This window comes from Streptomyces sp. CAI-85 (genome assembly GCF_013363615.1).
GTDB lineage: Bacteria > Actinomycetota > Actinomycetes > Streptomycetales > Streptomycetaceae > Streptomyces > Streptomyces antibioticus_B.
In genome coordinates this window covers 114,806-228,844 of record NZ_JAANNX010000006.1, presented here as the reverse complement: position 1 = coordinate 228,844, position 114,039 = coordinate 114,806, and the positions used below count along the sequence as shown (strand labels likewise).

At 73.4% G+C, this 114,039-nt stretch carries 98 protein-coding genes and 1 pseudogene (1 of these 99 running past the window's edge); 52 read left to right on the top strand and 47 right to left on the bottom strand.

Annotated features, from left to right (window positions below; all coding sequences use genetic code 11):
- Positions 1–207: the final stretch of an ABC transporter ATP-binding protein gene (locus G6W55_RS11405; protein ID WP_175520691.1), read on the top strand. It extends 552 nt beyond the left edge of the window; the window shows 207 of its 759 coding nt (coding positions 553–759); its start codon lies off the left edge, out of view; its stop codon occupies positions 205–207.
- A gap of 9 nt (positions 208–216) precedes the next feature.
- Complete coding sequence (locus G6W55_RS11400; RefSeq protein ID WP_175520690.1) at positions 217–1,233, top strand: ABC transporter substrate-binding protein; 1,017 nt, start codon at positions 217–219, stop codon at positions 1,231–1,233.
- Positions 1,234–1,245: 12 nt separating this feature from the next.
- Here G6W55_RS11400 and G6W55_RS11395 read toward each other — a convergent pair whose 3' ends face one another.
- Positions 1,246–1,887, bottom strand: coding sequence for a hypothetical protein (locus G6W55_RS11395; protein ID WP_175520689.1), 642 nt, complete (start codon positions 1,885–1,887; stop codon positions 1,246–1,248).
- 243 nt (positions 1,888–2,130) lie between these two features.
- On the opposite strand from G6W55_RS11395, the gene G6W55_RS11390 reads away from it, so the two are divergent.
- From G6W55_RS11390 to G6W55_RS11380, 3 genes are all read left to right on the top strand, one after another.
- Positions 2,131–2,403: a hypothetical protein gene (locus tag G6W55_RS11390; protein ID WP_175520688.1), complete on the top strand. Its 273-nt coding sequence runs from the start codon at positions 2,131–2,133 to the stop codon at positions 2,401–2,403.
- A gap of 164 nt (positions 2,404–2,567) precedes the next feature.
- The gene (locus G6W55_RS11385) at positions 2,568–3,368 is read left to right on the top strand and encodes a chitosanase (protein WP_375372443.1); all 801 of its coding nucleotides are present in this window, start codon (positions 2,568–2,570) and stop codon (positions 3,366–3,368) included.
- 62 nt (positions 3,369–3,430) lie between these two features.
- On the top strand, positions 3,431–3,886 hold the full coding sequence (locus tag G6W55_RS11380) for an ATP-binding protein (RefSeq protein ID WP_175520687.1): 456 nt from the start codon (positions 3,431–3,433) through the stop codon (positions 3,884–3,886).
- On the opposite strand, the gene G6W55_RS11375 is transcribed toward G6W55_RS11380, so the two are convergent.
- Both G6W55_RS11375 and G6W55_RS11370 read right to left on the bottom strand, forming a co-directional pair.
- Complete coding sequence (locus tag G6W55_RS11375; RefSeq protein WP_175520686.1) at positions 3,876–4,385, bottom strand: molybdenum cofactor biosysynthesis protein; 510 nt, start codon at positions 4,383–4,385, stop codon at positions 3,876–3,878. The genes G6W55_RS11380 and G6W55_RS11375 overlap by 11 nt on opposite strands.
- An 80-nt stretch (positions 4,386–4,465) precedes the next feature.
- Positions 4,466–5,797 (bottom strand): alpha/beta fold hydrolase, encoded by a 1,332-nt coding sequence (locus tag G6W55_RS11370; protein WP_175520685.1) that lies wholly within the window; start codon positions 5,795–5,797, stop codon positions 4,466–4,468.
- 427 nt (positions 5,798–6,224) lie between these two features.
- On the opposite strand from G6W55_RS11370, the gene G6W55_RS11365 reads away from it, so the two are divergent.
- Complete coding sequence (locus G6W55_RS11365) at positions 6,225–7,712, top strand: MFS transporter (protein ID WP_244369375.1); 1,488 nt, start codon at positions 6,225–6,227, stop codon at positions 7,710–7,712.
- 25 nt (positions 7,713–7,737) lie between these two features.
- On the opposite strand, the gene G6W55_RS11360 is transcribed toward G6W55_RS11365, so the two are convergent.
- On the bottom strand, positions 7,738–8,697 hold the full coding sequence (locus tag G6W55_RS11360) for an SGNH/GDSL hydrolase family protein (protein WP_175520683.1): 960 nt from the start codon (positions 8,695–8,697) through the stop codon (positions 7,738–7,740).
- A gap of 212 nt (positions 8,698–8,909) precedes the next feature.
- Here G6W55_RS11360 and G6W55_RS11355 point away from each other — a divergent pair, with 212 nt between their 5' ends.
- Together G6W55_RS11355 and G6W55_RS11350 are read left to right on the top strand one after the other, a co-directional pair.
- Complete coding sequence (locus G6W55_RS11355) at positions 8,910–9,683, top strand: family 16 glycosylhydrolase (protein WP_175520682.1); 774 nt, start codon at positions 8,910–8,912, stop codon at positions 9,681–9,683.
- A 192-nt stretch (positions 9,684–9,875) separates the two neighbouring features.
- On the top strand, positions 9,876–10,052 hold the full coding sequence (locus tag G6W55_RS11350; RefSeq protein ID WP_175520681.1) for a hypothetical protein: 177 nt from the start codon (positions 9,876–9,878) through the stop codon (positions 10,050–10,052).
- Between the two features lie 8 nt (positions 10,053–10,060).
- On the opposite strand, the gene G6W55_RS11345 is transcribed toward G6W55_RS11350, so the two are convergent.
- Entirely contained in the window at positions 10,061–10,834 is a 774-nt protein-coding gene (locus G6W55_RS11345; RefSeq protein WP_254876188.1) for a hypothetical protein, read from the bottom strand.
- A complete protein-coding gene (locus G6W55_RS11340; protein ID WP_175520680.1) occupies positions 10,831–12,489 on the bottom strand; it encodes a serine/threonine-protein kinase in 1,659 nt (552 codons plus the stop codon). The genes G6W55_RS11345 and G6W55_RS11340 overlap by 4 nt, the downstream gene beginning before the upstream one ends.
- 274 nt (positions 12,490–12,763) lie before the next feature.
- Here G6W55_RS11340 and G6W55_RS11335 point away from each other — a divergent pair, with 274 nt between their 5' ends.
- The gene (locus tag G6W55_RS11335) at positions 12,764–13,138 is read left to right on the top strand and encodes a hypothetical protein (protein ID WP_175520679.1); all 375 of its coding nucleotides are present in this window, start codon (positions 12,764–12,766) and stop codon (positions 13,136–13,138) included.
- A gap of 33 nt (positions 13,139–13,171) precedes the next feature.
- On the opposite strand, the gene G6W55_RS11330 is transcribed toward G6W55_RS11335, so the two are convergent.
- Positions 13,172–13,780 (bottom strand): hypothetical protein, encoded by a 609-nt coding sequence (locus G6W55_RS11330; protein ID WP_309243680.1) that lies wholly within the window; start codon positions 13,778–13,780, stop codon positions 13,172–13,174.
- 106 nt (positions 13,781–13,886) lie between these two features.
- Here G6W55_RS11330 and ligA point away from each other — a divergent pair, with 106 nt between their 5' ends.
- Positions 13,887–16,007, top strand: a complete 2,121-nt coding sequence (ligA, locus tag G6W55_RS11325; RefSeq protein ID WP_254876187.1) for an NAD-dependent DNA ligase LigA — start codon at positions 13,887–13,889, stop codon at positions 16,005–16,007.
- A 62-nt stretch (positions 16,008–16,069) separates the two neighbouring features.
- On the opposite strand, the gene G6W55_RS11320 is transcribed toward ligA, so the two are convergent.
- Positions 16,070–16,885 carry an SAM-dependent methyltransferase gene (locus tag G6W55_RS11320; protein WP_175520676.1) on the bottom strand — a complete coding sequence of 272 codons (816 nt, stop codon included), beginning with the start codon at positions 16,883–16,885 and terminating at the stop codon, positions 16,070–16,072.
- 161 nt (positions 16,886–17,046) lie between these two features.
- On the opposite strand from G6W55_RS11320, the gene G6W55_RS11315 reads away from it, so the two are divergent.
- Positions 17,047–17,649 carry a hypothetical protein gene (locus tag G6W55_RS11315; RefSeq protein WP_175520675.1) on the top strand — a complete coding sequence of 201 codons (603 nt, stop codon included), beginning with the start codon at positions 17,047–17,049 and terminating at the stop codon, positions 17,647–17,649.
- Positions 17,650–17,685: 36 nt separating this feature from the next.
- Here the strand turns inward: G6W55_RS11315 and G6W55_RS11310 are convergent, their stop codons facing one another.
- The gene (locus G6W55_RS11310; protein WP_175520674.1) at positions 17,686–18,348 is read right to left on the bottom strand and encodes a CBS domain-containing protein; all 663 of its coding nucleotides are present in this window, start codon (positions 18,346–18,348) and stop codon (positions 17,686–17,688) included.
- Positions 18,349–18,524: 176 nt separating this feature from the next.
- Between G6W55_RS11310 and G6W55_RS11305 the strand changes: the two genes are divergently transcribed.
- On the top strand, positions 18,525–19,148 hold the full coding sequence (locus G6W55_RS11305) for a 3'-5' exonuclease (RefSeq protein WP_175520673.1): 624 nt from the start codon (positions 18,525–18,527) through the stop codon (positions 19,146–19,148).
- An 18-nt stretch (positions 19,149–19,166) separates the two neighbouring features.
- Here G6W55_RS11305 and G6W55_RS11300 read toward each other — a convergent pair whose 3' ends face one another.
- Both G6W55_RS11300 and G6W55_RS11295 read right to left on the bottom strand, forming a co-directional pair.
- Positions 19,167–20,972, bottom strand: a complete 1,806-nt coding sequence (locus G6W55_RS11300) for a thiamine pyrophosphate-requiring protein (RefSeq protein WP_175520672.1) — start codon at positions 20,970–20,972, stop codon at positions 19,167–19,169.
- Between the two features lie 45 nt (positions 20,973–21,017).
- Positions 21,018–21,590: a cysteine hydrolase family protein gene (locus tag G6W55_RS11295; protein WP_175520671.1), complete on the bottom strand. Its 573-nt coding sequence runs from the start codon at positions 21,588–21,590 to the stop codon at positions 21,018–21,020.
- 160 nt (positions 21,591–21,750) lie between these two features.
- On the opposite strand from G6W55_RS11295, the gene G6W55_RS11290 reads away from it, so the two are divergent.
- The 3 genes from G6W55_RS11290 to G6W55_RS11280 are packed head-to-tail and all read left to right on the top strand — an operon-like array spanning position 21,751 to position 23,386.
- A complete protein-coding gene (locus G6W55_RS11290; protein ID WP_175520670.1) occupies positions 21,751–22,428 on the top strand; it encodes a nucleotidyltransferase family protein in 678 nt (225 codons plus the stop codon).
- Positions 22,425–22,670, top strand: coding sequence for a BON domain-containing protein (locus tag G6W55_RS11285; protein ID WP_175520669.1), 246 nt, complete (start codon positions 22,425–22,427; stop codon positions 22,668–22,670). Before G6W55_RS11290 ends, G6W55_RS11285 begins: the two co-directional genes overlap by 4 nt.
- Positions 22,667–23,386, top strand: coding sequence for a metallophosphoesterase (locus G6W55_RS11280; RefSeq protein WP_175520668.1), 720 nt, complete (start codon positions 22,667–22,669; stop codon positions 23,384–23,386). The genes G6W55_RS11285 and G6W55_RS11280 overlap by 4 nt, the downstream gene beginning before the upstream one ends.
- Here the strand turns inward: G6W55_RS11280 and G6W55_RS11275 are convergent.
- Positions 23,379–24,350: an LLM class F420-dependent oxidoreductase gene (locus G6W55_RS11275; RefSeq protein ID WP_175520667.1), complete on the bottom strand. Its 972-nt coding sequence runs from the start codon at positions 24,348–24,350 to the stop codon at positions 23,379–23,381. The two genes, G6W55_RS11280 and G6W55_RS11275, sit on opposite strands and share 8 nt — an antisense overlap.
- A 133-nt stretch (positions 24,351–24,483) precedes the next feature.
- Between G6W55_RS11275 and G6W55_RS11270 the strand changes: the two genes are divergently transcribed.
- Positions 24,484–25,044 (top strand): type 1 glutamine amidotransferase domain-containing protein, encoded by a 561-nt coding sequence (locus G6W55_RS11270; RefSeq protein ID WP_175520666.1) that lies wholly within the window; start codon positions 24,484–24,486, stop codon positions 25,042–25,044.
- A 21-nt stretch (positions 25,045–25,065) separates the two neighbouring features.
- Here G6W55_RS11270 and ligD read toward each other — a convergent pair.
- A pseudogene (gene ligD / locus G6W55_RS11265) lies at positions 25,066–25,984 on the bottom strand (non-homologous end-joining DNA ligase).
- Positions 25,985–26,271: 287 nt separating this feature from the next.
- On the opposite strand from ligD, the gene G6W55_RS11260 reads away from it, so the two are divergent.
- From G6W55_RS11260 to G6W55_RS11250, 3 genes are read left to right on the top strand one after another with little or no spacing between them, the layout of a single operon-like run.
- A complete protein-coding gene (locus tag G6W55_RS11260) occupies positions 26,272–28,629 on the top strand; it encodes a SpoIIE family protein phosphatase (RefSeq protein WP_254876199.1) in 2,358 nt (785 codons plus the stop codon).
- 29 nt (positions 28,630–28,658) lie between these two features.
- A complete protein-coding gene (locus G6W55_RS11255; protein WP_254876186.1) occupies positions 28,659–30,785 on the top strand; it encodes a SpoIIE family protein phosphatase in 2,127 nt (708 codons plus the stop codon).
- 60 nt (positions 30,786–30,845) lie between these two features.
- Positions 30,846–31,178, top strand: coding sequence for a DUF6479 family protein (locus G6W55_RS11250; RefSeq protein WP_175520664.1), 333 nt, complete (start codon positions 30,846–30,848; stop codon positions 31,176–31,178).
- 7 nt (positions 31,179–31,185) lie between these two features.
- Here G6W55_RS11250 and G6W55_RS11245 read toward each other — a convergent pair whose 3' ends face one another.
- The 5 genes from G6W55_RS11245 to G6W55_RS11225 form a co-directional block, all read right to left on the bottom strand.
- A complete protein-coding gene (locus tag G6W55_RS11245) occupies positions 31,186–32,202 on the bottom strand; it encodes an iron-containing redox enzyme family protein (RefSeq protein ID WP_175520663.1) in 1,017 nt (338 codons plus the stop codon).
- Positions 32,199–32,417: a CDGSH iron-sulfur domain-containing protein gene (locus tag G6W55_RS11240; RefSeq protein ID WP_175520662.1), complete on the bottom strand. Its 219-nt coding sequence runs from the start codon at positions 32,415–32,417 to the stop codon at positions 32,199–32,201. Before G6W55_RS11240 ends, G6W55_RS11245 begins: the two co-directional genes overlap by 4 nt.
- Positions 32,401–33,090 carry a HemK2/MTQ2 family protein methyltransferase gene (locus G6W55_RS11235; protein ID WP_175520661.1) on the bottom strand — a complete coding sequence of 230 codons (690 nt, stop codon included), beginning with the start codon at positions 33,088–33,090 and terminating at the stop codon, positions 32,401–32,403. Before G6W55_RS11235 ends, G6W55_RS11240 begins: the two co-directional genes overlap by 17 nt.
- An 82-nt stretch (positions 33,091–33,172) precedes the next feature.
- Positions 33,173–33,892: an HAD family hydrolase gene (locus G6W55_RS11230; protein ID WP_175520660.1), complete on the bottom strand. Its 720-nt coding sequence runs from the start codon at positions 33,890–33,892 to the stop codon at positions 33,173–33,175.
- A 13-nt stretch (positions 33,893–33,905) separates the two neighbouring features.
- A complete protein-coding gene (locus G6W55_RS11225) occupies positions 33,906–35,447 on the bottom strand; it encodes an FAD-dependent oxidoreductase (protein WP_175520659.1) in 1,542 nt (513 codons plus the stop codon).
- A 127-nt stretch (positions 35,448–35,574) separates the two neighbouring features.
- Here G6W55_RS11225 and G6W55_RS11220 point away from each other — a divergent pair, with 127 nt between their 5' ends.
- From G6W55_RS11220 to G6W55_RS11205, 4 genes are all read left to right on the top strand, one after another.
- A complete protein-coding gene (locus G6W55_RS11220; protein WP_175520658.1) occupies positions 35,575–36,051 on the top strand; it encodes an SRPBCC family protein in 477 nt (158 codons plus the stop codon).
- Positions 36,052–36,129: 78 nt separating this feature from the next.
- On the top strand, positions 36,130–36,465 hold the full coding sequence (locus G6W55_RS11215; protein WP_175520657.1) for a hypothetical protein: 336 nt from the start codon (positions 36,130–36,132) through the stop codon (positions 36,463–36,465).
- Positions 36,466–36,573: 108 nt separating this feature from the next.
- Complete coding sequence (locus tag G6W55_RS11210; protein WP_175520656.1) at positions 36,574–37,077, top strand: lamin tail domain-containing protein; 504 nt, start codon at positions 36,574–36,576, stop codon at positions 37,075–37,077.
- Positions 37,078–37,199: 122 nt separating this feature from the next.
- Positions 37,200–38,000 carry a VOC family protein gene (locus G6W55_RS11205; protein ID WP_175520655.1) on the top strand — a complete coding sequence of 267 codons (801 nt, stop codon included), beginning with the start codon at positions 37,200–37,202 and terminating at the stop codon, positions 37,998–38,000.
- Between the two features lie 26 nt (positions 38,001–38,026).
- Here G6W55_RS11205 and G6W55_RS11200 read toward each other — a convergent pair whose 3' ends face one another.
- On the bottom strand, positions 38,027–38,956 hold the full coding sequence (locus G6W55_RS11200; RefSeq protein WP_175520654.1) for a dihydrodipicolinate synthase family protein: 930 nt from the start codon (positions 38,954–38,956) through the stop codon (positions 38,027–38,029).
- Positions 38,957–39,105: 149 nt separating this feature from the next.
- The gene (locus G6W55_RS11195; protein ID WP_175520653.1) at positions 39,106–39,501 is read right to left on the bottom strand and encodes a hypothetical protein; all 396 of its coding nucleotides are present in this window, start codon (positions 39,499–39,501) and stop codon (positions 39,106–39,108) included.
- 197 nt (positions 39,502–39,698) lie between these two features.
- Between G6W55_RS11195 and G6W55_RS11190 the strand changes: the two genes are divergently transcribed.
- Positions 39,699–41,366, top strand: coding sequence for a sigma-70 family RNA polymerase sigma factor (locus G6W55_RS11190; RefSeq protein ID WP_175520652.1), 1,668 nt, complete (start codon positions 39,699–39,701; stop codon positions 41,364–41,366).
- A 61-nt stretch (positions 41,367–41,427) separates the two neighbouring features.
- On the opposite strand, the gene G6W55_RS11185 is transcribed toward G6W55_RS11190, so the two are convergent.
- The gene (locus tag G6W55_RS11185; RefSeq protein WP_175520651.1) at positions 41,428–42,648 is read right to left on the bottom strand and encodes a S1 family peptidase; all 1,221 of its coding nucleotides are present in this window, start codon (positions 42,646–42,648) and stop codon (positions 41,428–41,430) included.
- Between the two features lie 164 nt (positions 42,649–42,812).
- A complete protein-coding gene (locus G6W55_RS11180) occupies positions 42,813–43,868 on the bottom strand; it encodes a LacI family DNA-binding transcriptional regulator (RefSeq protein WP_175520726.1) in 1,056 nt (351 codons plus the stop codon).
- A 194-nt stretch (positions 43,869–44,062) separates the two neighbouring features.
- Between G6W55_RS11180 and G6W55_RS11175 the strand changes: the two genes are divergently transcribed.
- From G6W55_RS11175 to G6W55_RS11150, 6 genes are read left to right on the top strand one after another with little or no spacing between them, the layout of a single operon-like run.
- Positions 44,063–45,349, top strand: coding sequence for an ABC transporter substrate-binding protein (locus G6W55_RS11175; RefSeq protein WP_175520650.1), 1,287 nt, complete (start codon positions 44,063–44,065; stop codon positions 45,347–45,349).
- A 4-nt stretch (positions 45,350–45,353) separates the two neighbouring features.
- Positions 45,354–46,253: a carbohydrate ABC transporter permease gene (locus G6W55_RS11170; protein ID WP_175520649.1), complete on the top strand. Its 900-nt coding sequence runs from the start codon at positions 45,354–45,356 to the stop codon at positions 46,251–46,253.
- Entirely contained in the window at positions 46,250–47,158 is a 909-nt protein-coding gene (locus tag G6W55_RS11165) for a carbohydrate ABC transporter permease (RefSeq protein WP_175520648.1), read from the top strand. Before G6W55_RS11170 ends, G6W55_RS11165 begins: the two co-directional genes overlap by 4 nt.
- Positions 47,159–47,191: 33 nt before the next feature.
- The gene (locus G6W55_RS11160) at positions 47,192–48,448 is read left to right on the top strand and encodes a glycosyl hydrolase (RefSeq protein ID WP_217686781.1); all 1,257 of its coding nucleotides are present in this window, start codon (positions 47,192–47,194) and stop codon (positions 48,446–48,448) included.
- On the top strand, positions 48,445–50,463 hold the full coding sequence (locus tag G6W55_RS11155) for an endo-beta-N-acetylglucosaminidase (protein ID WP_175520647.1): 2,019 nt from the start codon (positions 48,445–48,447) through the stop codon (positions 50,461–50,463). The genes G6W55_RS11160 and G6W55_RS11155 overlap by 4 nt, the downstream gene beginning before the upstream one ends.
- Positions 50,464–50,494: 31 nt before the next feature.
- A complete protein-coding gene (locus tag G6W55_RS11150) occupies positions 50,495–53,521 on the top strand; it encodes a glycoside hydrolase family 38 C-terminal domain-containing protein (RefSeq protein WP_175520646.1) in 3,027 nt (1,008 codons plus the stop codon).
- A 22-nt stretch (positions 53,522–53,543) separates the two neighbouring features.
- Here G6W55_RS11150 and G6W55_RS11145 read toward each other — a convergent pair whose 3' ends face one another.
- From G6W55_RS11145 to G6W55_RS11125, 5 genes are all read right to left on the bottom strand, one after another.
- The gene (locus G6W55_RS11145) at positions 53,544–53,744 is read right to left on the bottom strand and encodes a hypothetical protein (RefSeq protein ID WP_175520645.1); all 201 of its coding nucleotides are present in this window, start codon (positions 53,742–53,744) and stop codon (positions 53,544–53,546) included.
- A 75-nt stretch (positions 53,745–53,819) separates the two neighbouring features.
- Complete coding sequence (locus G6W55_RS11140; RefSeq protein WP_175520644.1) at positions 53,820–54,887, bottom strand: hypothetical protein; 1,068 nt, start codon at positions 54,885–54,887, stop codon at positions 53,820–53,822.
- Positions 54,888–54,921: 34 nt separating this feature from the next.
- Positions 54,922–55,587 (bottom strand): DUF4389 domain-containing protein, encoded by a 666-nt coding sequence (locus tag G6W55_RS11135; protein WP_175520643.1) that lies wholly within the window; start codon positions 55,585–55,587, stop codon positions 54,922–54,924.
- A gap of 137 nt (positions 55,588–55,724) precedes the next feature.
- The gene (locus G6W55_RS11130; protein WP_175520642.1) at positions 55,725–56,954 is read right to left on the bottom strand and encodes a PP2C family protein-serine/threonine phosphatase; all 1,230 of its coding nucleotides are present in this window, start codon (positions 56,952–56,954) and stop codon (positions 55,725–55,727) included.
- A gap of 124 nt (positions 56,955–57,078) precedes the next feature.
- On the bottom strand, positions 57,079–58,278 hold the full coding sequence (locus G6W55_RS11125; protein ID WP_217686780.1) for a CdaR family transcriptional regulator: 1,200 nt from the start codon (positions 58,276–58,278) through the stop codon (positions 57,079–57,081).
- Between the two features lie 149 nt (positions 58,279–58,427).
- On the opposite strand from G6W55_RS11125, the gene G6W55_RS11120 reads away from it, so the two are divergent.
- Both G6W55_RS11120 and G6W55_RS11115 read left to right on the top strand, forming a co-directional pair.
- Complete coding sequence (locus G6W55_RS11120) at positions 58,428–59,915, top strand: long-chain fatty acid--CoA ligase (RefSeq protein WP_175520641.1); 1,488 nt, start codon at positions 58,428–58,430, stop codon at positions 59,913–59,915.
- A gap of 150 nt (positions 59,916–60,065) precedes the next feature.
- Positions 60,066–61,985 (top strand): glycoside hydrolase family 5 protein, encoded by a 1,920-nt coding sequence (locus tag G6W55_RS11115; RefSeq protein WP_175520640.1) that lies wholly within the window; start codon positions 60,066–60,068, stop codon positions 61,983–61,985.
- A 61-nt stretch (positions 61,986–62,046) separates the two neighbouring features.
- On the opposite strand, the gene G6W55_RS11110 is transcribed toward G6W55_RS11115, so the two are convergent.
- Positions 62,047–63,201: a Gfo/Idh/MocA family protein gene (locus tag G6W55_RS11110; RefSeq protein WP_175520639.1), complete on the bottom strand. Its 1,155-nt coding sequence runs from the start codon at positions 63,199–63,201 to the stop codon at positions 62,047–62,049.
- A 134-nt stretch (positions 63,202–63,335) separates the two neighbouring features.
- Here G6W55_RS11110 and G6W55_RS11105 point away from each other — a divergent pair, with 134 nt between their 5' ends.
- The gene (locus G6W55_RS11105) at positions 63,336–64,361 is read left to right on the top strand and encodes a LacI family DNA-binding transcriptional regulator (RefSeq protein WP_175520638.1); all 1,026 of its coding nucleotides are present in this window, start codon (positions 63,336–63,338) and stop codon (positions 64,359–64,361) included.
- Positions 64,362–64,608: 247 nt separating this feature from the next.
- On the opposite strand, the gene G6W55_RS11100 is transcribed toward G6W55_RS11105, so the two are convergent.
- The 3 genes from G6W55_RS11100 to gcvH all read right to left on the bottom strand — a co-directional run bounded on the left by G6W55_RS11100 (position 64,609) and on the right by gcvH (position 70,144).
- On the bottom strand, positions 64,609–66,081 hold the full coding sequence (locus G6W55_RS11100) for an aminotransferase class I/II-fold pyridoxal phosphate-dependent enzyme (protein WP_175520637.1): 1,473 nt from the start codon (positions 66,079–66,081) through the stop codon (positions 64,609–64,611).
- Positions 66,082–66,142: 61 nt separating this feature from the next.
- On the bottom strand, positions 66,143–69,661 hold the full coding sequence (locus G6W55_RS11095) for a CHAT domain-containing protein (RefSeq protein ID WP_175520636.1): 3,519 nt from the start codon (positions 69,659–69,661) through the stop codon (positions 66,143–66,145).
- An 87-nt stretch (positions 69,662–69,748) separates the two neighbouring features.
- A complete protein-coding gene (gene gcvH / locus G6W55_RS11090) occupies positions 69,749–70,144 on the bottom strand; it encodes a glycine cleavage system protein GcvH (RefSeq protein ID WP_175520635.1) in 396 nt (131 codons plus the stop codon).
- 226 nt (positions 70,145–70,370) lie between these two features.
- Here gcvH and G6W55_RS11085 point away from each other — a divergent pair, with 226 nt between their 5' ends.
- Complete coding sequence (locus G6W55_RS11085; protein ID WP_175520634.1) at positions 70,371–70,859, top strand: hypothetical protein; 489 nt, start codon at positions 70,371–70,373, stop codon at positions 70,857–70,859.
- A 14-nt stretch (positions 70,860–70,873) separates the two neighbouring features.
- Here G6W55_RS11085 and G6W55_RS11080 read toward each other — a convergent pair whose 3' ends face one another.
- Genes G6W55_RS11080 through G6W55_RS11070 form a run of 3 tightly spaced genes read right to left on the bottom strand, consistent with a single transcriptional unit; the run spans position 70,874 to position 74,016 of the window.
- Complete coding sequence (locus G6W55_RS11080; RefSeq protein ID WP_175520633.1) at positions 70,874–71,674, bottom strand: hypothetical protein; 801 nt, start codon at positions 71,672–71,674, stop codon at positions 70,874–70,876.
- Positions 71,675–71,728: 54 nt separating this feature from the next.
- Positions 71,729–72,127, bottom strand: a complete 399-nt coding sequence (locus G6W55_RS11075) for a hypothetical protein (protein ID WP_175520632.1) — start codon at positions 72,125–72,127, stop codon at positions 71,729–71,731.
- 17 nt (positions 72,128–72,144) lie between these two features.
- On the bottom strand, positions 72,145–74,016 hold the full coding sequence (locus G6W55_RS11070) for a hypothetical protein (protein WP_175520631.1): 1,872 nt from the start codon (positions 74,014–74,016) through the stop codon (positions 72,145–72,147).
- A 285-nt stretch (positions 74,017–74,301) separates the two neighbouring features.
- On the opposite strand from G6W55_RS11070, the gene G6W55_RS11065 reads away from it, so the two are divergent.
- Together G6W55_RS11065 and G6W55_RS11060 are read left to right on the top strand one after the other, a co-directional pair.
- A complete protein-coding gene (locus G6W55_RS11065; RefSeq protein ID WP_175520630.1) occupies positions 74,302–75,738 on the top strand; it encodes an HtaA domain-containing protein in 1,437 nt (478 codons plus the stop codon).
- A 54-nt stretch (positions 75,739–75,792) separates the two neighbouring features.
- On the top strand, positions 75,793–77,337 hold the full coding sequence (locus G6W55_RS11060; protein WP_175520629.1) for an HtaA domain-containing protein: 1,545 nt from the start codon (positions 75,793–75,795) through the stop codon (positions 77,335–77,337).
- Between the two features lie 151 nt (positions 77,338–77,488).
- On the opposite strand, the gene G6W55_RS11055 is transcribed toward G6W55_RS11060, so the two are convergent.
- The 4 genes from G6W55_RS11055 to G6W55_RS11040 form a co-directional block, all read right to left on the bottom strand.
- Positions 77,489–79,960, bottom strand: a complete 2,472-nt coding sequence (locus G6W55_RS11055; RefSeq protein ID WP_175520628.1) for a PQQ-binding-like beta-propeller repeat protein — start codon at positions 79,958–79,960, stop codon at positions 77,489–77,491.
- A 153-nt stretch (positions 79,961–80,113) separates the two neighbouring features.
- Positions 80,114–81,703, bottom strand: coding sequence for a mucoidy inhibitor MuiA family protein (locus G6W55_RS11050; RefSeq protein ID WP_175520627.1), 1,590 nt, complete (start codon positions 81,701–81,703; stop codon positions 80,114–80,116).
- Positions 81,704–81,709: 6 nt separating this feature from the next.
- Positions 81,710–83,827, bottom strand: coding sequence for a DUF4139 domain-containing protein (locus G6W55_RS11045; RefSeq protein ID WP_175520626.1), 2,118 nt, complete (start codon positions 83,825–83,827; stop codon positions 81,710–81,712).
- 130 nt (positions 83,828–83,957) lie between these two features.
- A complete protein-coding gene (locus G6W55_RS11040) occupies positions 83,958–84,329 on the bottom strand; it encodes a hypothetical protein (protein WP_175520625.1) in 372 nt (123 codons plus the stop codon).
- 177 nt (positions 84,330–84,506) lie between these two features.
- Between G6W55_RS11040 and G6W55_RS11035 the strand changes: the two genes are divergently transcribed.
- The 8 genes from G6W55_RS11035 (at position 84,507) to G6W55_RS11000 (ending at position 91,387) form a co-directional block, all read left to right on the top strand.
- The gene (locus tag G6W55_RS11035) at positions 84,507–84,854 is read left to right on the top strand and encodes an STAS domain-containing protein (protein WP_175520624.1); all 348 of its coding nucleotides are present in this window, start codon (positions 84,507–84,509) and stop codon (positions 84,852–84,854) included.
- On the top strand, positions 84,851–85,780 hold the full coding sequence (locus G6W55_RS11030) for an anti-sigma factor RsbA family regulatory protein (RefSeq protein WP_175520623.1): 930 nt from the start codon (positions 84,851–84,853) through the stop codon (positions 85,778–85,780). Before G6W55_RS11035 ends, G6W55_RS11030 begins: the two co-directional genes overlap by 4 nt.
- Positions 85,781–85,865: 85 nt before the next feature.
- Complete coding sequence (locus tag G6W55_RS11025) at positions 85,866–86,381, top strand: SRPBCC family protein (protein WP_309243678.1); 516 nt, start codon at positions 85,866–85,868, stop codon at positions 86,379–86,381.
- The gene (locus G6W55_RS11020) at positions 86,374–87,999 is read left to right on the top strand and encodes an NAD(P)/FAD-dependent oxidoreductase (RefSeq protein ID WP_175520622.1); all 1,626 of its coding nucleotides are present in this window, start codon (positions 86,374–86,376) and stop codon (positions 87,997–87,999) included. The genes G6W55_RS11025 and G6W55_RS11020 overlap by 8 nt, the downstream gene beginning before the upstream one ends.
- A gap of 34 nt (positions 88,000–88,033) precedes the next feature.
- On the top strand, positions 88,034–88,456 hold the full coding sequence (locus G6W55_RS11015; protein ID WP_175520621.1) for a hypothetical protein: 423 nt from the start codon (positions 88,034–88,036) through the stop codon (positions 88,454–88,456).
- Positions 88,449–89,342 carry an SDR family oxidoreductase gene (locus G6W55_RS11010; RefSeq protein WP_175520620.1) on the top strand — a complete coding sequence of 298 codons (894 nt, stop codon included), beginning with the start codon at positions 88,449–88,451 and terminating at the stop codon, positions 89,340–89,342. The genes G6W55_RS11015 and G6W55_RS11010 overlap by 8 nt, the downstream gene beginning before the upstream one ends.
- Positions 89,343–89,477: 135 nt before the next feature.
- Positions 89,478–90,176, top strand: a complete 699-nt coding sequence (locus G6W55_RS11005; protein WP_175520619.1) for an alpha/beta hydrolase — start codon at positions 89,478–89,480, stop codon at positions 90,174–90,176.
- A gap of 50 nt (positions 90,177–90,226) precedes the next feature.
- Complete coding sequence (locus G6W55_RS11000; RefSeq protein WP_175520618.1) at positions 90,227–91,387, top strand: SGNH/GDSL hydrolase family protein; 1,161 nt, start codon at positions 90,227–90,229, stop codon at positions 91,385–91,387.
- 2 nt (positions 91,388–91,389) lie between these two features.
- Here the strand turns inward: G6W55_RS11000 and G6W55_RS10995 are convergent, their stop codons facing one another.
- A complete protein-coding gene (locus tag G6W55_RS10995; RefSeq protein ID WP_175520617.1) occupies positions 91,390–91,899 on the bottom strand; it encodes an SRPBCC family protein in 510 nt (169 codons plus the stop codon).
- 145 nt (positions 91,900–92,044) lie between these two features.
- Here G6W55_RS10995 and G6W55_RS10990 point away from each other — a divergent pair, with 145 nt between their 5' ends.
- Complete coding sequence (locus G6W55_RS10990) at positions 92,045–92,971, top strand: UTP--glucose-1-phosphate uridylyltransferase (RefSeq protein ID WP_175520616.1); 927 nt, start codon at positions 92,045–92,047, stop codon at positions 92,969–92,971.
- A 72-nt stretch (positions 92,972–93,043) separates the two neighbouring features.
- Here G6W55_RS10990 and G6W55_RS10985 read toward each other — a convergent pair whose 3' ends face one another.
- From G6W55_RS10985 to mmsA, 3 genes are all read right to left on the bottom strand, one after another.
- The gene (locus G6W55_RS10985; protein ID WP_030780970.1) at positions 93,044–94,156 is read right to left on the bottom strand and encodes a sugar-binding protein; all 1,113 of its coding nucleotides are present in this window, start codon (positions 94,154–94,156) and stop codon (positions 93,044–93,046) included.
- Between the two features lie 194 nt (positions 94,157–94,350).
- Positions 94,351–95,655 (bottom strand): multiple monosaccharide ABC transporter permease, encoded by a 1,305-nt coding sequence (gene mmsB, locus G6W55_RS10980; RefSeq protein WP_175520615.1) that lies wholly within the window; start codon positions 95,653–95,655, stop codon positions 94,351–94,353.
- Entirely contained in the window at positions 95,652–97,202 is a 1,551-nt protein-coding gene (mmsA, locus tag G6W55_RS10975; RefSeq protein WP_175520614.1) for a multiple monosaccharide ABC transporter ATP-binding protein, read from the bottom strand. The genes mmsB and mmsA overlap by 4 nt, the downstream gene beginning before the upstream one ends.
- Positions 97,203–97,416: 214 nt before the next feature.
- Between mmsA and G6W55_RS10970 the strand changes: the two genes are divergently transcribed.
- Together G6W55_RS10970 and G6W55_RS10965 are read left to right on the top strand one after the other, a co-directional pair.
- On the top strand, positions 97,417–98,676 hold the full coding sequence (locus G6W55_RS10970) for an ROK family transcriptional regulator (RefSeq protein ID WP_175520613.1): 1,260 nt from the start codon (positions 97,417–97,419) through the stop codon (positions 98,674–98,676).
- A 916-nt stretch (positions 98,677–99,592) separates the two neighbouring features.
- Positions 99,593–101,710: a SpoIIE family protein phosphatase gene (locus G6W55_RS10965; RefSeq protein WP_175520612.1), complete on the top strand. Its 2,118-nt coding sequence runs from the start codon at positions 99,593–99,595 to the stop codon at positions 101,708–101,710.
- 35 nt (positions 101,711–101,745) lie between these two features.
- Here the strand turns inward: G6W55_RS10965 and G6W55_RS10960 are convergent, their stop codons facing one another.
- Entirely contained in the window at positions 101,746–103,137 is a 1,392-nt protein-coding gene (locus tag G6W55_RS10960; RefSeq protein WP_175520611.1) for an NtaA/DmoA family FMN-dependent monooxygenase, read from the bottom strand.
- A complete protein-coding gene (locus tag G6W55_RS10955) occupies positions 103,134–104,252 on the bottom strand; it encodes an LLM class flavin-dependent oxidoreductase (RefSeq protein WP_175520610.1) in 1,119 nt (372 codons plus the stop codon). Before G6W55_RS10955 ends, G6W55_RS10960 begins: the two co-directional genes overlap by 4 nt.
- A 365-nt stretch (positions 104,253–104,617) precedes the next feature.
- Here G6W55_RS10955 and G6W55_RS10950 point away from each other — a divergent pair, with 365 nt between their 5' ends.
- The 3 genes from G6W55_RS10950 to G6W55_RS10940 all read left to right on the top strand — a co-directional run bounded on the left by G6W55_RS10950 (position 104,618) and on the right by G6W55_RS10940 (position 109,156).
- On the top strand, positions 104,618–105,448 hold the full coding sequence (locus tag G6W55_RS10950; RefSeq protein ID WP_175520609.1) for a DUF1684 domain-containing protein: 831 nt from the start codon (positions 104,618–104,620) through the stop codon (positions 105,446–105,448).
- 834 nt (positions 105,449–106,282) lie between these two features.
- A complete protein-coding gene (locus tag G6W55_RS10945) occupies positions 106,283–107,080 on the top strand; it encodes a 3-hydroxybutyrate dehydrogenase (RefSeq protein ID WP_175520608.1) in 798 nt (265 codons plus the stop codon).
- A gap of 201 nt (positions 107,081–107,281) precedes the next feature.
- On the top strand, positions 107,282–109,156 hold the full coding sequence (locus tag G6W55_RS10940) for a GAF domain-containing protein (protein WP_254876194.1): 1,875 nt from the start codon (positions 107,282–107,284) through the stop codon (positions 109,154–109,156).
- A gap of 47 nt (positions 109,157–109,203) precedes the next feature.
- Here the strand turns inward: G6W55_RS10940 and G6W55_RS10935 are convergent, their stop codons facing one another.
- On the bottom strand, positions 109,204–110,586 hold the full coding sequence (locus G6W55_RS10935; RefSeq protein WP_175520606.1) for an MFS transporter: 1,383 nt from the start codon (positions 110,584–110,586) through the stop codon (positions 109,204–109,206).
- A 257-nt stretch (positions 110,587–110,843) separates the two neighbouring features.
- Complete coding sequence (locus G6W55_RS10930; RefSeq protein WP_175520605.1) at positions 110,844–111,347, bottom strand: N-acetyltransferase; 504 nt, start codon at positions 111,345–111,347, stop codon at positions 110,844–110,846.
- 476 nt (positions 111,348–111,823) lie between these two features.
- Here G6W55_RS10930 and G6W55_RS10925 point away from each other — a divergent pair, with 476 nt between their 5' ends.
- The gene (locus G6W55_RS10925; protein ID WP_254876185.1) at positions 111,824–112,612 is read left to right on the top strand and encodes a hypothetical protein; all 789 of its coding nucleotides are present in this window, start codon (positions 111,824–111,826) and stop codon (positions 112,610–112,612) included.
- 141 nt (positions 112,613–112,753) lie between these two features.
- Here G6W55_RS10925 and G6W55_RS10920 read toward each other — a convergent pair whose 3' ends face one another.
- Complete coding sequence (locus G6W55_RS10920) at positions 112,754–113,158, bottom strand: type II toxin-antitoxin system PemK/MazF family toxin (protein WP_175520603.1); 405 nt, start codon at positions 113,156–113,158, stop codon at positions 112,754–112,756.
- Positions 113,159–113,551: 393 nt separating this feature from the next.
- Here G6W55_RS10920 and G6W55_RS10915 point away from each other — a divergent pair, with 393 nt between their 5' ends.
- Positions 113,552–114,025 carry a hypothetical protein gene (locus G6W55_RS10915; RefSeq protein WP_175520602.1) on the top strand — a complete coding sequence of 158 codons (474 nt, stop codon included), beginning with the start codon at positions 113,552–113,554 and terminating at the stop codon, positions 114,023–114,025.
- Positions 114,026–114,039: the final 14 nt, after the last annotated feature.

The following is a 114,039-nucleotide window of genomic DNA, read 5'->3' as shown; positions in this document are numbered from 1 at the left end:
GCGCTCGCCGCCCTGCACGACCTCAACCTCGCCGCCGCCCACTGCGATCTGCTGTACGTCATCGACGGCGGCCGGATCGTCGCCCACGGCACCCCGCACGAGGTGCTCCGCCCCGATCTGCTCGCCGACGTCTTCGGCGTCCGGGCCCATCCCGTGCCCCACCCCGTCACCGGCACCGTCCAGCTCCTCTTCGACCTCCTCCCGTAAGGAACCCCCGTGCCCGCCCAGCGCCCCCTCCTCCCCATCGCCGCCCTCGCCCTCGTCCTCGCGCTCACCGCCACCGGCTGCGGTGCCACCGTCGAGACGTCCGCCCCCGCCGACGGCAAGGCGATCACCCTCACCAACTGCGGCCGGAAGGTCACCTACGACAAGGTGCCCGAACGCGTCGTCACCAACGACGTCGGCATCACCGAGCTGATGTTCGCGCTCGGCCTGGAGGACCGCATGGCCGGCTTCGCCATGCCCGACGACAAGGGTGACCTGAGCGGCGTGCCCTGGAAGGACGGCTACGACAAGGTCGAGTGGCTCTCCAAGGACCAGCTCACCAAGGAGAACGTCCTCGACGCCCGCGCCGACCTGGTCTTCGCCGGCTGGAACTACGGCTTCCGCGAGGACGGCGGCTTCACCCCGGCCGCCCTGAAGAAGCTCGGCATCCCCTCGTACGTGCTCACCGAGTCCTGCCGCAACGGCCGCACCGAGACCTCACGCGGCATCATGCCGCCCCTCGACGCCCTCTACGCCGACCTCACCAACCTGGGCAAGCTCTTCGGGGTGGAGAAGCGCGCGGCCACGCTGATCGCCGACTTCAAGAAGCAGGTCGCCGACGTCCGGGCCCAGGCCCCCGCCGCCGCGGACCGGCCCTCCGTCTTCCTCTACGACAGCGGCCAGGACCAGCCCTTCACCTCCGGCCGCTTCGCCGCGCCGGAGCAGATCATCAGCGAGGCCGGCGGCACCAACGTCATGCACGACCTGGCGGACTCCTGGACGGCCGTGGGCTGGGAGACCGTCGTCGAACGCGACCCCGAGGTCATCGTGATCTGCGACTACGGCGACGTCAGCGCCGAGCAGAAGAAGGACTTCCTGCTGTCCTACGCCCCGCTGCGCGACGTGTCCGCCGTGAAGCACCGGAGGATCTTCGTGCTCGACTACGTCGACCTGGTCGAGAGCCCCCGCAACCCGTCGGCGATCGCCCGCCTCGGCGCCTACCTGCGGACGGTCGCGGGCGACGCCTGACGGCACGGCGGCTCAGGTCCGGCGGGGCGCGGCGGCGGGCACCCCGGCCACGAGCTGGGCCAGCGAGGTGCCCCGCGCCCACAGCCGCAGCCGGGGCCCGTCGATCAGGACGGTGCGGCCCTCGCGCGCGGCCCACACCTCGTCACGGTGGCTGAACGCGCCCCGGTGGACGACGAGCCGCAACGGGGGCCCCGACCGGGCCCGCGCCCGCGGCGGGCGGCAGGAACACGACGTGTCCTCGTCCGGCAGCGGCTCGGCCACCGGCCGGAACGCCACGTCGAGCAGGCGCCCCCGGCCGTCCCGGGCGGACAGATGGAAGGTGTCGTGCCGGGGCGGCGGCAGCACCCGCCAGCCGTCCCGCCGCAGCATCCGCGCGACCGCGACCACCAGCCCCGGCATGTCCAGCTCCGCCAGCTCCTCCGGCGTGTAGTACCCGCCCCGCCGCCGGGCCGGCAGCCGCGACCTGCGCAGCACCACGGCGACGGCGACGGCCAGCGCCCCGACGGCCAGGGCACCCGCCCCGGCGCCGAGACCGCGCACGACGAACACCAGCCCCACGACCGCCCCGCACCCGGCCGCCACCAGCAGGGCGAGCGCGGGCAGCACCTCGGACAGCCGAGGCCCGTCCCGGCCCGCCGCCCGTAACTCGCTCACCGTCCGTCTGCGCCGGGCGCGCGCCGATTCGCTCCTCCGCGCCCGCGCCCGCCTCCGTATGCCTGCCATCCGGGTCGGCCCCCCACCCCCGTACACGTGATGTGCGCGTGAGGAGGGGATACCCGCCGCCCCGGAGGGGATGCGGCGAACGCCTCCGTGCGCCCCCGGCCGCCCCCGGCGCGCCCGGCTCCGCCGCCCGGTCACCGGGGGCCGTTGTCAGTGGCGGATGCCAAGCTGCTGGTCATGGACGAGGCTGAGTTCTTGCGGGGCCGGGTCTACGGCGCCGATCACGACGACGCGGGACCCCGCCCGGACCGCGCGTACGCTCAACTGGTGGGCGGCCCGCTGGACGGCCTGCTCCTGGACGTCACGGACCGGGCGGAGCACGCGCCGCGCGAGGTCGCGCTGACGACCGAGATAGGCCGCTACGGCCCCGGCGGCCGGGCCGTGTACGTACGGCGCGGGGGCGACGGCCGCCGCTTCGACTGGCGCGGGGACACTCCGGGCACTTCCTGACGGACCGTCACCAGAGGGCCGGGGCTTGTTCGTTCGATCGTACGAACCTTGTCCTCGGCGGGGACACGTCCGTGCGCGACACTTGATAGGAAACTTTCCTGACAGTTCAATGTCGGTACTCCCGCAGCACGGCCATCCCCCCACCCCCACTTGGAGCCACTGTGGTGCACCGTCATTCCCGCCGTACGTTCCTGACCCTCACCGGCGCGCTCGCGGCCGTCCCGCTCCTCGGCGCCCCCGGCGCGGCGGCCGCCGCCCCCGGACTCGACGACCCGGCGAAGAAGGAGATCGCCATGAAGCTGGTGTCGAGCGCGGAGAACTCCACGCTCGACTGGAAGTCCCAGTACCGGTACATCGAGGACATCGGCGACGGCCGCGGCTACACCGCCGGCATCATCGGCTTCTGCTCCGGCACCGGCGACATGCTCGACCTCGTCCAGCTCTACGCCGACCGCGCACCCGGCAACGTCCTCGCCCGCTACCTGCCCGCCCTGCGCGCGGTCGACGGCACCGACTCCCACGCCGGGCTCGACCCCGACTACCCCCGCGACTGGCGCAGGGCCGCCCAGGACCCCGTCTTCCAGCAGGCCCAGAACGACGAACGCGACCGCGTCTACTTCAACCCCGCCGTCCGCCAGGGCAAGGCCGACGGACTGCGCGTCCTCGGCCAGTTCTGCTACTACGACGCGATCGTCATGCACGGCGACGGCACCGACCCCACCAGCTTCCGCAACATCCGCGGACGCGCCCTGAACCGGGCCCGGCCCCCGGCCCAGGGCGGCGACGAGACGACGTACCTGCACGCCTTCCTGGACGCGCGCGTCTGGGCGATGCGGCAGGAGGAGGCGCACAGCGACACCAGCCGCGTCGACACCGCCCAGCGCGTCTTCCTGCGCAACGGCAACCTCGGCCTCACCCCGCCGCTCGACTGGCAGGTCTACGGCGACAGCTACCACATCGGCTGAAACGGACACCGCTCCCGCCGGCCGGGCGCGTACGGGTCCGGTTCGTGGGTAGTCGCGCCGATATGAACGGGGAAACGAAGACGGTCCGAAGGACGACACCGGCGCCCGGCGCCGGCGTCGTCGAGACGGCGGTGGAGCTGGACGGCGCGGACGGCTCCATCGCCCGGGCCCGCGCCCTCACCGCGGACTTCCTCACCGCCGCCCCGCGGCGCGGCGGGCCGGGGAACGGCGGGGCGGTGCCGGCCCGGACCGTCGACCTGGCCCGGCTGGTGGTGAGCGAGCTGGTGACCAACGCGCTCCGCCACGCCCCCGGCCCGGTCCTGCTCAGGCTGCGCCTCGCCGCCTCCGCCGTGGAGATCGCGGTGTGGGACGGCGACCCCGCCCTGCCGCGGCCGTGCACCCCGGACCCTACGCGCGTCGGCCGCCATGGCCTGGAGATCGTGCGGGCCGTCGCCGACGAGTTCCACGCCGTACGGGAGACGGCCGGCAAGCGGGTCGTCGTCCGCCTCAGACTGTGACGGACGGCGCCCGGACGACGGTGAGCGTCGCCGGGCCCAGGGTCAGGACGCCGTCCGACAGCGGAGTGCAGCGCACGCCGCCCTTGCCGCGCAGGGCGCGCTGCGCGCCCGGTCTGACGGTGACGTCCATCCAGGCGCAGGGCCGGGCCGGCCGGTTCACCGCGAAGGTGACCGGGCCCGGCCCGCTGTCCAGCGCGATCGTGGACCCCACCAGGGCGTCGACGTCGACGCCCCGCAGCAGGACGTTCCTGCGGGTCTGCGGCAGTCCTGCCGAGGGGTCGATGTCCCGGGGGAGGTTCTCCTCGGACATCAGGGTCACGGCGGCGTCGCGGTGCGCCGCCCGGCCGAAGTAGCGGTCGCCGACCAGCCCGAGACCGGCCCGCACCCGCACCTCGGGCACCAGTTCCTCGTCGGGGCCCGGCGCCGGGCCGTCCGAGGGACGCCCGGCGAGCCGGTGCGACGGCGACACCAGCAGTTGCACCACTTCCACCTCGGTCATGCTGTCCACCGTAGGGCCGCCGTCGCGCGTCCGGCCGGTCAGGGCCTGCCGGTCAGGGCCTGCCGGTCAGTGCCTGTCGGTCAGGGGCGCAGGGGCAGGGTGGAGCAGTTGGAGCCGGCGGGCTTGCCGTTGAGCCGGTCCGTCAGCCAGGAGATCGCGGAGCCCTGGTCGGCGAGCAGCGGCGTCATGTGGTTGAGCAGCGCCCGGCCGAGACTCGGCAGGATCACCGGCTTGTACGTGACGTCCGCGCCCTTGGCGCACCAGGCGACCGCGAGCGACCGGGCCTGGGCGTGGGGCACCAGGTTGTCGGCGGTGCCGGTCGCCAGCCGCACCGGGGACGCGGGCGCGATCGTGCCCAGGCTCTGGTCGTCGAGGAACGCCTTCAGCGCCGGTTCCGACGCGATGACGTCGTTGAGGGACCGCCCGTCCTTGGTCCAGGACGTGCTGCGCGCCGAGTTGTAGGAGAGCAGTGCGTCCCCGACGCACATGCTGGACAGGTCGTCGAGCGCCTTCCAGCCCTTCGCGCTGAGATGGGCGTCGGCGATCGCCCTCAGCTCGGGGTCCGACTGGAGGAAGCCGTTGACCGACCAGGCCAGCGCCCCGGCCAGGTCGCTGCCGTCGATGGCCCGGGTGACCGCCGTCAGGTCTGCGGGCGGCGCCCCGGCGTAGCTCCCGGCGAGGGTGACGTCGGGGGCGTAGGAGGGCTGGAGTTCGGCCGCGGCCGCCGCCGCACCGCCGCCCTGGCTGTAGCCGTACAGCGCCACCCGCGAGTCCGCCGACAGCGAGGTGCCGGGCAGGGACCGCGCGGCCCGTACGGCGTCCAGGACGGCGTGGGCCTCGTCGACCCGGTTGACGTAGGTGTGCAGCCGGTCCGTCGCGCCCAGCCCGGCGTAGTCGGTGACGACGACGGCGATGCCGCGGGCGAGCATGCGGTAGATCGCCAGGATCTCGTAACCCACGGACAGCGTCTGGGTGTTGACGACGACCGGGTGCTGGAGGTTGAACGAGGCGGAGCACTGGTCGCCCTGGCCCATGGTGCCGGGCGCGACCGCGATCAGCGGCCGCGCGCCGCTGCCCTTCCAGCGGGCCGTCGGCTCGATGTAGGCGCCGGTGACCGCGACCGGACGGCCGTTGCCGTCCGTGGACTTGTACATCAGCCGGGTGGCCCGGCCGGGGAGCGGGCCGCCGATGCCGGGCAGGCTCAGCGCGAGCGGGAGCGGTTCGCTGCGGACCAGGGTGCCGTCGGCCGCGGGGAGCGTCGCGGGCGGGTTGTAGAACGTGGGGATGGTGATGCCGCGGGAGACCACGGCGTCGGCGGCATCGGACTCGGCGGCGCCGGCGGGGACGGCGGCGGTGCCGAGACAGGCGGCAGCGGTGACTGCTGCGGCCAGCAGGCGGGTGGGGGCGGGCATGGCGGACCTCCGGAGCAGAGGGAGGCCCGAGCCTCGTCTGCGGCTCGGGTGGTGGGGAGAGCGGCACGGGTCCGCGGTCGCCCACCGCTGCCCCGTATCGCTCGTAGACGAACTGTCAGGACCGTAGCCAGCGCTTCGTTACCTCGGGTAGCGTCAGGAAGGTTACGGTTCAGTAATATGGCGTTCGGTGACAGGTGATATACGGCCCGGGTTCAAGCGCCGTGGGGGAGTCGGGGCTCCCGATGATCGAGTGGTGACCCTCAGGGCACGGGCGTAGCGTCGGACGGGTGCACGGACGGCGGGCGCGACCACGCGCCGCACGCCCCAACCGGCCGCCTCCGAGCGCGCGATACTCATGAGCAGCCTTCCGCAGCCCACCTCCGCAGCCGAGACCTCCGCCCGCGACAAGGGCGGGGGCGGGAACGCGATGGCCCTTCTGGTCATCGCCTCCTGTCAGCTCATGGTGGTGCTCGACATCACGATCGTGAACATCGCGCTGCCGCACATCCAGCGGTCCCTGGACTTCTCGACCACCAGCCTGTCGTGGGTCGTCAACGCCTACACGCTCACCTTCGGCGGACTGCTGCTGCTCGGCGGCCGCGCCGGTGACATCCTCGGCAGACGCCGGGTGTTCGTCGTCGGCGTCCTGCTGTTCGTACTGGCCTCCCTGCTCGGCGGGTTCGCCCAGGGCTCGGGCCAACTCCTCGCCGCACGCGCCCTCCAGGGCGTCGGCGGCGCCATCGCCTCGCCGACCTCCCTCGCCCTGATCAGCACGACGTTCCCCGAGGGTCCCCAACGCAACCGGGCCTTCGGGGTGTTCGCGGCCGTGTCGGCGGGCGGCGGGGCGATCGGGCTGCTCGCCGGCGGCATGCTCGTCGAATGGCTCAACTGGCGCTGGGTGTTCTTCGTCAACGTCCCCATCGGCCTGCTGATCGCCCTCGCCACCCCCCGCTGGATCAAGGAGTCCGAACGCCACCCGGGCCGCTTCGACATCACCGGCGCCCTCACCTCGACCCTCGGCATGGTCCTCCTCGTCTACGGCTTCATCCGGGCCGCCCAGGACGGCTGGAGCGACCCGCTGACGCTGGCCTCCTTCGGCGCGGCGGTCGTCGTCCTGACCCTCTTCGTTTTCGTGGAACGCCGCTCCCGGCAGCCCATCACGCCGTTGCACATGTTCGCGGACCGCAACAGAGCGGGAACGTACGGGATCATGCTCTGCCTGGCCGCCGCGATCTTCGGGATGTTCTTCTTCCTGACCCTCTTCGTCCAGGATGTGCTCAACTTCAGCCCCCTGGCGGCCGGTCTGGCCTTCCTCCCCGTCAGCGCCGTGATCGCGGTGGGCGCGGGACTCGCCTCCCGCTTCCTGCCGACGTACGGCCCGAAACCCTTCATGGTGATCGGCGCGATCCTCGCCGCGGCCGGCCTGTCCTGGCTGACGCTGACCGACGTCCACTCCACCTACGCGGGCAGCATCCTCGGGCCGATGCTGGTCTTCAGCCTCGGGATGGGCATGGAGTTCGTGTCCCTGACCCTGATGGCGCTGTCCAACGTGCCCACCGCGGAGACCGGCGCCGCCTCCGGGCTGCTCAACGCGATGCAGCAGGTGGGCGGTTCCCTCGGCCTGTCCATCCTGGTCACGATGTTCGGCACGGCCAGCCGCAACGAGGCGACCGACCAGGTCGCCGACTTCCTGTCCCAGGCGAGCCCTGCCCAACGGCTGCAATTCCAGCGCACCGGCGAACTCCCCGCGCCCTGGTCCGACGAGGTCCTCACCGCGGGGGTGTCGGCCGCCTTCGTCATGGCCGCGATCTTCACGGTCGTCGCCGCGATCATCGCCCTCGTGGTGATCCAGGTCCGGCCCTCGGACCTGGAACGCCTTCAGGGCGGCGCGGGTCCGGGGCCGGGTGCGGGCTGAGTCGCCGAGGATCGGATGACAGCCGCTAGCGGCGGCCTCGGTCCAGTCGGTTCAGGACGGCTTCCGCCATCGCCGCCTCGCCCTTGGCGTTGGGGTGGGCGGGCGCCGCGGGCGCCGAGGGCCGCAGCGGCTCGATCCAGCGGACCTCCGGAGACTTGCACATGTCGTGCCCGACCGTCGGACCGTACGTGTCCACGTACTCGGCGCGGCTCACCAGGGCCACCAGCCGCAGCATCAGGTTGAGCCGTTTCTCGGTGTCCCGGAGGTAGGGGAAGTCCTTCGTGGCGAACGGCACCTGGGGCGCGCAGCCGCTGCCGTCGTCGGGCAGCAGGGCCGGATAGCCCACGACGACGACCCGGGCGTGCGGGGCCCGCGCGTGCACCGCCCGCAGCACCTGCGCGATCCTGGGCGCCGTCCGGGCGATCGTCACGGACAACTGGTCGACGCCCTTGGTGCGGTAGTGCCGACGGCAGGGGTCGCCGGACGGGTCCTGGGGGTACAGCCCGGCACAGGTGGAGATGATCGAACCGAAGCCGATGTCGTTGCCGCCGATCTGCACGGTCACCAGGTCGGTGTTCCTGCTCAGCGCGTCGAGCTGCGGACCGTTGGTGCCCTGCGCCTTCCACATGTGCTCCGTCGTCGCCCCGCCGCAACTGACGTCCTTGAACGCGGACGTTCGGATCCGCGCGGACACCAGCGACGGGTAATTGCGGTCGGAGCGGGCGCAGTTCGCGTCGACCTGCTGAGGGAGCAGAGGGCCCGAGGTGTAGGAGTCGCCGAGCGCCACGTACGCGCGTGCGCCGCCCGAGCCATGGCCCGCGCCGGTGCCGCTGCCGTGTCCGCCCCCGTGCGCTCCCGCGGGCGCCGCGGACGTGGCGACGAGGGCGCAGCCGCCCAGGGCGGCCAGGAACGCGACCCCCCGGCGACGACGTCCGGCCCCGGCTCCCCTGTCTGTGTCCGCTGCTCTGTGTGCGTCGCGCCGCATCGCGGTCCTCCCCTTGAACCCACCACGCCCGGATGTATGACAGTTCGACTGTTCAACTGTTCGCCTGGGCTTGTATACCGCCCGGTATGTGGACGGGGCCAGAGTCATGACGACACGTGTTTCCCGCCGTCCGTTCACTCGGACGGCTGGTTGTCGGGCCGGTTTCCGGGCGCGCCCGCATGCCCAGGTCATATGCGGAGCAGCATCGCGGCATGGAGAATCCCACAAGTGAGAGCCCGCTCTCCGCGCGGGGCCCCACGCCCGGCCCCGCCGTCGTCTTCACGGCGGACTTCACGTCCACCCGCCAATGGGTGGCCGGCCGTTCGTGGGCGTATCCCCACGGAGGCCCGGTCAACCCGGGCGACGACAAACTGGACTACCTGGTCGAGGACCCCGCCTACAGCCGCTCGGGCACCTTCCGGGCCACCCGCCGCCGGGACGGACGGTGGAACACGGGACTGCTCACCACCGAAGGAAGCGAGGAGGCGTTCACGGTCCGCGCGGGCGACGTGCTGGAGGCCCGGGTCCGGCTGCCCTACGAGGCCGGTGCCTGGCCGGCCATCTGGACCTGGCGGGACGGCGATCAGGAGATCGACGTCTTCGAGTACCACCCCGACAACCCCGATCTGCTGGAACTCACCAACCATGTCCGCGGCGCCAACCTCTACCACCGGGACCCGGCGATCCGGCCCGGCGCGTGGGTCGGCCTGCGCGTCGAGTTCGGGGTGCGCTCCGTGGTCTGGTGGGTGAACGGCACCCAGGTGTTCGCCGACCGGCGGGGAGTCGGCCGCACCTGGCACGCCTATCTGATCGTCAACCTCTCGGTCTGCGGCGGCCGTTACCACCCGCCGCCGTCCCCCAGGACCACCGAGATGTCCTACGAGGTACGGGACCTGGTGGTCCGGCGTCCGGCCCGGGTCCTCGATCTGCTGGACGACGAAGGGGGTGAGGACGAGCAGGGCGACGACGTCGGCGACGAGAGCTGACATCGTGGACATGGTCATCGGTACCCGGCCGCAGCGGGCACAATGCGATGATGTCGCCGACACCCGTTTCGCCCGTATGACCGTCAGGCGGCGTCATGGCACGGTGGATTCGCCCCGGCGGATCGGCCGCGTGCCCGGAGCCGTTCACCGCGTTCGGCCAGGCCGACCGACCACGAAAGCAGAGCCTCTTCCGTGTTCTCCGTCTTCGACGACACGCCGATCTACTCCCGCCTGGTCACCGAACGCGGGGACGTGCCCGCCCAGGTGCGCGGTGAGGCCGAACGCATCAAGCGCGACCTGGACCGCGTCATGTCCGGCGGTCCGTCCCTCACTCCGGGGCTGCCCGCCCAGCGGTCCTTCTTCGGCTGAGAGCCGCGTCAGGAGCAGTCGTAGGTGAAGCGCGCCGTCGCGGTCTTCCGGGACGGCGACAGGATGTGCAGCTCCGCCTCTGCCGCGTACCGGCCGGGACCCTGGAACGTCCAGTAGAGGTGCAGCCGCACCTCCTCCCGGCCCCGGTCGACGCTCGCGTGCAGGACGTCGGAGGTGGTGCCGTCGTTGCGCACCCAGCGGTAGGAGAACTCGCCCGGCCGCCCGTCGGTGCGGACGACACCGACGACGTCCGCCGTGCCGTCGCAGCCCGTGCCCGGCTCGGCGGCCGCCGCCGACACGCTCCGCACCGTCAGCTCGGGCGGGGAGTGGCCCCGCCAGAACAGGAAGATCACGGCGGCCACCAGGACCAGCGCGGGCAGCGCGTGCCGGCGCAGCCGACGGTGCCGGCGGACCGGCGGCGGTGCCACGGGGGCGAGCGTCGAGTGCACGCCCTGCGACAGGGACGCGGTGACGCCGGGGCCGAAGCGGAGCATGGTGCCGTCCACCCGGCCCTGCGGTCCGGTCGGCACGGTCGCTCCGGCCCGCACGGTCGGTTCGGGGGTGTCCGCCGTCGTACGGTCCAGCGGCTCGCGCGGTGCTGCCGCGCCCGCCCCGGCACCCGCGCCCGTCAGCATCGTCGTGGCGTCGTCCGGGCGCTGGATCCAGTGGCTGGCCAGCATCGTCGCGCTGTACTCGTCGTCGTCCTCGACCCGGGTGTCCGCCAGGGACGCGGGGTTCGCCGGGTCGTCGGCGCCGGGCCGGCGGTCGTGGGGTGTGCTCATCGCAGGTCGCACCGCCGGGTCAGGAGCTGCTGGGACGCGCCGCCGTCGGCCGAGGCGGGGTTCGTGGTGGCGCGCACGGTCCAGTAGCAGCCGTTGCCCTGGAAGGTGTGGTCGACCGCCAGCGTGTACTGCGTGGCACCGCTGCGCCGGAACGACGAGGGCGCCCCGTCCGTGGCGCCGGACTGCCCGGCGGCGTCACCGGAGAACCAGGACACCGAGATGGTGAGCGGCCCCGTGCCGTCCGTGGTGACCGTGATCGTCGTGGTGGCCGTGGCGGTGCCCGTCTGCCGGAAACCGGTCACCGTGACGTCCTTGACGGCGGGCGCCACCGGCGGCTCGACCGTGCTCGTCGACGGGCTCGGCGAGGCCGACCCGCCGGGCGACCCGGAGGGGGTGCCGGGGTCGGACCAGGTGACCGTCGGCGAGACGGAGGCGCCGGTGCCGTCGGACGGCGACGGCGCGCCGTCGGAGGCGGACGCGGACGCCGACGCGGAGGTGGAGGCGCTGGGCGACGGGGAGAGCGACGCGTCGGACGCCGACGGCGACACCGAGGGGAGCGCGCTCGTCCCGGACAGCGGCGAGGGGACGGTCGTCGCGACGGCCTGCCCGGAGGCCGCCCCGGCCCCCTGCCCGAGCCCCTGGCCCAGCAGCAGCGCGACGAGCACCGCGGCCGTCGCCACCACCAGCCCCGGCCAGGTGGGCCGCCACGGATGCAGCCGGCCCGCCCCCGGCTCCCGGCGGAGCACCGTGCGGGCGGTGTCGACGGTGGTACCGGACGCCGTCCCCGGAGCGGCCGGGACCAGGAAGAGCAACAGCGCCACGAGCGCCGCGAGGCGGCCCCGGCCGCGCTCCTCCCACTCCTCGCCGTACTCCGCGACCGCGGCCCGCTCCAGGTCGGCCACGAACGCCGCCGCGTCCGCCGGCCGCTCCTCCACCGTCTTCGCCAGCCCCCGGCGCACCAGCGCCCGCACCCCCGCGGGCACCTCCTCGTCCGGAACGTCGCCCTCGACGTGCTGGAGCGCCAGTTGCGCGAGGTTCTCCCCCGCGTACGGCTTACGGCCCGTCAGACACTCGAAGAAGGTGGCGGTGGCCGCGTACACGTCCCCGGCGGGCGAGGCCGGCGCGCCCGTCCACTGCTCGGGCGCCATGTACGCCGGCGTTCCCGCGACCCCGGCCCGGATGCCGGCGTCCACGGCGATCCCGAAGTCGACGAGCTTGGACGTCCCCTCGGGGCTGACCAGCACGTTCTCCGGCTTGTAGTCCCGGTGCACCACACCGGCCCGGTGCGCGTCCGCCAGGCCGAGCAGCGAACCCTTGAGCACCACCAGCGCCGACTCCGGGGACAGCGGGCTCTCCCGGGTGAGGAGCGTCCGCAGCGAGACCCCGTCCACCAGCTCCATCACGATGGCGGCACCCTCCGGCGCCTCCACGTACTCGTAGAAACCGGCCACGTGCGGGCTCTCCAGCCCGCCCAGCAGCTCCGCCTCCGCACGGAAGCCGTGCACGAAACCCGGCCGGGTGAGCAGCGACTCGCTGAGGTACTTCACGGCCACCGGCAGACCGGTCGGCTCATGAACGGCGAGCACCACCCGTCCACTGGCTCCGGAACCGAGTTCGAGCGACTCGGAGTATCCGGGTACCGCCCATGTGTTCATCGCGCCTCCCCCCTTGCCGTCGTGCCGCCGCGCCGTCGTGCGATCGTGCGGACCGTGCCACCGTGGCACGGGACGTCCGGGCCACGGCAGCAGAGACACGAATTCGGCCAGTGCGGTTGCAGGGCGGAGGAAGGTCCTGCACGGCGCCGGTCAACTGCCGCGCGCCGGAAGGAAATTGTCAGTCCCGTGTTGAAGAATGCGCGGAAGTGAGATCAACCTCGCCGAATCGGGGTAGGTGATCTTGAGTCGCTCCGCCTGAAAGAGGTCACCTCCCGTGCCCGACGCCCGCTCCCGCGCTCAGCTCACCGCAGCCGAGGCCGATGTGCTGCGCATCGTCTGTGACGCGCGACGCCCCGTGTTCGTCACCGTGCACAGCAACGGGCGCCGCCGGTACAGCCATTGGCGACCGCTGGACGCCGGGACCGGCCGGGGCGGCTGCTATGTGGCCCTGCCCACCGAGGCGTGCGACCGGCTGCACGCCGCCGGGCGGATCGTCCTCGGCGAACCCGTCACCGACCCCGCCAAGACGACGTACCGGGTCAGCGCGGCCCGCCCGCCGGCCGCGCCGCTGCGCCTCCCGGTGGCCGCCGTGCCCGCACCCGCTCCGGTACGGTCCCTGCGGGCGCGCGGCAGGGGGTACGCGGCCTGAGACGGCCGGCGGCGGCAGCGGCGTCGGCAGGAGTCAGTGCACGGAGTCGCCGGGGGACACCGGGACCGTCTCCAGCAGCGGAGAGGCGAGCAACTCCGCGATCAGCTCCGGTGATCCGCCGATGTACGTGCTGACCAGGTCCACGTCGCCGCCCACGCACCAGGCGCGGTCCTGCGGCCACCACAGGTCCGGCAACTCCGCGAACGCGTCCGGCTCGACGGGGGAGAGGACGTCGTCCAGGGGCCCGGAGAGCAGCACCCTCTCCCGGTGCGGCGTCTCGAAGCACGGCACCCCGTCGAAGCTCCGGCGGCCGTAGCCGGCCCACAGTCCGAACCAGCAGCGCTCGGCGGTCCGGGTGTGCCGGGCCAGCACGGGGAGGAGATGCCGGGCCACACCGACCGGTGTCGGACCCTCCGCCGGGTGCGCCGACGACACCGGCCGTTCGTCCGGCGACGCCGGATGCGGCACCCGTACGTAGGCGGCGAAGCCCGGCACGGCGATGCCCGCGACGGTGCCGAAGTCCTCCTGTCTGGGCCCGAGTTCGGCCAGCCAGCGGGCCGCGCCCAGGTCCTCCCGCTCCACCCGCAGCCGCCCGTAGCGCTCGGGGGCGGATGCCACGTACCACGGTCGAGTGTCGTCCACCCGCCCCATTCTGCCCGGCCGTCATCTCGTTCGCCGCAGCCCGTTCCCGGCGGTCCGGGCGGCCGGTCCGGACCCGTTGTCAGTGGTGGGAGGCAGGATGGCGGGTATGACAACTCCTGGTGCAGTGATCGTGGATGCCGCCGCCTACGCGCGGGCGGTCGAGGACGCGGTGAAGGCGGCCGCCGCCTACTACGAGGGCGGCACGTCCGTGCTGGACGACGACGACTACGACCGGCTGGTGCGCGCCATCGCGGCCTGGGAGGCCGCACACCCGGACCAGGTCCTGCCGGACTCGCCCACGGGCAAGGTGGCCGGCGGCGCCGTCGAGGGCGACGTACCGCACACGGTCGCCATGCTGAGCCTGGACAACGTCTTCTCGGCGCAGGAGTTCACCGCCTGGACCGTCTCGCTCGCCCGGCGCGTCGGCCACGACGTGACCCGGTTCAGCGTCGAGCCCAAGCTGGACGGCCTGGCGATCGCGGCGCGCTACACGGAGGGCCGCCTGACGCGGCTGATCACCCGCGGGGACGGGACGGCCGGGGAGGACGTCTCGCACGCCGCGGGCACCATAGAGGGCCTGCCGGAGCGGCTCGCCGAACCCGTCACGCTGGAGGTGCGCGGCGAGGTCCTGATGACGACGGCCCAGTTCGAGCACGCCAACGAGGTGCGTATCGCGCACGGCGGCCAGCCCTTCGCCAACCCGCGCAACGCCGCCGCCGGCACCCTGCGCGCCAAGGACCGCGCCTACACGGTGCCGATGACGTTCTTCGGCTACGGCATGCTGCCGGTGCCCGGCACCGAGGACGCGCTCGCCGTCTCCCTCGCCGACAGCCCGCACAGCGACCTGATGCACCGGGTGGCCGCCCTCGGCGTGAACACCACCGCCGGCACCGCCGTGCCCGGCACGACCGCCGACACGCCCGACGAGGTGCTGACCCGGGTGCAGGAGATCGCCGCCCTGCGCGCGGAACTGCCGTTCGGCATCGACGGCATCGTGATCAAGGCCGACCTCGCCGACGACCAGCGGGCCGCGGGCTCGGGCTCACGCGCCCCGCGCTGGGCGATCGCCTACAAGCTGCCGGCCGTCGAGAAGATCACCCGGCTGATCGGCGTGGAGTGGAACGTCGGCCGCACCGGCATCATCGCCCCGCGCGGCGTCCTGGAGCCCGTCGAGATCGACGGCTCGACCATCACCTACGCCACCCTGCACAACCCCGCCGACATCACCCGCCGCGATCTGCGCCTCGGCGACCATGTGATGGTGCACCGGGCCGGGGACGTGATCCCGCGCATCGAAGCCCCCGTCGCCCATCTGCGCACCGGCGACGAACAGCCCATCGCCTTCCCCGAGTCCTGTCCGCGCTGCGGCGCCGGCATCGACAGCAGCGAGCAGCGCTGGCGCTGCGCCAACGGCCGCAACTGCCATCTGGTCGCCGCCCTCTCCTACGCCGCGGGCCGCGACCAGCTCGACATCGAGGGCCTCGGGCACACCCGGGTCGTCCAGCTCGTCGAGGCCGGTCTGGTCGCCGATCTCGCCGACCTGTTCACCCTCACCCGCGACCAGCTCCTCGCCCTCGACCGGATGGGCGAGACCAGCACCGACAATCTCCTCGCCGCACTGGCCGCCGCCCGCAGGCAGCCCCTGTCGCGGGTGCTGTGCGCGCTCGGCGTGCGCGGCACCGGCCGCTCCATGTCCCGGCGCATCGCCCGCCACTTCGCGACGATGGACCATCTGCGGGCCGCCGACGCCGAGGCGATCCAGCGGGTCGAGGGCATCGGCACCGAGAAGGCGCCGTCGATCGTGGCCGAGCCGGTCGAACTGGCCCCGCTCATCGACAAGCTGGCCGCGGTCGGCGTCAACATGACCGAGCCCGGCGCCACCCCGCCGCCGCCCCCGGGCACCGAGGACGGTGCGGAGGAGGACGCGGCGGGCGCGGGGCCGCTGGCCGGGATGGCGGTGGTGGTCACCGGTGCGATGACCGGCCCGCTGGAGAAGCTCAGCCGCAACGAGATGAACGAGCTGATCGAGCGCGCGGGCGGCCGCGCCTCCTCCAGCGTGTCCAAGAAGACCAGCCTGGTCGTCGCCGGGGAGGGCGCCGGATCCAAGCGGACCAAGGCCGAGACGCTCGGCGTCCGCCTTCTCACGCCGGACGAGTTCGCGGTCCTTGTCGCCGACTGCCTCGACGCGGGGGACGGGGAGCCGGCGGAGGCCGAGCTGGTCGGCTGACCTGCCGATCCGGGGTGGTCTCCGCCCCTACCCTGCGGAGACCACCCCGGCCGATCGCCGCGTCAGGGCTTGCGGGCGAGCCCGCCGTGCTCGGCGATGACCGCCGGAGCCGGGACATCGGCGTCGGGACGCCACAGCGGAACCGACACCACACCCGGTTCGAGCAGTTCGAGCCCGTCGAAGAAGGCCGTGATCTCCTCGACCGTCCGCAGGTTGTAGGGGACGGCACCGCTCTCGTTGTAGGCGTCCTGGGCCTGCTCGAAGACCGGGTCGAAGCCGCGGGAGCCGTCGTTGATGGACAGGTAGCTCCCGGAGGGCAGCGCCTCCATCAGACGGGCGGCGATCGAGCGGGCCTGGTCGTAGTCGGCGATATGACCCAGGATGTTGCTCAGGATCAGGGCCGTGGGACGCGAGAAGTCCAGCGTCTCGGCCGCGGCCTCCAGGATGCGGTCGGGCTCCAGCACATTGGAGTCCACGTAGGCGGTCTTGCCCTCCGGCGTCGAGTACAGCAGCGCGCGGGCGTGGGCGAGGACCATCGGGTCGTTGTCGACGTAGACGATCCGGGTCTCCGGCGCGATCCGCTGGGCGACCTCGTGCGTGTTGTCGGCGGTGGGCAGACCGGTGCCGACGTCCAGGAACTGCCGGATGCCCGCCTCGGCGACCAGATAGCGGATGTTGCGCTGGAGGAAGGCTCGGCTGCTGCGGGCGATCGTGACGATGCCGGGGAAGACGTCGGTGTACGCGTCACCGGCCGCCTCGTCGACGGGGTAGTTGTCCTTGCCGCCCAGCCAGTAGTTCCAGATCCGGGCCGAGTGCGGCACCGACGTGTCGATCTTCTGCTGCGCCGCTGAGCCGGGCGCGGGGGCGTGATCGGTCATGAGCAGTGTCCGTCTTTCAGCCGAGTCTTCAGTGTTCAGCGCACAAGATATGCCGCAACGACCCTACTGTGTACACCAGTTCATCCTTCCGGTCGGTACGGCCCCGAATACCGGCAGTGGGTGCCGTGACCATGGCACCGGATGCCGTGGATACTGCCCGTATGCGACTCGGGGTGGTGATGGGGATTCTGTACTGCGTGCAGTTCAGCCGCGAGCTGGGGGACGACGAGGTCGGACGGATCGCCGGCATGGTCCTGGAGCGGCCCCTGTACGACCTCACCGCCGAGGAGCAGTACGCCGCGGTCGAGGCCGCGCTCGCCGAGGACGTCTGGGACCAGGACCTGTCCTGGCAGCCGCACGGCGAACCGGCGGTCCGCGACTTCCTGCGGCGGCTGCTGGCCCGGCTCGACGCGGCCCGCCCCTGGCGGGAACCGCCGCTGCGCGCCCTCGGGTTCGACCGGTGGGAGGAGTACCGGCGGGGCACGCTGCTGGCCCGGGTCCGGCTCCACGCCCCGTCGCAGGACCGGCTGCACGCCCGCCTGCGCACGGTGCCCGGCGATCCCGACGGTCTGCGCGGTGTCGTACTGCGCCTGGGCTCCGGGGACGAAGTGGCCCTGATCGCCCCGCCGTTGCCGGACGGCCGCGAGGCGCGCCTCATGGTCCTGCCCCCGCACCGCCCGGCGGCGGAGCTGCTGGCGGCGTTCCTCACCCACACGGAGTGCGAGCCGGGACGTGTGACACCGGAGCGCCCCGCCCGGGGGTGACCCTCCGGGCGGGGCGCTCCGGCCCGGATCACGGTGTCACGGAGTGACGCGGACCGGCTCCTCCAGGCCCGACCCCGCTTCCCGTACCGGTCTGAACTCCACCGCCACCACCCCGTCGACATTGCGGCACAGCTCCTCCAGCTCCGGCACCGAGACCCGGGAGGAGAGGCGGCCGCTGAGGACGACATGGCCGTGCGCCACGTCCACGTGGACCGCCGACGGCGACTCGCCCAGCGTCCTGACCAGGACCTCCTCCACGATCTCCGTACGGATGGCCTGGTCCTTGCGGAGGAACACCTGGAGCAGGTCGCCCCGGCTGACCACGCCGATCAGCCGCCGGTCGTCGTCCACCACCAGGAGCCGCTTGATGCCGTGCCGGGCCATCACCCGGGCCGCGTCCACGACGCTCCAGTCCTCCCGCGCACAGACCGGCGGCGAGGTCATCAGCCCCGCCGCGTCGGTCGCCCACGCCTTGGCGGGCCGGGGCGCGCCGTCGGGGTCGTGCTCCGACCGCCCCCACATCTTGTGCAGCAGGTCCGCCTCCGAGACCACGCCCACCGGGCGGTCGTCCTCGTCGACCACGGGCACCGCCGTGATGTCGTACTCCTGGAGGAGATGGGCGATCTCCTTGAACGGCGTACCGCCCTGGACTCGCACGACCACATCGCTCATGAGGTCGCGTACCTGCTGGTGGTTCATGGGGGCTTCCTTTCTCAGACCACCCGTCGTAAGGGAAACGTCCGGCGGCGCCCCGGTGATCCCCCCTGACGCACACTGTCCATATTGCCTGATATGTATGCGTCTGTTCCGTGCCGAAGATCCCCGGCGCGGAAATACGGATGCCCCGCCGCCCCTGGCCTCCGTAGCCTCCTCCCATGGCCCACGTCCCCGCACCCGCCCTCCTGAACGTCATCGACGTCGAAGCCACCTGCTGGGACGGGCAGCCCCCGCCCGGCTCGGTGCACGAGATCATCGAGATCGGGCTCACGGTCGTGGACGTCGCCGCGCGGCGGCGGGTGTCCCGGCACCGGATCCTGGTCCGGCCCGGCCGGTCGACGGTCAGCCCCTTCTGCACCGAGCTGACCGGCCTCACCCAGGCCGAGGTGGACCGCGGTGTGCCGTTCGCCGAGGCGTGCCGGATCCTGGCCGAGGAGTACGAGGCGGGCGTACGGCCCTGGGCGAGCTGGGGCGACTACGACCGCCACCAGTTCGCCCGCCAGAGCGAGGCCGACGGGGTGGCCTACCCCTTCGGCCGTCCCGTCGAACGCACGCACACCAACGCCAAGGCCGTCTTCACCACGGCCCACGGCCTGCGCCGCAGGCCCGGCATGAGCCAGGCCCTCAAGATCGCCGGGCTGCCCCTGGAAGGCCGCCACCACAGCGGCGAGGACGACGCCTGGAACATCGCCGCGCTCGTCCTGGACCTGGCGGCCCGCGACGCCTGGCCGCGGCCGCCGGCGGATCCGTGGGCGGCGGCAAGATCCGCGCGCGTCCGCTGACCACGCACACGACCTCGCTCAGCGCCCGCTCTCCCCATGGCGGTTCCCCGGCAGAAAGTCCTGGATCTTGGCCTTGAAGCCCTGCCGCACCATCGCCCCGCGGTCGCTGTCGCCCTTGAGGACGGACGCCACCGCCGCCTCGATCTGCTCCAGCGTGGCGTGCGGCGGGATCGGCGGTACGGCCGGGTCGGTCACGAAGTCGAGCACGCACGGCCGGTCCGCCACGAGCGCCGTCTCCCACGCGCCGGCCACCTGCTCCGGCTTCTCCACCCGCACCCCGGCCAGACCGAGCGAACGCGCGAAGTCGGCGTAACCGACGTCGGGGAGCGACTGCGAGGGCAGGAACTGCGGGGCGCCGGACATGGCCCGCATCTCCCATGTCACCTGGTTCAGATCCTGGTTGTTGAACACGGCGACGATCAGCCGCGGATCCTCCCACTCCCGCCAGTACTTGGCGACGGTGATCAGCTCCGCCATGCCGTTCATCTGCATCGCCCCGTCCCCGACGAGCGCGATCGCGGGCCGGTCGCCGTGCGCGAACTTCGCCCCGATCGCGTACGGCACACCCGGACCCATCGTCGCGAGGGTGCCCGACAGCGAACCGCGCATCGCGCCGCGCAGCTTCAGATGACGGGCGTACCAGTTGGCGGCCGAGCCCGAGTCGGCGCTCAGGACGACGTTCTCCGGGAGGACGTCGTTGAGCGCGTGGGTGACCTGCTCCGGGTTGATCGGATCGGCGTCGACGGCAGCCCGCCGGTCCATGACCTCCCACCAGCGCGTGACGTTGTCCTCGATCTTCGTCCGCCACGCCGGGTCCTCGACCTGCTCCAGCAGCGGCAGCAGCCGGCGCAGGGTCCGGGCGGCGTCCCCGACGAGATTGACCTCGAACGGATAGCGCAGACCGACCATGTGCGGGTCGATGTCGATCTGCACGGCCCTGGCCTGCCCGAACTCCGGCAGGAACTGGCTGTAGGGGAACGACGAGCCGATCACCAGCAGCCCGTCGCACTCCCGCATCATCTCGTACGACGGCCTGGTGCCCAGCAGTCCGATCGCGCCGGTGACGTACGGCAGGTCGTCGTCGAGGGCGTCCTTGCCCAGCAGCGCCTTGGCCACCCCGGCGCCGAGCCGGTCGGCGACGGCCATCACCTCCGTACGGGCGTGCCGTGCGCCCTGGCCGATCAACAGGGCGATCTTTCCGCAGGAGTTGAGGACGTCGGCGGCCCGGCGCAGATCCTCGTCGTCCGGCACCGGCGCGTAGTGCGGCATGCCGAGGCTGGACGGCACCATCTTGAAGGCGTGCTCCGGCGGGGAGTAGTCGAGCTGCTGCACATCGGCGGGGACGATCACGGCGGTCACCGTGCGGCGGGCGATCGCGGTGCGCAGCGCCCGGTCCAGCACGTTCGGCAGTTGCTCCGGGACGGTGACCATCTCGCAGAAGTCCGAGGCGACGTCCTTGTACAGGCTCAGCAGGTCGACCTCCTGCTGGTAGGAGCCGCCCATCGCGCTGCGGTCGGTCTGCCCCACGATCGCCACGACCGGCACATGGTCGAGCTTGGCGTCGTAGAGGCCGTTGAGGAGATGGATGGCGCCGGGGCCCGAAGTGGCGGCGCAGACCCCGACCCGGCCGGAGAACTTGGCGTAGCCGACCGCCTGGAAGGCCGACATCTCCTCGTGGCGCGCCTGGATGAACCTGGGGTTGTCGTCGGCGCGGCCCCAGGCGGCGAGGAGGCCGTTGATGCCGTCCCCCGGGTAGGCGAAGACATGCTCCACCCCCCACTCGCGCAGCCGTCGCAGGATGTGGTCGGAGACCTTCGTCGACATGGTCGCAGCCTTTCGCAAAGGGGTTCGAGGCAGGGCGGGACACGGTCAGAGCGACCGGGTACCCCGGAAGTCCACGTCCCTCGCCCCCACGATCCGGGCGTCCATGTTGCGCTCCATCATCTCCAGGGCCGCCGCCTCCAGACGGGGATGGATGGAGGCGACCGCGTCCCTCGGCACGACGACCTCCAGATGGCGGATGTGCGCGTCCAACGCCGAGTACAGCACGCACTGTTCGGTGACCTGACCGCACAGCACCACCTGTCCGACGCCCAGTTGGGACAGCAGATAGGCCATCGGCGTCTCGTAGAAGATGGAGTGACGGGCCTTCATCACGAACAGCGCGTCGTCGTCGGGCAGGATCGGCTCGATCAGATCACGGTGCGGACGGTCCAGCGCGGTGCGCACGAGTTCGTCGTGCTGGGAGCGCCAGAGCCCGAAGTTGTCGTTCGCGTAGATCACCGGCACGTCCGCGTCCCGGGCCCGCCGGATCAGCTCCGCCACCACGGGCACGACCCCGGCGACGGAGGACACGAGCAGGTCGGCGTCCTTGTGCTCGTACGTGTTGATCATGTCGATCACGACGAGGGCGAGCCCCGTCGCCGATCCGGCCGTGCGCATGATGCCATCACCACCGTCGTGCGTGTCGTGCCAGTGTCCGTAAGCCGTGAAGCCGGGGCGGTCGCCCCGCGGGCGCGGGCCGCCGTGTGGCCGGCCCTCACACCGGGTACCCGGGCCCCGTCGTAGGAAGCGAAGGTCGTAGGAAGCGAAGGGAGTGGTCATGAGGCCGAACGCACCGGTGCCCGCCCGCGCGCACGGCTCCGCTCCGACCGGCCTGCACGTGGCGGCCGACGGGCCGGAGCCGCACCAGGAGCCCGACCTGCCGGCCGACCGCAGTCAGGCGATCCTGGAGACCACCAAGAAGGTCGGCGCCGTCCTGAAACGGTCCGGGCACCGGTTCGCGCTCGCCGGAGGCGTGGCGGTCTACGCGCAGGGCGGCAGCGCCCGGGGCGGGCTCCAGCACGACGCCGACTTCTGTGTCCTGCCCGAGGACGCCGAAGCCGTGGCGGCCGCGCTGCGCGAGGCCGGGCTCACCGTGCGCGTCCCGCCCGAGGACTGGCTGCTCAAGACCACCTGCCTCGGCCAGGACGTCGACATCATCTTCGAGCTGTCGTACGGCCCCGTCACGGCCGAGCTGCTGGACCGCGCCGACGACCTGCCCGTGGACTCGGTGCAGATGCCCGTGCTGTCCGCGACCGATCTCCTGGTCGGCCTGAACAGCGCCTTCTCCGAGCACCACTGCGACTTCGGGGCGGTGCTGCCGGTGGCCCGCGCGCTGCGCGAGAAGGTCGACTGGACGGAGGTGCGGCGCCGCTGCGCCGACCGGCCGATGCCGGCCGCGTTCCTCTACCTCCTCGAACGCCTCGACGTGATCGAGAAGGAGGGCGGGGACCGATGACCGCCGGCGAGTACCGCGTGGCCCACCTCGTGGAACGGCTGGCGGAGGGACACCCCGCCGCCCTGGGCATCCGCGTCGAGACCCGGGGCGAGACCGTCCTGGTGACCGGCACGGTGCCCTCCGCCGAGTGCCGCGACGACATCCTCGGCCTCGTCCACGAGACCCTGCCCGGCGTGCCCGTGCACGGCGATCTCGTCGTCGCGGACACCACCGCGCCCGATCACGCGGAGGAGCTTCCATGACCCGGGTGGCAGCCGTCGGCGACATCCACATGGGGCCCGAGAGCCAGGGCACCCTGCGCCCCGCCTTCGAGACCCTCCCCGACCGCGCCGACGTCCTCCTGCTGGCCGGCGACCTCACCCGGCACGGCACCCCGGAGGAGGCGCGGGTGGTCGCGCGCGAGATCACGGACCTGGGTGTTCCGGTGGTCGCCGTGCTGGGCAACCACGACCACCACGCCGACCGCGCCGACGAGGTCACGGCCGTCCTGCGGGACGCCGGCGCCCATGTCCTGGAGGGCGAGGCGACCGTCGTCACCCACGGCGGCGAGCGCATCGGCGTGGCGGGCACCAAGGGGTTCGGCGGGGGATTCGCGGGCCGCTGCGCCGGCGAGTTCGGCGAGCCCGTCATGAAGGAGTTCGTCCGCTACTCCCGCCTGCGCGCCGACAGTCTGCGCGGCGCCCTGGAGGAACTGGCCGGCGACGCGTGCGACGTACGCATCGCGCTGACCCACTTCTCGCCGGTGCCGGACACGCTGGCCGGCGAACCCCTGGAGATCTATCCCTTCCTCGGCAGCTATCTGCTCGCCGAGGCCATCGACTCGGCCGGCGCCGACCTCGCCGTCCACGGCCACGCCCACTCCGGTACGGAACACGGCCTGACCAGCGGCGGAGTGACCGTACGCAATGTGGCCCAGCCCGTCATCGGACGGGCCTTCCACGTCTACCACCTCAGGTGAACGCCTTACGCAGCGCCGGCAGCAGTGTCTTCTCCGACCAGTCCAGGAACCGGTGCTGCGACTCGCCCCCGATCTGGACGAGCGCGACCTCGGTGAACCCGGCCTCGGCGTACGGCCGTACGGCCTCCACGAAGTCGTCCGGATCGTCGCCGCACGGGACGGCCGCGGCCACGTCGTCGGGCGTCACGAACCGGGTCGCCTCCTCGAAGGAGTCCGGGTGCGGAAGCTCGGAGTTGACCTTCCAGCCGAGCCCCGACCAGCGGAACTGGTCGTGAGCGCGCCGCACGGCGGCCTCCCGGTCGGGATCGTGACAGACCGGCAACTGGCCCACCCTGGGCTTTCCGCGGCCGCCGTGCTCCTCGAACGCGTCCAGCAGCTCCTTGTCCGGCTCGGTGGCGATCACCAGATCCGCCAGCCGCCCGGCCAGCGCACAGGAACGGGCCCCGGAGACGGCGATCCCCAGAGGCGGCGGCGGGTCGGGCAGGTCCCACAGCCGGGCCGAGTCCACCTGGAAGTGCGGGCCGTGCCGCGTCACATGGCCGCCCTCGAACAGCTCCCGGATGATCAGCACGGCCTCTTCGAGCATCTCGTGCCGTACGTCCACCGAGGGCCAGCCGCGGCCCACCACATGTTCGTTGAGGTTCTCGCCCGCCCCGAGCCCCAGCCGGAACCTGCCCTCGGCCAGCAACTGGACGGTGGCCGCCTTCTGCGCCACCACCGCCGGGTGGTAGCGGACGGTCGGGCAGGTCACGTACGTCATGAGCGGGATGCGCGAGGTGGCCTGGGCGGCGGCACCGAGCAGGCTCCACGCGTACGGGGAGTGGCCCTGGGAGCGCAGCCACGGGAAGTAGTGGTCCGAGGTGACGGAGAAGTCGAAGCCCGCCGCCTCGGCGCGGACCACATGGTCCACCAGGTCCCGGGGGCCGGCCTGCTCGGTCATCATCGTGTATCCGATCTGCACCATAAAAGGACGACTATCCCTTCTGTCGGACCGAAAACGACCTGACCTGTTTTCACCGCACCCGTGTCGCCTCCCTCCTCCCGGGTACGCGGGGGCCGGACACCCCGTGCCCGTGACGAGAGGAAGTGGAACGATCATGCGCATCGCGTTTCTGACGGCACCCGAGGGCGTCGAGCAGGTCGAGCTGACCGAACCCTGGCAGGCCGCGCTGGACGCGGGCCACGAGCCCGTCCTGGTCTCGACCGAGCCGGGCGAGGTACGGGCCTTCGACCATCTCGACAAGGCGGACACGTTCCCGGTCGACGAGACCGCGGGCGAGGCGTCCGTGGACTCCTTCGGCGGGCTGGTCCTGCCCGGCGGGGTCGCCAATCCCGACTTCCTGCGCACCGACCGTGACGCCGTGGCGTTCGTGAAGGGCTTCTTCGACCGGGGGCTGCCGGTCGCGGCGATCTGCCACGCCCCCTGGACGCTCATCGAGGCGGACGTCGTACGCGGCCGCGAGCTGACCTCGTGGCCGAGCCTGCGCACGGACATCGGCAACGCCGGCGGCACCTGGGTCGACGAACAGGTGAAGATCTGCGACCACGGCACGAACCTGCTGGTCACCAGCCGCAAGCCGGACGACCTCAAGGCGTTCTGCGAGACGTTCCTGGACGTGTTCGCCAAGGCGGAGAAGCAGACGGCGTCCGCGAGCTAGGGGCAGCCGCGCACCGAGCCCCTATGCGGGCGAGGCGCGGAGCCGGTCCAGCCCGCGCCGCGCTGGCCCCAGCGCACGGCCCCGTCCGCCCAGCTCCGACCAGGGGCGGGTGCGGGCCTGGTCCAGGGCGTCGGCGACGCTCCACCGGCGCGGGCCGAGATCGGGGTCGTCCAACTGCTCCCAGGCGAACGGCGTGGCCACGGGCGCGCCAGGGCGGGCCCGCACGGTGTAGGGGGCGACGACCGTCTGGGCGTAGGCGTTGCGCTGGACGTCCAGGTAGAGGCGGTCGCCGCGGTCCTTCTTGCGGGCGGCGACGGTCAGCCGGTCGGGGTGTTCGGAGACGAGCAGCTCGGCGACGTCCCGCGCGAACCTCGTCGAAGCCGTGACGCCGTGCGAGCGGGACGACGACGTGCAGTCCGCGCGAGCCCGTCGTCATCGGCGCGCAGGGCAGCTCCAGCCGGTCCAGCACCTCCCGCAGCCGGTGGGCCGCCTCCCGTACGGGGGCGAAGTCGTCGGCGTCGCTGGGGTCGAGGTCGAAGACCATCAGATCGGGCCGGTCCGGCCGGTCCGCGCGGGACAGCCAGCGGTGCAGGGTCAGGCACGCCTGGTCGGCGAGCAGGACCAGGGTGGCCGGGTCGTCGCAGACCAGGTGGCGGACCGTGCCGCCCTCCTTCGGCAGGTCGACCCGGGTGACCCAGTCCGGATAGTGGTCCGGGGTGTTCTTCTGCATGAACCGGGGCCCGTCGAGCCCGTCCGGATACCGCTCCAGCATCAGCGGCCGGCCGCGCAGGTGCGGCAGCATGAACTCGGCCGCCGCCTCGTGGTACGCGACCAGGTCGGCCTTCGTGTATCCCTCGCCGTTCCCCAGGTCGGGGAGCAGCACCTTGCCGGGCCGGTGCACCTCGACGGTGTGCCGCCCCGCGCGGACCGTGCGCACCATGGGGTCGCCTCCCTCGGCAGGGGCCTGTCCGACCCGGGCCGCGTAACCGGCTCGGGGCGGGCGAAACCTTTCCGGAACCTTCCGCCCTCGACCTCCCGTGGCATGCTCGGACCATGGAGAGCGAGCCTGCACTCCCCGACCCCGCGCACCCCGATCCGCCGGGCCCCGAGCCCGCACAGCCCGGCCCCGCACATTCCGACGACGGAGCCGCCCCCGGTGTGCTCGCCCTCGCCAAGGTCGTGGCCAGGCTGCGCGCCGAGGTCGTGGACCTGGAAGGCGTCGCCTCGATGACGGCCGTCGTCGAACGCGCCAAGGGCGTCGTCATGGCCCAGGCGGGCGTACCGGCGGACGCGGCCTACGAGCTGCTGCTCGCCCGGGCCGCACGGCACCGGCGCACCCTGATGGAGGAGTGCTGGATCACCCTGGGCCGCACGGGCCGCGCCGGCCGTGACTTCGCGCAGCCGCCGTCTCCCGCTGCGGAGCCGGAAACCGAGGCGTCCGAGGACGGCTCCGGCCGCTCACCGTTCGACACCCGCCAGTACCTGCCCGGCACCGGCCGGGAGACGCCGCTGTCCGGGTTCGCCGACGCCCTGGCCGGTGCCCGCACCTGCGGGGACATCGCCCGTCTGCTGCGGACCGCGCTGTCCGGCGCGGCGGGCGTGGACGCCGTGATGATCTACACCGTCACGGCCGCCGGCACCCTGGAACTCGCCGGGCACGCGGGCGTCGACGCCGCCCTTGCCGCACAGTGGAGCCACATCCCGCCGCTCGCCGGTGTCGCCGCCCTGGCGGCGGTCGCCGAGGGCGAGCCGCTCTGGCTGGAGGACCCGGCGCGCGACGCCACCCGCTATCTGCTGATCGGCGATCCGCCCGCCCGCTGGCCCTCCCGCGCCTGGATCCCCGTCCCCGAGGAGCGCACGGCCGCCGCTGTCGTCGGCTTCCTGCGCACCCGCCCCGGCCCGTTCGACACCTCGACGCGGTCCCTGCTGCGCCGGGCCGTCCGCCTGTGCGCCGGACCGCTGCGCGGCCCTCTGCCCGGCACGCCGCGCCGCCCCTCGCACGACGGCCGGGACGGGGCGGGATCCGACCCGGTGCGGGACGACGTCGACACCGTCCAGCGGATCTTCGACGCCCTGCCAGGACCCGCCGTCCTGCTGCTCCCGCTGTGGACCGAGGCGGGCGCGGTCGAGGACTTCCGGATCGAGGCGGCGGCCCCCGAGTCCGTCGACGTGGCGGGCCGCCGGGGCAAGGAACTGGTGGGCCGCAGCATCCTGGAGACGTATCCGACGGTGGCCGGCAGCCCCCTGTGGGACGCGTACCTGGACACGCTGACGACGGGCACCACCTACGACAGCGAACCCTTCGCCTACGAGGAGGTGCTCGCCGGCGTCCCCCGCCGGTCCAGCTACTCCGTGCGGGTCTCCCGGCTCGGCGGCCGGCTGGTCGTGTCCTGGATCCGCCACGACACGGGCGAGCGCGAGGCCCGCCGGCTCGCCGACATGCAGCGCCTGGGCAATCTGGGCTGGGCGCGATGGGACCTCACCACGAACACCATCACCTGGTCCGAGCAGGTCTACGCGATCTTCGACCGGGATCCCGGCCGGGGCCCCATGACCCTGGAGGAGCTGCCCGGGCATCTGGTCCCCGACGATCTGCCCAGGCTCGGCACGGCCGTACGGCGGCTGCTGGGCGAGGGCCGGGCCATCGACCAGCCCTTCCGGATCACGGTCGCGGACGGCGTACGGCATCTGCGGATCGTCGCCGAGGCGCAGACCGACGCCGACGGCACCGCCGTGGAGGTGCACGGCTTCTTCCAGGACCTCACCGCGCAGCGGGACGCCGAGATCGCCCTCGGCGAGAGCGAACGCGCCAACCTCGTCCAGCGCGGCATGCTCCAGGCCGAACGCGCCCTCGCCGCCCGCCTCCAGGAGACGCTGCTGCCGATCCCCGAACAGTCGCTGGAGCTGGCCGGCCTGTGCGTGGACGTCGCCTACGTCCCCGCCGGCACCGGGGTGAACGTCGGCGGCGACTGGTACAGCGCCATCGAACTCCCCGGCGGCAACGCCCTGTTCGTGGTCGGGGACGTGGCCGGACACAGTCTCGCCGCCGTCGGCACCATGGCCCAACTCCGGTTCACCGCCAAGGGGATGGCCGTCACCGGGTCGGCCCTCCCCGATGTCCTGAGCAGGCTCAACACCCTGCTGCTGCACACCGCGGGCGACGCGTACGCGACCAACGCCACCATGATCATGGGCTGTTACCGCGCCGAGGACCGGCGGCTGACCTGGGTACGGGCCGGACATCTGCCGCCCCTGCTGATCCGGGGCGGGGAGGCCACGTTCCTGCCGCAGCCCGAGGGCATCCTGCTCGGGGCGGCGCGCGACCCGGTGTTCGGCCAGGCCGTGATCGACCTGCTGCCCGGCGACCACCTCCTGATGTACACCGACGGGCTGGTGGAGAACCCGGGGGAGGACATCGGCGTGGGATTCGACCGGCTTGCCGGGACGGCGCTGCGGCTGCTGCGCACCGACGGCGTCGAGGCACTCGCCCCCGCCCTGGCGGCCCTGCGGCCCCGCCACCGGGACGACATCTGCGTCCTGGACATCCATGTGCCCGACGGATCGGCCGCGTACGGCGTGGGGTAGCGGCCCCGGAAACGGACTAATGTTTATGCATGGGCGGTTTTCGAGCGGCCGTGCCGCACGCCGCGCCGGATGCCGTGCCCGACGCGATGGACGCGGCGCTGCTGGACGTGGTCGACGACAGCGGCGCGTCCCGCGGTCTGCTCTACGTCCTGCCCCCTTCCGGTGACGCCCTGTGGCTGGTGGCGCTGACCGGCGCGCCCCGCGAGATGGCCCTGCCCTGGGCCCGGGTGGGCCTGTCCGAGCCCGTCGCGGTGGCGGACGCCGTACGCCGGGGCGGGCTGGTGTGGGTGGGGGACATCGAGGAGATGGCGCGCCGCTACCCGCGCACCTCGCTCGTGCTGCCGTACCCCTTCTCGCTGGCCGCCGCCCCGCTCACCGCCGAGGGCGCCACCGTCGGCGGTCTGGTGCTGCTGTGGCCGGGCTCGCACCCGGCCCTGCTCAGCGACCGCGAGCGGGAGGCCGTCGACGCGGGCTGCCGCCGCCTCGGCCGGCTGCTGCACCGCGTGGCCGGGGACTGCGGACTGTGCCCGCCGGACGAGCCGCGGATCCTGCCGCACCCGCTGCGCACCCGCGCCGTGTCGGCCGAGGCGGGCGAACTCGCCGCGTACGTCGCCCGGCTGCCCGGCGGCGCCTGCGCCCTGGACATGACCGGCCGGTTCACCTTCGTCACGCCCGGGGCCGCCGACCTCCTCGGCGTCCCCGTCGACGAACTGGTGGGCGCGCTGCCCTGGGAGGCCCTGCCGTGGATGGACGTCCCCGAGGTCGAGGACCGCTACCGGTCGGCCCTGGTCAGCGAGCAGCCCACCACCTTCATGGCGGTGCGCCCACCGGACGTGCCGCTGGTCTTCGAGCTGTACCCGGACCCGTCCGGGATCAGCGTCCGCATCACCCCAGGCGACCCCCTCGCCGGACCCGGCCCGGCCACGGCGGCCGAACACCCCGCCGGACCCGGCCGCGCCGGGCTGCTGTACCACCTGATGCACCTGGCCGCCACGCTCACCGAGGCCGTCGGGGTCCAGGACGTCGTGAACCAGGCCGCCGACCAGCTCATGCCCGCCCTCGGCGCCAAGGCCATGGCCCTGATGGCGGCCCGCGACGGCCGGCTGCGGATGCTCGGCCACCGCGGCTACGACGCCGAACTGATGGCCCGCTTCGACGACCTCCCGCTCACCGCGGACACCCCCGCCGCCCGCGTGGTCGACACCTGCACCCCGCACTTCTTCACCAGCTTCGACGAGCTGCGGCGCCTCTACCCGCGGGCCGTCCAGCTCGACGACAAGGCGTCCTGGGCGTTCCTCCCGCTGGTCGCCTCCGGCCGCGCCATCGGCTCGCTCGTCCTCGCCTACGACCGCCCCCAGCACTTCCCGCCCTCCGAACGCGCGGCCCTCACCGCCCTGGTCGGCCTGGTCGGACAGGCCCTCGAACGCGGCCGCCTCTACGACACCCAGTACACCGTCGCCCATCAGCTCCAGGCCGCCCTGCTGCCCCGGCGCCTGCCGACACCGCCCGGACTGCGGGTCGCCGCCCGCTACCGGCCGTCCGGCCACGGCATGGAGGTCGGCGGCGACTTCTACGACCTGATCCGCCTCGACGACACGACCGTGGCCGCCGCGATCGGCGACGTCCAGGGGCACGACGTGGACGCGGCCGCGCTGATGGGGCAGGTGCGCACCGCGGTCCACGGCCACGCGATGGCCGGCTCCGCGCCCGCCGACGTCCTCAGCACCACCAACCGGCTCCTGGTCGACCTGGACGCGGGCCGGTTCGCGAGCTGTCTCTACGCCCATCTGGACCTGGTCCGCCGGACCGTCTGCCTGGCCAGCGCCGGCCATCCGCCCGCCGTGCTGCGGCATCCGGACGGCCGCACCGAGGTGCTCGACGTCCCGCCCGGCCTGCTCCTCGGCATCGAACCCGACGCCGCCTACCAGGCCGCCGCCTACCCGCTGCCGCCGGGCAGCGTCCTCGTGCTGTACACCGACGGGCTGGTGGAACGCCCCGGACTCGACCCGGACGAGGCCGTCACCGCGCTCGCGGGCCACCTCGCCGCCGCCGACCCCGGTGACCTGGACGCCGTGGCCGACCATCTCATCGGCCATGCCGCCGAGCCGGTCGACGACATCGCCCTGCTGGTCATCGGCGTGGACCCGTCCGGGTGACATGGAGCGGAAGGCGTCGTTCCGTGGCATTCAACGCCGGGCGGCGGGTACCCGGCGGCGATGAACACGACACTTGCGCAGACAGCCGCCGCGGCGTCGGGGGCGGGCATGGCCGTCATCGTCGTCCTCGGGGTGCTCATCACGGTGATGCTGGTGTGGGCCGTACGCCTCGGCATCGGCGTACGGCGCCGGGAGCCCGCCCCGCCGCGGCCCGCGGAGCAGCCGACGCCGCCCGCCTCGGGGCCGGTCCACGAGGAGCGCGAGGTGCGCGAACCCAACGAGGTGCCGCGGGCCGGCGACGGCGGCGAACGCCTCGACCCGCACCAGCTCGGCGGCGGCCCCAGCCGGCGCAGCGCGGACCAGTCCCGGCCGCGGTTCGACGACAGGCCCTGAGCGTCCCTCACGGGGCCAGGACCGTGCCGCCGCTCTTCCAGGCGTCCAGGAGGCGGGCCGCCAGGCGGTCCTCCAGGAAGGCGGTCGTCCGGATCCCGAACACCACGTCGGCGTCCAGGTGCGGTTCGCTCTCCAGGAGACCGCCCACGACGTCATGGCGGACGACCTGTTCGTGGACGGCGTCCGCCTCCACGTGCTCGGTGTAGAACCGCACGGCCGCGGGGCCCGCGCCCACCCGGCGCAGGGCCTCCGCCAGCCGGCGGGAGGCCGGGGAGGAGGTCACCTCGACGGCGGCGAAATGCCCGACCAGCGCGGCGCGCAGCGCCCGGTGGAGGCCGAACAGGGACATCTGGTTGACGACGGCGAGGGCCTCGGCCGGCGCGGCGTCGAGATAGTGCCCGTACGCCGTGTCCAGCCCCAGGTCCTCCATCAGGTCGGCGAACAGCTCCGCGTGGATCTCCTGCGGGCGCCCCGCGCCGAACTCGTCGAACTCCACCGCGACCATCGCCGCCTTGGCCCGCCCGCGCAGCCTCGGGATGACCCAGGCGTGCGGGTCGGCCTCCTTGAGGTGGTAGAGCGAGCGCACCGCCGCGTACTCGCGCAGCCGGTCGACGGTGCCGTGGTCCCGCAGGAAGTACGACACGCCCCCGTCGTCGCCGACCGGCTCGATCTGGAGCGCGTCGAGCGCCTCCGCGGCCGTCTGCGTGTTGTCCACCGGCACATCCGCGCGCAGCGCGCCGAGGAAGCGGTCCTCCAGGGCGGCGCGGTGGGCGAGCAGCGCGCCGTCCCACTCCAGCCGGTCGGAGACGCCGTCGAACCCCTCGTAGTGCAGTTCGTAGAGGACGTACAGGGCGAGCTGTACGTCGTCGCCGTAGGGCGGGCAGTCCGCGGGCACGGGGGAGAGGCGCATGGCGCGCGGGTCGCGCAGGGCGGCCAGCACCTCGGCCGAGAGCGGGCCGCGCGGCGCGGGCAGCGGTGGCGGGCGGCGGCGGACGTCGCGCCGCCGGGCGGGTGCGTCGGTCATCGCGGGTCGTCCCCTCGGCGTGGCTCGCGGCGGCGGTGGCTGGTGTCGCACCAGGGCATCGTCCGGCTGCGGCGGCAGGTGCACAGCGCCACCGTGAACCGGTGGGACACCTTCACCTCGCCGTCCTCGCCCACCACCTCGACCGGGCCCTCCACCAGCAGGGGGCCGTCGCGCTGGACACGGACACGGCGCGGACGCTCAGGCGTGTTCGGCACGGATCACCACCAGTTCCTCCGTCGTACTGTCGGCCGTACCGCCGGCCACCAGCCCGCGGGCGCGCAGCCAGGACAGGCGGGAACGCAGGACACGGCCGAACGGCAGCCGCGCCCGGTCGACGACCTCGGCGCGCAGCCCGGCCGCCGCGAGCCGGTCCACCGTGGCGTCGACGCCGCTCAGATGCGAGTGCACCATCAGCAGCGTTCCCGCCGGCCGCAGGACCGCGGGCGCGGCGTCGCAGATCCGGTCGATCAGCAGCCGGCCGTCCCGCCCCGCGTCCCACGCCCTGGCCGTGCCGCGGGGCGGCGCGTCGTCCGGCGCGGGTACGTACGGCGGGTTGGAGACCACGAGGTCGAAGCGGCGGCCCGGCACGGCGTCCACCAGGTCGCCGTGGCGCACCCGGACGGTCTCGCCGTTGAGCAGGGCGTTGAACCGCGCGGCGGCGACGGCCCGCCAGGAGATGTCCACCGCCGTCACCCGCCCGCCCAGGCGCGCCGCCTCCACCGCGAGCAGACCGCTGCCGGTGCCCAGGTCGAGGACGTCGGTCCGGCCGGTGATGCCCTCGCGGCGCATCGCCCGTCTCAGCAGACCGGTGTCGGCCTGCGGGCGGTAGACGCCGCGGGGGACCCAGCAGCGCGGCGGGGGAGCGAGGGCGAGGGTCTCGACCGTCATCGGGCTCCTCCGGAAGGGTTGTCGGTGGACGGGACGTCACACGAGTACCCCCTGGTCGCGGACGTAACGGCGAGCCGGTCCGTCACCCGGGCGGGGTGTCCGGCAGCGCGGCGAGCAGTGCGGCCGGGTCGGCGTGGACGGCGTCGGCGCCCGCCTCCTCCAGGTCGTGGCGCGGGATGCCGCCGCACAGCAGGCCCACACAGCGCACTCCCGCGCGGCTGCCCGCCCGCATGTCCCAGACGGTGTCCCCGACGAACACCGCGCGCTCCGCCGGAACGCCGGCCAGTTCCAGGGCCCGTTCGACCGGTTCGGGGGCCGGTTTGCCCTCGGTGACGTCGTCGGCGCTCGCCGTCGCCGTGATGGCGTCGTCCGCGTCGATCGCGCGGCGCAGCGCGGACAGCTCGTGGCCGCTCGCCGAGGTGGCCAGCACGATCGTCCAGCCGTCGTCCGCCAGCCGGCGCAGCAGGCGTCCCGCGTCCGGCAGCGGCGCGAGGCGCTCGAAGTACTGGGCGTAGAGCGCCTTGTGGGCCGCGTCGAGGCCCGCCGCCTCCTCGCGGGCGCGTTCCTCGCCGAGGAGCCGGGTGACGAGGTCGTCGGAGCCGAGGCCGACGGCCCGGTGCACGGCATGCGTGGGGATCATGTGTCCGGCCTGGCGGAACGCCTCCCACCAGGTCACCACGTGCAGGGAGTTGGTGTCGACGAGAGTGCCGTCCACGTCGAACACGGCGGCGCGGGCCCCGGGTTCGTAGGTGCGGTGGTCCGCGTCGGACAGGGGTGACTCCGGTGACTCCTGCGGGGACATGGGGAACTCCTCGTCACATGGGGGGCGTTGAGATGTCACGCCGTTCCAGCGGCCGGACGGCGGGCCCCTGGAGGACCTGTCCGTCCGGGGCGAAACGGGAGCCGTGGCACGGGCACTCCCAGGCCCGTTCGGCGGCGTCGAAGGCCACCGGGCAGCCGAGATGCGTGCAGCGCGCCGACACCGCGTGCAGCCGGCCGTCGTCGTCCCGGTGCACGGCGCAGAGCCGCCCGTCCACGCGCACCACGGCCCCCTGGCCGGGCGGGACGTCCTGCGGGGCGGTCCCGGTCGCGGCCGGCAGCCGGCCGCCGACGAAGTGCCGGGCCACCTGCGCCTGATGCCTGAGGAAGGCCGTCCCCTCACGGACCACGGACGCCACCCGGCGGGGATCGTAGAGGTCCTGCCACGCGACCTTCCATCCGGCGAGGAGGTCGGCGAGCAGCCGGCCCGCCATGACGCCGCCGCTCAGCCCCCAGCCGCCGAACCCGGTCGCCACGTACGTGTGGCGGCTGCCGGGGTGCAGCGGCCCGATCAGCGGCACGGAGTCGGTGGAGTCGTTGTCCTGCGTGGCCCACCGGTGGGTGACCGTGAACCCGGGGAAGTGCTCCCCGGTCCAGGCCGTCAGCCGGGCGAACCGCTCCTCGACGTCGGCGGTGCCGGGCGTGAAGTGCTCGCCGGTGACGATCAGCAGGCGCCGGCCGTCCCCGTACGGTGCGGAGCGCACGGACCGGGTGGCGCGTTCCGGCGTGATGTACATGTCGCGCGGGGCCAGGGCCTCGTCGACGGGACCCGCGAGGACCAGTTCGCGGCGCGGGGAGAGCCGGGTGAAGAGGAGGGCGCGGTCGAAGACGGGGTAGTGGGTGGCGACCACGACCTCGCGGGCGCGCACCGAGACCCCGGCGTCGGTGGTCAGCACGCACGGCTCGCCCTCGGACAGGCCGACGACGCGGGTGCCCTCGTAGACGGCACCGCCGCGCCGGCGCAGCTCGTCCGTGAGCGCCAGCAGATACGCGCGCGGGTGGAACTGGGCCTGCCCGGTCACCCGGACCGCTCCGGAGACCGCGAACGGCAGTTCGGTCTCCGTGACGAACTCGGCGGGCAGCCCCGCCTCGCGCGCCGCCTCGGCCTCCGCCCGCAGCCGGGGGATCTGCCGGGAGTCCTCGGCGTAGGTGAGGGCCGCGGTCTCCTCCCAGTCGCAGTCGACGCCCAGCTCCGCGGCGATCCCGGCGGCGTGCCGGATCGCCTCGCTCTGCGACCGCGCGTACAGCCGCGCCCCTTCTGGGCCCCGGGTCCGGCGCAGACGGTCGTACATGAGGGTGTGCAGCGCGCTCAGCTTGGCCGTGGTGTGCCCGGTCACCCCGGCGGCGACCCGCCCGGCCTCCAGCACGGCCACACCCCGCCCCTGCCGGACCAGCTCCCAGGCCGTCGACAGCCCCGCGATCCCGCCACCGATCACGGCGACATCGACCTCGAGATCACCGGCCGGCGGTGGCGCGGGGGCGCCGGGCGGCGCGGTCTCCAGCCAGTACGAGCCCTGGACTGCCGTATCGCTGTTCATGCCGCCCGAGTGCCCACCGCACGGCGACCGGAACGGGCCGTCTCTCGGGAGACGCCGTGATCCGGAGGTCTTCATACCGCCGAGCCGGGTACCCGGAGCCGCCCGGACCACAGGCGAGGAGGAACAGATGAGCACGGTGAAGGAAGCGGTGGACGTGGACGTTCCCGTCCGCACGGCCTACAACCAGTGGACGCAGTTCGAGGAGTTCCCGAACTTCATGGAGGGTGTCGAGGAGGTGCGGCAGCTCGACGACCGGCACAACCACTGGACGACGAAGATCGGCGGGGTACGGCGCGAGTTCGACACCGAGATCGTCGACCAGTTGGCGGACGACCGGATCACCTGGCGCTCCGTCGACGGCGACACCCGGCAGCGCGGCTCGGTCCGCTTCGAGCGCCTGGACGACACCCACACGCGCGTGGAACTCACCATGGACGTCGAGCCCACCGGTATGGCCGAGAAGGGCGCGGACCTGACCGGTGTGATCGGCCGCCGGGTGAAGGGCGACATGCGCCGGTTCAAGGAGTACGTCGAGCAGCGCGACGTCGGGTCCGGTGCCTGGCGCGGCCGTATCCGTCCCGGGGACCCGGGCTCGGTGCAGTGAGCGGGGCGGGGCGCCCGACCCTCTGAAGCTCCTCAAGTCCCTTGGCAGGCAAGGAATTCGGCGGCCAGGATGCCGTGCATGACAGGATTCCTGGGGTTGAGCCGGACGAGTGACGTGGTGTTGACGATCCGGGACGCGGACGTGGTCGCCGCGGCGCTGCGCGAGGCGCTCGCGTCGGCGTCGCCGGAGGAGCGGCCGGGGCTGGAACGGGCCGCCGTGCTCGTGGAGTCGACCGTCGGCGCCGACGGGCCGCGGCTGCGCGCCCGGTGGGTCCGCGCGCGGCTCGCGGCGGCCGGTTTCGAGGGGGACATCTCCTCGGTCGCGGCGGTGAAGGCGCTGCGCCGCGCGGAGCCGACGCTGAGCCTGCCGGCCGCCGTACAGCTTCAGCGGGAGGCGGTGGCCCACCCGGAATGAACGGACCGGAGGCCCCCGCCTTCACGATTTCCTCACACGGCGTACACCCCCTGATCACCTCGGGTAGGCTCCTCACGCTTCACTCGCACCAATGAGGGGGGAATCCTCATGTCCATACGCCGTGCCTTCGCCGTGTCGGCCGCCGCTGCCGCCGCCGGGACGCTCGCCGTGGTCACCGCCGTGCCGGCCCAGGCCGCCGAGTACACGTCCGCGCTGAAGGTCAAGGGTGTCCAGTACGACGCCCCGGGCACCGACTCCAACCGCTGCTCGGGCGGCAATACCAAGAACGAGTACCTGACGATCAAGAACTACTCGCGGACCGCGACCGTCAACCTCAAGGGGTACGTCGTCAAGGACGCCACGGGGAACAAGTTCACCTTCACTGCCTCCCACAAGCTGGAGCCGGGGGACTACGTGAAGCTGCGCGGCGGCCGGGGCACCGACTCCGACGCCGGCAATGTCGTCTACCGCCAGAACTGCAACTTCATCTGGAACAACGACAAGGACACCATCTACCTGCTGAAGCCCGGCGGGGCCCGCGCCGACGTGCACTCGTACACCAAGCGCGCCAACGACGCCGACGGCAACGGGTACATCAACTACCACGGCTGACGGACCACGGGGGTCTCCGTACCCCTTCATGACGAGCCGTCCGCCCGGCTCAGGCGCACCTGACGGGCGCGTGCCGCACCCCGGTGTCAGGCTGGGAGGACCGCTCCGTGAAGGGAACCCCCATGATCACCACCGACTTCGCCCCGGGCAGCCCCTGCTGGCTCGACCTCGGCGCTCCCGACGTCCGGGCCGCCGCGTCCTTCTACGCCGCGGTCCTGGGCTGGGAGTACGAGCCGATGGGGGAGGGGGTGGAGGGGGGTATGTTCCGCAAGGACGGAAAGATCGTCGCCGGGCTGGGCAAACTCACCGAGGAGGGCGCCCGCCCGGCGTGGATGATCTACTACAGCGTCCCCGACGCGGACGCCGCCGCGCAGACCGTCGAGCGCCTCGGCGGCACCGTCCGGGTGCCGCCGACGGACCTCGACGAATGGGGCCGGATGGCCCAGTTCAGCGACCCGCTCGGCGGCCAGTTCGCCGCCTGGCAGCCGGGCACGACCAAGGGCGTGGACCTGGTCGACGCCCCCGGCTCCCTCTCCTGGGTCGAGCTGTACACGACCGACGCGGCCGCCGCGAAGGAGTTCTACGGCGAGGTCTTCGGCTGGATCTTCGACGCCATGGACCTCCAGGGCGACGCGGGCGAGTACGACCTGATCACCCCCGCCGGACTGCCCGAGGAGCGGATGCACGGCGGCGTCATGGAGATGACCGAGGTCAATCTCACCCTCACCGACGGCCGCCCCTACTGGCACCCGGTCTTCGGCGTCGAGGACTGCGACGCCGCGGTCGCGAAGGTCACGGAGAACGGCGGCAGCGTCCAGATGGGCCCCGAAGACGTCCCCGACGTCGGCCGCCTGGCCGTCTGCCTCGACCCCTGGAACGCAGACTTCGTCCTCCTGGCCGCCCAGCCACCCACCTCGACCTGAGGCGCCGACCGTGCCCCGGCTGACCGTTACGGAAGGAGCCCCGCCCCCGCCAGATGTTTGGCGACCGTTTCCGTTTCCTCCGGGGTCAGGGGGATCTGGGGGTCGGCCGTTGTCGGGGAGTCGATGATGCCGCGGAGGTGCAGGGCCGTCTTGAAGGCGCCGATCGCTGCCGAGGTGGGGCCCATGCGGGTCGGGTCGGGGGCGGTCGTCATGGCGAACAGGGCGCACAGGCGCTCCTGTTCGGCCCGGGCCCGTTCCAGGTCGCCGGAGCGGCAGAGGCGGGTCAGGCGGACGTAGCCGTCCGGGTCGACGTTGGCCAGGCCGGGGACCGCGCCGTGCGCGCCGAGGGCGAGGGCCGCGTCGACGGTCAGTTCGGAGCCGGTGAGGGCGCTGAACCCCGGGAGCGAGCGGGCGCCGTGGACGACCTCGCGGAAGCCGGCCAGGTCGCCGCTGGAGTCCTTGAGCCCGGCGAGCGCGCCCTCGTCGGCCAGCTCCAGGACGAGCCGGGCGGGCAGCTTGGTGTGCACGGCGGCCGGGATGTCGTAGGCGAGCACCGGGACGGGGCTGCGGGCCGCGATCAGCCGGAAGTGGCGGGCGATCTCGGCCGGGTGGGTGCGGGTGTAGAAGGGCGCGGTGACGACCACGGCGGCCGCGCCCGCCGCCGCGGCCGTCTCGACGTGGTCCAGCACGCGGGGTGTGGTCATGTCGATCGCCCCGGCCAGCACGGGCAGCCGCCCGGCCGTGTGCGCCACCACCGTCTCGGTCACCAGCCGGCGCTGCCGGTCGGTGAGATGCGCGGCCTCCGAGGTCGAGCCGAGCACGAACAGCGCGTCCACCCCGGCGGCCGTCAGATGGTCGACCAGCCGGCGCAGCGAGGGCACGTCGAGCCGGCGGTCCGGGGTTAACGGTGTGCAGACGGGCGGGATCACTCCGGTCAGCGGGGCGGGCAGGGTCATCGGTGCTCCCAGGGCTGGCTCGCGCGTACGAGGTCGTTCGGTCGCCTCGTCCTCCTGGGGCAGATGGTGACAACAAAAACAAGGTGCGGGGCGTGACGTGGCCGAGAGGGCGGCCGGACGTCCCGCCGAATGCGCCCCCGCCCTCGCAGTCAGGACGCGAGCAGGCGGCCGCGTTCGAACCAGGCCCTGGTCTCCCGGTGCCCGGACAGCGCCACCACGAGCGCGCCCCACCCGATACCGACGGCCCCTACATGGTCGTACGTCAGAAATGCGGCCAGACTGCCCAGAACGGTCACCCAGCCGACGGTGAGCGCCCCGGTCCGCACCGCCGTACCGCCCTCGGTGAACCGCAGCGACACCACCAGCGCCGCCCCGGCCGTCAGCACGCACCCGGCCGCCGCGAGCAGGAGCAGCGCGAGGAACGGCGCGCCCAGCGCCCCCGTCTCGAACGTCACCGCCGCGGCCCCGAGCCGCAGCGCGCAGCCGGCGGCCGCGAGGACGAGGGCGGCCAACAGGCCGCGGGTCCACCGGGCGGGAGCGGGCATGCGCGTCATTTACGGCCCTTCGGTCGAAGCGGACAGGGCGAGTTGGCAGGTCAGAGCCGAATGTGACCGCCCTCATAGCGGTGATGACGTTCGCACAGGGAGTCTGCCCCCGCAGGAGTTTCCGAAGAACTGTTATCCGCCGCCGGTCCCCGGATCTCCCCTCGTAGACGGACAGCATCGACGACAGGGAAGCAGCGATGAGCACACGGCACACGACGGACCCGGCGGCACTGGTGAGCGCCGCCCGAGCGGGCGACCCCTCCGCCCAGGACGCGCTCGTCGGCGCGTACCTCCCGCTCGTCTACAACATCGTGGGCCGCGCGCTGAACGGTTCGGTCGACGTGGACGACGTCGTGCAGGACACCATGCTCAAGGCCCTCGACTCGCTGGGCGGCCTGCGCTCCCCCGAGAGCTTCCGCTCCTGGCTCGTGGCCATCACCATGAACCAGATACGGGCCCACTGGCACCGCCGCCAGCCCGCCCAGGGCGGCGTCGACGAGGCCGAGGGCGTCGCCGACCCGGGCGCCGACTTCGTCGATCTGACCCTCGTCCAGCTCCAGTTGTCCGGGCAGCGGCAGGAGACCGCGCGCGCCACCCGCTGGCTGGAGCCCGACGACCGCGGCCTGCTGTCCCTGTGGTGGCTGGAGTGCGCCGGTGAACTGACCCGGGCCGAGATCGCCCAGGCGCTCGACCTCTCCCCGCAGCACACCGCGGTCCGCGTGCAGCGGATGAAGGCCCAGCTCGAAGCGGCCCGGGTGGTCGTACGGGCGCTGGACGCGCAGCCGCCGTGCCGGGAACTCCAGGGCGAGCTGGCCGGCTGGGACGGCCGGCCCTCCGCGCTGTACCGCAAGCGGGTGGCACGGCACGCGCGCGGCTGCGTACGCTGCTCCGGGCTGTGGAGCGGACTGATGCCCGCCGAGGGCCTGTTGGCCGGTCTCGCGCTGGTCGCCGTCTCGTCCGCGCTCCTGGCGCGGATGCCGTCCGCCACCGCCGACACGGTGGCCCTGGCCGGGGCGTCGACCACGCTCGCCGCCGAGGTCGACGGGGTCTCCTCCGTGCCGGGCCGGCACCGGTCCGCGGGGGAGCAGGGTCTCTCGCGCGGCGAGGCCCGTCGACGGCGGCGGGTGCGGCGCCGTGCGGTGGGCGGCGCGGTCGTGGCGGTCTGCGTGGTCGGCGGCGGCCTGTATTACTTCGGCATCCAGGAGGGCGGCGGGACCAAGGAGGGCACCGCCGCCCTGCCCGCGAACGGCACGGTCGTCACGGACGAGCCCACCCCCGACGGCGACCGCTCCGCCTCGGCGTCCGCGTCCCCCTCGCCGTCGGCCTCCGCGTCGGCCTCGCCGTCCCCGTCCAAGTCGCCGAGCGCGAGCGCCTCCCCGAGCGCCCGGACGGAGAAGAAGAGCACGCCCGCCACGGAGAAGAAGGCCGAGCCGCAGAAGACCTCCTCGGGCGACAAGGAGACCCAGTCGGGCAGCAGGCCGTCCGGTCTGGGGGCGCAGGTGATCGCGCTGGTCAACGAGGAGCGCGCGTCGGCGGGCTGCGGCCCGCTCACCGACGACAGCCTGCTGCGCGCGGCGGCCCAGGGTCACTCCGAGGACATGGCCGCCCGTGACTTCTTCGACCACACCAACCCCGACGGCGAGGACCCGGGCCAGCGCATCACGGACGCGGGCTACCGCTGGTCCACCTACGGAGAGAACATCGCCAAGGGCCAGCAGACGGCCGAGTCGGTGATGACGTCCTGGATGAACAGCCCCGGCCACCGCGCCAACATCCTCAACTGCTCCTTCAAGAACATCGGCGTGGGCATCCACAACGGCTCCGGCGGCCCGTGGTGGACGCAGAACTTCGGCGCCAAGCTCTGAGCCGGGAACGGGAGGGGTTCCGAGGCCGAGGCCACGGAACCCCCCCGGTCGCGCCCTGCCGTCAGTACGTGTGCAGGGTCAGCCCGTACCGGTTGAGGATCTCGTTCACCGGCTGGAACCAGGTCTCGCCGCCGCTGGAGCAGTTGCCCCAGCCGCCCGAGGTCACGCCCTGCGCCTGGTCACCGCTGATGAACGACCCGCCGGAGTCGCCGCCCTCGGCGCACACACTGGTCTTCGTCATCTGATGCACCGCGCCCTGGGCGTAGTTGACCGTCTGGTTCTTGCCCAGCACGGTGCCGCAGTGCCAGTGCGTGGTGGAACCCGAGCGGCAGATCGACGCGCCCACCGGCGCCTCGGCCGAGCCGCGCACGAGCCGGTCGGACACCGTGCCCCAGCCGAGCACCACCGGTACGGTCCACCAGCCGCTGCCCACGTTCACCCAGGCGTAGTCGTTGTCGGGGAACGACGAGCCCTGGAAGTTGCCGATGTAGGAGCCGTCCCAGCCCCTGACACCCGCCCCGGCCTGACCGCAGTGACCGGCGGTGACGAACCCGCCGTGGACCGAGAAGCCGATGGAACAGCGCACGTTGCCCGTGTAGTACGGGTCGCCGCCGACGGTGCCCGCGGCGAAGGTGCCCGGGGCGCCGGCGACGGTCTCGACGGTGACGGGTCCCGCGGCGCGGGCCCGGGTCAGGAAGCGTTGGACATCGTTGTCGGCGAGCTTGCCGCGGACGACCGAGACGACGACGGAGTTCGCCTGCGGGTCGACGTGCCAGCCGGCCACGGCCGACGGGGCGGCGAGTTTGTCGACGCGGCCGCGGACCGCGTCCAGTTGGCGTGCGCTGTGCTCGACGAGGCGGACCGCGGCCCCCGCCTCGCTCAGCGCGGCGCGGGTCGTGCGGGAGGCGTCCGGGGTGACGGCCACGGTCAGCCGTCCGGCCTCGGCGTCGTACCAGGAGCCGGCGTACGCGGCCCCCGCGGTGCCGCGGGCCTTCGGTTCGAGGGCGGTCGCCGTCCGTTCGGCCGCGAGCCGGGCCTTCGCCTCCTCGGCGGAGAGACCGAACTCCTTCTGCATCGCGCCGAGCAGACCGGCGGAGACGGACGCGGTGTCGGTCGTGGAGGCGGCGGAGGTGGCGGAGGCGGTGGAGGTGGTGGAGGCGGCGGAGGCGGTGGCGGACGCCTCGCTGCCGCTGGCCGAAGCGGGGAACGTGCCCGCCCCGCCGAGTCCGGCCAGCAGCAGGACCGCCGTCACGCCGATGTGCTTGAGTCTGGTGCGTCTCATGGGAGTTGCCCTTCGTCGTTCCAGTGAGTGGGGGTTGGAACAGCCGATGAGTGAGAGCGCTCTCAAATGTGGCGCGGCAGAGCCTAGCCGCGCCCGGGTGTCAGGTCTATGCCAATGCGGCGCGGATGCGGAGGGTTTTCAACGAAGGGGAGGACAAAACATCCTCAAGTGCTGCGTCCCGGGCGCATGACGCCCGTGCTGCCCCGCGCGATCAGCCCCGGCACCGGCACCCGGACCGTCTCCGCCGGGCCCCCGTCGAGCAGGGCCAGCAGGGCGCGCGCCGCCGTCCGCCCGAACTCCACACTGTCCCGGGACAGCGCGGACAGCCACGGCTGCACCATGCGGCACAGCGCGGAGTCCTCCCAGGACACCACCGACACGTCCGCCGGTACGGAGAAGCCGAGTTCGGCCGCGGCCGCGACACCGGCGACGGCCATCACGTCGTTGTCGTAGACGAGCGCGGTCGGGGGAGCGGTGCCGCCCAGCACCCGCCGGGTGACCGCCGCGCCCGCCGCGTCCGAGTAGTCGGTCGGCACCGACCGCACCTCGGTCAGCCCGAGCCGCTCCGCCTCCGCGCGCAGGGTGCGGATCCGGCGCCGGGTGTGGGCGAGGTCCGGCAGCCCGGCGATGTGCACGATCCGCCGGTGCCCGAGCGCGTACAGCTCGTCCACCACCGACGCCATCGCCCCCGCGTCGTCCGCCCACACCGCCGACAGACCGGGGTGGCGTTCGTCGGGCGCGCCGCCGATCACCACCGCGGGCAGCCCCAGTTCGTCGAGCAGGCCGGGCCGCGGGTCGTCCCGGCACGGGTCGACGACCAGCACACCGTCCACCCGGTGCTCGGCCCACCAGCGCCGGTACACCGCGCACTCCTCGTGGACGTCGTGCCCGATCTGGAACAGCAGCCCGAGGTGACGCTCCGCCAGCACTTCCTGGATCCCGGAGACGAGTTGGAGGAAGAACGAGTCGACGCCGAGCGTGTGCGCCGGGCGGGCCAGCACCAGGCCGACCGTGGCCGCGCCCTCGCCGGACAGGGCGCGGGCCGCCGTGCTCGGCCGCCAGCCCAGCTCCTCGGCGACCCGGCGCACCCGGTCCCGGGTGATCTCCGAGACCCCCGGACGGCCGTTCAGCGCGAAGGAGACCGCGCTCTGGGAGACCCCCGCCCGCTCCGCTATGTCCCGCATGGTGGGCCGGCGGACCGGCGAGCGCTTTCCCGGCACAGTGGTTTCCCCCATTCCCACGGCAATTCCCGGCCAGTATGCACTAATGCGCTTCAGCTCAGCACCCTAATGCGCATAAGCGACTAATGAAATTAGCTCGGCGCACGGCATTGACGGGCCGGTCAACGGGCGTGCAGGGTCTGCCTCGTTGGCCCATTGCCGCTTCAACTCCCCAGCAACGGAGGCCGTACACCGTGAACATCTCCCGCAGAGCCCTGATCGCCGCCGCCGTCTGTGTCGTCCTGCCGTTGAGCGCCTGCGGCTCCGGCGACGACGGCGGCCCGGCCGACGCCTCCGGCAAGGTCGAGGGCGACATCACCTTCCAGACCTGGAACCTGCGCGCCAACTTCAAGCCCTATTTCGAGGGCGTGATCGCCGACTTCGAGAAGAAGCACCCCGGCACGCACGTGAAGTGGATCGACCAGCCCGCCGAGGGCTACGCCGACAAGATCAGCGCGGACGCGGCCGGCGGCACCCTTCCGGACGTCGTCAACGTCTCGCCCGACCTCGTCGCCCCCCTCGCCAAGGCGGGCCTCGCCCTCGACCTCGACAAGGCGGCCGGCACGTACGAGAAGGAGTACCTGGAGGGCGCCTGGGCCAGCCATCAAGTCCCCGGTCTGAGCGGCACGTACGCCTTCCCCTGGTACCTCAACACCGGGCCCCTCTTCTACAACAAGACCCTCTTCCGGCAGGCCGGACTCGACCCCGAGCAGCCGCCGAAGACCTACGACGACCTCTTCACCGACGCCCTCGAACTGGCGGACCGAAGCGACGGCAAGGTGGCCACCCTCGCCAACGTCCCCACCATCGAGGACTTCGGCCGCTACGGCGTCCCCCTCATGGACGACGACGGCACCGCCTTCCGCTTCAACGACCCGAAGGGCGTCGAACTCCTCACCCGCTACAAGGAGTTGTACGACGCCAAGGCCCTGGACCCGCAGGCGCTGACCGCCACCCCGGAGTCCTCGGGCAAGAAGTTCCTCACCGGGGCCGTCGCCATGAACCCCGGCAGCGCCCTGGACCTCGGCAACTTCAAGAAGCAGGCGCCGAGCCTCTACGACAACATCGGCATCACCGACCAGATCACCAGCACCGGCCACGTCAACATGTACGTGATGGGCGTGATGGTGAACGCGCGCAGCAAGCGCACCCCCGCCGCCGTCGCCTTCGCCCACCATGTCACCGACGCCCAGCGGCAGATGTCGTTCGCCCGGCAGGTCGCCATCTTCCCGAGCACCGCGGGCTCCCTGGACGACCCGTACTTCACCGAGGAGGACGGCACCGACGAGACACGCGTCCGGATCGCCGCCGCCAAGTCGCTGAAGAACGCCGTCAATTACACCCCGGTGCTGTTCAGCGAGCAGATGAAGACCGCGCTGCGCAACGAGGTCGCCAAGGCGCTCCAGGGCCGGCAGAGCCCGAAGGAAGCCTTGGACAACGCTGTCAAGCAATGCGACACGCTGCTCAGGCAGCAGGGTTAGGCCGATGGCCGCCGACCCCGCCCCCTCCCGGATCCGCCGCCAACTCCCCATCAGCCCCTGGCTGTTCGCCGCCCCCGGACTGCTGGTCGCCGGCGCGTTCGTGCTCTGGCCGTTCCTGTCCACGCTCGCCGACTCCTTCACCGACCGCCGCACCCTGATCCCGGGCCGCTTCGTGGGCCTCGCCAACTTCCGCGAGATGCTCGACGACGACATGTTCTGGATCGGGCTGCGCAATAGTGCGCTGTACGTCCTCGGAGTCGTCCCGGCCCTCGTGGTGCTGCCGCTGCTGCTCGCGCTCCTGGTGCAGAAGAACATCCCCGGCATCACCTTCTTCCGGTCCGCCTTCTACACCCCGGTCGTCGCCTCGATCGTCGTCGTCGGACTCATCTGGGTGTGGCTGCTGGACGAACGCGGCCTGGTCAACTCGCTGCTGGAGACGGTCGGGGCGGGCCGGGTCGGCTTCCTCAGCGACCAGTGGCTGCTTCTGCTGAGCGCCATGACCGTCACGGTGTGGAAGGGCCTCGGCTACTACATGATCATCTATCTGGCGGCGCTCGCCGGAGTGCCCCGTGAACTGCACGAGGCCGCGGCCGTGGACGGCGCCGGCGCGGTGCGCCGCTTCCTCACGGTCACCGTGCCCGCCGTCCGCTCCACCATGGTCCTGGTCGGGGCGCTGTCCTCGGTCGCCGCCTTCAAGGTGTTCTCCGAGGTGTACCTGATGGCCGGGCCCAGCGGCGGCCCGGCGGGCGAGGACACCACGCTCGTCATGCTCGTCCAGCGCACCGGCACGGGTCTCACCGGCCGCGTCGGCTACGCCTCCGCCCTCTCGGTCGTCGTGTTCGTCGTGACCGTCGCCCTGATGCTGCTCGTGCTGCGCGCCGACCGGAAGGAGGAACGGGTGTGAGCGTCCTGGAGAAGACCCGGCCCGCCACGACCCCGCCCGCGGCCGCCCGCGCGCCCCGGGTCACCGACGAGCACGGCCGCCGCGTCCGCGTCGGCGAACTCGCCCTGCGCTACCTGCTGTTGCTGGCCGTCCTGGCCCTGACCGTCGGACCGTTCCTGTGGCAGCTCTCCACGTCCCTCAAGGGACCCACCGAGGACATCTACAGCTCCCCGCCGGCCTTCCTGCCCGCCGATCCCACCCTGGACAACTACACACGGGTCGCCGACACCGTCCCCGTGTGGGACTACGCCCTGAACTCGCTCAAGGTCGCCACCGCCAACGTCGTCACCAACTGCGCCGGTTCGGCCCTCGCCGGGTACGCGCTCGCCCGGCTGCGCTACCGGGGCCGCCGGGCCGCGACCCTCGCGTTCGTCCTCGCGATGCTGGTCCCCGTCGAGGCCATCATCATCGCCCAGTTCACGACCATGCGGGAACTCGGCCTGAACAACACCCTCGTGGGCGTGGTCCTGCCGGGCTGCATCGGCGCCATGAACGTCCTGCTGATGCGCAACGCCTTCCTCAACCTGCCCTACGAGATCGAGGAGGCGGCGTTCGTCGACGGCGCGAACGTCTGGCAGCGGTTCCTGCGGATCGCCCTGCCGTCGGTGAAGGGCACCCTCGCCGTCGTCGCGATCTTCGCCTTCATGGGCGCCTGGGACGACTTCCTGTGGCCGCTCATCGTGCTCAGCGACCCCTCCAAGTTCACCCTGACCATCGGCCTCAACTATCTGCACGGCACCTTCGCGAACGACGAACGCCTGGTCGCCGCCGGCACCGTCATCGCCGTCGCCCCGCTGATCGTCCTCTTCGCCTGCCTCCAGCGGTACTTCTTCCGCGGGGTCGGCGAGGGCGCCGTGAAGGGCTGAACGGTCACTCTCCCGTCGTCCAAGGGACTCCGCATGCCTCCTGCCGTGCGCTTCGGCGTCAACTACACCCCGAGCGAAGGGTGGTTCCACCACTGGCTGGACTTCGACCTCGACTCCGTCCGCGCCGACCTCGACTCCGTCGCCGCCCTCGGCCTCGACCACGTCCGGGTCTTCCCGCTCTGGCCGTACTTCCAGCCCAACCGCACCCTGATCCGCCCCCGCGCCGTCGCCCAGCTCCGCTCCCTGGCCGTCGCCGCGGGGGAACGCGGACTCGACGTCAACGTGGACGGACTGCAAGGGCACCTGAGCAGCTTCGACTTCCTCCCCGCCTGGACCCGCACCTGGCACCGGCGCAACCTCTTCACCGACCCCGACGTCCTGCACGCCCAGGCCGCCTACCTGCGCACCCTCGCCGCCGCCCTCGCCGATCTGCCCAACTTCCTCGGCATGACCCTCGGCAACGAGGTCAACCAGTTCTCCGCGGGACCGCACCCCGACCCCGACCGGGCCACCGGCGACCAGATCGACGCCTGGCTGGAGCGCATGCTCGCCGCCTGCGAGGAGGGCGCCCCCGGCCGGCTGCATCTGCACGCCGAGTACGACGCGACCTGGTACCAGGACGACATGCCGTTCCTGCCCGCCCAGGCCGCCCGGCGCGGCGCGGTCACCGCCGTGCACTCCTGGGTGTTCAACGGCACCGCCCAGCGCCACGGCCGCGCCTCCGTCCCGGCCGAGCACCACGCCGCCTACCTCGTCGAACTCAGCAAGGCGTGGGCCGAGGACCCGCACCGGCCCGTCTGGCTCCAGGAGGTCGGCGCGCCCGCCCCCCTCGTCCCCGCCGAGCACGCCGCCGCCTTCACCGAGGCGACCGTGCGCAACGCGCTGGACTGCCCCGACCTGTGGGGCATCACCTGGTGGTGCTCCCACGACGTGTCCCGGCAGCTCGCCGACTTCCCCGAACTCGAATACGGGCTCGGCCTGTTGACCAACGAACGCAAGCCGAAGGACACCGCCCTCGCGCTGGCCCGCGCGGCTTCCGCACCGGCGCCCGCGCCCGCCCCCCGGACCACGGCGCTCGTCGTCCCCGCCGACCCGGCCCGCCGCTCGGCCTGCGCCCCCGGCGGCCCCGTCTACGACGCGTTCTTCCGGCTGACCGCCGACGGCGCCCGCCCCACCACCGTCCTCGACACCCGCGCCGCCGACCGCGCCCATCTCGCCCGGCGCGGCATCACCGAGGTCGTCCCACCCGATCAGGTACTCCCCACCCCACAAGGAGGCACCCGCTCGTGAACCCCACCCGACGCACCGTCCTGCTCGCCGCAGGCGCGGCCGGAGCCGCCGCCCTGGTCCCCGCACCGGCCGCGGGCGCCGCCCCACGGCAGGCAGCCGTGCCCCCGCCGTACGCCGCCTACTGGTACCCCGACTCCCTGCCCGCCGGCACCCCCGGCACCGGCATCACCTGGCGCAGCCTGAAGAGCTGGACCGCCGAGGACGACACCGACCTCGCCTTCAACGCCGCCTCCGTACCCCTCGCGCCACGCTTCACCCCCACCCCCGCGAACGCCACCGCCCGCGCGGACCAGGCCCGCATCCAGTCCCTGGTCTCCTTCGGACCCACCTCCGCCAACCCCTCCCAGGGCTCGGCCACCGCCGACCACTACGCCTTCACCCACTGGGCCTACGTCGACGAGCTGGTGTTCTGGGGCGGCTCCTCGGGCGAGGGCCTGATCCTCGCCCCGAACGCCCCCGTCGTGGACGCCGCCCACCGGCACGGCGTACCCGTCCTCGGCACCATCTTCCTGCCGCCCGTCGCTTACGGCGGACAACTCCAGTGGACCCGTGACCTGGTCCAGCGGGACACGAGCGGCCACTACCCGCTGGCCGCGCAGCTCGTGAAGGTGGCCGCCGCGTACGGCTTCGACGGCTGGTTCGTCAACGCCGAGACCGGCGGCGGGAACAGCGCGCTGGCCACCGCCATGCTCGGCTTCCTCACCGAGCTGAAGGCCCTCGCCGCCGCCCGCGGGCAGCGCGTCACCTGGTACGACTCGATGACCGTCAACGGCACGGTGAGCTGGCAGGGCGCGCTCAACGCCCAGAACCAGGCGTTCTTCCAGTCGGCCGACGACCTGTTCGTGGACTTCCGCTGGTCCGCGTCCTCCCTCGTCTCCTCGGGACAGCGCGCCGAACAACTCGGCCGCAGCCGCTACGCGTTGTGGGCGGGCGTGGACGTCGAGGCCAACGGCTCGAACCGCTCTGTGAACTGGGACGCGATCGTGCCCAGGGACAAGCCGCACGTCGTGTCCCTCGGCCTCTACCGGCCCGAGTGGACGCGCAACCACCTGCCCGCGGGCGGCAGGGGACCGGCCGCCTTCCACGCCGCCGACGACCGGTTCTGGACCGGACGCTCCGGCGACCCCTCCCGCCCCGACGGCACGGACCCCTGGCGGGCCCCCGCGGTGTCGGTCGCGGACCGTTCCACCGTGACGGCCCTGCCGTTCGCCAGCGTCTTCAACACCGGCCACGGACTGCGCTGGTACGAGGAGGGCACGGTCACCTCCGGCACCCCGTGGAACCATCTCGGACTCCAGGACCGGCTGCCCTCCCGGCAGTGGGCCGTCCGCACCGCCGGGGCGCGGCCCGCCGTCGCCTTCGACTTCACCGACGCCTGGCGCGGCGGCAGCAGCGTCCTCGTCTCGGGCACCCTGGACGAACCGGTGGTGCTCGACCTCTACGCCACCCGGCTGCCGCTCGGCGATTCCACGGTGGTCGAGCTGACCCACCGCACCGATTCCGGCACGGTCACCGTCGAACTGGCCGTGGCCACCGCCGACCCCGACACACCGGGCACGCCACCGCCGTACACCTATCTCCCGCCGGCGGCGGGGGAGGGCGGCGGCTGGCGGACCTCGGTGGTGGCGCTCGACGGGCTGTCCGGGACCGTGCACGCGGTCGGGGTCCGGCTCACCGCGACCGGCGGCCCGGTGGCCTGGCGGCTCGGCGGGATCGCCGTCCACGACGCACCCCGCACCCCCGCCGCCCCCACCGGGCTGCGCATCACCGCGGCCGCCGGCGGCGACCTGCGCCTCGCCTGGGACGGCGGCGCCCGTGACGACGTACGGCATCACACCCTGCACCGCGTCCTGCCCGACGGCACGCGGCGCTTCCTCGGCGCCACCTGCCAGACGGCGTACTTCGTCGGCGGGCTGGCCCCGCAGGACGGGGAGCGGACGACACGGTTCGAACTGCGTGCCGTAGGGGAGCTGTACACAGCGTCGGCCCCCGCCGCCGTGACCCACACCTGGTAACCCGTCCGTCCCTGACCTTGGAGCACCCCGCATGCATGACGACCGCAGCCTGGTCGAGGCCCGGCTCAAGCGCGTCCTCGACGAGCGCCTCCGACCCGCCGTGTACCCGGAGTCGGTGCCGCTGGACGTGGCCGTGTGGCACGCGCCCGGCGAGCCCGTGCCCGTCGCCGAGGGACTGGCGGCCGAGCCCGAGCCGATCGCGGTGGGCGCCCGCTGGGGTGCTCCCTGGGGGACGAGCTGGTTCCGGGTCACCGGGACGGTCCCCGAAGCCTGGGCCGGCCGGACCGTCGAGGCGGTCCTCGACCTCGGATTCGACGAGAACATGCCCGGCTTCCAGTGCGAGGGCCTCGTCTACCGCCCCGACGGCACACCGGTGAAGGGCCTCAACCCGCGCAACCAGTGGGTGCGTATCGGCGCGCCCGTCGCGGGCGGCGAGGAGGTGCGGCTGCACATCGAGGCCGCCTCCAATCCGGTGATCCTCGACTACCACCCCTTCCTGCCGACCCCGCTGGGCGACAAGGAGACGGCCGGCGACGCACCGCAGTACACGCTCGCCCGGATGGACCTCGCCGTCTTCGACGAGACGGTGTGGCAGCTCGTCCTGGACCTGGAGGTGCTCGGCGAGCTGATGGCCGAACTGCCGGTGGAGTCCGCCCGCCGCTGGGACATCCTGCGCGCCGTCGAGCGGGCCCTGGACGCCGTCGACCTCCAGGACGTGGGCGGTACGGCGGCCCGGGCCCGCACCCGGCTCGCCGCCGTTCTCGCCGCACCCGCCGTGCCCTCGGCGCACCGCATCAGCGCCGTCGGCCACGCCCACATCGACTCCGCCTGGCTGTGGCCGCTGCGCGAGACGGTCCGCAAGGTGGCCCGCACCACCGCCAACATGACCGCTCTCCTCGACGACGAACCCGAGTTCGTCTTCGCCATGTCCCAGGCCCAGCAGTGGGCCTGGGTGAAGGAGCACCGGCCCGAGGTGTGGGCCCGCGTCAAGAAGGCCGTCGCGGACGGGCGGTTCGTGCCGGCCGGCGGGATGTGGGTGGAGTCCGACACCAATATGCCGGGCTCGGAGGCGATGGCCCGTCAGTTCGTGCACGGCAAACGGTTCTTCCTCGACGAGTTCGGCATCGAGAACGACGAGGCGTGGCTGCCCGACACCTTCGGCTTCGCCGCGGGCCTGCCGCAGATCATCAAGGCGGCCGGCTCCCGCTACCTGCTGACGCAGAAGATCTCCTGGTCGCGGACGAACAGCTTCCCCCATCACACCTTCCGCTGGGAGGGCATCGACGGCACCCGGATCTTCACGCACTTCCCGCCCGTCGACACCTACAACTGCTCCATGAAGGGCGCCGAGATCGCCCACGCGGCCCGCAACTTCAAGGACAAGGGCGTGGCCCGGCACTCCCTCGCACCCACCGGCTGGGGCGACGGCGGAGGCGGCACCACCCGCGAGATGGTCGCCAGGGCGGCCCGGCTCCGCGACCTGGAGGGCTCCGCCACCGTCACCTGGGAGACCCCGGCCGCCTTCTTCGCCAAGGCCCGCGCCGAACACCCCGAACCGCCGGTCTGGGTAGGCGAGTTGTACCTCGAACTGCACCGGGCGACCCTGACCAGCCAGGCCGGCACCAAACAGGGCAACCGCCGCAGCGAACACCTCCTGCGCGAGGCCGAACTATGGGCCGCCACCGCCGCCGTCCGCACCGGATTCCCCTACTCCTACGCCGAGTTGGACCGCATCTGGAAGACGGTGCTGCTCCACCAGTTCCACGACATCCTGCCCGGCTCCTCCATCGCCTGGGTGCACCGCGAGGCCCGGGCGACCTACGCCCGCGTGGCCGCCGAACTCACCGCGATCATCGAGGCGGCCCAGCGGTCCCTGGCCGGCGAGGGCACCACCCCGCTCGTCTTCAACGCCGCCCCGCACGCCCGCGACGGCGTCCCGGCAGGTGGTGCGAACACCCCCGTCGCGCACGGCCGTACGACCCTCGCCGCCCGCCCCGACGGCGGACACGTCCTGGACAACGGGCTGCTGCGGGTGGAGATCGACGCCCGCGGACTCGTCGTGTCCGTCCACGACATCGAGGCGGACCGTGAGACCGTCGCGCCCGGCCGGGCCGCCAACCTGCTCCAGCTCCACCCCGACTTCCCGAACATGTGGGACGCCTGGGACGTCGACGAGTTCTACCGCAACACCGTCACCGACCTCACCGACGCCGACGAGGTCGTGGCGGGGGAGGACGGCGCGTCCGTGCGGATCGTCCGGACTTTCGGCGCGTCCCGGGCCGTCCAGGTGCTGTCGCTGCCGGCCGGCGAACGGCGGCTGGTGATCGACACGGAGGTCGACTGGCACGAGACGGAGAAGTTCCTCAAGCTCGCCTTCCCGCTCGACGTGCACGCCGAACGGTACGCGTCCGAGACCCAGTTCGGGCACGTCCACCGGCCCACCCACACCAACACGAGCTGGGAGGCGGCCCGTTTCGAGGCGTGCAACCACCGGTTCGTGCATCTGGAGGAGCCCGGCTGGGGCGTCGCCGTCGTCAACGACACCACCTACGGCCACGACGTGACCCGCGCGGTCCGCGACGAACCCGGCGCCGACGGCGGCACCACCACGACGCTGCGGGTCTCCCTGCTGCGCGCGCCCCGCTTCCCCGACCCCGAGACCGACCAGGGCGTGCACCGTTTCCGGCACGCCTTGGTGCCCGGGGCGACGATCGGCGACGCCGTGCGCGAGGGCTGGCGGCTCAACCTGCCCGCGCGCACGGTCACCGGCGCCCACGCCGTCGCCCCGCTGGTGAGCGTCGACCGGGACCAGGTGGTGGTCACGGCCGTCAAACTCGCCGACGACGGCAGCGGCGACGTGGTGGTGCGCTTCCACGAGGCCCACGGCGGCCGCGTCCGGGCCACGCTCACGACGGGCTTCGGCCTCGCCGGCGCCACCGTCACCGACCTGCTCGAACGGCCCCTGCCCGACGCCCCCGCGCCCGAGGCCGACGGCGACCGGATCACCGTAGGACTGCGGCCGTTCGAACTGGTGACGCTGAGGCTGCGAAGGGCGTAGCCGAACCCGCCGGGGGCGTACGTCAGTTGTTCGAGCCGACCGTGTTGTCGTGGCCGGCGTTGAACACGTCGTCCCCGGCGAACTGGCCCCAGTCGCCGAACACGATGGTCACCGAGGGGGCCGAGGAGTCGTCCACGGACACCCCGGCACCCGCGGTGCCACCGGCGACGAGGACGAGGGCGCAGGTGGCGAGGGCGGTCAGACCGGAACGGACAGCACGCATGGGGGGCACCTTTCGGCGAGCGAATCGGACAGCGCCCGAACCTAGACGCGGGAACGCCCGCTGTCCGCGCGCCCGTCACGCCACGGCGCGAGTCCCATCCGAATGGCCGAGGCGGGTCGCCCGCAGCACCTGGACACGCCAGCGGGCGGCTCCCTCGTCGGGCCGGTCCCGGACCCGTGCGGTGAGCCCCTCGGTGAACCGCGCGGCCGCCGCGGCGGATTCGGGGATGCCGGAGAACAGCGAGGGGCCGAAGGCCGCCATGAACGAGGCCGCCACCTCGTCCGCGTACGCCTCCAGGTCGCCGTCGGCCATGTACCGCTCCCACATCGGGTCGTCCAGCACCACGAACTCCCCTTCCTCCAGCCGGAACCGGTCCCGGAACGGGCCGGAGAGCAGCGGGGCGGTGAACTCGGCCGTGGTGCGGTTCCAGGTCGGTACGGTCATCGCCGCCACCTGCTCGCCGGTCAGCATCCCCTGGTCCACGAGAGCGGCCAGTTCCTCCACCGCCAGGTCGAACAGGCCCTCGGCGCCGCTGAGTCCGTCGTCCGTCGCGGCACCGCCCACCACGACGAGCTGGCCGCCCGGCGCGAGTTCGTCGGCACGATGACTCAGGAAGACGTCCCAGTCCCGCGCCGACTGCCCGCGCAGCGCCTCCCGGGCGGCGCCCCGCGCCCGGGAGCCGTAGATGTGCCCGGCGATCGGCAGCGGGACCCGGGACAGCCAGTGCACGGCGATCGAGGACCAGGCCAGATGCAGTTCGCCCGGCGGGAACAGCGGCTCGAAGAAGGAGCGCGCCTGGGCGCAGGCGTGCACGCCGGGGACGCGGGCGTAGGACGACGGTCCCGTCAGGGTGGCGAAGAGCGCGCCGAAGTCGTTCGCGGGGATGTCGGTGTGGGTGACCCACACGGGTGTGCCGGGGCGGCGGGCGCGCACGGCCGCGACGGTGCGGGCCATCGGCTCCATCGCGTTGGTCCCCGAGGCGCAGCCGAGGTCGGCCACCCGGAAGGCGCGGTCGTCGGCGGGCACGGGGGCGGCGGCCAGGGCGCGGTCGAGCAGGCCGACGGCGGCCCGGAGCCCGGCGTGCTGGGCGGCGGAGTGACGGCCGTATCCGCTGCCCATCGCCCCTGATCCGGTACCGGCCATGCGGTCACCTCCGTCGTACGGCGGGAGCGGCGGCTCAGGGTGTCTTGCGCAGGACGCTCGGCTCGTCGCCGCCCATGTCGAGGCGGAACGGCGGATAGACGTCCGTCATCAGGGAGGTGTAGGCGGCGAGCCGCAGCACCCACCGGTTGAGGCCGACGATCAGGTCGAACAGGTCCCGCGGGTAGCGCTCGGTGAACAGCAGGATCACGGCCGCGATCACGGTCAGGACGGCCACCAGCCCGCCGCCCCACCAGCCGGTGTGCCAGCCGCCGACGAAGAAGCCGACGACGATGTAGTGCGGGATGGCCAGCAGCCACCACTTGACCAGGACCAGGCCCCGGGACAGCCGTTCGGGGTAGGCGACGTCCAGCCGGGCCGGATAGTCCGGCTCCTCACGCAGGCTGAACGGCGGATAGCGGTCGGTGGCCAGGGCGCCGTACGAGTAGAAGGAGACCCGCCAGCTCCAGCGCAGCACGCCGAGGTTGAAGTCGAACAGGGGGCGCGGGTAGCGCGCGGTGAACAGGATCGCGAAGAAGGCGATCAGGCCCACCAGGCTGAAGGCGATCCACAGGAAGAACAGCACCACCACGTGCGGGACGACCAGGATCCACTTCACCAGCCAGAGCCAGCGGGAGAGCGGCGCGTCCAGGCGCGCGGTGACCCGGACCGGGAGGCCGGGCGTGGGTGCCGGGGTGGTCATGGCGATCGACTCCGATCCCGCCCACGGCACCGGATCGGCGCGGCGCGAGGCGTCGGCGTTCCGTACGTTGCTCCTTCCACTGTCCGCCCGCCGCGCCGTCTTCGCAGGGCCGGAACACCGGCGGCCGGGTGCGCGGGTCAGAGCCGGATGACGACGAGCGCGGTGTCGTCGCTGTTTCCGGCCGCCGGCAGGAGGTCGGCGAGGAGCGCGTCGGCGAGCGATTCCGGGTCCCGGGCGCGGTGCCGGGCGAGGGAGTCGGCGAGCCGGGCGAGACTCGCGTCGATGTCCTCGGTACGGCGTTCGATCAGCCCGTCGGTGTACAGGACCAGCGTGGCGCCCTCCTCGAAGGGGGTACGGGTCTGCGGGCGGGCGAGGTGCTCGGGGCGGGCCGCGAGCGGGGGATCGGTCGCCTCGTCGAGGAAGGTCACCGTGCCGTCGGGGCGCAGCAGGGCCGGCGGGGGATGACCGGCCGAGCTGTAGGTGACCGTACGGGCGGCCCGGTCGACGAAGGCCGTCACGACGGTCGTGGACTCGGCGCCCTCCACCGAACGGGCGTACAGGCCGAGCGCCTCCAGCGCCTGGGCGGGCCCGTCGGCGACCCGGCAGGCCGCGCTCAGGGCGCTGCGGAGCTGCCCCATCACACAGGCGGCGGCGAGACCGTGCCCGACGACGTCACCGACCGCGACCGCGAGATCGCCGCCGGGCAGGTCGACCAGGTCGTACCAGTCGCCGCACACGTTCAGCGCGCCGGTGGCGGGACGGTAGCGCACGGCCGCCGCGTGCCGTCCGGCCGGGCCCGGCGCGGGCAGCATCGCCGCCTGGAGCGCGAGGGCGACCTCGCGCTCCCGCGCGTGCGCCCGGCGCAGCCGTTCGTTGACCTCCTGGAGTTCCCGCGCCCGGGTGTACAGCTCGGCCTCCAGGACCCGGGCCCGGTCGTCGTCGCCCGGATTGCCGCGGGCCCGGATCAGCTCGGTGATCTCCTCGACCCGGTGCACGACCAGCGCCACCTTGCCGTCGGCGCCGAGGACGGGGGCGTTGACGGGGCTCCAGTAGTGCTCCTGCCAGACCCCCGGCCGCGCCGGGTCCTCGATGTCGTAGCGCAGCAGCGCCATGGTGTCGCGCTCGCCCGACGCCACGACCCGCAGCATCGACGCCTCGGTCTCCCGTCGGCCGGCGGCGGCCGCGTCGTTGGGGTTCTCCGGGAAGACGTCGAAGATGTAGCGGCCGAGGAGCTGGTCGCGGGTGCGTCCGGCGAGCCGCAGGAAGTCGTCGTTGGCGTCGGCGTAGACCAGGTCGGGGGTGAGCAGCGCCACCATGCCGGGCAGGGCCCGGAAGACCGCCGCGTAGTCGATCTGCGGTTTCCTCATGTCCTGCCTGTCTGGTGCGTGCCGGGCGTCTTCGTGCCGTTTCCACCATAGGAGCGGCGACACCGCGCGGTCATCCCGATGCGCTCTGTGTCCCGGACTCCGTCCGCCGTTCAGGGCCCGCCGCTCAGGGCCCTCCCGCGGTGCCCTCCGGCCCACGGCCCGCCCCGGTGGTGCGGTGCGCGAGCAGTGCCGCGCCCAGGTCGGCCGCCGTGCGCGGGTCGGACAGGGGGCGGGCCAGCAGTTCCTCGACGCGCCGCAGCCGGTAGCGGACCGTGTTGGGGTGGACGAACAGGGTCCGCGCGGCGTCCGCGGCGGAACCGGCCGCCGCGAACCAGTGCTCCAGGGTCTCCAGCAGCCGCGCCCGCTCCGCCACCGGCAGCCGCAGCAGCGGGGCGAGGACCACCTCGGTCAGATGCGCCGCCTCGGACGGGGCGGCCGCGACCAGCATGGCCAGCGGGTTGTCGTCGAACCGGGCGACGCCCGGCCCGGTACCGGCCAGCCCGGTCAGCGCCAGCCGCGCGAAGCGCAGCGCCTGGGGCGCGTCCCGCAGCGCGTCGAAGGAGGGGCTGACCCCGACCCGGGCCCGCGACCGGCGCAGGACCCGCAGCCAGGTGCTCTCCGCGTCCGGCGCGGCCAGCGCGACCACGCCGATCTGCTGGTCGGGCAGCAGCCGCCAGGCCGAGGGGAGCCGGGCCCGGCGCAGCGTGGTCTCCACGCCCGCCAGCGGCTCCGCACCGGGCGCGCTCGCCACCGCCGCGGCCACCGCGTACGGCCCGTGCTCGGGCAGGCCCAGCTCGCGCGCCGCCTCCCACAGCGTGGTGCGGTCGACGAGGACACCGGTGAACAGCGCCTCCACCAGCGCCGAGCGCCGCGCCTCGCGCTGCTGGGTCAGCTCGGCGGTGGTCTCCCGGTGGGCCGCCGCGACGGCCTCCGCGTAGCGGCCGAACAGCGCCCAGATCTCCGCCGACAGCGACACCAGCTCGGCGTCGCTGACCTCCGGGTGGGTCCGCGACTCGGCGATGATCTCCGACCACAGCAGCTCGAAGCCGATCCGGTACGCGTGGAGCGTGTCCGCCAGCGGCATGCCCTGCTCGGCCCGCATCCGGCCGGTGTCCCGGGCCGGGCTCGCGTCCGGATCGCCGCCGCGGCTGAAGTGGCTCAGGACGAGATCGGCGTTGGCGGTGCACGAGCGGCGCAGCGAGTCGTACGGGATGAGGGACGTGTCCTGATAGGCGTCGACGTCCGCGCGGATACGCTCCGCCATCAGCTCGCCCAGCTCCGGGAGCCGCGCGTGCAGGGCCGAGGCCACACCGGACAGATCCATCACCGCAGCTTAACGCCGCCTTCTTGTCCCCCGGAACAATCCGGCGCGGTGGACGCTGTCGTACCGCCCATAGGCCGCCACCGTCGGTGGCAGCAGCATGTCGTCCACGTGAACGGCGGATTTCGACGGTGACATTCGTGGAGGCGGGTATGGCGAATCTGGCGCAGTTCCTGGAGGAGACGGCCGGGCGGCAGCCGGAACGGCCCGCCCTGCGCTTCGCGGGACAGGTCACCGACTACGTGGAGCTGGACGAGCGCAGCGCCCGCGCCGCCGCCCTGCTGCGGGCCGAGGGGATCCGGCCGGGGGACCGGGTCGCCCTGATGCTGCCGAACGTCCCCGAGTTCGTCGTCCTGTACTACGGCATCCTGCGCGCCGGCGCCGTCGTCGTCCCGATGAACCCGCTGCTGAAGACGCGGGAGACCGAGTACCACCTCGACGACTCCGGGGCGGCGCTGCTGTTCGAGTGGCACCAGGCGCCCGGGGAGGGCGCGCAGGGCGCGGCCGCCGCCGGGGTGCGGCACATCGCGGTCGAGCCCGCCGCGTTCGCGGAGCTGCTCGCCGGGCACGAGCCGCTCGCGGAGACCGCCGCGACCGCGGACGGCGACGTGGCCGTGCTGCTCTACACCTCCGGCACCACCGGCCGGCCCAAGGGCGCCGCGCTCACCCACGGCGGGCTGCGGCACAACACCGAGGTCAACACGGTCCATGTGCAGCGGATGACGCCCGAGGACGTGGTGGTCGGCTGCCTTCCGCTGTTCCACATCTTCGGCCAGATCTGCACCATGAGCGCGACCGTGCGCGGCGGTGCCTCGCTCACCCTGATCCCGCGCTTCGAACCGCAGGCCGTGCTGGACGCCGTCGCCCGGGACCGGGCCACGGTGTTCGAGGGCGTGCCGACCATGTACGCGGCGCTGCTCCAGCACCCGACGGACGCGGACGTGTCCACGCTGCGGATGTGCATCTCGGGCGGCGCGTCGCTGCCGGTGGAGATCCTGCACGGCTTCGAGCGCCGCTTCGGCTGCGCCGTCCTGGAGGGTTTCGGCATGTCCGAGACCAGCCCGGTGGTCACGTTCAACCACCCCGACCGGCCGCGCAAGGCAGGCTCCATCGGCACCCCGATCCGGGACGTGGAGGTGCGGCTGCTCGACGACAAGGGCCAGGACGTCGCGCCCGGCGAGATCGGCGAACTGGCGGTGCGCGGGCCGAACGTGATGAAGGAGTACTGGAACCGTCCGGAGGAGACGGCGGCCACCATTCCGGACGGCTGGCTGCGCTCGGGCGACCTCGCGCGGCAGGACGAGGACGGCTACTTCTACATCGTGGACCGCAAGAAAGACATGATCATCCGCGGTGGCTACAACGTCTACCCGCGCGAGATCGAGGAGGTCCTGCACGAGCACCCGGCGGTCGCGCTGGCCGCCGTGGTGGGCCGGGCGGACGATCATCTGGGCGAGGAGATCGCCGCCGCGGTCGTGCTGCGTCCGGGCGCCGAGGCGACGCCGGACGAGCTGCGGGAGTTCGTCAAGGAGCGGGTGGCGGCCTACAAGTACCCGCGCGAGGTGTGGCTCGTGGACGCCCTGCCGACCGGCCCCAGCGGCAAGATCCTCAAGCGGGAGATCGTGGCGCCGACGGTGTGAGCGCGGCGCGGGGCGGGTGATTCGGTTCCCTGATAGGGAAGTTGAGGGTACTTGAGACGGCGGCCGCCATCGACCTGGCGGCCGTTCCCTCGTAGGGTGGCAGCCGCTGTTCGAGGTACCCCCCACCCCGCGCGCCCGCAGAGGACCAGCATGCCGCCCAGATTTGTCAAGCACCTGACAGTATTGGCTGTCGCCGCGCTCGTGCTCACCCTGACACCGAGCGCGGGCGCCACCACCAGGGCCACGCCCGCCGCCGAGGATGCCACCGCCACGGAAGCCGCCGCCGCGGACACCTGGCAGCCGCCCCTGTCCACCCGGGGCCGCTACGTCGTGGACGCCCGGGGCGACCGCTTCCGGCTGAAGTCCGCCAACTGGGACGGCGCGCAAGGCTCCTGGAACGGCAGCGGCAGCACCGCCGACCCCGCCAACCACCACGCGGGCCAGAACGCCAACGGCATCCCCCTCGGCCTGGACCGCGCCCCGCTGTCCCGGCTCCTCGCCGACTTCCGTGAACTCGGCCTCAACAGCATCCGGTTGCCGTTCTCCAACGAGATGATCCGCGCCACGGCACCCGTACCGGACACCGCCGTCACCGCCAACCCGCAGCTCCGCGGCAAGACACCCCTCCAGATCTTCGACGCCGTGGTGAGCGCGCTCACCGGCAGCGGCTTCGCGGTGATCCTCAACAACCACACCAACACCACCCGTTGGTGCTGCGGCATCGACGGCAACGAACGCTGGAACAGCAGCCAGACCACCCAACGCTGGGCGGACGACTGGGTGTTCATGGCCCGCCGCTACGCCTCCGACCCGCGCGTGGTGGGCGCCGACCTCTACAACGAGGTCCGCCGCGACGTCTTCGACGACCCCAACTGGGGCCTGGGCGACGCCCACGACTGGTACGCCGCCGCCAAGCTCGCCGCCGACCGCATCCTCACCGAGGCCAACCCCGACCTGCTCATCGTCATCGAGGGCATCAACTGGACCGGCCTGCCCGTCGACGGCTTCCCGCACGAACGCCCCACCCTCGCCCCCGCCCGCACCCTCTCGCACACCCTCCTCAGGTCCAACAAACTCGTCTACTCCGCCCACTTCTACGGCTACACCGGCCCCCGGCACAGCGGCGCCACCGGAATCGGCGAGACCCATGACCCCCGCTACCAGGACCTGAGCCGCGAGCAGCTCTTCCAGACCCTCACCGACCAGGCGTTCTTCGTCACCACCGAGGGGCGGCACTACACCGCGCCGGTGTGGATCAGCGAGTTCGGCACCGGCGCGAACGAGACGGGCGCCGCCGCGCGCACCTGGTTCGGCAACATCACCGACTACTTCGCCGACCGCGACGCCGACTTCGCCTACTGGCCGCTCGTCGGCTGGCAGGGCCACGACGACTGGGCCCTGCTGCGCTACGACACCGACGGGCGCCGCCACGGCATCCTCGACGGCGGCGACTGGCGCGGCGCCGGCTGGCAGCGCCTGATGACCTCCCCGACCCGCACCGGCCCCGTCGCCCCGGTGGCCGACTGGCGGATGCTCACCACCGACCAGGGCGACGACGTACGGTCCCTGCGGATCCGGGCCGGCGGCGACTGGGACTCGGGCGCCTCCAAGGCCGTCTGCCCCGACGGACTGCGGCTGGCCGGACTCAGCCACACCGGCGGCCGGGGCCTGTGCACCGACGTGACCGCCGGTGACCTGCGCGCCGCCGGGGACGCCCGCACCGTCGTCACCGACGAACGCCATGTCCCGGCGAACGGCGACTGGGCCGGCGGCTACACCAAACTCCAGTGCCCCGCAGGCCAGTTCCTGGCCGGCTACAGCCGGCGCGGCGAACGGGTCTCGGCGGCGCTGTGCGTCCCCGCCCGCACCACGCTCGGCCGGGCGGGACGGACCGTGTGGTTCGACCGCTCAGACAACCGCCCCGCCGACGGCACCGGAGGGGACTTCGCCCAGAACCACTACAAGGGCCAGTGCGCCGCCGACGAGTACGCCGCCGGCATCGCCTTCACCACCCGCCTGGGCAGCAGGCAGGGCCCGGCGGCCCTGCTGTGCGTGACACTGCGCCCCTGAGAGACGCCAACCACGATGCGGCGCGGGGCACTTGCTCGACATGCCCCGCGCCGCAGCGCGCTCACGCCAGGCTCACCCACGCCCCCGACTCCGCCGAACGGCTCATCGCGTCCAGGGCCACCGCACTGCGCACCGCGTCCTCCAGCGTCGGCCCGTGCGCGGTGCCGTCGGCGATCGAGCGCAGGAAATGCTGCGCCTCGACGACCTTGAGATCGTCGTAGCCCATGCTCGACGCGGCCCCCGGCTGGAACGCCTCGTAGTCGCCGTGCCCGGGACCCACGTACAGCGTGCTCACGGGCTGGTCCTGGTACGAGTCCCCCCGGCTGACGCCGAGTTCGCCCATCCGGCGGAAGTCCCAGAAGACCGCGCCCCGGGTGCCGTGCACCTCGAAGCCGTAGTTGTTCTGCTCGCCCACCGAGACCCGGCACGCCTCCAGGACACCCCGGGCGCCCGAGGCGAAACGCAGCAGGCAGTTGACGTAGTCCTCGTTCTCCACGGGGCCCGGCTCGCCGCCGGCGGCCAGGGCGTGACCGGCCGTGGCCCCGGTCGGCCGGGCCCGCTCCGGGATGAACACGGCCGTGTCGGCGGCCAGCGCGGTGATGTCGCCCAGCAGGAAACGCGCGAGGTCCACGCCGTGCGAGGCGAGATCGCCCAGCACCCCGCTGCCGCCCCGCTCCCGCTCGTACCGCCAGGTCAGGGCGCCCAGCGGATGGGCGGCGTAGTCGCTGAAGAGCCGGACGCGGACATGCGTGACCGCGCCGATCTCCCCGGAGGCGATCAGCTCACGGGCGTAGGCGACGGCCGGGGCGTTGCGGTAGTTGAAGCCGACGGTCCCCTGCACACCGGACTTGGCGACCGCGTCGGCCACCGCGCGGGCGTCCTCGGCGCTCAGACCGACCGGCTTCTCGATCCAGATGTGCTTGCCCGCCCCGGCCATCGCGACACCGATCTCGCGGTGCAGGAAGTTCGGCGCGGTGATGCTCACGGCCCGCACCCGCGGATCGGCGGCCACCTCGCGCCAGTCCCGCGCCGTCGAGGCGAACCCGAACCGCGCGGCGGCCTCCTCGGCCCGGCCCGGCACCTCCTCCGCGACGGTCACCAGCTCGGGCCGCAGGCCCAGCCCCGGATAGTGGTGGGCGACCCGCGCGTACGCCTGGGTGTGCACCCGCCCCATCCAGCCGAACCCCACGACGGCGACGCCGAGCGTATCCACCATTGGACTGCCCCTCTTTGGACCGTTCCATTTTGCTTGCCCGGCCCACGATGGAGCCCCTCCGGACCGGTGTCAAGGGCCGTCGGTCGGCCTGCTCGGCTTTACAAAGCGGACAGCCGTATGGAACGGTCCACACCATGAGGACCCCGACCATCCGTGACGTCGCCGCACGGGCGGGCGTGTCCAAATCGCTGGTCTCCCTGGTGCTGCGCGGCGCCGACGGCGTACGACCGGAGAAACGGCAGGCCGTCCTTGCCGCCGTCGAGGAACTCGGCTACCGGCCCAACGCCGCCGCGCGCAGCCTCAGCGAACGCCGCACCCGTACCGTTGGCGTGCTCCTCAACGACCTGCGCAACCCCTGGTTCGTGGACCTGCTCGACGGGCTCAACTCCCGCCTGTACGACAACGGTCTGCGCATGCTCCTCGCCGACGGCCATCTCAACCGGCGCCTCGGCGAGGACCTCGCCCACACCTTCACCGAACTGCGGGTGGACGGCCTGATCGCCGTCGGCACCCTCCAGGACCCCGGCGTGCTGCGCGCCGCGGCGGGCCGGGTCCCCACCGTCGTCGCCGGAGCCCGGGAACCGGAGCTGCCCGCAGTGGACGTCGTCGCGGGCGACGACGAGGAGGGCGCCCGGCTGGCCACGGAGCATCTGATCGGCCTCGGCCACCGGCACATCGCCCACATCGCCGGCCAGGGCGCGGTGGGCGAGCTGCGCCGCCGCAGCTTCGAGGCCACCATGCGCGCGCACGGCCTCGCCGGCACGGCCCGGGTGGAGCGCGGCGACCTCACCGAGGAGGGCGGCTACCGGGCCACCGTCCGGCTCCTGAACGGCCCCCGGCGGCCGACCGCCGTGTTCGCGGTCAACGACATGACCTGCGTCGGCGCGCTCTCCGCCGCCGAGGCGAGCGGGCTCGCCGTCCCACGGGACCTCTCCCTCGTCGGCTACGACAACACGTACCTCTCCCAGCTCCGCCACCTCTGGCTCACCACCGTGGACAACGCCAGCCACGAGGTGGGCCGCCGCGCCGCCCAGCACCTGCTCGACCGCATCGCCGACCCGGACCGCCCCGCCCACGTCGACCTGACGGCCCCCACCCTGGAGGTCAGGGGAACGACGGCGCCGCCGCCGGGGGGAGCGGAAAGTCTTACGAGGAGCTGACGCGGCGGTGAAGGCGCTTCGCCTCGGGCGCCTCCCCGGCCACTGTTGCCTCACCGGCCACGGGAGCGAAGTGGCCCACCCGACTGCCCGCCACCGCCGGATCAGGCAGGGTGGGCACCGCCGCGGTGCAAGTGAAGCTGCCTCCGCGGTGGGGCGCCCCGGACGATCGCGTCCGGGGCGTCACCCGTACCCGGAGGGCCGTACCGGAGGCCGCATGCCGGAGGGGCAGTCCTCCGATACCGGAAGGTCAGTCCTCGGCCATGACCCGGACCGTCGTCAGCCCGCTGTCCGCCGTGTCCGGCAGGTTCATGCCCGCCGCGACCCCGGTGGTCAGGTAGCGCAGCACCGGCCCGGTGAGGCGCTCGCCCGGCAGGACGGCGGGGATGCCCGGCGGATACGGCGTGATCATCTCCCCGGCGACGCGCCCCTCCGCCTCCGCCACGGGAACGTCCGTGTGCCGGCCGAAGTAGGCGTCGCGGGGGAGGACGGCCTGCTCCAGACGGAGGGACGCCGGGGACGGCACGTCGACGCGCGGCGCGTCCCGCAGGTCGTCGGCGTGGTCGGCCAGGTCGCGCAGGGCGGTCAGGAGACGCGCGGTGGTCCGGTCGTCGTCCGCGTGGGTGAGCTGGGCGCTGATCCGGCGGTGGTCGAAGAGGTGCAGATCGATGCGGTGGTGCTCGCGGATCCGGTCGGCGGCGCGGTAGCCGGTGGTCCCCAGGGCGCCGATGTCCATCACGACCGGCAGGGGATCGAAGTCGTCGGCCAGGCCGGGACCGCAGAAGTCCCGCGCGTCGTTCACATGGATGCCGGGGATCCGTTCGATCTCCGCCCGGGTGCGCTCGGCCAGCTCCAGCGCGTGGCCGAGCAGTGCGTGACCGTGCCGGACCATCTGCCGCCGCCAGGCGTCGATCCCGGCGTACAGCAGGACGCTCGGGCTGGTGGTGCCCAACAGGTCGGCCCGGGAGGCGAGTTCGGCCGGGTCCACGTGATCGCCCTGGAGGTGGAACACCGAACCCTGCTCCAGACCGCTGCCCATCTTGTGGATGCTGGTGACACAGATGTCGGCGCCCGCGTCCATGGCCCAGGTGGGCAGCGCGTCGTGGAAGGGCAGATGGGCGCCCCACGCCTCGTCGACGATCAGCGGCGTGCCCCGGCGGTGGCACACGTCGGCGATGGCACGGAGGTCGGCCGCTGTGCCGTAGGGGGTGGGGCTGGTGACGAGGGCGCCGTCGGCGTCGGGATGCTCCGCGAAGCCCTTCTCGTAGGCCGCCGCCGACGGGGGATGGGCGAGATGGCGCTCGGTGTCCCACTCCGGCTCGACCCACAGCGGGCGCACCCCGGACAGGATGAGGCCCGCGACGACCGACTTGTGGGCGTCCCGGCCGATGAGGAGACTGCGCCCGGGGCCGGTGACGGTGAGCATGGCCGCCTTGACCGACAGCGAGCTTCCGCAGGTCGAGAAGAAGGTGTGCTCCGCGTGCACGGCGTCGGCCATCAGCTCCTCGGCCCGCTCCAGGACCCGGCCGCGGGTGAGACGGTCGTCGAGTCCCCCGCTGGCCAGCACGTCACCGAAGTACACCGCGTCCCCCAGCACCGCCCGGGCCCGGGGGTCCGCGCCGCGGGCCTGCTTGTGGCCCGGCGGGGTGAAGGCCAGCTCGTCGGCCTCGTGATAGCGGGCCAGAGCTTCCAGGACGGGCGCTTCGTCATGGTTCGCAGGCATGCCTCCGGAGTGCCCCCGCCGACCCGATCCATGCGTGACGGCGCCTCACGCCGGGACCCGCCTACAGCCCGGTGTGGACGTACGCCGCCCACTGGGCCGGGACCGCCGGACGGGCCGCGCGTCGGTGCCGGACCGCGTCGTGCAGCGCCTCGGCCGAGCGGGCGGGCCGGGGCGGGGTGTCGCCGCCGTCGGTGAGACGGTCGTAGAAGCGGTGGGCGACGGCCCTGGCGGTGCGGTCCGTGACGGGCCACAGGGTGCCGACGACGGAGCGGTAGCCGGCCAGATGGAAGGCGGCGGTGAGGTGGGTCGCCTCGTCGGCGTGGCGGGGGCCGGTGTCGGTGGTGCTGCACGCCGAGAGGTAGGCGAGACCGGCGTCGGCCAGGCGGAGCCGGGCGATCGTGGTGAGCGTCAGCGGGTGCGTCAGGTGGTCGTGCAGGATCAGCAGGCTGTCGGAGGGGCTGTCCAGGTCGGCGAAGCCGTGGCAGGCGAAGTGCGCGACGTCGTGGGTGGTCAGCGCCGCCGTGACAGCGTCGTGGGTCGTGGTGCCGCCCGGGGACGGCAGGACGGTCGCCGCGGGGACGAGCCGCCGCAGGCTCGCCGCCTCCTCGGTGGCGCCCGGCAGGGGAGTGACCTCCGGCGCGTCGGGCACGGCGACGACCACCGTGCGTCCGGGGTCGGGGTCCGGCCCGCGCAGCGCTCGCGCGTGCAGCAGGGCCCGTGCGGTGGGCGTGTAGGAGGAGATCACCCGGTCGAGCACCGCGTCCGCGCCGCCGTCGTGCCGCCCCGCGGCGTGCAGCGGCAGGAACGTCGCCACGCCGACCGGGCACCACCACACCCGCGGCCAGGGCCGTCCGGCGGCCGGGAGTTCCGGGTGGCCGAGGGCGTCGAGGACCTCCCGCGCGAAGCCGTCCCACATCCAGGCCAGCACGCCGAGGATCCGCCGCTGGGCGGCGAGCGGGTCGTCGCCGTCCAGGGCGTCCGACGCGGCGCGCAGCACGTCCACCTGCTCGCGGACGGCGGCCTCGGTGAACGCGGGCAACGGCACGGCCCGCACCGGCTCCTTCGCCGAGTCCCGCAGGACGAGGGCGTGCCCCGCCTCGCGGTGCGCGACGAGATAGACGACCGGGCCGTCCACGGCCGCCTGCCGGACCTCCTCCACGGCGGGCGCCGACAGGAAGCCCGCGAGGCCGGGGACCTCCCGGATCCGGCCGAGCAGCCCGTCCCAGCGGGCCATCAGGTCCGCGCGGTCCTCCTCGGACGCGTCCACGGCGTGGTCGTTCGCCTCGACGGCGTCCCGCAGGGCGTGGAAGCTCGCGGCCAACTCCGGTGCGCGGCGCCGCAGTTCACCGAGATCACCCCGGGTGTCCAGGGTGTCGGCGATCAGCAGCCCCCTGGTCTGCTCAAGGAGTTCGACCGCGCGTGCCGGCTCCCCCGCGGCGACGGCGGCCGCCGCGACCGTCGCCGCCATGCCGTGCAGCCCGGTGACCCGGTGCAGCCGGTCCGCGCGCCGCAGCCGCCGCGGCGCCACCGGCCCGACCAGCTCGGCGACCCGTTCCGCCATCACCAGGGCGTGCGCCGGGTCACCGGCCTCCAGATCGCCGTCCGCGGCGTACCGGGCGGCGGCGACCCTGAGGACCGCGGCGGCCGTCCGGGTGCCGGCCGCCTCGGCGAAACAGCTCCTCGCCTCGTCCAGCTCGCGTCGCTCGCCGCCCCGGTCGAACGACGTCTTCACCGCGACCCCCAGGTTGAACAGATACATCGCCCGGTCGGGATCGTCGGCCGGGGTCGCCGCCACCGCCTCCCGCGCGACCTCGACGTTCTCCCTCAACGCCGCGACGTCGCCCGTGCGTTCCAGCAGGGTCTGGAGGGCCGCGCCCAGGTTGGAGCAGTACATCGCGCGGTCGGGGTGGCCGGCCGGTGTCATCGCGACGGCCCGGCGCGCGGCACCGATCGCCTCGTCCAGCGCGGCGGCGTCGTCCGACTCCTCGGCCAGGGCGCGCAGCGCGACCCCGAGGTTGGCGAGCCGTCCGGCGTGGTCGGGGTGGTCCTCCGGGGTGGCGTCGACCGAGTCCCGCGCCGCCGCGACCGCCTCCGTCAGCAGCCCGGCCTCGCCGGTCCTGGTGAACAGGGTGTGCAGGACGGCGACGAAGTTGCTCAGCCGGGGGCCGCGGCCGGGATGGCCGGACGGTGTCGCGGCGGCCGCCCGCCGGGTCGCGTCCACGGCCTCCCTGAGCGTTCCCAGGTCGCCGAACCGCTGGAACGACGTCTGGAGGATGCCGCTCAGATTGGACAGATACATGGCGAGGTTGGGGTGGTCCGGCGGGGTTCCGGCGACGGCCGCCCGCCCCCGCTCGACCGCCTCGGCCAACGCGTCCTCGTCACCGGTCCGGTCGAAGAGGGTCTGGAGGGTGGCGCCCAAGTTCGCGAGACGGCCGCCGAGTTGGGGATCGCCGTCCGGAGTCGCCGTCACCGAGGCGCGCCCGCAGCCGACGGCCTCGCGCAGTACGTCGACGTCGCCGGTTCGCGCGTACAGGGCCCGCAGCGCGCCCCCGAGGTTCGAGGCGTACCTGGCCTGTTCGGGTGAGCCGTCCGGGGCCGCCGCCACCGCGGCCCGGCCCGCCGTCACCGCGTCCGCCAGCTCGTCCAGGTCCCCGGCGCGCGCGTACAGGGTGAACAGTACGGTGCAGAGGTTGCCCAGGTACATCGCACGGCCCGGATGGTCCGGCGGCGCGGCCGCCAGCACGTTCCGCATCAACCGGACCGACTCGCGCAGCGGTTCCGGGTCCCCGGTGCGTTCCGCCAGGGCCCGCAGCGAGCCCGCCAGGTTGGACCAGGCCATGATCCGGTCGGGGGCGTCGGGCGACCAGGCGGCCACCGCGTCCCGGCCGGCGTCCACCGCCTCCTCCAGCACGTCGACGTCACCGGTGCGCTGGAACAGGCCGCGCAGGCCGATGCCCAGGTTGGACAGGACCGCGGCGCGGTCGGGGTGGCCGGGCGACAGGGCGGCGGCCGCGGCGCGCTCGACGTCCACCGCCTCGCGCAGGGCCTCCGTCTCGCCGGTCGTCTCGAACCGGGTGTGCAGGGCCAGTCCGAGGTTGGACAGGACGCCCGCGCGGGCGGGGGAGTCCGGGGCGACCGCGGCCACGGCGGCCCGCCCGGCCTCGACGGCCTCGTCCAGCAGGGCCGCGTCCCCCGTGGCGTCGGACAACGTCCTGAGCACGGTGCCGAGATCCGACAGGAGTCCGCTGTCGCCCCGCGCGGTGACCGCCTCGCGGAACCGGGTGAGCGCGGCCCGGTCCTCGTCGGTGGGCGGCGTCAGCAGGTCCACGGCCCGGTCGAGGTCGTCGTCGGCGTCCGGCAGCGCGAGGTAGCGCAGCCAGTGCCGGAGGCCCAGCGCGGAACGCACCGCGCCGTCCGCCGGGACGTCGGGTTCCGCCAGTTCGGCGAGGACCGCCGCCAGGACAGTGGATTCACCGCCCGCGACCGCGTCCGGATCCCCCTGCGCCACCGCGGAGTCCAGGGCGGTCCGTAATCGGGCGAGGGTCCTGTCACGGTCGGTGACCTCGGGCGAACTGACCACGTGCGTCCTTTCCCGGGCGAAGGGGTGGCGCCATGGTGTCACCCGGCGCCACCCTCCGGCAGGCGGACGGCCCACTTCCCCCGTGGGCTACTCCGCTTCCTCGCGGATCAGTTCCTCGTACGCGGCGGCGGTGAGCAGTCCGTCGAGCTGACGCTTGTCACCGATCTTGATGTCGATCAGCCAACCCTCGCCGTAGGGCTCGTCGTTGACCAGTTCCGCATTCGCGTCCAGCTCGTCGTTGAGCGCGCTCACCGTGCCGGACAGCGGCGCGTACACCTCGCTGACCGCCTTCACCGACTCGATGGACCCGAAGGGATCCCCCGCCTCCAGGACCCGGCCCTTGTCCGGCAGTTCGACGAAGACGACGTCGCCGAGCTGCCGTTGCGCGAACTCGGTGATACCGACGCGCACCACATCGGCGCCGGTCGGCAGCACCCACTCGTGGTCCTTGGTGTACTTCAGCTCGGTGGGGACGTTCGCCACGGGGACTCCTTCAGGGCGGTCGGGGCGCCGAACGGTCGTGGTCGGCGGGGCCAGTGTGGGTGAGCGGACGGACGTTCCGGCGGACCGTCACCCTGATGGACCACCAGGGCTGTGCCGGGCGGCCGGCCGGTGGCCACTTGTCGCCGTTGACCGGCCCCGGCCGCCGTGCGAGCGTCACCGCAACGCCGCCCGCGCCGAGCCGGGCGGCCGGACAGGAGGGGCAGCCATGCACCCACGACGGACCCGCCGGAACCGGTGCGCGACGACGGTCGCGCTGGTGGTCTCCGTGGCCCTCGGGACGGCGGGCGCGGTGAGCGCGATGGGCGCTGCCCAGGCCGCCGAGGCACGCCAAGACGCCGCCCCCGTCAGTGTCCTGACGATCCAGAGCGACCCCACGCCCGAGGAGCAGGCGCAGTTGCGCGAGGTCGCCGCCGCGATCTGGAACCCCGAGCTGGCGGCCGGCTGGAACATGAACACCGACGTGGCCGCCGTGCTCTCCGACGCCACCGGTGAGATCCTGCGCTGTTCCCAGGCGTTCGCCCTGGTGCCCAAGCCACCGGGTTTCGTCCCCGGCATCGGCTACCTGGTGAGCTACGCCCAGCAGTTGAAGAACTACTTCCTCGCCGTGCGGGACAACCGCACCTACCGCGCCTGTGTGGTGACCGCCGCCGCGAACTACCGTTCCGCCGTCGAGATGGCCTCCATGGGCATCTGAACGGCCGTTCCGCCTCAGGGCGTCGACGGCGCCGCGCACTGGGTGGACGGCGGGCAGAACCACGCGCGGGCCGTGTCGAGCAGCTCGCGCTCGTCCTCGTTCCCGTCGCTCTCGGAGCCGTAGACGATGAGGGCGTAGTTCTCGCTGTCCTCGGCCCGGAAGCGGTAGTCGATGACATGGAACGAGGAGCCGTTCGACGGTTCGCCGCTGAGTTCGTCGGCCGTGTACTCGTGCTCGGCCGCCTCCCCCTCGGAGGGGTCGGGCACGTACTGGAGATGGATCTCCTGATAGCCCTCCAGCTTGCGCCCGGCCCGCTGGGCCTCCACCACCGAGGCGTGCGGGGAGTCCTCCATGAGCTGGAAGACCTGCACCCTGCGCACCCCGTCGGGGCCGCGGTACTCGACGACGTCGATGCCGTACTGCGAGGGGCTGCTCTCGCGGCTCCAGCCCTGCGGCAGCGCGATACGGAAGCCCTCGGAGTCCTCCAGGACCTCGAAGCCCGCGGGCGGCGACGGTGACGCGGACGCCGTCGGGTCGGACGCCGTCCCGCCGTCCGAGGTGTCCTCGCCGGTCGCGCCGTCGTCGGTCCCGCCGGGATTCACGGGCGCCTCCTCGGACGGCGGCCGGTACGGCTCCGGTTCGTCCTTCCAGCCGAGCGCCCAGGTGGCGAACGCGAGGGCGCACACGCTCAGGACGGCCGCCGTGCGCCGGATCATGAACCGCTGGCGCGGCAGATCGAGATACTGCTCGGGGTGGAAGAGGCGTTCACGGCGTGATCCGGCCCATTCCTGGCGCTCGGTGTCGAACACTCTCATCGTCGCCGTCCTCCGTACCGCGCTGCCGTGTCCGTCATCGGGGAACTCCGCCCGTCAGCCGAGCAGTTGGGCGATGCCCTGCACCACCGCGGTGGCCGAGGCGACCGCGCCCACGGCCGCCGCCTGCGAGCCCAGCCAGCCCCGCACCCCGCCGAGCAGCCGGGTCAGCCGGCCGGTGCTCGCGGTGCCGGCGCCCACGATCTCGGCCTCGGCATCGGCGAGTTCACCGTCGAGCACGGCGTCCACCTCGCTGCGGTCCGCCGCCGACGGCAGCGCCTCGCGCAACTCGCGGATGGCGGCGAGGAGTTCGGCGTGCCGCGGGTCGGGCTCGGCGCCGGTCGTGTTGTACGAGGTCGCCTTGCCGTGGCTGCCGGTGGCGATCGACCCTCCGCTCATCGACCCGATGCTCACGCTTCCGGACTGCTCGGGGGTGTTCTGTTCGTCGCTCGGCATGGCGTGCGTCCCTCGTCTCATGGTGCGGGGTGGGAGTTGGTCGTCGTCGGCGGGTTCTTCGGCGAACCCGGCGTGGACGGCGGGGTGGTGTGGGACGCGCTGCCGTGGCGGCCGGTGGCCACCGCGCCGCCGGACATGTCCTTGATGAAGACGCTGCCGCCGCTGAGCTGGTACACGTGCTGCTCGAACTCCTCGGTGCGGTAGCCGTGCGCCTTGAGCGCCTCCCGGACACCGTTGACGATGCGTTCCCGGATCGTCTTCACATAGCGGGTGCTGTCCATCTCCTGGAACGCGGAGAGCTGTCCGGTGCCCACCAGGGAGCGCAGCGAGACCCGCGGCGCGTCCGGCAGGGCGTCGCCGTCGGACCAGCCCGCCAGGACCGCGCTGCGCAGGGTGGCGAGTCCGCCGAGGCCGGCGTCGACCCCGACCGCCGGGGCGTGCCGCAGGGCGCGCAGGGCCGAGCGGACCCAGCTCTCCGGGAGCCGTTCCACGAAGGTGTCGACGGCGCGGAAGTCGCGCCGGACCGGGCGCAGGACGTAGGGCAGTACTTCGAGGACGAGCATGCGGCCCTGGGTGTGGACCCGCACCAGGACGGTCACGACGACCTGTTCGCGCCAGGCGCCCACCCGGACCCGCAGGAACACCCGGCGGCTCTCGCCGCCCTCGTCGACGGCCTCGCGCTGATGCGCGGCGACCTGGGCGGGGTCGTAGACGGGCAGGCCCCGGCCGCGGCCGGTCCCCCGGGTGAGGGCGGCCGGGTCGGCGACGCCGCCCACCTCCAGCTCCTCGTCGCGGGCGACGCCCGCGGGCAGATAGACGAACCGGTCGATCTCCAGGTCCCGCAGCCGGTCCCGGCCGCTCAGCGCGGATGCCTCGCGCAGTCCGGTCAACTGCGGTTCGATCATGGAGAGCGCGGCGTCGGCGGTGAGCGGACCGCTGACCTGACGGGGGACGCCCGGGACGGTGTCGGTGGTGCCGGTCGTGTCGGGGGTGTCCTCGGCGGCCGGGCCGGTCTCGCCGGGGTGCCGGGTGCGCTTGCGCAGTTCCATCGCGAACGACCAGGGCGTCTGGGCGTCGCCCAGGCCGACGAACGGGTTCTCGTCGTCGTACAGGGTGAGCGACGCCTCCTGTTCGCGCCGGACGTCGTCCCGCAGCATCTCGAACAGCGGCCCCTCGGGCAGGTCGGGCTGGGTGGCGGTGGGGAAGGTCCAGCGGGCCAGCCAGCGGCACAGCGCCTTGCGCTGGGAGCCCTGGTACCACCAGACGATGAGCACCATCGCGAGAGGGAACAGCAGCGGGTACGGCGTCTGGACGCCGCCGCCGAGGACGCCGAAGACGTACCAGCACCAGTAGAAGGCGGCGAAGGCCCAGGCGCCCGCGGAGAGCAGGGACCCCGCGCCGTCGGCCGCCTTGGCGACCGGGTCCGGTAATCCGGCGGACCGGGCGGCGGCGCCCCCGCCCTTGGCGGTGTGGGCGAACCACAGGCCGAACACGACCAGCGCGTACAGCACCGACCAGGGCAGCGGCAGCCCGTCGGTGAGCCGGTCGTCGCCCTCGAAGAACGCGGTGAGGACGTCGCTGAAGTGGACGTCGGCGCCGTCGCCCCAGCGGTCGGAGAGGCTGTCCCAGAACATGACCACGTCGGACAGGAAGAAGCCGGCCCAGGCGCCGAGCATCAGCAGGGCCGTCCGCGCCTCCTGCCGGGTCGCCCGCAGGGCGTGGGACAGGACGGGGAGGACGTCGACGCCGTTGGGCGGGGCGACCGGGCGTTCCCGGTGGTCGAGGAGTTCCTCGACGACCCGGCGCCGGAACCCCGCGTCCTGGTACACGCCGGCGCACAGCAGGCGGGTGGCCTCCGTGCGGCTGTAGCGGTGTTCCGGAAGTCTCACGCCAGACACGTCGCTCCCCCTGCTGGTCCGTCGTAGCTGATCCGTCGTACCCCCGATCGCGGCGGCCGTCGAGGGATGGGACGGAAAAAGTACAGCCGATGTGATCGGGCTCGGACAGGTTCTGATCCCTGGTGCCCTGATGGAGTGAAAGGCGGCGGAAGCGCTGGACGGGTGTGACCTCTGGGGGTACCGGCGGAGCCGAATTCAGCTTAGGTTAGCCTTACCTCGCCTGGCCGGAAATCATCATCATCTCGGCCGGTTCTTGATCATGACCGGAGGCCCCTCATGTCCCCAACCCCGCCGTCCCGCCGCCACGGCCGGATCGCCGTGCTCTGCCTGGTCGTCCTCGGGGCCCTGCTCCCGGCGACCGCCGCGCAGGCCGCGAGCCGCGGGGTGCAGGGCGGCCGGCTCGACTGGGGCATCAAGTCGTCCTTCCAGAGCTATGTCACCGGGCCCATCGCGAAGGGGAGTTACTCCCTGACCGGCGGTGCCGCCACGGTCGGCGCGAGCACCTTCCGCTTCCACTCGGCGAACGGCAGCTACGACGGCGCCACCGGCTCCTTCTCCGCGTCCTTCTCCGGCGGGGTCCGCTTCGTCGGCCACCGGACCGACGCCGGCGCCTACCAGCTCGACCTCACCCTCAGCCGCCCCACCGTCCGGATATCCGGCTCCTCCGGAACCCTCTATCTGGACGTCACCGGCAAGGCCAAGAGCAGCGGTCGCGTCACCACCTCGTACCAGGTGCCCTTCGCGAACCTCTCCCTCGGCGGCATCGACATGCGGGGCGCCGGCAACTCGGTCGTCCTCAACAACCTGCCCGCCACCCTCACCGCCCAGGGCGCCACGTCCTTCGCCGGGTACTACACCGCCGGCACCGTCCTCGACCCGGTGAGCCTGTCGGCCGACGTCAAGCCCGCCGCGGCCGCCGCGTCGAAGAAGCCCACCGCCAAGGCGTCCACCAAGTCGCCCGCGAAGAAGGGCACGTCGAGCAAACTGAAGGACGGCGCCGCCGACTGGGGTGTGCGCCGCACCTTCCGCGAGTACGTCACCGGCGACATCGCCCGCGGCGAGTGGACCCTCTCCGGCGGAGCCCAGGACGGCGGCGCGCTCTTCCGCTTCCCCGGCGGCCGGGGCACCTTCAAGGGCGGCGACCTCGACGCCACCTTCAAGGGCGCCGTCCGCTTCACCGGCCAGGACGGCCTCGACCTGACACTCGACGCCGTCCGCGCCACCGTCAAGGACGGCAAGGGCACCCTCTACGCCGATGTGACGAGCCCCGGCCTCACCGACTCCAAGGTCCCCCTGGTCACCTTCACCGCCAAGAACCTCAAGGCGAAGAACGGCCTGGTCGCCGTCACCGAGGCCCCCGCGAAACTCACCGCCGACGCCGCCGAGGCATTCGGCGGCGTCTACCGGGCCGGCACCGCGATGGACCCGGTGTCCCTCGCCGTCGCCCTCACCGACGACGCCGAACTGCCCGCCCTGCCCGACCTGGGCAGCACACCCACGGCGAGCGAGACCCCCGCCGCGTCCTCGGCGTCCCCGGCCGCCACCCCCTCCACCCGGCCCGTCGCGAGCACCACCGACGACGACGGCGTCCCCGTCCTGCCCGTCGGCCTCGCGGCCGGCGCCCTGCTGCTGACGGCCGCGGCCTCGCTGCTCGTCGTCCGCCGGCGCCGCGCCCGGCCCGCCGCCGACACTCCCACGTCCGAAGAGGACTGACCCCCGGGCCCGCCGCCGCGGCGCCGTCCCACCACCCAAGGAGAACCCCCGACCATGTCCGCCACCTCGTACAGACGCCGTCCCGTCGCGCTCGCTGCGGCCGTCGCCACCGCCGCCGCGCTGGGCGCCACCGCCCTCGCCACGCTCGGCGCGACGACCGCCTCGGCCGCCGAAGTGCCGCTCTCCGGTTACGAGTTGACCTGGGGCATCAAGCAGTCCTACCGCACGTACGTGACCACCTACGCGGCCGGCACCTTCACCGCCACGGACGGCGCGAGCCAGGCCGCGGGCAACGGCGCCTTCACCTTCACGGACGGCACCGGCACCTACGACTCCACCGCGCACACCCTGGACCTCGGCTTCAAGGGCAGCCTCCGGATCGTCTCCGCCGCGCACGGCTTCGACATCTCGCTGTCCGACGTGAAGTTCGACAGCGCGGCCGCGGAGATCACCGCGGACGTCACCAAGTCCGGGACGACCACCCAGGACGTGCCGCTCGCCGACGTCACCGTGACCCGTGCCATGACGGACATGGAGACCAAGCTGACGAAGGAGGCCGCGGACGTCTTCGGCAGCGCGAGCTACGAGGGCGCGGCCGGCGACCCGCTGACGGTCCTTCAGAAGACCCCGCCGGCGTCGCCGTCCGCCTCCGCGTCGGCCTCCGCCTCCTCCTCCCCGTCGGGCGGCACCTCTCCGTCCGCCTCCGCCTCGGCCTCCGGCGGCACCTCGCCGTCCGCGTCGGCCTCCGCCTCGCAGAGCGCGTCGGCGTCGGCGTCCGCCTCGGACGGCGCCTCGCCCTCCGCCTCCGCCACGCAGGCCCCGGCCAAGGGCGACATCGCCGACGGCACGCTCGGCTGGGGCGTGAAGAAGTCCTTCCGCACCTACGTGGTGGACGGTGTCGCCAAGGGCAAGATCACCACGTCGGGCGGCGCGAAGCAGGCCGCGGACAATGGCGTGTTCACCTTCGTGGACGCGACGGGTGAGTACGACACGGACGAGGACACCCTCACCGCGTCCTTCAAGGGCTCGGTGAACTTCAAGGGCCACGAGGAGAACGGCGAGTACGGCCTCGACCTCACGCTCTCCGACGTCCGCGCCACCCTCGACGGCGGCACCGGCAAGCTCACCGCCGACGTCACCAGCCTCGGCGAGAAGACCGAGGACGTCGTCCTCGCCGACCTCAAGGCGGCGAAGTCCGACCTGACCGCCTCCGGTGACGTCATCACGGTCGACGGCATCGCGGCCGACCTCACCGCGGCCGGCGCCGAGGCGTTCGGCGGGTTCTACCCGGCCGGCACCGACCTCGACCCGGTCGACCTGCGCGTCGCCCTCACCGACGACGCCGACCTGCCCGGCGACGGCGGCACCGACGGCGGCTCCAGCGGCGGCGGTTCCGGCAGCGGCGGCTCGGGCACCGGCGGCGCGGGCAGCACCACGGGCGGCGCGGGCACGACGGCCGGCGGCATCACCGGCGGCCTCGCCAACACCGGTTCGGACGTGCCGGCGGTCGCGCTCGGCGGCGCCGCGGCGGTCGCCGTGGCGGCGGGCGCGGGCGTCGTGATAGCGATGCGCAGGCGCCGTACGGCCGAGGGCGAGTAACCGGCCGCGGGTGAATGACCGGCCGCGGGCGGGTCGTCGGCCGAGGGCACGTCATCGGCCGGGGGGAACACCCGCCCGTAGCAGCCGACTCACGCCGAGGGGCGGACCGGATCGACCCGGTCCGCCCCTTCGCCGTGTGCCGGCCCGCGGCTCATGTCCGGACGGCGTAGACCTTGCCGTCGTCGCTGCCCACGAACACCACGCCGTCCGCCACGGCGGGCGAGGACTTCACCGCGTCACCGGTGGCGAACGACCACAGCTCGTCCCCGGTACGGATGTCCAGCGCGTGCAGATGGGAGTCGTCGGCGCCGACGAAGAGCACGTCGTCGGTGGCCGCGGGCGAGGAGGCGACCCCGGCGCCGAGGGAGCACGACCAGCGCTGCTTGCCGCTGCCCGGGTCCAGCAGATGCACGGCGTCGTCCCCGCCGCTCAGGAACACCCCGTCGTCCAGGACCAACGGCCGGGTGGCGACCGGGCCGCCGGTGCGGAACTGCCACTTGCGGTCGCCGCCGGACGCGTCCACGGCGTACAGGTTCCCGCCGTCGGCCCCCATGAAGACGACACCGTCGTCCACCACGGGCGAACTCTGCGCCGACTGGCCGCCGATGTGGAACGACCACTCCTGGCCGCCGTCCGAGGCGTCCAGGGCGTAGAGACAGCCGCAGTCGCTGCCGATGAACACGAGGCCGTTCGCCACGGTCGGCGAGGAGCCGATCTTGGCGCCCGTGTCGTAGGTCCACGCCTTGGTGCCGGAGGCGGCGCTGACGGCGTGCAGATTGCCGTCGTCGCTCCCGACGAACACGAGCCCGTCGGCGACGGCCGGCGTGGACCGGACGTCGCCCCCGGTGGTGTACGTCCACGCCCGGTCGCCCGAACCGGCGTCGACCGCGTGCAGGGTGCCGTCGTCGCTGCCGATGTAGACGACACCGTTCGCGACCACCGGCGAGGAGCGCACGTCGCCGCCGAGGTGGTACGACCACTTCTGGTTCCCCGACGAGGCGTCCAGGGCGTACAGACAGCCGCAGTCGCTGCCGATGTAGACGACGCCGTCCACGACCGTCGGCGACGACCGCACCAGGTCCCCGGTGCCGAACTCCCAGAGCTTCTTGCCGGCCGACGAGGCGGGGCTCGCGGAGGCGCTCCCCGAGGGGGAACCGGAGCCCTTCGAGGACGGCGAACCGGAGGGGTCCCCGTCGCCGCCTCCCAGCAGCTTCCACCCGGCCAGCGCGCCGCCCACCCCGACCGCGGCCGCCGTGAGCCCGATGATCAGGCCCCGGCGCGAGGGGTTGTGCGACGGCCCGGGCGCGCCGGGGTACGCGCCGGGCGGCCCGAGGACGACCGGCGGCGGCCAGCCCGTCCCGGGCGGGGTGGGATACCCGGTGACGGGCGGGCCCCACGCCGGGTTGACGGGGGCCGGCACGGGCGCGGGCGCCGGTGCCTGTGCCTGTACGGGAACGTGCGGCTGTACCGGGGGAGGCGGCACCGGCGTGGCGGCCGCCACCGGGGCGGTCGTGGTCGGCCGCGGAGCCTCCGCCGGCCGGGGCGGCGCGGGCGGATGGGCCGACGGCGTGCTCTCCGGAGCCGCAACGGGCGCTGCGGCGGGCGGAGTTGCGGGCGGAGTCGCGGCGGCCGGTGCCGGAAGGGCGGGCGGAGTCGGCGCCGCCGCGGGAAGGGCAGGCGGTGCCGTCGGCAGGGGCGGCGGTGTCGCGGGAAGCGCCGCGGACGTCTGCTCGCGGACCTCCTGGGCGACGACCGTCGGCATCCACTCCGGTTCGGTGAGCAGGCCCGTCGCACCGCGCCCGCTGCCCACCGCCTCGGCCAGCCGGTCCAGGAGCGCGGCCACCCCGGGGCGCCGCTCCGGCTCTTGGGCGAGGCAGTCGGCGACGATGCCGCGCAGCACGTCCGGCACCCGGCTCAGGTCCGGAGCCTCGTACACCGTACGGAAGTTGAGCGCGTTCGCCGGGCCGGTGCCGAACGGGCCGGTGCCGGTGGCGACGTAGCACAGGACCGCGCCGACGGAGAACACGTCGCTCGGCGTCCCGACCGTGCGGCCGGTGAGCTGCTCGGGGGACATGAAGCCCGGCGTCCCGACCACCGTGCCCACATGGGTGAGTTGGGTGTGCTGGGTGTTCGTCTCGACCGCGCGCGAGATCCCGAAGTCGATCACGCGAGGGCCGTCGACCGCGAGCAGGACGTTGGACGGTTTGAGGTCCCGGTGGATCACTCCGGCCGCGTGGATCGCCTCCAGCGCCTCCGCCAGGCCCGCCCCCAGGACGAGTGTCGGCTGTTCGGGCCACGGCCCGTGCTCGGACAGCGCGGTGCCCAGGGACATGCCGGGCACGAAGACCGTGGCCAGCCAGGGCGGTGAGCCCTCCGGGTCGGCGTCCACGACCCCCGCGGTGAACGCGCCGTTGACGCGCCGGGCGGCGGCCGTCTCGCGCGCGAAGCGCCGCCGGAAGTCCGGGTCGCCGGCCAGTTCGGGCCGCACCACCTTGACGGCCACCGGACGGCCGCCCGGCGAACGCCCCAGATACACCTGACCCATGCCGCCGGCCCCGATCCGGGCCACGATCCGGTACCGCCCCACCAGTCGTGGGTCGCCCGGCGACAGGTCTTCGAACATCCCCAATGTGCTGCCCTCCCCCAGGCGGCGCGGGCCATGTGCGCCCCGCCGCGGACCACCATCCTCCCGGATCACCGGGACCGGCTCAATGGCTTCCGGGTTTCCGGTCGGCCCGCTCGCCGGGCCCGGGCCGAGCACCCGGGCCGACGGCGGTCAGACCCCGGTGACCTTGGAGTTCGCCGACACCTCGTACACCAGCGTGACGGTGCGACGGCCGCCGGGAGGCAGGTCGAGGTCCCAGCGGGCGATGCCGTCGGCGTCGACCGCGTCGGGGGCGGGGGAGCAGGACTCCTTGCGCAGCCGCACCTCCACGGCGGAGACCTCCGAGACGGGGATCCGCTCCCGCAGGACGACCGTGCGCTCCCCGGAACCCTCCTCCGCCGCTTCGGCCTGCGGTCGTTCGTCGGGCGCCGAGAAGCGGGACAGATGCAGGCGGACCGTGCGGGTGATCACGGTGCGTTGCGTGAGCGTGGTGGTGTCGCGGGTCTCCTCGGTCTCCCGGACCACCCGGTGGTCGTCCCGGCTGCCGTAGGCCAGTTCGACGGGGGCGCCCGGCGCGGTGAAGTCCAGGGTGCCGCGGCCGCTGAAGCCGCTGCCGCGGACCAGGTCGACGGGCCCGGCGAGCAGTGCGTGCCCCGACCGGTTGTCGAACCGCACCACCTGGGTGACCAGCGGGGACAGTTCGGGCGTACAGGCGTACTCGCCGCGCGCCGCGGTGGTGAACGACGAGACGGGCACCCGGTGGCCGCGGCCGTCCGAGGGCACGGTGACCGGTGCGGGGGAGTGCAGCACCCGGACCTCGCCGCCGTCGTCCACCCCGGGCAGTCCGAGCACCGCGGCCGGGCCGAGGTCGGCGGTCTCCTCCTCGCGGATCTCGACGTCGACGGTACGGCGTTCGGCGGGGGAGCGGTCCTGGAGCGTGAGCCGGTCCTCGCTCAGCCGGGGCGGCTCCCCGGCCAGCGCCGAACGCGCCGTGGACAGCGTCAGCCGTACGCCCGACCAGTCCTCGCCGGTGCGCTGCCAGACCATCGCGTCGGTCTCCAGCGTGAGGGAGTCCCCGTCGAGCACGGCCCGGTAGGCGGGCCGCCACAGCGCGCACGGCACGAGATGGCTCACGCGCAGCTCGGCCGGACCGGCGGCCGTGGCCTCGACGGTCAGCTCGACGTGCCCCACCAGTTCGGCGGGCCGCTGCTCGGCCAGGTCCAAGGCGTCGCCCGCCGCGCCGAGTTCGGTGGCCAGTACGGTCAGCCGGGCCTGTACGGTGCGCAGTTGCTCGGCGTGGGAGTCGCGTTCGGCGTCCACCCGGTCCAGTTCGCCTCGCCAGCGCGGTACTTCGGTCTCGCCGTGGCCGGTGCCCTCGCCGATGTCGCGCAGCAGATCGGCGGCGAGCCGGCCGAGCGCGTCGAGCCGGGCGTGCAGCCGGTCGCGCCGCTGCTCCAGCGTGACCTGCTCCTGTTCGAGGGCGTCCACGCGCCGGCGCAGGGCGGAGTCGTCGGCGGCGGGCCGGCGGGCGCGCGGCGTCCAGGCGCGGACGATCCGCGCGTCGAGCACGGTCGCCGGCAGGGCGCCGGTCAGTTCGGCGTGCAGGGTCCGGTCGACGGCCAGCGCGCCGACGGGTCCGAGGCGCAGCCGCTGGACGCCGGCCGTCAGCTCCACCACCGTGGTGCGTTCGACGTGGGCGCGGTCCTCCAGGCAGGTGACGGCGGTGACGGGCAGGGGGATCGGCTCCGGTGCCGTGGACATGGGGCGTCAGCTCCTGCGGTTGCCGCCGGCCAGGGCCTTGGCGGTCGGGATGCGGATCTCGTAGCCGCCGTCGAGGGCGGTGGTGCCACCGGCCGGCAGGCCGACCCGCCAGAGGCGGGTGCCGGGCGCGTGGTGCTCCGGCCCCAGGTCTTCCTCGGGTGCCGTCCAGTCGGCGCGTTCCTCGATCCGGACGTCCGGATCGGAGGTGACCGGCACGCGTTCGCGCACCTCGACGGTGACGGGCGCGGCGAGCCGGTTGGCCAGCTCCACATGGACCTTGTGGTCGAGCACGGTGGTGGCGCCGCGCAGCCCGGACGTCGACTCGTGCACATGGACGCGGCGGGTGACCCGGATGCCCTCGGCGGGACCGAGTCCCACCCGGCTCACCCCGCCCGGGGCGAGCGTGGGCAGCGCGGCGGTGCGCAGGAAGTCGTCGTCGACGGTGACCTCCACCGGGCCGGCCAGCAGCGCCTGGTCGGTGGAGTTGGAGAGCACCAGCGTGCCGTACACGGTCTGCTCCACGGACGGCACGCACAGGTACTCGGTGCGCAGCCCGACCGGGATCTCACCGACGGTGACGGTGTGCCAGGTGCCGTCCGAGGGGATGTCGGCGCGGGCCACGGCGTCGAAGCGGTGGTCGAAGGAACCGGCCGACTCACGGGGCCGTACGGCGTGTCCGGGCAGCGGAAGCGCGGTCACGGACTCGGCGCGGCGGCGGTGTTCGGTGGCGACCGGATCGTAGGGGGTGTCGGGGAACAGCCGGCCGCGGCGGGCGCCCGGCTCCTCCGGACCGCTCAGCACGAGGGCCGTGTAGTCGAGTTCGTCGCCGCTCGGGCGCGGGGGTCCCACGGCGGGCGCGGGGGCCGCGGGCACCGGTCCGCCGGGGGCGGGCGGCGGGGGTGCGCCCATGCCGCTGCCCGCGGGGGCGGCCGGTGCGAAGGCGGCGGCGGGAGCCATGGCGGGGGCCGCGGTGCGGGCTCGGCCGGTGCGCGGCGCGCCGCCGGGCCGGGCGGGGGCCGCCTGCGGGAGACCGCCGGGCGCCGGGGCGCCGAACGCCTCCGGATAGGCGCCGGACGGCGCGACGGGGGGCGGCGCGCCGTACATCGGGGGCGGAGGCGGCGGGGTCGGCGGCTGTGCGGCGCCGGCCGCGTAACCGCCCACCGCGGCCTTGGCCGGGCCGCCGGCTCCGGCCCTCGCGGGGCGCGGGCCCGCCGTGTCGTATCCGGTGAACAGGTCGGAGAGGCCGGCCGGGGGCTCGCGCCAGCCGGACGGCGCGGGGGCGGGCTGGCGGCGCCCGATGCGCAGCGAGCGCAGCCGGGGCAGATCGGTGCGGCGCCGCAGATCGGCCGTGGCCAGGGCCAGCCGTACGCCGGTCCAGTCCTCGCCGGTGCGCTGGGCGACCGAGGCGCGCAGCACCAGCCGTCCGCTGCTGTCGCCCTGACGGACCGTGAGCCGGTAGGCGGGGACCCAGACGGCGCCCGGGACGCCGTACTCCACCTCGACCTCGACCTCCGTGCCGGCGGCGCCGTCGAGGGTCAGGGCCGCCGAGACCGTGGTCGCCACATGGGAGGCCGGGGCGTCGGTGGAGGCGCGGGCCAGCCGGTCGGCGGCGGCCGACAGGGCGCGCTCGGCCTCGGCCAGCTCCTCCTCCAGCTCGACGAGACGGGCGTGCAGACCGGTCAGCCGTTCGTCCACGAAGTCGGCGAGTTCGAGCCAGGCGTCGACCGCGGTGCGCCGGTGCGGGTCGTCGCGCTTGCGGGCCGGCGGGACCGGGCGCAGCGCCGCGGTCTCCTCGATCAGGCCCGCCTGCCGGTCCCGGCGGCCGAGCACCGCCCCGTAGACGTCCCGGAGCCGCTCCACCTCGCGGCGCAGCGCGTCGGGCGCCTCGGCGCCGACCGGTTCGGCCTCCACCTCGATGCGCGCCTCGGTCACACGGACCCCGGAGGCGCCCGTGACGCGCGCCCGCAGCGATCCCGGGTCGAGCGAACGGGGCAGCCCCGTCACCCGCACCCGGCCGTCCGCGGGCACACTGCCGCGCGCCAGGCGCGTGCAGAGCGCCCCCTGCGCGTAGACCACGACCCCGTCGAGGGCCGACGCCCACCTCTGAACCGTCCCAGCCGTCATGTACTCCGCCCCCGGCCGTGCCTGTGCTGAGCGAAGCCTACGTCGGGCGGCCGGCACACGGTGCGGCGCCGGCCGGTTTTCCCCGGCGGCCGGGGCGGTCACCGGTCGGCGCCGGGGCCCCGCGGGCCGGTTACCGCTGTGGTTCCTGCGGGTCGACGCCGGTGAAGGCGGAGGTGTCCTTGCTGCCGCTCGGGCGTCCGGAGCGGCCGCGCCGGCCGGTGTCCTCGCGGCCCTTCTCGTCCCGGTCGCCGTACTCCTCGCCGCGTGCACCGCGGCTCCGCACGGTGTCACCGGGCACCGACCCGGTCTCCTCCGACGACTTCGTGCGTCCCGCGCCCCTGCCGCCGCCGTGCTCGGCGGTGTGGAAGGAGCGGTGGGCGCTGGGGTTGTCCTGCTGACGCGTCTCGTCCACATCGGGGGACCAGCCGTGCTGCTCCGTGCCCCGATGCCGGCTCGGACCCTGTCCGTGCGGGGGCTCGGACCCCCGGGGCCTGTTCGCCATGGGTCTGCCTGCCTTGTCCGACGGGGCGGCGCCGGATGCGCCACCGTGACACCCCGGGTACCCGTCCTTGTCGATTTGTCGCTTACATCCGGTGTCTGGGCGCGGATCCGGCCCGGCGGGTCCGCACCGGCCCCGGTAGCCTGACGGGATGAGGACGGACGACACGGGGGAGGGACGGTGACGGACTCCCCGCTGCCGTGTCCGGCCCCGGGTCCGCGTTCCCTGCGGGTACGGCCGCTGCCGGAGCGCGCGGGCTGGCGGGCCGGCGGTGAGATCACCCTGGCCACCCGGCCCCTGTGGGAGCGGACGCTGCACCTGCTCTCCGTGTCGCCGCGGGAGGTCTGCCGGCTGGAGCTGTCCGCCGTGACCTTCGTCGACCTGGGCGGTGTCTCCGCCCTCGCGGTGACCGCCCAGGAGCTGCCCGCCGGGCGCCGTATCGTGCTCGACCGGCCGCCGGCCGCGATGCCCCGGCTGCTGGACATGTTCTGGCCGGGACTGCCGGCGATCGACGTGGTGGCGCGATGACCCCGACCGCCACCGCCGCCTTCGCGCATCCCGCCCTGTTCTACCGGGACGAGCGGGAGTACCTGGACGGCATCGTGCCGTTCGTCCGGGAGGGCCTGAAGGGCGGCGAGCCCGTCGCCGTGGCCGTGCCCGCTCCCCGGCTGTCCGTGCTGCGGGACGCCCTCGGCGCGGACGCCTCCGCCGTGCACCTCGTCGACATGCGGGTGGCGGGCCGCAACCCCGGCCGGATCATCCCGACCGTCCTGCGCGCCTTCGCCGACCGGCACCGCGACACCCCCGTCCGGATCGTCGGCGAGCCCGTCTGGCCCGGCCGCAGCGGTCTGGAGTACCCGGCCTGCGTCCAGCACGAGGCGCTCATCAATCTGGCCTTCCAGGGCCGCGCGGTGACGATCCTGTGCCCGTACGACGCCGGCCGGCTCGACGGGACGGCGCTCACCGACGCCCGCGCCACCCACCCGGTGCTCGTCTCCGCCGGTACGGCCGCCGCGAGCCCGTCCTACGCCCCCGAGGCGGTCGTCGCCCGGTACAACCGGCCGCTGCCGCCGCCCCCTCCGTCGGCCGACCGCATCGCCTTCGTCGCCGAGGACCTCTCCGGCACCCGGCACCGGGCCGTCGGCCGGGCCGGGCGGCTGGGCCTGACCGGTGTGCGGTCGGAGGACTTCGCGCTGGTGGTGGCGGAGCTGACCACCAACAGCGTGGTGCACGGCGGCGGTTCGGGCACCCTGCACCTGTGGGCCGAGGGCTCCTCGCTCGTCTGCCAGGTCCGCGACGGCGGACATCTCGGCGACCCGCTGGCCGGCCGCCGCCCGGCCGCCCCCGACCGACCGGGCGGCCGCGGCCTGCTCCTGGTCCACCGCCTCTGCGACCTGGTCCGCGTCCACACCGCACCGGGCGACACGACCGTACGCGTCTACCTGGACCTCTAGCGTTCCCCGCCGTCGGCCCCCGCGTGGTTGACCGGCGCCCCGCTGGGCACTCGGGCCGGAGACTGGTGGGGGTTTGGAGGCTTCTGTGGCTGTACGGCACCGTTTGATCAAGACGAGTCGGCAGACCGTGTGGGCCGTCCTCGCGGACGGCACGCGCTATGCGGACTGGGTGGTCGGAACGTCGTTCTCCGAGCCGATCCGCGGCCGATGGCCCGAGGTGGGCTCGGCGATCGGATACGAGATCCGCGTGGGACCGATGCGGCTGAACAACGAGACGGTCGTCCGGGAGTGCGTGGAGGGAGAACGCCTCGGTCTGGAGGCGCGGGCGGGTGCGCTCGGCACGGCGCGCATCGCGATCGAACTGCGGCCGTGGGGCCCGTACAGCCTGGTCATCGCGGACGAGCATCCGTTGCAGGGAGCGGGCGGGGCGCTGCACAACGTGGCCGTCGAGGCGATGATCCAGCTCCGGCACCGCGCCATGCTGGCCCGGCTGGCCGCCGTGTGCGAGGAGCAGGCCCGCCACGAGCGCCCGCCCGGCCATCCGGAGGCGCCCGGCCCGGTCTGGTCCGGCGGCGGGGCGCGGGGCGGCGACGATGCCTGACGCCGTGGTCGTCGGATCGGGCCCCAACGGTCTGGTGGCCGCGAACCTGCTGGCCGACGCCGGCTGGAGCGTGGAGGTCCTGGAGGAGCAGCCCGAACCCGGCGGCGCGGTGCGCCACGACCGGGGCGTGGACCCCGACTTCGTCAACGACCTCTTCAGCTCCTTCTACCCGCTGGCCGCCGCCTCCCCGATCGTGGCCGGCCTGCGTCTGGAGGAGCACGGCCTGCGCTGGAGCCACGCCCCCACCGTGCTGGCCCACCCGCTGTCCGACGGCACCTGCGCCGTGCTCTCCCACGCGGTGGACGCGACCGCCGCCTCCCTGGACGCCTTCCACCCCGGGGACGGGGCGGCCTGGCGACGGCTGCACACCGTCTGGGAGCGGCTCGGCCCGGACATCCTGGCCGCGCTGTTCACCCCCTTCCCGCCGGTGCTCGCCGGTGCCCGGCTGGCGTTGCGGGTGCGTGCCGCGGGCGGGCTGCGGCTGGCCCGCACGCTGATGCTGCCGGTGCGCAGACTGGGCGAGGAGGAGTTCCGGGGCGCGGGCGGACGACTGCTGCTGGCCGGGAACGCGCTCCACGCCGACCTCGCCCCCGAGGCGGCGGGCAGCGGCGGCTTCGGCTGGCTGATGAGCATGCTCGGCCAGACCTACGGCTTCCCCGTCCCCGAGGGCGGCTCCGGAGCCCTCACCCGCGCCCTGGCCCACCGCCTCCGCTCCCGCGGCGGCACGCTGCGCTGCGGCCGCCCGGTCGCCGAGGTCGTCGTGGCGGACGGGCGGGCCACCGGGGTGCGCACCGCCGACGGCGAGACGGTGCACGCGCACCGCGCCGTACTGGCCGACGTGTCCGCGCCCGCCCTGTACGGCGCACTGGTCGCGCCGGACCACCTCCCGGCCCAGCTCCTGGACGACCTCCGGCGCTTCCAGTGGGACTTCGCCACCTTCAAGGTCGACTGGGCGCTCGACGGCCGCGTGCCCTGGCGGACCGAGGGGCCGGCGGAGGCCGGGACCGTCCATGTCGCGGACGGGCTGAACGAACTCACCCGCTTCGCCGCCCAGATCGCCATGGGCGAGATCCCGGACCGGCCCTTCGCCGTCCTCGGCCAGATGACGACCGCCGACCCGACCCGCTCGCCCGGGGGCACCGAGTCCGCGTGGGCCTACACGCATGTGCCGCAGACCGTCACCGCGGACGCCGGTGACGCGGGCCTGACCGGCGCCTGGAACGCGGCCGAGCAGGATGAGATGGCCGACCGGGTCGAACGCCAGGTCGAACGGTTCGCCCCGGGGTTCCGCTCGCTGATCCGCGCCCGCCGCATCCTGGCCCCGCCCACCCTCCAGTCCCTCGACGGCAACCTGCGCGCCGGCGCCCTCAACGGCGGCACCGCCGCCCTCCACCAGCAGCTCGTCTTCCGCCCCGTGCCCGGCACCGGCCGCCCCGAGACCCCGGTGCGCGGCCTCTACCTCGCCTCCGCCTCGGCCCACCCCGGCGGCGGCGTCCACGGCGCCCCGGGCGCCAACGCCGCCCACGCGGCCCTGCACCGCCACCGCACCCCGGGCCTCGCACGCGCCCAGCGCGCCCTCACCACCCGCAACCGCACCGGACACCGCCCGACGCCGTGAGAGGGCGGCGCCGCCGAAGGGACGGAGACAGACCATGGCGGACCAGCACGACGACGACCCGGACCGTGCCCACCGCAGACCCCCCGGGGTGAGCGACGCGACGGTGGAGGCGCTCGGCGCCCTCTCCAAGGCCCTGGAGACCACCGAACGGGCCAGGGGACACCTCTACTCCTTCCACCAGCTCACCGGCACCGCCGACTTCCAACTGGACGAGGCGGTGGACCTGTTGCGCCGCGCCGGGCACCCCGAGTGGGCCGACAAGGTGCGCGCGGAGATCGTCGGCCGCAACGTCGTCCCGGGCCACTGGACCTTCCAGATCGTCGAGGCGTACGACGACACGTACCACCGGCCCTTCGCCCTGCTGGCCCGGGAGGCCGTGGACCGGCTCGCGGGCGGCCGCGACCACCTGTACGAGGCGGAGCTGAAGCAGCGGAGGAGGGGACCCGGCCGTGGCTGACAGCCCGCTGAAGGACCGCACCGCGGTGGTGACCGGAGCCGCGCGCGGGCTGGGCGCGGCGCTCGCGGAGGCGCTCGCGCGGCGCGGGGCCCGGCTGGCCCTCATCGACCACGACCGGCCCGCGCTGGACGCGGTCGCCGCCGCGCTGCCCGGTCCGGCGGTCGCCGTCGCGGCCGACGTCACCGACGACACGGCGCTGGAACACGCCGCCGAGGTCGTCCGGGACCGGCTGGGGCCGCCGTCGGTGGTCGTCGCGAACGCCGGCATCGCCGAGGGCGGCCCCTTCGCCCTGTCCGACCCCGCCGCCTGGCGGCGTGTGATCGACGTGAACCTGACCGGCAGCGCCGGCACCGCCCGGGTGTTCCTGCCCGACCTGACGGTGACCGCCGGCTACCACCTCCAGATCGCCTCGCTCGCGTCGTTCGGCGCCGCCCCGATGATGAGCGCCTACTGCGCCTCGAAAGCCGGCGTGGAGGCGTTCGCCCACTCCCTGCGGGCCGAGGTCGCCCATCACGGGGTGGCCGTGGGCATCGCCTACCTCAACTGGACCGACACGGACATGGTCCGCGACGCCGACCGCCACACGGTCCTCAGGGAACTGCGGGCCCACATGCCCCCGCCGGCCCGCCGCGTCCTCCCGGCCGACGTCGTCGCCGACCGGCTGGCACACGCCGTCGAGCGGCGGCGCACGGCCGTCTACGTCCCCGGCTGGCTGCGGGCGGTCCAGGCGACGCGCGCCGCCCTGCCGCCGGTCGTGCTGCGCGTGTCCCGGCACGTCCTGCCCGGTCTGGAGGCCGAGGAACCGCTGCCGCCCACCGGCCCCCTGGGCGCCGGGGGCCTCGCCGACCTGGCCGCGACGACCCGGCACGGCGGCTCCGTCGGCTGAGCGCGGGCGAGCGGCCGGGTCACCGTGCGCCGCGCTCGGGCAGAATCACCCTGCGCCACGCACCCACGCGTGCGCGACGGGACACGAGCCGCGAACGAGGAGTGCCGCACGGTGCGACGGGACATGCGTCAGGACATGACCGAGCCGGTTCTCCCCACGGGCCGGGCGCTGCTGCCCCGGCGCAGCCCGCCCGCCCCGCGCGCCGCCGTCCTGGTGCTGCACGGCGGCCAGGAGGCCAGCGAGCGCCGCACCCGGCCCTGGCAGCTCGCCGCGCTCCGGATGGACCCCTTCGTCCGCGCGGTCTCGGCGGCCCTGCCCCGCCAGGACGTCCTGATCGCCCAGGTCCGCTACCGGCTGCGCGGCTGGAACGGCGAACGCGCCGACCCGGTGCGCGACATCCACCGGGCGCTCGACGAACTCGCCCTCCGGGAAGGGCCGTTGCCCACGGTGCTGCTCGGCCACTCGATGGGCGGCCGGGCCGCCCTGCGCGCCGCGGGACACTCCCAGGTGCACGGTGTCGTCGCCCTCGCCCCGTGGTGGCCGCACGACGAACCGGTGGAACAGGTCGCGGGCCGGCACCTGGTCGCCCTGCACGGCGAGGACGACCGTGTCACCTTCCCCGCCGCCTCGGCCGAGTGCGTACGCCGCGCCTCGGGCCTGGCGGCACGGGCGGGGATGGCCGTCGTCGGCGGCGGCGACCACCCGATGCTGCGCCGCTCCCGCTTCTGGCACCGCACGGCCGCCGCCGTCGTCGCCCATCTGCTCGACCCCGAGAGCACACCGGACCCCCTGCCCCGGGAGTGCTACGGCACCGGGGACTTCCCCGTGCTCTGACCGCACCGGGGTGTCCCCCGGCTCCGACCGCCCCCGACGAGAGGTGTCCCGTGCAGCAGTCCGTCCTCGACCGCGCGCTCGACTGTGTCGTCGGCGCCCTCGCGACCACCGTCGAGCTGGACGGCATCGCCCTGCACCGGGCACCGGAGGCGGGACGCCGGCAACTGGCCGACCCCATGTACGAGTTCAGCAGCACCGTCCCCTCGGGCGTACGGCTGGAGCTGCTCACGGACGCCGCCGAGGTCGAGCTGGTGGCCCGGTTCACCGAGGCCGTGGCGCTCGGGGAGACCCCCAGCGGCAGCGTGCTCGACCTGGTGGTGGACGGGGAGCTGCGGGAACCGGTGGTGGTGCGGGAGGAGAACCTCATCTTCCACGACCCCGCCACGGAGGACGTACGGCTCCAGCCGGCCGACCCCGCCCGGGTCAGGCTCGCCCTCGGCCGCGCGGGCCGGGAGCGGCGGGTGGAGATCTGGCTGCCGGTCTCCCGCGGGTTCCGGCTGGTCGACGTACGGATCCCGGCCGGGGCGACGGTGCGTCCGGCGCCGCCGTCCGGTCCCGTGTGGGTGCACCACGGCAGCTCCATCAGCCAGTGCGCGGAGGCGGACCGGCCCACCGCCACCTGGCCGGCCGTCGTGGCCCGCGCCGCGGGCCGGTCCCTGGTCAACCTCGCCCTCGCGGGCGAATGCCACCTCGACCCCTTCGTGGCCCGCACCCTGCGCGATCTGCCCGCGGCCGCGATCAGCCTCGAACTGGGCATCAACGTCCTCAACGGCGACAGCATGCGCGAACGCGCCTTCGTGCCCGCCTTCCACGGATTCCTCGACACCATCCGCGAGGGCAGGCCCGACACACCGATCCTCGTCGTCACGCCCATCGTCTGCCCGGCCGCCGAGACCCGGCCGGGACCCACCCTCCTCGGCTCCGACGGCGTCGTCCGCACCGTCGACCGCCCCGCCGTGCTCGCGGACGGGGCGCTCACCCTCACCCGCATCCGCGAACTGCTCACCCGGCACGTCGAGGCACGCCGCGCCGACGGCGACGAACGGCTCCATGTCGTCGACGGGACCACCCTGTTCGGACCGGACGACGTCGCCGACCTCCCCGACGGCCTGCACCCCAACACCGCCGGCTACGCCCGTATCGCCGCCCGCTTCCTGCCGGTGGCCTTCGGCGCCGAAGGGGTGCTGCGAGGGGTGCTGCGAGCCCCTTGACCTCAGGAGCCGGCCTCCGCCTCCAGTGCGCGCTTCAGATTGCGCAGGGTCCTGGCGATGTTCGCCGTCTGGAAGTCGGCGAAGGTCCGGCCGCCGGTGACCAGCCGGTCGAAGGCGTGCGCGACGGGCGCCGGCCAGGCGCGCCGGTCGTCGGTCCAGGACTCCGTGACCCGGGTGGCCCCGCCCTCGGGCTCGAAGCGGTACTCCCAGGTCGCTATCGGCCCCCGCAGCCGCGGCCGGCCGAGCCCGATCGCGTGCACCCGGAACGCGAAACGCCGCCCCTCGTCCGCCGCCGTCACCGTGCACCGGGTGACCCAGCGGAACGGCCCCCGCTTGTTGCGCCCCTCGAACGTCGTCCCCAGCGCGGCGGACACGTCCGGCTCCGCCACCGCGGCCCCGAGGTTCTCCGGACTCCACCGCCCCATCTGCGCGGGCCGGCTGACCGCCCCGTACGCCACCTCCGGCGGGACCTCGACGACAATGCTGCCGGACACGGTGAACCTGCGGGCCACGACGACTCCGTTCGTTGGGAACGCGCATCCTACTCGCCGGTAGGAAGGCGGCCGCCCCGGGACCGGCCTGCCGTGGCCGCCCGCCGGGCCCGCGGGGGAGAGCGTTGATACCGTCGCACCCGCACCCCCCGACGAGAGAGGCCCGATGCCCCCGACGATCCGCAGGGCCGTGATCCCCGCCGCGGGACTCGGCTCCCGCCTGCTGCCCCTCACCAAGGCGATCCCCAAGGAGATGCTCCCGGTCGGCGACAAACCGGTCGTGGAGCACACCGTGCGGGAGCTGGTGGACTCCGGCATCACCGACATCACGATCGTGGTCAGCGGCGGCAAGTCCCTCATCCAGGAGCACTTCCGGCCCAACCCGGCGCTCGTCGCGCAGTTGCGCGCCGACGGCAAGGAGGCGTACGCCGACGCCGTGGAGGAGGTCTCCGACCTGGCCCGCCGCGGCCACATCAGCTACCTCGACCAGCACGGCCCGTACGGCAACGGCACCCCGGTCCTCAACGCGGCCCGCTCGTTCGGCGACGAACCCGTCCTGGTGCTGTGGCCGGACGACGTGTTCGTGGCCGAGGTGCCCCGGGCCCAGCAGCTCATCCGCGCCTACGAGCAGACCGCCTGCCCGGTGCTCGCCCTGCTGCCCATGGACCCGGCCGACTCCCAGCGCTACGGCGTCCCCATCGTCCGCGAGAACCTGGGCGACGGACAGCTCCGGATCACCGGCCTGGTCGAGAAGCCGCGACCCGAGGACGCCCCCTCCTCGTACGCGGCGATCGGCGGCTATGTCATCACCCCCGGCATCGTCGACGAACTACGGGAGCAGACCCGCCTCTGGCACGAGGCCGTCAAGAAGGGCCGGACGCCGGGCGAGGTCTATCTGACCGACGCGATCAACGCCTACGCCGCCAGCTGCGCCGTCTACGGCCAGGTCATCCAGGGCACCTGGTACGACACCGGCAACCCGGCCGACTACCTGGTGGCCCAGATGGCCCACGCCCTCGCGCACCCCGAGTACGGCCCCGTCCTGCGCGACCTGGTCCGGCGCCTGGACGCCCCGCCCGGGACGGGCGCCTGAGGGAACACGAACGCCGCCGCCCGCCCCGGAGGTGAACGGGGCGGGCGGCGGCGTGCGCCGTACGCGCTCGGACTACTTGGTGAGCGCCGACAGCTTCGGGTCGTTGGCGTACGCCTCGGCCGCGTTGTCCTTCGTCACGATGACGGGCGGCAGGAGGTACGACGGGACGACCTTGACACCGTTGTCGTACGACTTGGTGTCGTTGATGGTCGGCTTGTCGCCCTTCTGGAGGGCCTTGACCATGTTGACGGTCTCCGCGACGAGCTTGCGGGTGTCCTTGTTGATGGTCGAGTACTGCTCACCGGCCATGATCGACTTCACCGACTCGACCTCGGAGTCCTGGCCGGTGACGACCGGGACGGCCTTGCCGGCGCCCTTGACCGAGGTGAGGATCGCGCGGGCCAGCGTGTCGTTGGGGGACAGGACGCCGTCCAGGGTCTTCTTGCCGCCGTAGGCCGAGGTCAGCAGGGAGTCCATCCGCTGCTGGGCGTTCTCCGCCTTCCAGCCCTGCGTGGCCGTCTGCTTGATGTCGGTCTGACCCGAACCGACAACGATGTCGCCCTTGTCGATGAGGGGCTTGAGGACCTCCATCGCGCCGTCGAAGAACACCTTGGAGTTGTTGTCGTCCGGCGAGCCGGAGAACAGCTCGATGGTCCAGGGGCCCTTCGCCTTCTTCGCCTTCATGCCGTCGATCAGGGCCTGGCCCTGGAGCTGGCCGACCTTGAAGTTGTCGAAGGCGATGTAGTAGTCGACGTCCGGGGTGTTGGTGATCAGACGGTCGTAGGCGATGACGGTGGCGCCCTCCTCCTTGGCCTGCTTCACCTGGGTGGCGAGCTGGGAGGCGTCGGTCGCGCCGATCACGATGACCTTCGCGCCCTTGGTGACCATGGAGGAGATCTGCGCCTGCTGGTCGGCGACGGTCGTCGAGGCGCCCGCGTACTGGACGTCGGCCTTGAAGCCCGCGTCCTTGAGGCCCGAGGTGAACAGGTCACCGGCGAGCACCCAGTTCTCCGACGTCTTGGCGGGCAGCGCCACGCCGATCAGGGAGTCCTGCTTGAAGCCCTTGCCGTCGGCGCTGTCGCTGCTGGTGGAGCCCTCGCGTTCGTTGGAGCAGGCCGCGGTGCCCAGGGTGAGCAGGGCGACGGCGCCGACGGCGGCGATGCTTCTGATGACGGATGTGCGCATGGTGGAGGTGAACCCTTCGTGTGGTGCTGGTGCCTTGAGTGAGCTGTGCCGTCGAACGCGGCGGAGGCGGTGCGGTGGAACCGCCGGACCGTGTGACCGTGCCCGGTCGTGCCGGGAGAGGGGGGACCGGACACCCGGTTGTCAGGGGACCGGGTGTCCGGTCGTCTGGGGGGAGGGGGACGGGCCGCGGCCGGTCAGCCGGCGACCTTGGCCTTGTCGGCGTCCGGATCGGAGGCCGGGGCCGTCGGCGCGGCCGGCGCCCCCGGATCGTCCCGGCGGAACGGCCGGGTCAGGGTGCCGATGATCGAGAACCGTCCCTGGCTCTTGTTGTAGACGTCGAAGGCGACGGCCAGCAGGAGCACGAGACCCTTGATGATCTGGACCATGTCGGAGCCCACGCCCTCCAGTTGGAGACCGTTGTTGAGCAGGGCCATCACCAGACCGCCGACGATCGAGCCGCTGACGGTGCCGAGACCGCCGGAGACCGCCGCGCCGCCGATGAACACGGCCGCGATGGCGTCCAGTTCCCAGCTCAGACCGTCCTGCGGACCGGAGGCCGACGACCGGGCCACGAAGATCATGCCGGCCAGCGCGGCCAGCACCGACATGTTCATCATGACGAGGAAGTTGACCCGCTTGAGCTTCACACCGGACAGCTCCGCGGCGCGCGCGTTGCCGCCCACGGCGTAGATGTGCCGTCCGCCCACGGTGTTGCGGGTGTAGAAGGAGTAGGCGAGGACCAGGACGATCAGGATGATGCCGGAGATCGGCAGGCTGGTGCCGACCCGGCCGCCGGCGAACCGCAGCGTCGCGAAGACGATCACGCCGATCATGACGGCCAGCCGGATGCCCGCGACCCACAGCGGAGCCGTGTCGGCCCCCATCTCACGGCGGGTCTGCCGCGCCTTCCACTCCCGCCACACCACACCCGCGCAGGCGGCCACGCCGAGCAGCAGCGTCAGGTTGTTGTAGCCGGTGTCGGGCCCCACCTCGGGCAGGAAGCCGGCGCCGATCTCCCGGAAGCCCTCGGGCACCGGGACCGTGTCGGCGTTGCCGATGTACTGGTTGCCGCCGCGGAACAGCAGCATCCCGGCGAGGGTCACGATGAAGGCCGGTACGCCGATGTAGGCGACCCAGAAGCCCTGCCAGGCGCCGATCGCCGCGCCGACGAGCAGCCCGAGCGCGATGCCCAGCGGCCACGGCAGGTCGTACTCCTGCATCGCCTTGGCGACGACGATGCCGGTGAACGCGGCGACCGAGCCGACCGACAGGTCGATGTGCCCGGCGACGATCACCATCAGCATGCCGATGGCCAGGATCAGGATGTACGAGTACTGGCTGACCACCGCGATGAGGTTGCCGGAGGTCAGCGTCAGACCGTCGGTCCAGATCTGGAACAGCAGGACGATCGCCACCAGGGTGGAGATCATGCCGAACTGGCGGGCGTTGGAGGTCGAGCCTCCGAAGAGGTTCTTCTGAAGGTCAGTTATACGGCTCATGGAGTGGGGCTCTTCTTGGTAGCGGTCATCTGCTTCATCAGGAGTTCCGGTTCGGCGTCGGCGCGCGCCACATCGCCGGTGATGGTGCCCTCGAACACCGTGTAGACGCGGTCGCACAGGCCGATCAGCTCGGGCAGCTCGGAGGAGATGACGACGACCCCCTTGCCCTGGGCCACCAGCCGCTGGATGATCCCGTAGATCTCGAACTTGGCGCCCACGTCGATACCGCGCGTGGGCTCGTCGAGGATCAGCAGATCGGGGTCGGTGAACATCCACTTCGCCAGGACGACCTTCTGCTGATTGCCGCCGGAGAGCTTGACGACGCCCTCGTCGACGTTCGGCGTCTTGATCCGCAGGCTGCGGCGGTACTCCTCGGCGATGCGGTGCTCGCGCACCGGGTCGATGACGCTGCGCCGGGCGATCTTCGACAGCTTCGCGGCCACCATCGACGTCTTGATGTCGTCCAGCAGGTTCAGACCGATCGACTTGCGGTCCTCGCTGACGTAGGCGAGGCCGTGCCGGATGGCGTCCGACACCGTCTTCAGCCGGATCTCCTTGCCGTCCTTGAAGACCTGCCCGGACAGCCAGGTGCCGTAGGAGCGGCCGAACAGGCTCATCGCGAGTTCGGTGCGGCCCGCGCCCATGAGTCCCGCGAAGCCGACGATCTCGCCGCGCCGGACATGGAAGGACGAGCCCTTGCACACCAGCCGCTCGTCCGAACTCGGGTGCCGCACCGTCCAGTCGCGGACCTCGAAGAAGACCTCGCCGATGTCCGGGGTGTGGTCGGGGAAGCGGCTGTCGAGCTCCCGGCCGACCATGCCGCGCACGATCCGGTCCTCGTTGACGCCGTCCGCCCGCACGTCGAGGCTCTCGATGGTGCGGCCGTCGCGCAGGATGGTGATGGTGTCGGCGACCGCCTCGATCTCGTTCAGCTTGTGCGAGATGATGATCGAGGTGATGCCCCGCTCGCGGAAGCCGCGCAGCAGGTCGAGCAGATGGCGGGAGTCGTCCTCGTTCAGGGCCGCGGTCGGCTCGTCGAGGATCAGCAGCTTCACGTCCTTCGCGAACGCCTTGGCGATCTCGACGAGTTGCTGCTTGCCGACACCGATGTCCTTGATGAGCGTGTCGGGGTCCTCGCGCAGGCCCACCTGCTCCATCAGCTCCAGGGCCCGGCGCTGGGCGGTCTTCCAGTCGATGGCGCCGCGCCGGCGCGGTTCGTTGCCGAGGAACAGGTTCTCGGTGATCGACATACCGGGCACCAGCGCCAGCTCCTGGTGGATGATCACGATGCCGGACTGCTCGCTGGCCCGGATGTCGTGGAAGCGGACCTGCTCGCCCCGGTAGACGATGTCGCCGCTGTAACTGCCGTACGGGTGCACCCCGCTCAGCACCTTCATCAGCGTGGACTTGCCGGCGCCGTTCTCGCCGCAGATCGCGTGGATCTCACCTTCCCGCACGACGAGGCTGACGTCGGCGAGCGCGGTGACGCCGGGGAAGGTCTTGGTGATCGACCGCATCTCCAGCAGGTTCGTGGCGGTGGGTGTCATGAGCGGTGCTCCCCACCGCCGGGAGCCCGCGAAGCGGTCCCCGGGCCTTCGGGCCTGCGGCATTGCATGGACATCAACTTGCCTCCGATGGCACTGCCCGGTGCCTTCGTGTCCGGGATGTTTCGTCTGCGCCCGGACACTAAATCCATTTGTTTTACTAAGTCAATGGGGTGCGGGAGATATGTTGTCGGGGGGTTACGAGAGAGGACCGTGCGTGCGGCAGGCAGGAACGAACCTTCCCAAGGTCGGGCGATACAACCGGGCCGTCGTCCTGGACCAGATCCAGCTCGCCGACGGCATCAGCCGCGTCGAGATCGCCCAGCACACCGGCCTCACCCCGCAGACGGTCTCGGGCATCGTGCGCCGGCTGCTCGACGAGGGCATCGTCCGCGAGGACGGCGCCAGCCGGGGGGCGACCGGCGGCAAGCCCCGCACCACCCTGCGGGTCAACGCCGACGCGGGCAGCGCCGTCGGGCTGCACTTCGACCCGGTCGAGCTGAGCTGCACCGTGGTCGACCTGCTCGGCCGGCCCCTCGTCGTCAAGAAGCGCCCCACGCACCCCGGGACCGACCCGGCGCAGGTCGTCAAGGACATGGCCGAACTGGTCGCCGACGTCCTCGCCGAGACGGGCGTCGCCCGCGACCGGGTCCTCGGCCTCGGCCTCGCGACGCCCGGCCCGATCGACGTCGAACAGGGGGTCATCGTCGGCGCCCCCCAGCTCTCCGGCTGGACCCGGGTGCCCGTGCAGCACATGCTGAGCGAGGCCACCGGGCTGCCGGTCACCCTCGACAACGACGCCACCGCCGCCGCGGTGGGGGAGCGCTGGTCCGGCGCGGGGCGCGGGGTCGCGAACTTCGCCTACTTCTTCCTCGGCACCGGCATCGGCGGCGGACTCATCCTCAACCACCAGGTGTACCGCGGCGGTTCGCTCAACGCGGGCGAGTTCGGACACTCCTCCGTGCTGCCCGACGGGCCGCTGTGCTACTGCGGCAACCGGGGGTGCCTGGAGGGGCTCGTCAACCCCACCGCGATCGTCGCCGAGGTGCACCGCAGACTCGCCGCCGGGCCGCACCCGGACAGCGCGCTGGCACGGGCCTTCGCCGCGGACCCCGGGGCCGTCGACCACGCCGCCGTCCGGGTGGCCGCGGCCGCCGGCGACCCGGTCGCGGCGGCCGTCATCGACGAGACCGCCCACCATGTCGCCTCGGTCGCGGTCGACATCGCCAACTTCATCGACGTGGACCTCATCGTCCTCGGCGGCCACGGCATCCAGCACGTCGAGTCGCGCTACGTCGACACCGTCGCCGCGGCCCTGGCCAGCCGTCCGCTGGCCCGCCACATCAGGGTCGTCGAGGTCGAGGCGTCCCCCCTCGGCACGGACGCGGCGGTGGTCGGCAGCGCGGCCCTCGTCCTGCACGCCACGTACTCGCCCCAGCTCTCGGCACTGGTGGGGACGACGGTGACCCCGGCCTGAACCGGAACCGGCCGCTTACGGCTTGAACGGGAACGGGCTTCTTCCGGCTGGACCGGAACCCGCCGCTTCCGGCTTGAACGGAAACGGGCCTCTTCCGGCTGGACCGGAACCCGCCGCTTCCGGCCTGAACCGTGACGCGCCTCTTCCGGCCGGACCGGACCCGGACCCGGCTCGCCGCACGCCCGCGCCGCGGGACGCGGGCCCGGCGCGGCCTGCGCGCTGTGACGCGTGCCTGCCACGCCCGCGCGCGTGCCCGTCCCGCCTGCCGCGGGCCGGCCGCGCCCGCCGGGTGTGCCGACGCGGTGTGGGCGTGGCGTGCGGTCACCCGGTGCGGCGTGGGCCCGGCCCTGCGTGGGGCGTGCCCGCCGCACCTGTTGTCTGCCCTGCCGCACCTGCGCCTGCCTTGCCACACCTGAGCCCGTTCTGCCCCCCCGGGCCGGTCGCACCCGCCGGGTGCCTGCCGACGCGCTGCGGGCGTGTCGCGAGGTCACACCCCGCTCGGCGTGGGCCGGCGCCCCGTCTGTGGCGCGCTTGCCCCACCCACCTGTGCCTGCCCTGCCGCACCTGAGCCCGCCCCGCCCGCCGCAGGCTGCACTCGCCCGCCGGGTGTGCCGAGGCGCTGCGGGCCTGGCGCGCGGGTCACCCCGCTCGGCGTGGGCCGGCCCCGCCTGTGGCGCGCCAGCCGCACCCACCTGTGCCCGCCCTGCCGCACCTGAGCCCGCCCCGCCCGCCGCAGGCCGCGCGCGCCTGCCCTTTGCACTGCACGCCGACCCGTCGGCCTCGCACCCCCGCCCCGTGGACCGGCCCCGCCCGCCGCAGGTGGCAGACGTGTCCGGCGGGGCCCCGTCCCTGATCCACATGCCGTGGCCCCTGGGCTGGCTTACCGTGCCGGTATGGGCGTCAGGGGTCGCGCCGGATGACCGGGTCCGCTGAGCAGACAGATGTGGTCGATGCGCTCGGTGACGCCCTGGCCGCCGCCGTGCGTCGTACCGGAGCCCAGTCCGGCGGTGTCTATCTGCTGGACCAGGCCGAGGGCGTGCTCGGGCTGGTGTCGCTCTGCGGGGCGCCGGTCGACGCCTTCGCGCCCTGGTGGCGGACCACGTACGCCGCCCACGGCCCCGCCCAGGACGCGGTCCGCGGTGAGCGGCTCGTGTGGGTGAGTTCGCTGGAGGAGCTGGCCCGCTGCTATCCGCGCGCCGCCGCCAACATTCCCTATCAACTCGCCTTCGCCGTCGTCCCGTTCAAGGACGTACGGCACTGCCGGGGCGCGCTGCTGCTGATGTGGGCCCCCGGCCGTTCCCCCCGGCTCAGCCGCCGCGAACGCGGGCACATCGCCTCCAGTGTCCGACGCCTCGCCCGGGTCCTGAACACCGCCCCCGGCCCGCCCGTCATCCCCGACCGGCCCCGCTTCGTCCACCTCCATCACACCCAGCCGGGACCGCAGTCCCCGCACGCGGCGGCCGGCCTGGTGGAACGCCTGCCCCTCGGCACCCTCGCCCTCGACGTCGGCGGCCGCGTCGCCTACGTGAACACCGCCGCCGGCGCCCTGCTGGGCCGGCCCCCGGCCCACCTGCTGGGCAGCCGGCCCGGGGACGCGCTGCCCTGGCTCGACACCATCGCCTACATGGACGCGTACCGCACGGCCCTGACCAGCCGCGAGCCCGTCGCCCTGACCGTCCTGCGCCCGCCGGACCAGTGGCTCGACCTGCGCTTCCACGTCGACGACAGCGGCACCAGCATCCTCATCACCCCCGACCGGTCCTCCCGGCCCGCCGGGACCCCGCCGCCCGCGAGCACCGTCGGCATGCCGGAGAGCAGGATCCATCTGCTGATGACGATGGCGGCCGCGCTCACCGAGACCATCGGCGTCCAGGACGTCGTGGACCTGGTCGCCGAACAGATCCTGCCCGCCTTCGGCGCCCACGGCATGATCATGTACACCGCCGACGGGGCCCGGATGCACATCATCGGCCACCGCGGCTACGACCCCGCCGTGGTCGAGCTGATCGACGGACTGCCCGTGGACACCGACCGGACCCCCGCGGGCCGCGTCCTGGCCACCGGCACCTCGTCGTTCTTCGCCAGCCGCGCCGAGCTGACCCGCGACTACCCCCGGGCACCCCAGATCAGCGACAAGGAGGCATGGGCCTTCCTGCCGCTGCTCAGCTCGGGACGTCCCCTCGGCGGCCTCCTCCTCGCCTACAACCACCCGCGCCTCTTCACCGCCGCCGAGCGCTCGATCCTCACCCCGCTCGCCGGTCTCGTCGCCCAGGCCCTGGACCGCGCCCGGCTCTACGACGCCAAGCACGGACTCGCCCACGCCCTCCAGCAGACGCTCCTGCCGCAGGCCCTGCCGTCCGTGACCGGCCTCGAGGTCGCCGCGCGCTATCTGCCCGCGGGCCACGGCATGAACATCGGCGGCGACTTCTACGACCTCATCCGGCTGACCGACACCACCGTCGCGGCCGTCATCGGAGACGTCCAGGGCCACGACATGACGGCCGCCGCCCTCATGGGCCAGGTCCGGATGGCCGTGCACTCCCACGCCACGGCCGGGGCCAGCCCCGACCAGGTCCTCGTCCGCACCGACCGCGACCTCGCCGACCTGAACGCCGGCCGGTTCGCCTCCTGTCTCTACGCCCATCTCGACCTGGCCGCGCATCGGTTGACCCTCGCCAGCGCCGGACACCCGCCCCCGCTCCTGCGGCGCCCGCACGACCGGGCCCGGGTCGTCGACGTCCGGCCGGGGCCGCCCCTCGGCATCGAGGTCGTGGCCCCCGCCTACCCACTCACCACCCTGCCCCTGGAGCCGGGCGCCGTCCTCGCCCTCTACACCGACGGCCTGGTGGAGTCCCCGGGCACCGACATGGCCCGGACCACCGCCGGCCTCGCCCGCCGCCTCGGCGCGGCCGGCGACCTTCCGCTGCACCAGCTCCTGGACCGCCTGCTCGCCCACGCCCGACGGCGCCGCGACCGGCACACCGACGACATCGCCCTGCTCCTGCTCCAGCCGCACCGCCTCGCGCAGGCGTGAGACGTCCCGAATACGGTCAACCGGTCCGGGTACGGTCAACCGGCTCGGCGGGTGAGCGGTGCGCGCAGCCCGAGGTGCTCGCGCAGTGTCGTCCCCGTGTACCGGTCCGGATAGACGCCGCGTTCCTGGAGTGCGGGCACGAGCAGGTTCACGATGTCGTCGAGGCCGTCGGGGATCAGGTACGGCGTGACGTTGAAGCCGTCGACGGCGCCGTGCCGCACCCAGTGCGTGAACCGGTCGGCGAGCCCCGCCGGGGTGCCGACATGGCCGCGCTGCGGGCCCAGGTGGATGACCGTCTCGCGCAGCGACCAGCCGTTCGCCTCGGCCTTCTCCCGCCACTCGGCGACGACCGCGCGGGGATCGGCGACGCGCCGGGCGCCGAAGGAGCCGTCGTTCTCGGCGACGACCGGGTCTTCCTTCGGCAGCGGACCGTCGGCGTCCCGGCCGGACAGGTCGAGCCCCCACAGCAGCCCCGCCACCCCCAGCGCCGTCGCCGGGGTGACCTGCTGGAGCCGGATCCAGTGCTTCTTCTCCAGCGCCTCCTCCTCGGTGGCGCCGAGGATGATCTCCGTGCCGGGCAGGATCCGCAGATCGTCCTCGGGCCGCCCGGCCGCCCGCAGCCGCCGCCGGACGTCCTCGGCGAAGCCCAGCGCGTCGTCGAAGTCGTTGCCGTGCGCGGAGAAGATCACGTCCGCGTTGCGGGCGGCGAAGTCGCGGCCCTCACCGGAGTCCCCGGCCTGGAAGATCACCGGATGGCCCTGCGGGCTGCGCGGCAGGGTCGGCGCGAGATCCACGTCGAACTGCGGCCCCTGATGCCGGACCCGGCGCACGGCGTCCGGCGCGGCCCAGGCCGGGGCGTCCGCCGCACCGGACACCGCGCCGTCCGCCCATCCGTCGGCCCAGCCGTCCCACAGGGCACGCGCCACGGTGAGGAACTCCTCGGCGCGCCGGTACCGGTCGGCGTGGTCGAGATAGCCGCCGCGCCGGAAGTTGGCTCCGGTCCAGGCGTTGTCGGTGGTCACCACGTTCCAGCCGGCGCGGCCCGCCGACAGCAGGTCGAGGCCGGACAGCCGGCGGGCGAGGTCGGCGGGCTCGTTGAAGGTGGTGTTGGAGGTGCTGACCAGGCCGATCCGGTCGGTGACGGCGGCCAGGGCGGCGAGCTGCGTGACGGCGTCCGGCCGTCCCGCCACGTCGAGTTCATGGATCCGGCCGTCGACCTCGCGCAGCCGCAGCCCCTCACCGAGGAAGAACGCGTCGAACAGGCCCCGTTCGGCGGTCTGCGCGACCTTGCGGAAGTTGGCGGGGTCGATCTGGGAGCCGCTGGCCGGGTCGGACCAGACGGTCCAGTGGTTGACGCCCTGGAAGAACACGCCGAAGTGCACCCGCGCGTCCGGCCGGGGCACGTCGAGGGGGTCGGTGCGGGTCATCGGATCTCCCCGAGCTGTCGGGCGGCCGCGACGGCGGCGGCGTAACGGTTGGCGGGGCGTTCCAGACCCAGGTGCGTACGCAGGGTGGCGGCGGGCAACGGGCGTACCGCGAGCCGCCGTTCGACGAGCGCGGGGATCACCAGCCGGGACAGCACGGGCAGTTCCTCGTCGAGGACCAGCGGATGCAGCCGTACGCCGTCCACCACGTCCGCCAACTCGCCCAGCAGGGCGATGAGTCCGGTCGCCGAGCCGGTGTAGCGCAGGCGTCCGGCGTCGGCCCACGGCGCGTGCCGCGCCAGGTCGGCCACCCGGTCCTCGGCCGGGGCGTCCGCAGTGTCGAGGGCGACCTCGACCTCGGCGAACACCCGGGGCACCCGCGCGCGGACGGCAGCCGCGGCGGCGGTCACCGACGCGAGGTCCGGGCCGCCGACGAGGGCCACGTCGAGCCGGTCGGCGGGCACGGCGTCAGGCCGCCCGATGACGACCAACTGCCCCTGTGGCGGCCGCGGCACGATCGCCGGACCCTTCACCGAGTAGGAACCGCCGGTGAAGTCGACGTAGTGGAGCCGCTCCCGGTCCAGGTAGCGGCTGGTGGCCACCGAGCGGATGACCGCGTCGTCCTCCCAGGAGTCCCACAGTGCACGGCCGACGTCGACACCGTCGGCGGCCTCGCGAGCCCGCGCCTCGGCACCCTCGACGAGCGGGCGGCCCCAGGCGCGCGCCGCCTCCGGAGCCGTCTCGTCCCCCACGACCCAGCCCGCGCGCCCGGACGAGATGTGGTCCAGGGACGCCAACTGGCTGGAGACATGGAAGGGTTCGGCGTACGTCACCGGCACCACGGGCGCGATGCCGACCACGCTGGTCGTCGCGGCGAGGAACGCGGCCCGCTCCACCGCGCCGATCCGCCCCACCACATCGGACGCGCCGCCCGGCGGCAACGCCCCGTCCTCCAGGGTGACGAGGGTGAAACCGGCGTTCTCCGCGGCGGCGGCGACACCGGCCGTCCGGCGCGCGGTGAGCAGGTGGCCGGGGGAGTGGGCGGCGCGGCGCCAGGCCGCGGGATGGGCGCCGTCGCCGTCGATTTCGAGGGCGAGCCGCAGGGCGGGGCCGGACATCGGGGGTTCCTTCCGAGGACACGTCGAGACGGCCGGCCCGGTGGCCGGCGAGGTCAGGGGCGTGCGGAAGGACAGACGGCGGAGGCGGTGCGGCAGTAGTCGACATGCCGCCGGGTGATCAGCCGCGCGCCCGTGCCGGCACCGCGCGGTGCCGCGCCAGGAACACGCATGGCCTCCACCCTCCTCTCCACCTCGGACCGGTCGCCTCAACCTACGCCGCCCGGCCCGGGCTCGTGTTGCGGGCTCATGAAATCCGCCGGGGCAGGGGCCCGGACGGGATGACACCCGCGCGCGGGGCGGTTGCAGCCGACATCGACATCCGCTGACGAACGGCCCGAACGCCCCGAACGCCTCAGGGAGTGCACATGACCGTCCAGACCGCCCAGGACATCGACCGCACCGGATTCGTCCAGGCGTGGGAGGAGTGGCACCGGCAGAAGGAGGAGGTGCTGTCCGGCCCGCACGGCTTCCTCGCCATCACCAGCCTGCGCTGGCTGAGTCCCGAGCCGGCCCGCTTCGACGACGCGCCCGGCGCCTGGTCCACCACCGACGAGGGCATCGTCGTCGACCTAGCGCCGGACGAGGAACTCACCGTGGACGGCACGGTGGTGCGCGGCCGGCACGTCTTCGGCGTGATCGCGGAGCGCGCCAGCGTCTACGCCGGCGCCGGTGACGCGCTGATCGAGGTCGCCAAGCGCGGCGGCCACGACATCGTCCGGCCCCGCCACCCCGGCAACGCCCTGCGGACCGCCTTCACCCGCACCCCCACCTACGCCCCCGACCCGCGCTGGGTCCTGGAGGGCCGTTTCGTACCGGACGCGGAGCCGCGGCCGGTGACGGTCGGCGCCGCCGTGGAGGGGCTGGAGCACGTCTACGATTCCCCCGGCCGGGTCGAGTTCGAGCTGAACGGCGAGACGTACCGGCTCACCGCCTTCAACGGCAAGACACCGGGCGCGCTGTCGGTCCTGTTCACGGACGCGACCTCGGGCGTGACGACGTACGCCGCGAACCGCTCCCTCCAGATCGGTCCGCCCGACGCCGACGGCCGGGTCACGGTCGACTTCAACCGAGCGGCCAACCTGCCCTGCGCCTACACGGACCTGGCGACCTGCCCCCTGCCCCCGACGGAGAACCGCCTCCCGGTGGCGGTGGAGGCGGGCGAGCGGATTCCGCTGGAGCGGGGTGGGGCGGCCTGAGGGATGGGTGGGTGTGACGCGGGGGGATGCTGACCTCGGGGGGTGTGGGTGGGCGTCGGGTCGTCCCGGCCTCGGGTGGGGGCGCCGGGTCGTGCCGACCTCGCGGGTGGGGGTGCGCGGGCGTCCCGGCCCTGCTGGGTGTGGCGTTGGGTGATGCCGATTTCTGGGGTGTGAGGGCGGGCTGTCCCGGCCTCGGGGGTATGGGCGCGGGGCCGTGCCGACCTCGCGGGTGAGGGCGCGCGGGCGTCCCGGCCCGCGGGGTGCGGCGGCAGGTGATGTCGGCCTCGCCGGGTGTGGCGGCGGACGTCCCAGCCTCGGGGGTGTGGGCGTCGGGCCGTGCCGACCTTGCGGGTGGGGGTGCCTGCCCCTCCCGGCCCGCTGGGTGTGGCGTCGGGTGATGCCGATTTTTGGGGTGTGAGGGTGGGGCGTCCCGGCCTCGGGGGTATGGGCGCGCGGGCGTCCCGGCCCGCGGGGTGCGGTGGCGGGTGATGTCGGCCTCGCCGGGTGTGGCGGCGGGCGTCCCGGCCTCGAGGGTGTGGGCGTCGGGCCGTTCCGACCTCGCGGGTTGGGGCGCCCGCCCGTCCCGGTTCCGCGGCGTGTGGTGGCGGGTTATGCCGATCTCTGGGGTGTGATGGCGGGCCGTTCCGACCGGCGGGTGGGGGTGCCCGGCCGTACCGGCTCCGCGGGGTGTGACGCCGGGCCGTCGCGACCTCGCGGGTGGGGGCGCCCGGCCGTCTTGGCCCCGCGGGGTGTGGCGCCCGGCCATCCCGGCCCCGTGAGGTGTGGACGGTGGCCACATGGGGTGGTCGGGGTGTGCTGCCTAGAGTCGGCGGCATGACCGAGCCCCTCGCCGCCTCCGCCCCTGCCGCTGTCCTGGACCTCGACGGCCGTACCGCCCTCGTCACCGGCGCCGCCGGTGGCATCGGCCGTGCCTGCGCGCTGCGGCTGGCGGCGGCGGGGGCGAAGGTGCGGGCGGTCGACCGGGACGTGGCCGGTCTCGAAAGGCTCGCCGAGAGCGCGGCCGGGCTGCCCGGCGCCGTCGAACCGCACGTCCTGGACCTCACCGACCTGGACGCCGCCGAAGCCGTCGCCGCGGGCACGGACGTGCTGGTCAACAACGCCGGGCTCCAGCGGGTCAGCCCGCTGGAGGACTTCCCCCCTGACGTCTTCCACACTGTCCTCACCGTGATGCTGGAGGCGCCCTTCCGCCTCATCCGCGGCGCCCTTCCCCATATGTACGGGCAGGGCTGGGGCCGGATCGTCAACATCTCCTCCGTCCACGGGCTGCGCGCCTCCGCCTACAAGTCGGCCTATGTGGCCGCCAAACACGGACTGGAAGGGCTGTCCAAGACCGCCGCCCTCGAAGGCGCCGCCCACGGCGTGACCTCGAACTGCGTCAACCCCGCCTACGTCCGCACCCCCCTGGTCGAGCGGCAGCTCGCCGACCAGGCCCGCACCCACGGCGTTCCGGAGGACCGCGTCCTGACCGAGGTGCTCCTGCGGGACAGCGCGGTGCGGCGGCTCATCGAGCCGGAGGAGGTGGCCGAGGCCGTCGCCTACCTGTGCGGCCCGCACGCGTCCTTCGTGACCGGCACGTCGCTGGTCCTGGACGGGGGCTGGACCGCGCACTGACCGGACACGACCGAAGGCCGGAACGACCGAACGACCGAACGACAGGCCGAGCGCGGCATGAGGAATCCTGTGACCATGTCCCGCGATCACGACCGCCCCGGCCACGAGCCCGCCGGCCTCGACGACACCGCCCTCGACGGCACGGGCCACGACGGCACCGGCCACGACGGCACCGGCCACGACGGCACCGGTCACGACGACATGGACGCACCGTTCCTGGCGCTGCTCGCCCGGGGTGCGCCGGCCGAGGCGTACGAGCGGCCCGTGCTCGCGGCCCGCGCCGAGGGCCGGTCCACGGGGCGGATCGCGGCCCTGGAGCGCGCCAAGCTCGCCGCGCTGCGGGTGCGGGCCGAACTGGAGGGCCGCCGACGCCGGGAGGCCGAACTGTCGGCGCTGTTCGAGACGGCCCACGACCTGGCCGGCCTGCGGGACCTGGACGCCGTACTGAGGGCGATCGTGCAGCGGGCCCGCTCCCTGCTCGGCACCGACATCGCCTATCTGAGCCTGCACGACCCGGACCAGGGCGACACCTACATGCGGGTCACCGAGGGCTCCGTCGCCGCCCGCTTCCAGCAGCTCCGCCTGGGCATGGGCGAGGGGCTCGGCGGTCTCGTCGCCCAGACGGCCCGCCCGTACGTCACCGACGACTACTTCCGCGACGAACGCTTCCGACACACGGCGACCATCGACGCGGGCGTCCGCGACGAGGGCCTGGTCGCGATCCTCGGCGTCCCCCTGACCCTCGGCATGAACGTCATCGGCGTGCTGTTCGCCGCCGACCGGCGCGCCCGCGTCTTCGAACGGGAGCAGATCGCCCTGCTCGGCTCCTTCGCCGCGCTGGCCGCCGCCGCCATCGACACCGCCAACCTGCTCACCGAGACCCGCTCCGCGCTGGCCGGCCTGGAACGCGCCAACGAGATCATCCGGGACCGCAGCGGTGTCATCGAGCGCGCCTCCGACGTCCACGACCGGCTGGCCGAACTGGTCCTGCGCGGCGGCGGCGTGCACGACGTGGCCGCCGCCGTCTCCGAAGTCCTCGACGGAACGGTGGAGTTCACCGAGACGGCCGCCCCCGCCGCGGTCGCCGCCTCGCGGGCCGAGGGCCACGCCGTACGGCACCGGGACGACTGGATCGCCGCGGTGGCCGCCGGCGACGAACTGCTCGGCGCGCTCGTCCTGCACGGCCACCCCGGCCTCGACCCCGTCGACCAGCGCACCCTGGAACGGGCCGCCATGGTCACCTCCCTGCTGCTCCTGGCCCGGCGGTCCGCCGTCGAGGCCGAACAGCGGGTGCGCGGCGAACTCCTGGACGACCTGCTCGACGCCCGCGACCGCGACCCGCGCCTGCTGCGCGAGCGGGCCGCGCGACTGCGCGCCGACCTGGACGCCACCCATGTCGTGCTCGCGGCCCGGCTCGACGGCGCCGCCGCCGACGCCGACCAGGAGGCGGCCGCCCGCACCCGGCTCTGGTCCGCGGCCTCCCACCTCGCCGCCACCCGCCACGGCCTGGCCGCCGCCCGCGACGGCGGCACGGTCCTGCTGCTGCCCCTGGAACCCGGCACCACCGCCGGGGACGTGGCCCGCCGCACCGCCCGGCACCTGGGCACCGCCGTCCACGAGGCGGTCACCGTCGGTGCCTCCGCCCCGGTGCGCGGCCTCGCGGCCGACCGGCAGGCGGTCGTCGCCGCCTACGACGAGGCCCGCCGCTGCCTCGACGCGCTGCGCCTGCTGGCCCGCTCCGGAAACGGGGCGGCCGCCGAGGACTTCGGATTCCTGGGCCTCCTGCTGGCCGGCGAACGGGACGTGACCGGCTTCGTCGACCGCACCATCGGCCGGCTCGTCGCCTACGACGAACGGCGCGGCACCGAGCTGCTGCGCACCCTCGACGCGTACTTCGCCTGCGGGATGAGCCCCGTCCGCACCAAGGACGCGCTCCACGTGCACGTCAACACGGTGGCCCAGCGCCTGGACCGCGTCGCCCGTCTCCTCGGCGACGACTGGAACGCCCCGGACCGCGTACTGGAGATACAACTCGCCCTGCGCCTACGCCTGTTGGCACTGCCGGCCCAGCACTGATCCCCGTACGCGAGCGGAGCGCACGGGGATCAGCGGTAGGGAAGGGCTCAGACGGTCCGGGCGTCCGCAGCCTCCGCCTCCGCCTCCGGCGCGGGGCCGGCTTCCGGGACGGGAGCCACGTCGGACAGATCGCGGTGCCGGGTCTCCTGGGCGACTCCCACGGCGACGACCGTGATCAGCACCGCGGCGATCACGTACAGGGCGATCGGCGTCGAACTGCCGTAGTCGGCGAGGAGCGCCGTGGCGATGAGCGGCGCCGGGGCGCCCGCCGCGACCGAGGCGAACTGGGCGCCGATGGACGCGCCCGAGTACCGCATCCGGGTGGCGAACATCTCGGAGAAGAAGGCGGCCTGCGGCGCGTACATCGCCCCGTGCAGCACCAGTCCGACGGTCACGGCGAGGACGAGACTGCCGAAGCTGCCGGTGTCGACGAGCGAGAAGAACGGGAACATCCACAGCCCGATGCCGACCGCGCCCAGCAGATAGACGGGGCGGCGGCCGATCCGGTCGGACAGCGCGCCCCAGGCGGGGATCACCGCGAAGTGCACCGCCGAGCCGATGAGTACGGCGTTGAGCGCGGTCTGCTTGGAGACGCCGGCCGAGACGGTCGCGTAGACCAGGATGAACGCGGTGATCACGTAGTAGGAGATGTTCTCCGCCATCCGCGCCCCCATCGCCACCAGCACGTCCCGCCAGTGGTGCCGAAGCACGGCCACCAGCGGCAGCCGCTCGTCGTCCTCCTTGCGGGACTCGGCCCGGGCCAGCGCCTCCCGGAACACGGGCGACTCGTCGACGGACAGGCGGATCCACAGGCCGACGATCACCAGGACACCGGAGAGCAGGAACGGGATCCGCCAGCCCCAGGAGCCGAACGCCGCGTCCGACAGCACGGCGGTCAGCAGGGACAGCACGCCGGTCGCCAGCAACTGCCCCGCGGGCGCCCCGGTCTGCGGCCACGAGGCCCAGAATCCGCGCCGTTTCGCGTCCCCGTGCTCGGAGACCAGGAGCACGGCCCCGCCCCACTCGCCGCCGAGCGCGAAGCCCTGCACCAGCCGCAGCACGGTCAGCAGCACCGGCGCGGCCGCCCCGATGCTGGCGTGCGTCGGCAGCAGCCCGATGGCGAAGGTCGCCCCACCCATCAGCAGCAGACTCAGCACCAGCAGCTTCTTCCGGCCGAGCCGGTCGCCGTAGTGCCCGAACACCAGCGCGCCCAGCGGCCGAGCCGCGAAACCCACGGCATACGTCAGGAACGACAGCAGCGTCCCGACCAGCGGATCCGAGTCGGGAAAGAACAGCTTGTTGAAGACGAGCGCGGCGGCGGAACCGTAGAGGAAGAAGTCGTACCACTCGATGGTCGTGCCGATGAGACTGGCGGCGACGATGCGCCTGAGGTTGTTCGGAGCCGGTGGAGCGGTTGCGGGCGACGACATCGGCACCACTTCCTGAGGTGTGACGGGGACGTTTACGTGTCGCCACACCGTAGGAATCCGCAGGTCAAGCGCACATGTGGCCGGGCAACATAGTTCGGGGGCCGCCTATGCGCGTGCCCACCATGCCGGCTCGTGGAAAGTACGAGAGCAAGGCGGAGGCGGTCCGCTTGCCCTCTCGGCCGAGCCAGGGAAGGGCCGCGAGAATCGAGCGCTTGTGCACGACCCGCAACCGAACCTCTCAGTACGGCAGAAGCCACTTACGCGTCGGAGTGCTCCGGCAGGGCGAGCCAGTCCGACCAGGAGATGTCTCGGCCGAGGAAGCGCGGCTGCTCGAACGGCCAGTCGGCGGCGATCCATCGCGGCACCAGCTCATCGAGGGTCTGCTCGACCTTGCTCCCCACCAGCTCGTCCACCACCCACCAGGAGATCTCGCCGTCCGCGCCGGCCCTCTCCGGTGGGTCGATGTAGACGCAGCCGAGCAGAGCTGTCTCCGCCGTGTCGAGCAGCGCGTAGTTGAAAGACTGGTGTGCGGCGATCTCCTTCTCGTGCCGCAACAGATCGGCCTGGTCGGCCTCGTAGGTCATGGTGGCCGCGGGCCAGCCCCAGGCCGGGCCGAAGATGGTCCACAGCCGCTCGCGCGAACCCATCACGGCCGGATAGTCGAGCGGGGTGTCCGCCTCCCGGATCGGCCGCAGGTGATGACCACTGCCCGGCAGCGGTACCAGGACGGGATGGACGAAGTCATCGGGGAGCCAGCTCACAGCGCCCGACGGTAGCAGGGCGCGGCCCTCCGGTCCGGTGGATGCGAGGAACTGCTGCCGGCCTGTGCCGGTGACCCAGGTTGATGCTGCGTAGGAGTGGTCTACAGCCTGCAAAGATTGAGCGAGCGGGTGCCGGTGCCGCGGTGGGTGGTGAGGTAATGAGGGGCGCGCTGACGGACATGCACGCATGTGGCGCGACCGGCAACGAACACAACCGCTGTCACTCGACGCGCCACGACACTGCGCCTGGCAGCGCAGGACACGTACCAACTGGCGGAAAGAGAACGGGGAGCGGCATGGCTACGGGGGGATGGGGTCCGGGAAACGGACCGGGGCAGCCTGGCGGCAACGGGCCCGGAGGCCAGGGCGGCTGGGGCGCTCCCTATGGCCCACCGCAGGGCGGCCCGTACGGTCCGCCACCACCGAATCCGGGCCTGTACCCGAACCAGCCTCCGTACCCCCACGGTCCCCGGCCGATGAGGCCCGCCGCCCGGCGCCGCGGCGGCTGCCTGTCGTTCGGTGCTCCCTTCGGGCTCATCGGCGCGATCCTGCGCTCCGCGCACCGCGCTGCCACCAGGCTCTTCGCACAGGAGGGAGAGGGCCGGATCGAGGACCGCACCGTGGACCGCGTCCAGACGGCCCGCACGGTGCTCGGTGCCGCCGCCACCATCGCCCTGATCCTCGCCTACAACGTGGACCCCAACCGCTGGGAGGACGCGGCGTACGGCGGTGCCGCCCAACTCGTCGTCGTCCCGTTCGTGCTGATCGTCGCCGCGCCCCTGGTCATCGTCGGGTTCATCTACTACGCGCCCCGGCACCTGCGGCCGCATCTGCGCTCCCGGCTGCGCGCTCCGCTCAAGGCGGTCGGTTGGTACGTGCTGACGTTGGTCGTGATGAGCGCAGTCCTCGTCCCGACGGCCCTGCTGGTCGACGCCGACGACGGGAAGAACTGGTGGGAATACGTGCTGGCCGTCGCCTCGCTGATCGTGATCGTGTGGGGTTTCCCCTTCTTCTTCATGGCGTCGCTGTACTCGGCCCGCAGCGCCTTCAACAGCGCCCAGGTTCACCCGATGCTGCCGCCCGTCCTCACCTTGACGCTGGTGTGGGTGTTCGCAGCCTTCAGCCTGATCGGCGACGGCATGCCGGCGGGCCCGCCCATCGTCCAGTTCTGCTCCATGCTGGGCGGCCCGCTGTCGGTGACCGCCGTCTCACTGTGGGAACTGCGACGGATGAGGCACCGTTTCGGCGTCACCCTGCGCGCCTGATCCGACTTCTTCGGGCGGGTTGGGCGTTGGCCGGTCCATGGGCGGGTACCTCGTGCCGACGTTTACGGACGACGGGACACCGAGGGGCGGCGGGCAACAGGTGGCTCGTGTCGATCATCTCGTCCGAGATCGTCCGCGCGTCTACCCGAGTTCACCGAGACGAAGGGCATCCCTGATGTCGCTGAGCTTCGTGGTCGTGGCCGGGGTGCGCTCCTGCGCTTGGTCAGCGAGTCGGAGGGCGTCGTCGATCTCGCTGAGCTTCACGGAGGACAGGACGGCCGCCCGCTCTATCAGGTCGTCCCGGGACACCGTGGTCAGCCACGTGCACGGGGTGAAGCCCGGACGCGGGAACGCGAGCCGCAGCACGCCTTCGAACGGCAGTCCTTCACAGGCGCCGACCGTCACTTCGATGCCCAGACCGCTGATGTCGACGCCCGCCGGAGCGACGACCTGCATCACCCGGATCCCGGACGTGTCGTCTCCCGACAGCAGTGCGACCAGCCTCCGCTCGTCGAACTGGACCCACCAGACTTCGCCACGCTGCACAAGTCCTCCAGACGCGCTGTGAAGATGGGGTGCGGCCACCGTTGATCATCGGCGGGTGCAGACTGAAGATCATGCGGTGGCCGCAGGTCACAACGTAGACCCTGCCCGCCGGCAGGAGGTGTTCGAGGGCCAGATCGCACGGGTCGAACCCCGACGTCGGGTCGGGCGTCGACGGCTCACCCCTGGTCAGCCGCTCATGGGCCGTCTGGGACGAGCCGAGTTCCTCGGGGAGGTCCCGACAGGGTGAGTTGGTGCGGTACTTCCACGGTACTTCCACGTGAGCGGCTCGATCCGGGGGTTTTCCCCATTTTTCAGGCGTAGGGCGGTGGTGTTCGGGGATCCTGTCGAGGTACCTCTGCAAACCATCTGCAAACCACCGCAAGGAGACCCCCAGTGCGCCGCCCGACCCGGAAAGCCTTCGCCGCCCTCATCGCCGCAGCCGGCCTCGCCCTCCCTCTCCTCACCCCCACACCCGCCTCGGCTGCCACCGCCACCAGCCGCTTCGCGAACTACCGCTACGGTGACTGTCTGCGCGAGACCTCCGAAACCGGCCTCAAGGGCGACCGCTGCACCACCGGACGCGGCAGCCTCCTGTGGCAGTGGAACGGCCGCCTCAACACCAGCACCACTCTCAAGAACAACTTCTGGGGCCGCTGTCTCGACAGCAATGACCGGGGCGACGTCTACCCCCTGCCCTGTAACGGCGGCTCATACCAGAAGTGGGTCACCGTCCAGCCCGCCGCCCGCAGCGCCGTCATGCTCCAGAGCGTCGGCACGGGCCGCTGCCTCTACCAGCAGGACAACGGCTACTACCGCACCGCCCTCTGCGACCGAAACGCCCAGAACCAGCGCTTCACCATCGGCTGAACGGATTTCCTGGC

Coding starts and splice junctions, on each gene's coding strand:
- G6W55_RS11235 (WP_175520661.1), bottom strand. CDS start 33,090: ATGACGGTCGAGACCCTCGCCCTCGCTCCCCCGCCGCGCTGCTGGGTC.
- G6W55_RS11310 (WP_175520674.1), bottom strand. CDS start 18,348: ATGAACCACCAGCAGGTACGCGACCTCATGAGCGATGTGGTCGTGCGA.
- G6W55_RS11250 (WP_175520664.1), top strand. CDS start 30,846: ATGAACACGACACTTGCGCAGACAGCCGCCGCGGCGTCGGGGGCGGGC.
- G6W55_RS11150 (WP_175520646.1), top strand. CDS start 50,495: ATGCATGACGACCGCAGCCTGGTCGAGGCCCGGCTCAAGCGCGTCCTC.
- G6W55_RS11060 (WP_175520629.1), top strand. CDS start 75,793: ATGTCCGCCACCTCGTACAGACGCCGTCCCGTCGCGCTCGCTGCGGCC.
- G6W55_RS10935 (WP_175520606.1), bottom strand. CDS start 110,586: ATGTCGTCGCCCGCAACCGCTCCACCGGCTCCGAACAACCTCAGGCGC.
- G6W55_RS10945 (WP_175520608.1), top strand. CDS start 106,283: ATGACCGAGCCCCTCGCCGCCTCCGCCCCTGCCGCTGTCCTGGACCTC.
- G6W55_RS11225 (WP_175520659.1), bottom strand. CDS start 35,447: ATGAACAGCGATACGGCAGTCCAGGGCTCGTACTGGCTGGAGACCGCG.
- G6W55_RS11370 (WP_175520685.1), bottom strand. CDS start 5,797: ATGCCCGCCCCCACCCGCCTGCTGGCCGCAGCAGTCACCGCTGCCGCC.
- G6W55_RS11355 (WP_175520682.1), top strand. CDS start 8,910: ATGGAGAATCCCACAAGTGAGAGCCCGCTCTCCGCGCGGGGCCCCACG.
- G6W55_RS11040 (WP_175520625.1), bottom strand. CDS start 84,329: ATGGCGAACAGGCCCCGGGGGTCCGAGCCCCCGCACGGACAGGGTCCG.
- G6W55_RS11275 (WP_175520667.1), bottom strand. CDS start 24,350: ATGGTGCAGATCGGATACACGATGATGACCGAGCAGGCCGGCCCCCGG.
- G6W55_RS11295 (WP_175520671.1), bottom strand. CDS start 21,590: ATGCGCACGGCCGGATCGGCGACGGGGCTCGCCCTCGTCGTGATCGAC.
- G6W55_RS11290 (WP_175520670.1), top strand. CDS start 21,751: ATGAGGCCGAACGCACCGGTGCCCGCCCGCGCGCACGGCTCCGCTCCG.
- G6W55_RS10985 (WP_030780970.1), bottom strand. CDS start 94,156: ATGCGCACATCCGTCATCAGAAGCATCGCCGCCGTCGGCGCCGTCGCC.
- G6W55_RS11050 (WP_175520627.1), bottom strand. CDS start 81,703: ATGTCCACGGCACCGGAGCCGATCCCCCTGCCCGTCACCGCCGTCACC.
- G6W55_RS10960 (WP_175520611.1), bottom strand. CDS start 103,137: ATGACCCGCACCGACCCCCTCGACGTGCCCCGGCCGGACGCGCGGGTG.
- G6W55_RS11085 (WP_175520634.1), top strand. CDS start 70,371: ATGCACCCACGACGGACCCGCCGGAACCGGTGCGCGACGACGGTCGCG.
- G6W55_RS11380 (WP_175520687.1), top strand. CDS start 3,431: ATGAACGGGGAAACGAAGACGGTCCGAAGGACGACACCGGCGCCCGGC.
- G6W55_RS11305 (WP_175520673.1), top strand. CDS start 18,525: ATGGCCCACGTCCCCGCACCCGCCCTCCTGAACGTCATCGACGTCGAA.
- G6W55_RS11260 (WP_254876199.1), top strand. CDS start 26,272: ATGACGGCCGTCGTCGAACGCGCCAAGGGCGTCGTCATGGCCCAGGCG.
- G6W55_RS11080 (WP_175520633.1), bottom strand. CDS start 71,674: ATGAGAGTGTTCGACACCGAGCGCCAGGAATGGGCCGGATCACGCCGT.
- G6W55_RS11130 (WP_175520642.1), bottom strand. CDS start 56,954: ATGAGGAAACCGCAGATCGACTACGCGGCGGTCTTCCGGGCCCTGCCC.
- G6W55_RS11375 (WP_175520686.1), bottom strand. CDS start 4,385: ATGACCGAGGTGGAAGTGGTGCAACTGCTGGTGTCGCCGTCGCACCGG.
- G6W55_RS11315 (WP_175520675.1), top strand. CDS start 17,047: ATGCGACTCGGGGTGGTGATGGGGATTCTGTACTGCGTGCAGTTCAGC.
- G6W55_RS11200 (WP_175520654.1), bottom strand. CDS start 38,956: ATGACCCTGCCCGCCCCGCTGACCGGAGTGATCCCGCCCGTCTGCACA.
- G6W55_RS11185 (WP_175520651.1), bottom strand. CDS start 42,648: ATGAGACGCACCAGACTCAAGCACATCGGCGTGACGGCGGTCCTGCTG.
- G6W55_RS11270 (WP_175520666.1), top strand. CDS start 24,484: ATGCGCATCGCGTTTCTGACGGCACCCGAGGGCGTCGAGCAGGTCGAG.
- G6W55_RS10940 (WP_254876194.1), top strand. CDS start 107,282: ATGGACGCACCGTTCCTGGCGCTGCTCGCCCGGGGTGCGCCGGCCGAG.
- G6W55_RS10950 (WP_175520609.1), top strand. CDS start 104,618: ATGACCGTCCAGACCGCCCAGGACATCGACCGCACCGGATTCGTCCAG.
- G6W55_RS11300 (WP_175520672.1), bottom strand. CDS start 20,972: ATGTCGACGAAGGTCTCCGACCACATCCTGCGACGGCTGCGCGAGTGG.
- G6W55_RS10965 (WP_175520612.1), top strand. CDS start 99,593: ATGACCGGGTCCGCTGAGCAGACAGATGTGGTCGATGCGCTCGGTGAC.
- G6W55_RS11030 (WP_175520623.1), top strand. CDS start 84,851: ATGACCCCGACCGCCACCGCCGCCTTCGCGCATCCCGCCCTGTTCTAC.
- G6W55_RS11285 (WP_175520669.1), top strand. CDS start 22,425: ATGACCGCCGGCGAGTACCGCGTGGCCCACCTCGTGGAACGGCTGGCG.
- G6W55_RS11280 (WP_175520668.1), top strand. CDS start 22,667: ATGACCCGGGTGGCAGCCGTCGGCGACATCCACATGGGGCCCGAGAGC.
- G6W55_RS11075 (WP_175520632.1), bottom strand. CDS start 72,127: ATGCCGAGCGACGAACAGAACACCCCCGAGCAGTCCGGAAGCGTGAGC.
- G6W55_RS11210 (WP_175520656.1), top strand. CDS start 36,574: ATGTCCATACGCCGTGCCTTCGCCGTGTCGGCCGCCGCTGCCGCCGCC.
- G6W55_RS11055 (WP_175520628.1), bottom strand. CDS start 79,960: ATGTTCGAAGACCTGTCGCCGGGCGACCCACGACTGGTGGGGCGGTAC.
- G6W55_RS11195 (WP_175520653.1), bottom strand. CDS start 39,501: ATGCCCGCTCCCGCCCGGTGGACCCGCGGCCTGTTGGCCGCCCTCGTC.
- G6W55_RS11215 (WP_175520657.1), top strand. CDS start 36,130: ATGACAGGATTCCTGGGGTTGAGCCGGACGAGTGACGTGGTGTTGACG.
- G6W55_RS11360 (WP_175520683.1), bottom strand. CDS start 8,697: ATGCGGCGCGACGCACACAGAGCAGCGGACACAGACAGGGGAGCCGGG.
- G6W55_RS11345 (WP_254876188.1), bottom strand. CDS start 10,834: ATGAGCACACCCCACGACCGCCGGCCCGGCGCCGACGACCCGGCGAAC.
- G6W55_RS11145 (WP_175520645.1), bottom strand. CDS start 53,744: ATGCGTGCTGTCCGTTCCGGTCTGACCGCCCTCGCCACCTGCGCCCTC.
- G6W55_RS11245 (WP_175520663.1), bottom strand. CDS start 32,202: ATGACCGACGCACCCGCCCGGCGGCGCGACGTCCGCCGCCGCCCGCCA.
- G6W55_RS11205 (WP_175520655.1), top strand. CDS start 37,200: ATGATCACCACCGACTTCGCCCCGGGCAGCCCCTGCTGGCTCGACCTC.
- G6W55_RS11110 (WP_175520639.1), bottom strand. CDS start 63,201: ATGGTGGATACGCTCGGCGTCGCCGTCGTGGGGTTCGGCTGGATGGGG.
- G6W55_RS10925 (WP_254876185.1), top strand. CDS start 111,824: ATGAGGCCCGCCGCCCGGCGCCGCGGCGGCTGCCTGTCGTTCGGTGCT.
- mmsA (WP_175520614.1), bottom strand. CDS start 97,202: ATGACACCCACCGCCACGAACCTGCTGGAGATGCGGTCGATCACCAAG.
- G6W55_RS11020 (WP_175520622.1), top strand. CDS start 86,374: ATGCCTGACGCCGTGGTCGTCGGATCGGGCCCCAACGGTCTGGTGGCC.
- G6W55_RS11170 (WP_175520649.1), top strand. CDS start 45,354: ATGGCCGCCGACCCCGCCCCCTCCCGGATCCGCCGCCAACTCCCCATC.
- G6W55_RS11320 (WP_175520676.1), bottom strand. CDS start 16,885: ATGACCGATCACGCCCCCGCGCCCGGCTCAGCGGCGCAGCAGAAGATC.
- G6W55_RS11340 (WP_175520680.1), bottom strand. CDS start 12,489: ATGAACACATGGGCGGTACCCGGATACTCCGAGTCGCTCGAACTCGGT.
- G6W55_RS10990 (WP_175520616.1), top strand. CDS start 92,045: ATGCCCCCGACGATCCGCAGGGCCGTGATCCCCGCCGCGGGACTCGGC.
- G6W55_RS11005 (WP_175520619.1), top strand. CDS start 89,478: ATGACCGAGCCGGTTCTCCCCACGGGCCGGGCGCTGCTGCCCCGGCGC.
- G6W55_RS11190 (WP_175520652.1), top strand. CDS start 39,699: ATGAGCACACGGCACACGACGGACCCGGCGGCACTGGTGAGCGCCGCC.
- G6W55_RS11140 (WP_175520644.1), bottom strand. CDS start 54,887: ATGGCCGGTACCGGATCAGGGGCGATGGGCAGCGGATACGGCCGTCAC.
- G6W55_RS11120 (WP_175520641.1), top strand. CDS start 58,428: ATGGCGAATCTGGCGCAGTTCCTGGAGGAGACGGCCGGGCGGCAGCCG.
- G6W55_RS11065 (WP_175520630.1), top strand. CDS start 74,302: ATGTCCCCAACCCCGCCGTCCCGCCGCCACGGCCGGATCGCCGTGCTC.
- G6W55_RS11115 (WP_175520640.1), top strand. CDS start 60,066: ATGCCGCCCAGATTTGTCAAGCACCTGACAGTATTGGCTGTCGCCGCG.
- G6W55_RS11105 (WP_175520638.1), top strand. CDS start 63,336: ATGAGGACCCCGACCATCCGTGACGTCGCCGCACGGGCGGGCGTGTCC.
- G6W55_RS11230 (WP_175520660.1), bottom strand. CDS start 33,892: ATGTCCCCGCAGGAGTCACCGGAGTCACCCCTGTCCGACGCGGACCAC.
- G6W55_RS11100 (WP_175520637.1), bottom strand. CDS start 66,081: ATGCCTGCGAACCATGACGAAGCGCCCGTCCTGGAAGCTCTGGCCCGC.
- ligA (WP_254876187.1), top strand. CDS start 13,887: ATGACAACTCCTGGTGCAGTGATCGTGGATGCCGCCGCCTACGCGCGG.
- G6W55_RS11390 (WP_175520688.1), top strand. CDS start 2,131: ATGGACGAGGCTGAGTTCTTGCGGGGCCGGGTCTACGGCGCCGATCAC.
- mmsB (WP_175520615.1), bottom strand. CDS start 95,655: ATGAGCCGTATAACTGACCTTCAGAAGAACCTCTTCGGAGGCTCGACC.
- G6W55_RS10955 (WP_175520610.1), bottom strand. CDS start 104,252: ATGTCCGGCCCCGCCCTGCGGCTCGCCCTCGAAATCGACGGCGACGGC.
- G6W55_RS11365 (WP_244369375.1), top strand. CDS start 6,225: ATGGCCCTTCTGGTCATCGCCTCCTGTCAGCTCATGGTGGTGCTCGAC.
- G6W55_RS11160 (WP_217686781.1), top strand. CDS start 47,192: ATGCCTCCTGCCGTGCGCTTCGGCGTCAACTACACCCCGAGCGAAGGG.
- G6W55_RS11015 (WP_175520621.1), top strand. CDS start 88,034: ATGGCGGACCAGCACGACGACGACCCGGACCGTGCCCACCGCAGACCC.
- G6W55_RS11045 (WP_175520626.1), bottom strand. CDS start 83,827: ATGACGGCTGGGACGGTTCAGAGGTGGGCGTCGGCCCTCGACGGGGTC.
- G6W55_RS11125 (WP_217686780.1), bottom strand. CDS start 58,278: ATGGATCTGTCCGGTGTGGCCTCGGCCCTGCACGCGCGGCTCCCGGAG.
- G6W55_RS11255 (WP_254876186.1), top strand. CDS start 28,659: ATGGGCGGTTTTCGAGCGGCCGTGCCGCACGCCGCGCCGGATGCCGTG.
- G6W55_RS11135 (WP_175520643.1), bottom strand. CDS start 55,587: ATGACCACCCCGGCACCCACGCCCGGCCTCCCGGTCCGGGTCACCGCG.
- G6W55_RS11220 (WP_175520658.1), top strand. CDS start 35,575: ATGAGCACGGTGAAGGAAGCGGTGGACGTGGACGTTCCCGTCCGCACG.